The following is a 115,343-nucleotide window of genomic DNA, read 5'->3' as shown; positions in this document are numbered from 1 at the left end:
CCTTGAATGTAGTTTTCGCGCCGCAACCAAATCCTTCTCTAGAGCGGTCTGCGGAGGCTTTTATAACAAGCTTGATACCAAAGTTCAAGCTCAGTTGGAAAACCAAAGAATTTAAATTGGATACAGCTCAAAGCCAGTTGCCCCAAGGGCTTGGCACAACTGGCTCTCCACAGACCTAGGCTACCACAGGTCTGGGTTTTGTTAAGCCCCTTTTTTCACTTTTTTTAGTGGCATAGGACATTTTCTTGCGTTAGCCCAAATTTTTAACCACTTCAAAGCCCTCGACTGGTCGCTCAAGCGCCAGTTGCAGTACTTCATCTATCCAGCGAACCGGACGAATATCCAAGTCTGCCACTACGTTAGCCGGAATTTCTTCCAGATCCCGTTCGTTCTCCTTGGGTATCAATACCAGTTTGATACCACCGCGGTGAGCCGCCAGCAGTTTTTCTTTCAGGCCACCGATTGGCAGCACCTCGCCTCTCAGGGTAATTTCGCCTGTCATGGCAACTTCACCCTTGACCGGGTTACCCGTCAGGCTGGAAACCAACGCGGTACACATGGCGGCACCGGCTGATGGACCATCTTTCGGAGTTGCCCCTTCGGGTACGTGCACATGGATATCACGCTTCTCGTAGAAGTCAGGGTTGATCCCCAACTGCTCGGCGCGCGCCCGAACCACAGTCATTGCGGCCTGGATAGACTCCTGCATCACATCACCCAAAGAACCTGTATAGGTGAGCTTGCCCTTACCGGCAACTGAGGTAGCTTCAATGGTCAGCAAGTCGCCGCCCACTTCGGTCCAGGCCAAACCTGTCACCTGACCAATCTGATTCTTGGACTCTGCCTTGCCATAGTCAAAGCGCTGTACCCCCAGGAAAGACTTGAGGTTGTCCTGATTGACATCCACGTGCTTGGTGTCTTTCTCCAGCATGATCTGCTTGACCACTTTACGGCAAATCTTCGACAGCTCACGCTCCAGCGCCCGCACCCCGGCTTCGCGGGTGTAATAACGGATCACCCCGAGAATGGCACTGTCATCAACAGTGATTTCATTCTTCTTCAGGCCGTTACGCTCAATCTGTTTCGGCAGCAAGTGCTGCTTGGCAATATTGAGTTTCTCATCTTCGGTGTAACCGCTAAGACGGATGACTTCCATCCGATCCAGCAAGGGGCCCGGAATATTCATCGAGTTGGAGGTGGCCACAAACATCACATCGGACAGATCGTAATCCACTTCCAGGTAGTGATCGTTAAAGGTCGCGTTTTGCTCTGGATCCAACACCTCCAGCAGAGCTGAGGCCGGATCGCCGCGCATGTCCGAACTCATTTTGTCGATTTCATCGAGCAGGAACAGTGGGTTCTTCACCCCGACTTTGGCCATCTTCTGAATAATCTTGCCAGGCATAGAACCTATATAGGTCCGGCGGTGACCACGGATTTCCGCTTCATCACGCACACCGCCCAGCGCTACCCGCACATATTTACGGCCGGTCGCTTTGGCAATAGATTGCCCCAGGGATGTCTTACCTACCCCTGGCGGGCCAACCAGACACAGGATAGGCCCCTTGAGCTGTTTCACCCGGCTCTGTACCGCCAGATACTCAAGGATACGTTCCTTAACCTTCTCCAGGCCATAGTGATCTGTATCCAGCACCTGTTCGGCCTTGGAGAGGTCACGCTTGATCTTGGAGCGCTGTTTCCAGGGCACAGAGGTCATCCAGTCAACATAACTGCGCACCACAGTGGCTTCGGCCGACATGGGTGACATCATTCTCAGCTTGTTGAGTTCGGCAGACGCCTTGTCTTTGGCCTCTTCCGGCATGCCAGCTTCTTCAATCTTACGGCTCAGACTTTCAAATTCGTCGTGGCCTTCATCGAGATCGCCAAGCTCCTTCTGGATAGCCTTCATCTGCTCGTTGAGATAGTACTCACGCTGGCTCTTTTCCATCTGCTTTTTGACCCGGGAGCGGATACGCTTTTCAACCTGCAGCAGGTCGATTTCCGCTTCCATCATAGCCATCAGATACTCGAGCCGCTCACCGACCTTGACCATCTCCAGCACAGACTGTTTGTCTGCCAGCTTGAGAGGCATATGGGCTGCCATGGTGTCGGCCAGCCGGTCGGCTTCTTCGATACCTGTGAGCGAAGTGAGCACCTCGGGAGGAATTTTCTTGTTCAGCTTGATATAGCCTTCAAACTGACTGATTGCGCTGCGAACCAGCACCTCTTCTTCCCTGTCGTCCAGAGCTTCGGACTCCAGGTAGTGTGCGGTAGCAACAAAGAACTCTTCTTCCTGGGTATAGCGTTCGATGCGGGCGCGCTTGCCGCCTTCGACCAATACCTTGACTGTGCCATCGGGCAGCTTCAGCAGCTGCAAAATGGAAGCGACTGTACCTACGTCGAAAATATCGTCTATGCCAGGCTCGTCCAGATCCGCATCCCGCTGCGCCACAAGAATGATCTGTTTATCCTGCGCCATGGCAGTTTCCAAACAACGGATGGACTTTTCACGTCCTACGAATAACGGAATTACCATATGGGGATAGACCACCACGTCTCTCAGTGGCAGCACGGGCAATTCGATTCGCGCTTCACGCTCTAGGGTCATAGTTCGATTCCGTTTCAGTTAAAGATTACAGAGAGTATATTGGGACGCTTTCCCGGCTTTCAATGGTAAAGACAAAAAAAGGAGCCCTAGTGGACTCCTTAATTTTCAACTTGATAGCTTGTTGCTCAGTTATTGGTCACCGGCAGCAGCCTGGGAGTCATTATTCTCGTAAATAAGAATAGGCGCTGACTCACCTTTCACCACAGATTCATCAATAACCACCTTGACCACGTTATCCATGGACGGCAGGTCATACATGGTATCCAGCAGTATCGCTTCAACGATGGAGCGCAGACCACGGGCCCCTGTCTTACGGGACATGGCTTTTTGTGCTATCGCCTTAAGGGCGTCATCGCGAAACTCGAGTTCGACATTTTCCATCTCGAACAAAGTGGCAAACTGCTTGGTGATGGCGTTCTTGGGCTGGGACAGGATCTGCACCAGAGCTGCTTCGTCCAGTTCACCCAAGGTCGCAACCACAGGCAGACGCCCGATAAACTCGGGAATAAGGCCGTATTTGACCAAGTCTTCCGGCTCAACCTGCAGCAGAGTATCGGTAATGGTGGCCTTCTCGGCCTGGCCTTTAACCTGGGCGCCAAAACCTATGCCGCTACCCACATGGGAGCGCTGCTCAATCACCTTCTCAAGGCCTGCAAAGGCACCACCACAGATGAAGAGTATCTTGGAGGTGTCAACCTGCAGGAACTCCTGCTGAGGGTGTTTACGGCCGCCCTGAGGAGGTACGGCGGCAACAGTGCCTTCAATCAGCTTCAGCAGTGCCTGCTGCACGCCTTCACCGGACACATCCCGGGTGATGGAAGGGTTATCTGACTTACGGCTGATTTTGTCAATCTCATCGATATAGACAATACCACGCTGCGCCTTGTCGACATCATAGTCGCACTTCTGCAGCAGCTTCTGAATGATGTTTTCAACGTCTTCCCCAACATAACCGGCTTCGGTCAATGTGGTGGCATCCGCCATGGTAAAAGGCACATTCAGGAACCGCGCCAGGGTCTCTGCCAGCAAGGTTTTACCACTACCGGTTGGGCCGATAAGCAGAATATTACTCTTGCCCAGCTCCACACCATCTTTGGGAGTGCTGTTTTTCAGGCGTTTGTAGTGGTTATAAACCGCTACAGACAACACCTTCTTGGCCTGCTCCTGGCCGATAACATAATCATCCAGATGAGCACGCAGTTCGTGGGGAGTTGGCAGCTTGTCCTGATCCCGGTTGGGCGAAATCTCTTTTATCTCTTCGCGAATGATGTCATTACACAACTCGACACATTCATCACATACATACACAGATGGCCCGGCGATCAGCTTGCGAACTTCATGCTGGCTTTTTCCGCAGAAAGAGCAATACAGCAATTTGCCGCTATCACCGTTGCCTTTGTTGTCACCCATTACTCTACCTCTTTTGCAGTCTGCTCTACTGCCATACACTTAAGCGTCTTCAATCTGAGCATAGCCCAGCCAAAAGCAAAAATCAGCCTTAACGTTTGGTCAGAACCGAATCCACCAAACCGTATTCCATGGCCTGAGAAGCGCTCATAAAGTTATCTCGGTCGGTATCCCGCTCGATGATTTCCAGCGGTTGACCAGTGTGATCGGCCAACATCTGGTTCAGCTTCTGTTTGATCCCCAGTATCTCTTGGGCGTGGATAGCGATATCCGATGCCTGTCCCTGGAAGCCCCCTAAAGGCTGATGGATCATCACCCGCGAGTTAGGCAGACAGTGACGCTTACCCTTGGCACCACCGGCCAACAGGAAGGCGCCCATACTGGCCGCTTGCCCGATACATACAGTGCTGACATCCGGCTTGATAAACTGCATGGTGTCATAAATAGCCATACCGGCAGTGACAGAGCCGCCTGGTGAGTTGATATAAAGAGAGATCTCTTTATCCGGGTTTTCTGATTCCAAAAACAGCAACTGTGCCACGATCAGATTGGCCATGTGCTCTTCAACCTGACCAACCAGGAAGATCACCCGCTCTTTCAACAGACGTGAATAAATATCGTAAGAGCGTTCTCCCTTGGCAGTTTGCTCAACCACCATAGGAACGAGTGCATTAAGTACTGATTCTGGCGCGTTATGCATCATTAACTTTCCCTAAATAAAAAAACGGCCCGCATGAGGGACCTCATACGAGCCATTATAAATGGCGAACAACCAAGCAAGTCAAGCTTAGGTTATGCGCGGCCGGTAGCCTTGTTCATAAATTCTTCAAAAGCGACATCTTTCTTAGTCACTTTGGCTGATTTCAGAACCGCTTCAACGGCTTGCTCTTCCAGAGCCAGGTTGCGCATGTTCTGCATCAACTCTTCGTTGCCGTTGTAGTATTCGATCACTTCTTTTGGATCTTCGTAGGCAGAAGCCATAGAAGCGATCAACGCCTGTACGCGCTCTTCTTCAGCTTTCAGCTCGTTGGACTTGATCACTTCGCCCAGCAGCAGGCCGACTTTAACGCGGCGCTCGGCTTGTTCAGTGAACAGCTCGGCTGGCAGCTCAGGCATGTTGGCACCTTGGCCACCGAAACGCTGCATGGCCTGGCGACGCAAAACGTTAACTTCACCGTCGATCAGCGCTTTTGGCAGTTCGATTTCGTTGGCAGCCAGCAGGCCGTTCAGCACTTGTTCTTTCACATTGGCTTTCAGAGCTTGTTCCAGCTCACGGCTCATGTTCTTACTGATCTCAGCTTTCAGAGCATCGATGCCACCGTCAGTGATACCGAACAACTTGGCGAACTCGTCGTTAACTTCAGGCAGGTTGGCACCCTTGACTTCTTTCACTGTGATAGCGAACTTGGCGGCTTTGCCTTTCAGGTTTTCGGCGTGGTATTCCTCAGGGAAAGTCACGTCGATGTCGAACTCTTCACCGGCTTTGTGGCCTTTAACGCCTTCTTCAAAACCAGGGATCATACGACCGCTGCCCAGTTGCAGTTCGAAGTCTTCGGCCTTGCCGCCTTCAAACTCTTCACCGTCAACACTACCCACAAAGTTGATAACGACTTTGTCACCGTCTTCGGCAGCGCGCTCAACTGCTTCGTAAGTCGCGTGTTGCTTGCGCAGGGTTTCGATCATGTTGTCAACGTCGGCTTGTTGTACTTCGGCAACAGGCTGCTCAACTTCGATACCGTCCAGGCCTTTGATTTCAACTTCTGGATAAATTTCAAAGGTCGCGGTGAACTCAAACTTTTCGGCGTCAGTGGCACCTGGGGTAAAGGTAGGAGCACCGGCAGGGTTCAACTTCTCGGCAATGATGGCCTCAATGAAGTTGCGCTGCATTACTTCACCGGTAATGTCTTGGCGAATCGCTTTGCCATAACGCTTTTCAATCACGCTAGCTGGGACTTTACCTGGACGGAAACCTGGAATACGGGCACGCTTGGCTTCGCGTTGCAGGCTGTCTTTAACCAGTTGTTCGATCTGCTCTGCAGGAACAGAGATGGTCAGGCGACGCTCCAGGCCTTGGGTTGTTTCAACAGAAACTTGCATTGTTTTACCTCGAAATGTGTCTAACGTCCTTTGCAATAGCCGATTGTTTCAACTATTCAGGTATTCGTTTCTTGATCTTTAACTTGACTGAAATGCCCATCAGAAGTGAATTCCGGCACCGGTCGCACATTGTTGATTGTTATCAAGACGCAGCATTATATCGACCGTTCTTAGTGGAGTCGAGCCTCAATGCCACAGAAAAAGGCATAAAAAAAGCGACCTAAGGTCGCTTTTTTTATAAAAGAGTGGGGTGACTGATGGGGCTCGAACCCACGACAACTGGAATCACAATCCAGGGCTCTACCAACTGAGCTACAATCACCACCGAAAATGGTACGCCCGGCAGGATTCGAACCTGCGACCATCCGCTTAGAAGGCGGATGCTCTATCCAACTGAGCTACGGGCGCAGGATCTGCAAATTCAATTTGCATCCTAAGCGGTACTGACAATGCTATCCACACTGCCCTTGAAATCTGGTCGGTGATAGAGGATTCGAACCTCTGACCCTCTGCTCCCAAAGCAGATGCGCTACCAGGCTGCGCTAATCACCGAAAATTTTCTCCAAGCGCGGTTACAACCGGCTTGCCTCGAGAACGGAGCGCATCTTAGCCCCTCACCCAACAAGCGTCAACGATTTTTTTAAGCGCTTTATCTGCTTGGCGAAATTACGTGCTGCTTTGACGAAATTCTGTGTTCTGGAGCAGGTTTGTCCATGACACTCCCAAGCCTCACTGGTAAAATAGCGCCGTTTTCAACATCGCGCCATACAAAGGATATCCTACACCCATGACAGCCCAACTAATAGATGGCAAAGCGATTGCGCAATCCATAAGACAACAGCTAAAGCAAAAAGTCGCTGCACGTCAAGCAGCGGGACAACGTATCCCAGGCTTGGCTGTTATTCTGGTGGGTGCTGATCCTGCCTCTCAGGTTTATGTCGGCAGTAAGCGTAAAGCCTGTGAAGAAGTGGGGTTCATCTCCCGCTCCTATGATCTGCCGGATTCCACCAGTGAAGAAGAACTGCTGGCCCTGATAGATTCACTCAATGAAGATGCCGCCATTGATGGCATTCTGGTGCAGCTGCCGCTGCCGGAACATATTAAAGAATCCAAGGTGATCGAGCGGATCCGTCCCGACAAAGATGTCGACGGTTTCCACCCTTATAATGTCGGCCGTCTGGCTCAACGGATCCCGGTACTGCGCTCCTGCACTCCCATGGGGATCATGACCCTTATCAAGTCTACCGGTATCGATACCTATGGTCTGGATGCGGTTGTGGTTGGCGCCTCCAACATCGTGGGCCGTCCCATGACTCTGGAGCTGCTGCTGGCCGGCTGCACCACCACTACTTGTCACAGATTCACCAAAGATCTCAAGGATAAGGTCAGCCGCGCCGATCTTCTGGTGGTTGCCGTCGGCAAACCCGACTTTATCCCCGGTAGCTGGATCAAACCAGGTGCCATAGTCATAGATGTGGGCATTAACCGTCTCGACAGCGGCCGTTTGGTGGGCGATGTTGACTTTGATGTTGCCTGTGAGCGCGCCAGCCATATCACCCCGGTTCCCGGTGGCGTGGGCCCTATGACCATAGCCAGCTTGCTGGAAAATACCCTGTTTGCCGCGGAGCAATATCACGACTAAGGGTAGATTGAAACCAACCTCAGTTTGGTTTTCAATTTCAAGCGATAAAAAACGCCGGCTTCAACAGCCGGCGTTTTTGTTTCGATTATTGGCAAAGAAGGATTACTTCTTGCGCCAGCTGGTCCCCTGTGGGCCATCTTCCAGCACCACACCCAGCTCATTCAGCCGGTCACGGGCAACATCTGCAGCAGGCCAATCCTTCTCGGCGCGGGCGCGGTTGCGCTCGGCAATAAGTGCTTCGATTTCAGCTACTTCATCGTCGCTGCCCTCGCCTTTGAAGAAGGCTTCAGGTGTAGAGCTGACAATCCCAAGCACTGCAGCCAGTTGTTTCAGTGACACGCCAAGGGCCGAGGCTGCCGCCATATCCACGCCCTTGAGGCGGTTGATTTCACGCACCATTTCAAACAGCACAGAGTAGGCTTCGGGGGTGTTGAAGTCATCATCCATCGCCGCCTTGAAGCGCTCAACATACTCTTCGGCAGGCGCCGCAGTGACACTCAGGTCAAGGTCTTTGAGCGCTGTGTAAATTCGCTCAAGCGCGGCTCTGGCCTGCTTGAGGTTGTCTTCAGAATAGTTCAGTTGGCTGCGGTAGTGGCCGGACAACAGGAAGTAGCGCACGGTTTCGGCATCATAATGCGCCAACACATCGCGAATGGTGAAGAAGTTACCCAGCGACTTGGACATCTTCTCTTTGTCGACCATCACCATGCCGGTATGCATCCAGTAGTTCACATAAGGGGTGTCGTGGGCGCAGCAAGACTGGGCGATTTCATTTTCATGATGCGGGAACTGCAGATCGCTGCCGCCGCCATGGATATCGAAATGCAATCCCAGGTGTTTGCTGTTCATGGCAGAGCACTCAATGTGCCAACCGGGACGCCCCGGGCCCCAAGGTGAATCCCAGGTAGGTTCGCCAGGCTTGGACATCTTCCACAGCACAAAGTCCATGGGATCGCGCTTGTGCTCGTCCACTTCGACCCGGGCTCCGGCCTGCAACTGCTCCAGGTTCTGCCCGGAAAGCTTGCCGTATTCAGGGAAAGAGGCGACGCTGAACAACACATCGCCATCATCGGCCACATAGGCATGACCACGGGCGATCAGCGCCTCAACCATTTCGATAATCTCGCCAATATGCAGAGTCGCCCTTGGTTCCATATCGGGGCGCAGCATGTTCAGGGCATCAAAGTCTTGGTGCATCTGGCCGATGAGACGCTCGGTGAGACTATCGCAGCTCTCGCCATTTTCATTGGCGCGCTTGATGATTTTGTCATCCACGTCTGTGATGTTGCGCAGGAAGTTAACCTGGTACCCCGCGTAACGCAGGTAGCGCACTATCATGTCAAAGGAAACAAAGGTCCGGCCATGACCGATATGACACAAGTCGTATATGGTGACACCACACACATACATACCCACTTTACCTGGGTTAATCGGTTTAAATTCCTCTTTTTGGCGGCTCAGACTGTTGTATATCTTCAACATCGACTTTCTCTTCAGCAATATAGGATTAGTAGGTAAAACGAATCTGGCAGTTTAGCATTGCCAAAAGCTCTTGAATACTGCCCTTTATAGCCGGAGTCGGATAAGTTAGAATCCGCCAACAAAATTTATCCTGAGGATCCGACCATGATTACACTGCACACCAACCACGGCGACATCAAACTGGCGCTGGATAGTGAAAAAGCCCCTCTGACTGCGGCCAACTTTATCAAGTACGCCCAGGAAGGCTTCTATGACGGTACTATCTTCCACCGCGTTATCGATGGCTTTATGGTTCAGGGTGGCGGCTTTACCGAACAGATGTCACAGAAACCTACCAATGCCCCAGTGCGTAACGAAGCCAACAACGGCCTGTCAAACAAGACAGGTACCATAGCCATGGCCCGCACTTCCGATCCTCATTCCGCCACGGCGCAGTTCTTTATCAACGTCAACGACAACACCTTCCTGGATTTCAAAAACGAATCCATCCAAGGCTGGGGTTACTGTGTATTCGGTGAAGTGGTTGAAGGTATGGACGTGGTCAATGCCATCAAAGGCGTGAGCACGGGCAACCACGGCATGCATCAGGATGTGCCCTTGGAAGCCGTGATCATCGAGAAAGTGACCATAGCAGACTGATAACTTCTGAATGCGCACTCTCTTTATCGGCGATCTGCACCTCAGTGCCGATCGCCAAGATATCCTCAACGCCTTCTATCAATTTCTCGATACCGGTCTTGAACAGGTCGACGCCCTCTATATCTTGGGGGATCTGTTTGAGGTTTGGGTCAGTGATGATTTGGCCGAGCCCTTTGCCTTGGCGCTGGCCGAACGTCTCTATGAAGTCAGCCGCAGCCTGCCGGTGTACTTTATCCACGGCAACCGCGACTTTATGCTGGGGAAAGAATACGCCGCCAAAGCGGGGATAACCTTACTGCCCGAGGTGTATCGACTGGATCTCTATGGCCACAAGACAGTGCTGCTGCATGGCGACAGCCTCTGCACTCTGGACAAGGGCTACCAGCGTTTTCGCCGTTTTCGCAATATGGCTTTGCCCCGCTGGATATACCGCCATCTGCCGAAGAAGACCCGCAGCAATATTGCCGCCAAGCTCAGGCAAAACAGCCAGATGCAGAATCAGCTGAAAAGCATTGAGATAATGGATGTTGAGCCGAGCGCGGTGGATGAACTGTTTGCCGGCACTGGCGCCGAGTTGATGATCCACGGTCACACCCATAGGCCGGATATCCATCAATTGGCGGGTAATAAGCAGCGCTTGGTGGTAGGAGACTGGTATGAACAGGGAAGTGTCTTGAGCATCAGTGCCGACAACATAGCACTGACCAGCCTGCCTTTCATAGAATAAAGCCAGCAGACCCGGCTTTAACTGAACTCATTCGGCTCGGGTTTTATCTGTTTGGCTTGAGTCGGCTCACATTGAACCTAGCCAGCCCTGATAACCTATAAACCCCTTCCAATCCAGCAGTTGCCGACCCTGTCGGCATCTTTATCTATGTAGGCGCAATATCGAGTAGTTTAAAGCGGCGCCCCGCTGTGAAACCTGAATTCATCATCCGGCGCTAGAATAAGCTCGGCTTCCACCTCGGCAAAATAAGCCACTCTGGCGCTGATATCTTCGCCGGCAATCGCCTCGGCCAATGAAAGATAATCCTGATAGTGGCGCGCTTCAGAGCGCAGCAGTGAAATATAGAAACGTTTAAGCTCATCATCGAGCCAAGGCGCCAGCTTGGCAAAACGTTCACAGGAGCGGGCCTCGATAAAGGCGCCCACTATGAGTTTATCTATCAGAGTCGCAGGCTCATGGGTGCGAACGTGTTTCATCATCCCCTTGGCATAACGGCCGGCGCGGATGTTGCTGTATGGGATATTGCGCGCCAACATCAGCTCCAGCACCTGTTCAAAGTGATGGAACTCCTCTTTGATAAGGCGGATCATCTTGGCGATAAGTTCAGGGCCATGGGGGAACCCCGCCCTGGGCGTCAACTCACCAATCAACTCGTTCTTCTTCACCTCTCTGGCCAGAAAAGCCGCCATATCCCTGTCGTTGTGATAAACAAACTCTTCGTAAGGCTTGGCCCAGGTTAGCAACTGCTCGCCACTTTGCTTGTCCACCGCATACTTGCGGACCAAAAACATCGCCGTCTGCGCCGCCTTAAGCTCACAATTACAGTGATCTATCAGCAATTCGGCCAGTCTATGCTCCTCTTTGGCAGCTGCTATCCAGCTGTCAGGGGTTTCACAGGCCAGGAATTCTTTTACTGGGGCGAGTAACTGCTGCATTGAGGTCAAGCTTCCACAAGAGTTTTCAAGGCCGCCAAGTCTACCAGCAAGCCAATGCTATGCCCACAGCCTCTCGGAGTACAAACTTGACGGCCCGCTGTTTTTGTTCAATAAATAGACTCAGAGCGGTAAAACGCTCGTCTGCAGTTTGACGAGCAAAAGTCAAAGCGGAATAAGGATAATTATAATGGTATTGAATCACTTAATGGGGTTGTATACTCATCCCAAACAGGAATGGCAAACCATAGAACAAAACCATGAGGCACTTAAAAGCTGTCTCAGTCACCTGCTACTCATTGCGCTCATCCCTTCTGTCTGTAGTTATATCGCCGCCGTGCATATCGGCTGGAACCCAGGTGCCGGCGACCCCTTGTTTCTAACAGCCCAAAGCGGCTTTATCATGTGCGCCGGCATGTATTGCGGCCTGGTATTCGGTGTGTTCGCCCTCGCCTACCTGGCCTACTGGATGGGACAAACTTTTGATGCCCATCCGGACTTTACCCAGTGCCTGGAACTGGCCTCCTATACTGCCACCCCACTGTTTATGGTGGGACTGGCGGCGCTCTATCCAGAGCTTTGGTTTATTATGGTGATAGGACTGATAGGCCTTAGCTACTCTGTATACCTGCTGTATACCGGGGTCCCTATCATAATGAACATTCCCGAAGAAAAAGGCTTTATCTATGCCAGCTCTGTGGTGACTGCAGGTTTGGTGCTCCTGGTCGCTCTGATGGCCAGCAGCGTGATCCTCTGGAGCATGGGACTCGGCCCAATACTGCAATAATAAAAGCAGTCATCAAAACACCAGAGACGAAAAAGGCGCCCCTTGAGCGCCTTTCTTACGTCCAATTCAGCCCTAGCCATATAGCATCCCCCAACGGAACCCAGGATGTGTTGGGTAAGCAGGAGATATCCGTCATGCAGAACTGCTAAGAAGCCTTACATCTGCTCTGTACAGACTTACAGGCCAAGCCCTAGTTCAGTAATTCCTTTGCAAGCGCGTCATGGCCCAAACGGTCAAATAATGTGGCCAACTCAGTTAAATCTATGCTGCTGTTCCTTAGGTCTTCAAAAGCTTGAGCAAATGCTTGCTTGAACTTTTGATCCTCAAGGTAAGCTTCAATAAACTTCGCCCAAAAATCTTCCGAATTGATAATGCCGGAGTTAAATCGTTCAACGTAAAAGTGTTTAGCCGCATTGGGTGCATTAATGAAGCAATCCAAATACGCCCATCCATAATCACTGTCCGTCGTTAAGTTCACATCCACATTGAGCTTGTTTATAAACCATGAAATTATTTCGGTTTGATCGGAGTTTTCATGATAACAGGAAGTGACACTGGCATTAACCAAGTAGCCAAAGGCAAGATTAAGCTCTTCGTTGGATACTTGAATGTTGGCAATCAAAAACTCAATGGTATCACGACAAATAAAGTTACAGCTCACCTGTAAAACATAACCCCAAGGTATGTCTACCTCCATATCGAGCATTAATTTGAATAGTTCAACCCTGCCGGGGATTTGGCACATATGATAGAGAGCATCTTCATCGTCGAACTCATAGGATATTCCTTTGTCGAGCGACTTTAAGAAGTTGAGGCACTGGATGGCCGTAGGGGTGATATCAACACCGGCACTCTCGACAACAGCATTAAAAATTAGCTGCTCCATAGGTTCGGTATCTTTAAAATGATTGTAAATTATTTCGACTAGATCAAACCTGTTACTCTCAATTATCGAGGTCAATACCCTAAAGTCCAGATCGTTCCTGATTGATTCTATGTCACCATTATTTATTGCTTCTTCGACTTCATGTGCTTGTTGAATCAACATTTAGATACCTTATATACATCCAAGTTGTTAACGCTTAAATAATCCCTATCACTTCAGCATCCGTTGAAGAATGATTTTGTCTTTACTGATATCAATCGAGAGCAGCTTAACCAGTTATTCAAGGGAAGGTGCGAACGAGTCCCATGGGTGCTCTATATCGGCTCACTGGCCTGGAAACAGTTTAAAGCGCAGAGGGAAATAAGCGGGTTTGTGAAGCCGACGGCTGACTAAGCTTGCGAAAAACAAGTCTAGTCAGCCACAGCTTTACAGAATGGTACTGACTTAAGCGAATGAATCTCTTAATGCCACAGTGCGGTTAAATACCAGCTTATCTGGGCTTGAGTCCTTGCTGTCGGCACAGAAGTAACCTTCACGCTCAAACTGATAGGCCTTCTCGGCCTCCGCTTGCACCAGACCGGCTTCAACCAGACCATGCTTAACCACCAAAGATTCCGGGTTCAGCACTTCGTCCACGGTTTCTGCCGCGGCCGGATTGGCATCGACAAACAGGCGATCATAGAGACGGAACTCGGCAGGCACAGCGCTGCTGGCTTCGACCCAGTGGATCACGCCCTTGACTTTGCGGCCATCGGCAGGGTTTTTACCCAGAGTCTCAGGGTCATAACTGCAGTAAATGGTGGTGACCTTACCGTCGGCGTCCTTGTCACAACGCTCGGCTTTGATCACATAGGCATTGCGCAGACGCACCTCTTTACCCATCACCAGACGCTTGTAGTGCTTGTTGGCTTCTTCACGGAAGTCGGCCGCATCGATATAAAGCTCACGGCCAAAGGCCAGCTCACGATTACCCAGCTCTTCCTTGTTGGGATGCACCGGCGCACTGACATGCTCCAACTGCCCTTCAGGATAGTTCTCAATGATCACCTTAACCGGCTCGATAACCGCCATGGCTCTCGGGGCATTGTCGTTGAGCTCTTCACGGATACAGGCTTCGAGCATACCCACTTCCACCAGGTTATCCTGCTTGGTCACACCGATGCGATCACAGAACTCGCGGATGGAGGCCGGGGTGTAACCGCGGCGGCGCAAACCGGCGATAGTCGGCATGCGGGGATCATCCCAGCCATTGACCAACTGACGTACCACCAACTCGTTGAGCTTACGCTTGGACATCAGGGTATATTCCAGATTCAGGCGTGAAAACTCATACTGACGGGTACGGTTGGGGATCTTGAAATCATCCAGATTATCCAGCACCCAGTCATAGAGGCGACGGTTATCCTGAAACTCCAGCGTACAAAGGCTGTGAGTGATATTTTCCAGCGCATCAGAGATACAGTGGGTAAAGTCGTACATGGGATAGATGCACCACTTATCACCCGTCTGATGGTGATGAGCGAATTTGATCCGGTAGATCACCGGGTCGCGCATACACATGAAAGGTGATGCCATATCTATCTTGGCCCGCAGTGAACACTCGCCTTCTTTAAATTCACCGGCGCGCATCTTTTCAAACAGCGCCAGGTTTTCTTCAACGCCGGTATCACGATAAGGGCTGTTCTTGCCCGGCTCTTTCAGAGTACCGCGGTACTCGCGCATCTGCTCGCCATTGAGAAAACACACATAAGCCAGACCTTTTTTGATCAGCTCAACGGCATAACCGTAGAGGCTATCAAAGTAGTCTGACGAGTAATGAATATCACCGGCCCACTGGAAGCCCAGCCATTGCACGTCCGCTTTAATGGAATTTACATAGTCAATGTTTTCTTTTTCCGGGTTGGTGTCATCAAAGCGCAGGTTGCACTGGCCCTGATAGTCCCTGGCAATACCGAAATTCAAGCAGATAGACTTGGCGTGACCTATGTGCAGGAAGCCATTAGGCTCTGGTGGGAAACGGGTGTGCACATTGGTGTGCTTACCGCTCGCCAAATCTTCATCTATGATATTGCGAATGAAGTTACTTGGACGTACTTCGGTGTCCACATGACTCATGAAATTCCTCTTTGCGAACAATGGCTGTCTAACGAAAAGAGGCATGATCCTACAGATCATGCCCGGTTACAATCCTTCTAGAATAAAAACTGCGGCGCACTTCGTCAAACCCGGCGCCGTGATCAAAAAAGCAGCCAAGATGGCTGCTTTTTATCTGCGACCTTACTCAGTCACTATCTTGATACCCGGAATAATCTCCTGGGTCTTGCGGCCTTTACGCTTCAGCCACATATAGAAACCAATCAGGGCGAGGACAAAGAAGCTTATCCAGGCGCTGGACTGCAATGGATGCTCGGCAAAAGTCGCGCCTTGGTAGACCACAGTGGCACTGCCGTAAGCCAGTGCAAAGGTCCAGGTAGCCGCGAAAGTAGCCCAGCGACTGCCAAACTCATTCACCAGTGCACCCATGGCGGCCACACAAGGCGTGTAGAGCAGAATAAACAGCAGATAGGAGAAGGCAGCCAATTGTCCACTGAATCCTGCCTGCAGTGCACCGAATGTGGACTGATCAACCCCCTGCTCTTCGGCAGCCAGCGTCTTATCCTCAACATGGCCCACAGACAGCTTGAGCGGATCTTCCATCACTATGCCGAACAGGTTGGCCGGAATAGTCGCCAGCGCCTCGGAGAAGCTGTCCATCAATGGAGTAAGCTCGCCATCACCGCCATCAGCCGTGCTATACAGGCTATTGAGCGTACCCACCACCGCTTCTTTGGCGAAGATACCCGTTACTATCCCAACAGTGGCCGGCCAGTTGTCTTCCTCTATCCCCATGGGTGAAAACACCGGAGTAATCTTCTGACTGGCGACACTGAGCAGAGACTCCTGACTGTCTTCATGGCCGAAGCTGCCGTCAACGCCTATGGCATTGATAAAGTTAAGCAGAGTCACTACAACCACAATTGTCTTGCCGGCACCGAGAATAAAGCTCTTGGTACGTTTACCTGTGCGGGAAGCCACCGCTTTGAGCTTGGGCAGTTCATAGCTTGGCAGCTCCATCACTACGGCACTGCTGTTACCGGGCAGCAAGGTCTTGCGCAGCAGCAGGCCTGTGCCTATCGCAGCCAAAATACCGATAAGGTAGAGACCGAACACCAGGTTCTGACCTGAATCAGGGAAAAAGGCCGCCGCAAACAAGGCGTATACCGGCAATCTGGCACCGCAGGACATAAAGGGCGCCATCATACCTGTGACGATACGTTCACGCTCACTGCCCAGTGTGCGGGTCGCCATGATGGCAGGCACAGAGCAGCCAAAACCGACAATCATGGGCACAAAGGCCTTGCCGGGCAGGCCGATACGGCGCATCAGGCCGTCAACCACAAAGGCGGCACGGGCCATATAGCCAGAGCCTTCCAGCACAGATAAAGCCAAAAACAGCGCCGCGATAACCGGAATAAAGGTCGATACCGTCTGAATACCCTGACCTATACCACCGGCCAGCAGAGTCACCAACCAGGCAGGAGCTCCTACATTGGTCAGCAAAGCCCCGAAATGATCGACAAACAGCGCGCCGGCACTGATATCGAAGAAGTCGATAAAGGCACTGCCCACGTTGATGGCAAACATGAACATCAGGTACATCACCAGCAAAAATACCGGAATACCCAACACAGGATGCAATACCAACTTATCGAGCCTGTCACTCAAGGTCAGCTGGCCGTCGGCATTGACCGACCCCTTGTATACACGCTCAACAAAGTCAAAACGTGTGGTGGCCACCATGATCTCTATGTCTTTGCCTTCCAGTGCCAGTTTATCCGTCACTCTGGAGACCTGTTCATCGAGCAAATTGTTCTGGCAAGAACCACAGCCCAAGCCATTGGCCAACATGGCCAGCGCCCGGCCCCGGCTTAATTGACTGTCGCTGCCCATAATGGCTGTGACACCGGTTTCAATGGTGGCGTCATATTGCAGCATCAAAGGCGACTCTGAAACCCGCCCTTCCAGCAGCTCTATCACCTGTTCCTTGACCCGCTCGACGTCTTTGGCTTCTCTTGAAGTCACGCCTATTACGGGGCAACCCAGCTCTCGACTCATGGCTTGGGTATCGACCCGAATGCCGCGCTTGACCGCCGCATCCATTTTGTTGAGCACCACAACCATGGGAATACCCAGCTCACGCAGTTGCACTGTCAGATACAGGTGACGTTCGATATTGGTGGCATCCACCAAGTTGATAATGCCATCTACTTTCTGGTTGGCCAGATACTGCTGGGCAATCTGCTCATCCAACGAGCAATCACAGTTGCTACCGGCGGGAAGAAGATCGTAAATGCCGGGTAAATCGGTTAGAAAGACATCATCGCCATTAAGCGAAAAGTGGCCGGTCTTCTTCTCGACTGTCACCCCGGACCAGTTACCTACCTGTTGATTGGCACCTGTCAGGGCGTTGAACAATGTCGACTTACCGGCATTGGGATTACCGACAGTGACACAATGGAACTGCTTAGTCATTGGCCTTTTCCACCTCTATAATCTGTGCCAGATCCTGACGCATGCACAACTTGCTGCCGCGAATGTCCAATTCCAACCCGGATCCCATGGGAGCACGGCGGATCAAAGAAAAACAGGTATTGGGGGTGATCCCCATGGACAGGAGCTTGCGTTTGACCACAGCAGGCAGATCCAGATGGCCAACTTCGGAAATCATGGCGCGATCACCGGGTTTCAATTCACTTAACTTCATTGCCTCTACCACTGAAAACAGCATGCAAGCATGCGGGTAATGATTCGATTCTACCTGAAACAGTCAAATAAGAACTTTATCTGGATCAAGCTTTTCAACTGGTAACGATAATAGTTTTCAATTGTGTTGGCTATTATGGGACAAAAGCTAGCTGGAATAAACCGTTTAACTGCAAATAAAAGTAACTGAACCGCGGCTTTTTCTGCGGCGGATCCCAAATTCGAACAAAGACACACCATACCCAAAACGAGGCATGGATCACACTTTGTTGTTTTCTTTTTTAAATCAGCCTTCTTTACCCATAAGCATCATCAAAAAGTTATCGCTTTGTCACTTTTTTGCTCTATTCTTTAACATTAGCAATTCGGTAAATTACTGATGCATGCCTAATAACTATAAATCGGCAATGAACGCGCTCAGGATGGAATGATGAAAATGGATAACTCGAGTAAACCAAGCCTTTGGGGGTTGGGTTGCGCTCTCCCCTTATTGTTATTGTTGGCCTTCCCGGCCAAAGCTACCCCGTGGGACAACCAGGACCCGGCCGAAGTTGAAGCCACACTGGACAAGAAATTTGCCGAAGGCAAATACTCCCCCAAGGGTGCTGACAGCTGCCTGATGTGTCACAAAAAGAACCAGAAGGTAATGGCGCTTTTTGATGGTGTACACGGCAATCCCAACGTCTCTCAATCTCCGATGGCCGATCTGCAATGCGAAGCCTGCCACGGCCCCATGGGGAAACACAACCGCGGCGGCAAGGAGCCGATGATCACCTTCGGTGCCGACTCGCCGGTACCAGCTGACAAGCAAAACAGCGTCTGCCTCAGTTGCCACCAGGATGAACAGCGTCTGGGCTGGAGTGCCAGCCACCACGACACGGCCGGAGTTGCCTGTGCCAGTTGTCACCAGGTGCATACAGGCCAGGATCCCATCCAGAGTCATGAAACCGAAGTCGCCGTTTGCAGCAGCTGTCACTCAGAGCAACGTGCCGACATTCACAAACGTTCCGCGCACCCGATACGCACAGAGCAGATGGTCTGCAGCGACTGCCACAATCCTCACGGCAGTCTGGGGGACGCCAGCCTGAAGCAGATGACGGTCAACGAAAACTGTTACAGCTGCCACGCCGAAAAGCGCGGGCCCAAGCTGTGGGAACACGCCCCGGTTACAGACAACTGCGCCAGCTGTCACAACCCTCATGGCAGCGTCAACGAAGCTATGCTGTTGGCCAAACCGCCTCAGTTGTGTCAGCAATGCCATGCTTCCGACGGCCATGCAGCCAGAGCCTACTTCCCGGCCAATGAGCAAACCGGCTTGATGCCCAACGCCTATAACGCCGGCAACTCCTGTCTGAACTGCCACACCCAGGTGCATGGTTCCAACCATCCATCCGGCAAACTCTTGCAGCGATAAGGAGCTGAGTATGGTTATCGAGAAACAGACACAGATGAAACTATCACTGCTGACGCTCACCATAGCCTGTGCACTGCAGCCGGCCTGGGCTGGTGGCTATTCGCTGCAACAGGCCAATCGCGCCGAGCTCAAGCAAGACAAGTGGAGTTGCGGCCAGTGCAAGTTGCCACAGGAAAGCCGCGGCACGCTCGAAGCCGGTGTGGCCTACAATGATGGCGACAATGCGGTGTTTGCCAACAGTAGTGGCACAGATGCCGATGGCGCCACGGGGCACATTGGCGGCGATGTCGTCTTTTATGGTGAACAGGGTTACCGTACTCACATTGAAGCCGACAAACTGGGCTATGACACCGGCAGCGCCAGCCTGAGTACCGGAAGACCCGGCCAATTTGATATCCGTCTGGGTTATCGCGCCTTGGCCAACTTCGGCCCGGACAATGGCATGAGCCCCTATATCAATCAGGACAACAGACTGATGTTGCCGGACAACTGGCAAGCGGCAGCCCTCACCTCACAAATGCCGGGGCTTTATGACAGCCTGACAAGCCAGCGACTGGAAATGAAGCGGGATCGCTTTACGCTGGATGCCCATTACCTGGGAAGCTTTTATAAGGCGGGGCTCAATTACCGTCACGAGCAACGCGATGGTACCCGCCAAACCAACGGCAACTTTCTTACCAACTCCATGGCATTGGCCACCCGGGTGGATGACAGTACTGACGAGCTGGAAGCCAAACTCTATTTCAAAGGAAAGGGCTGGCTGGCCGGCTTCAATTCGACCCTGAGCCAATACAGCAACGACTATCAGGCACTCTATTGGGAAAACGCCTTCTTTCCCACATTCGGCGCCGCCTATAATGGCCAACTCGCCGACAATCCGGACAACAAGGCGCTGAGGGTCGGTGCCGATCTGCAGTTATCCGAGGCCGGACATCAAATATTGATGCACACGGCATTCACCCGCATGTCTCAGGATCAGGCGCTGTTACCGGCCACCATCAATGGTCCTTCACCCCAGTTGCCCGCAATCGATGGCGACATGCAGGTTGACGTGCTGGAACTCAAACTCAAGTATGCCACCCGCCTCAGCAGAGGCTTGTCGGTTCGCGCCGGCTATGACTATCGCGACCGGGAAAACAAGACACAATTTAAAGACTGGCCACAGGTGAGCAGTGACAGCTGGCACCAGGGCAGCGCCACGCCCGCGGCCTATGACCACACCCGCCAAAGAGCCGATATCGCCTTCAACTACCGTTTTACCCGCGCCCTGTCTCTTGACGCAGGTTACGAGTATGAACACCACAGCTATAGCGATCTGGCGCGCGAATCCCTGTTCCAATCCAGCGTGTTTGCCAAGCTGAACCTGCGTGCCAGCCGCGACTGGCAGTTGTGGTTCAAAGGTGAACTCAGTGAGCGCAGTGGCGGCAGTTATCAGGCATCCGAGCTGAGCCAAAGCCCCAATAATCCCTGGATGCGTCAGTATTGGTTGGCAGATCGCAAGCAAACCCTGTTGCGACTGCAAAACGATTACCGCTTCAGCGATGCCCTGTCGTTCAGCCTGGCGCTGAATCACAAGCAGCAAGACTATGATGAGACGCTTATCGGCCTGGATGAAGTCAGCAGTTGGGGCTATGGCCTCAGTGGCAACTATCAATTCTCAGCCCAGTTTGGCCTCAATGCCTGGCTCAATCAGGACTGGCAGGATACAGATCAAACCGGCTCAGCTTCTTTCGGCCCCAGCGGTTGGTACAGCCGTGCCAGCGACAGCAGCACTGTCGCCGGGTTCGGCATCTACTATAACGAGTTGCTGGATAAACAACTGGATCTGGGCTTCGACTGGCAATACTCAAAAGGCGAAAGCGACACAGATGTCAGCCAGGGGCTCACTCTGGATTACGGCGACTATTATTCACGCCGTCATACCTTCAACGCCTTTGCCAAGTATCACTTCAGCGACAAGATGGCATTGAGGCTGGATTGGTTGTTTGAACACTATCAGGACAGTGACTGGCTCAATCAGGGATTAACCCCGGATAGCATCCCCAACGTACTCAGCTTTGGAGATCTTGGCCAGGACTATAACGCCCACTATCTGGGGCTGACACTGAGTTACTCCCTATAAGAGCAAGAGGCGAAGAGCGATGTTAAAGGAATACACCCCAAAAACTCCCCTGTTTTACCTAGGCGCGCCCCTGCTGACCGCCATGTTGGCTCTCTCAGGTTGCGGTGGTGATGATGGCAACCCGGGAACCCCTGGCGAACCGGGCGGCGAGCCGGCGATGAATATCAGTAAGCTCAATATTGAGGTCAAGGAAACGGCTCTCGAAGAAGGCATTACCCGGGTAGATTACCGGGTCACCAATCAGGATGACGAGCCGGTAGTCGGTATCCCCTCAGGGCGCTTCATTGCCGCGCAGTTGTTACCGGAAGGCAGCAGTGGGGCCGGGAACAGCAGTGAATGGCAGTATTTCACCGCCGAGACCTGCTCCAGCAGCTGCCCTGGCACCTATGTTGACCATAAAAATGGCAACTACTCCTACAGTTTCAGTGCCCCTTTCGACGGGATGAATGAAATAGCTGAAATCGCCGGTGCCACTCACAGAGTAGTGATCAAACTCGGTGGTGATACCTTGGCCGATGGCACCGCATTGCCGGTAACCAATGACCATTACGACTGGCAGCCCCCAGGTGGTGCTCCGGCCTACAGCCGCAACATTGTCTCCATCGACACCTGTAACAGCTGTCACAATGACCTGGCGTTTCACGGCGGTAACTATAACCAGGTGGAAACCTGTGTTACCTGCCACAATGCCACTCGGGTCAGCAATCCGGAAAACATCTTCCCGCAAATGATCCATGCCAAACATCTGGCCGGATTCCCCAAACCCTTGTCCGACTGTCAGACCTGTCATAAAGAGGATGAAACCCTCAGCGAACAGCACAACTGGTTCCGGGTGCCAACCATGGAGTCCTGTGGCAGTTGTCATAACAATATCGACTTCGTCAAAGGCGAAGGTCATCCGGCGCAAGCGGATAACAGCAATTGTGTCGCTTGCCACAATCCAGATTGGACCCGCGAAGTACATGCCAATCAGGAGAACATGGCGGCCCTAGAGCAATTCAAGGCCGAGGTCACCAACGCCAGTGTCAGCGGCACCAGTTTGAGCTTCTCGCTCAAGCTGAGTAACCCGCAGACAGGTGCAGCCTACAACGACAGCGCCGACAAGCAGGTGTTTGTCAACGATCTCAGGGTCTACGCCAACTGGGGCACCAGCTTTGATTACGCCACCCGCTCTGCCCGCTCAATTAGGGTGCATGAAGTGGTACCGCTGTCCGGCAGTGATGGTATCTATCAGTATCAGTTGGATGGACTGACTATTCCTGCCGGCAGTGAAGCCGATGCCGGTACCCTGGCGATTCAGGGCCGAGTCTGTGCCAGCCAAGACATGCTGGTCGACTGCAGTGACAGCACCGCCAGTGTGCTGGTTATCAAGTCGAGCCATCAGTCATTCAACGCAGGCAGCCTCACCACGGCCGGACGGCGCCAGGTGGTCAGCAACGAAACCTGCGGCAGTTGCCATGGCGATCAACAGTTGAACTTCCACGGCTCTCGCAACGATTTGGCCGGCCAGTGCCAACTGTGCCACAACCCCAATATGCAGGCCGACGCCACTGCTGCCAATCCATCAGCGAGCAGCGCCGACTTCAAGCAGTTGATCCATGCGCTGCACTCGGCCAATTTTGAAGGGTTCGAGACGCTGCAATTCCCGGGGAACATAGGCAACTGTGCTCACTGCCACAGCAAAGATGAAAATGGCGTGCTGAGTATGGCACTGCCACTCAGTCCGGCGGTGCAACCCTTGAGTCTGGATGATGGCAGCTTCACCAGCCCCACGGCGGCAGTCTGCAGTAACTGCCACCAGAGCGATAGTGCCCGCAACCATATGACGCAACAGGGAGCCGTGTTCCAAGGCACCGAAGCGGATGCCAAGGCAGGAACAGAAAGCTGCGCCACCTGTCATGGTCAGGGCGGCATGGCCGATGTCACCAAGGTGCATCCTATCGCCCAGTAACAACAATAAGCCGCCCTTTGAGGGCGTCAATTACAGGAACGGGCTGGTCTTCAAAGGCTGGCTCAGTCGTGCAATCAAAGCAATGCAGGGAAATAATGATGAAAAGCTCAAGACTGGTTAAAGGGCATACCCGCCTGGCATTGGCCACTCTGATGTCGCTGACGCTCATGGCATGTGGCAGTGACGGCAAGGATGGCGAAGACGGCAAGGACGGCGTGATCGGAGTGAATATCGATGCCACTCCCACACTCAAGGTCAAGTTTACCGACGCCAAAGTAGAAGCAGGCAAGGTCACGGTCGACTTTATGTTGACCAATGCCAATGGTGTGGCTGTGCTGGGTCTGAACAAAGATTATGACCTCAGATTTGGTATCGCTCAGCTGACCCATGTGACCGAAACCATAGGTGAAGGTGAGGAAGCCAGAGAAGCCGATTGGGGATTCCAATGGCAAGCCTATATCAATAGCCTCAAACAACCGACAACGGTTCCCGACGGGGTGGATAACCTCAGTCCATCGCCTCAATATCAGGCCGGAGTCGAAGCCGCCAGCGCCTGCGAAACCTGTCTGGTGGACAATGGCGATGGCAGCTATAGCTATAGTTATCAGGTCAATATTGCCGAAGTCACAGAGCCGCTGGCCATAGCTTATGATGCCGATGCCACTCAAAGGGCCACACTGGAGTTGAAACTCCCCCAAGTTACCGCCAATGCCCATTATGATTGGCAACCCTCCAGCGGCAATACAGAAGGTATCCAGACCCGCAATGTGGTCACCATTGATGCCTGTTACACCTGTCACCAACCTGACAGCCTGGAGCTGCACGGCGGACGTCGAATAGCGCTGGAAAACTGCGCTTCCTGCCATACTGCGACCTCAGGAGATCCTGAGTCCGGTAACAGTGTGGAGTTCACCTATCTGATCCACGCCATTCACCGCGGCGCAGAACGGCATACCTATGATGCCGACGGCAATGAAGTGCCGGCACCGTACAAGATTGTCGGTTATGGCGGCAGCGTCCACGACTATGGTGTGGTCGGCTTCCCTCGTAAGCCAGCTTCAGACTGTAGCGTCTGTCACCAGGAAGGCAGTGGCGCTCCCGCCAATGCCGATCTGTTCAAGGCAGAGAAGAGCAATACCGCCTGTGTCGCCTGTCACACGGAAAAGCCTTCATCCCACCACTCCAGCACCGACTGTATGGCTTGCCACAACACGGACAATACCTATCACGGTACCGGCAGCGCAGCCAAGCGCCACGGTGATGTAATGCAAGCCTACACTCTGGCAGCCGAACTGAGCGTCAAGGTGTTGGAGGTCAGCAGCAACGCTGGCAAGATGACCTTTAAAGTGCAGGTGCTGGATAAAGACGGTAACGCCGTGGATCAAAGCTTTATCGATCAGGGCAGCCGTATGATAGTCGGCTGGGATGTAGACAAGGACTACCCTGCCTATAACGAAGCCTCCTACAGCCAGCGCCGTATTCGTCTCAGTGAAGGCAGTTTTGACACCACCAGCAAGAGCTATACGCTGACTCCGGCGTTTGATATGCCGGCAAGTCCGGATGGCAAGAGCTTTGAAATCTGGTCGGCACTGGAAGCCTGTTTCAATAACGGCGGTTATGGTGTTGCCGATATTCAATTGACAGACTGCGCAACCGATGGTGTTCGCTCTGTGGCTATCCAGCAGGAGCCCTACCGCTTTGTCTGGGGTAACAATGGTGTCGACAGCGGTATGGATGCCGTGGCCCGCCGAGCCATCATAGATCCGACCAAGTGCCAAAGTTGTCATGGCAAGGAGATCCATCACTATGACAATGGCGTCAACTGCCAGACCTGCCATACACCGGATAAGACACTGCGAAATGACGCCGATTATCCCGGTGGCAAGATCCCCTCAAGCTTTGCCTGGAAGGCACACGAGCGTGAAGGCCACTTCCTCAAGTATGCAGGGCTCCAGTCCGGCACTGTGCTGAAAACCGATTGTGCCACCTGTCATGCCGAGTCTTCCGGCAGCGTCACAGGTATCACTCTGGGTCGTTCACCGGATCGTGTCTGGCGCTATGGTGACATCAGCAATAGCGGCGCGGATATCTGGGTATCCTCAGATGCAGGCTCCTGCTTGAGCTGCCACCAACAGTACCTCAGCGATGCGGCCAAATCGCATATTCAAGCCAACGGCGGTATTCTGGATGGCATGGATGAGACCGATGTCCGTAATCGTGCCAAAGAGGCCTGTGCCACCTGTCATACCCCGGCTCAGCTGATGACTGCACACGGCAATTAACTTGCGTTTTGCTACCAAAGGGAGGCATGTGCCTCCCTTTTTTATGCAGCAAAATTCGTTAAAAACTCTTTCAAAAAACACGTTTTTTTGATCAGGATTAACGTTTTTTGATCTAGCCGTATACCCCTAAAGAAATAGTCGGATCTTAATCACATAACCCATCTAAAGTGACTGCTTAATCCCCACCACTTGGGTAGCCTTAGCCTTGGAAAAATAATTCCACACACTTTCCATGGTTAATGAGATTTATTCTTATTTAACCTCTGGTTAGTGATGATTAAAATCACTTGCAGGGAAATATCATGATGAAACGGTTTAATTTCAATGCCGCGACTAAAGCGATGTTGGGTGCCGGTTTGCTGTCTCTGATGCTGGCCGGTTGTGGCAGCGACGGTAAGGATGGTGAGACTGGTAAGCCAGGTCCTGTCGGCACACCCATAAGCAAAGTCAACACGCTGAAATCCAAGATTAATTCAGCATCTGTAGACACCAACGGCTTCCTGACAATCAACTTCAGCTTGTCCGATGCCAACGGCGCCGCCGTCTTTGGTTTGAAAAACACTGACATAGGTGCAGTCTCCTTCGGCCGTGTCGGCAGCGAAGATGAGATTGAAGGCCTGACCAATGTAGAAGGCCAAGCGAGAGAGATCTGGCTGAGCTACTTCAACAAAGACAAAGGTGACGGCTTCTACACAGGTTCTTCCTACTTCCAGGGTAAAAACTGCGAAGACTGTCTGACCGACAATCAGGACGGCACCTATACACTGAAACTGAACAAAGCCATAGATACTCTGGGTAAATACGACTACAAGGCCGACATGGTCAATGGTATTTACCTGGGCATCAAAACAGCCAATGCGGCCAACGTTAACCTGGTTAACAACAGCTTCTTCTACTGGCAGCCCTCTTCCGATACCACTCAGGCCAAACCCAAGCCGGTTATCGCCGATGAAACCTGCCAAAGCTGTCACAGACCCGGTCATGCCGGTGAACTGGCCATGCACGGCGGCAAACACGTCACTCTGGAAAGCTGTACTTTCTGTCACACCGACTACAACAGCTACATGAAGGATGACAAGGACGAAAATGGCCAAGTGATCGGTAGCCATAAATTTGATGGTTCCATCAAGGCCATGGCGCACGAAGTGCACAGCCATGCCTTCTACAACGGCATTTTCCCGCAATCAGCCAGCAACTGTCAGACCTGTCACCAACCAGATGAAAACCTGGCGATGGCCGATGCCTGGAAAGCCGATCTGGATGCTGCAACCTGTCTGAGCTGCCACAACAGCCAGTATGCCGTACCTTCCTGGCACTGGGATGCAGAAAACAACCAGATTAAAGAAGACAAACTGAACTGTGTCTCCTGTCACAGCGATCCTGATGGCCATGGCCGAGGTGCCGAACGCGCCCACTACAGCAACAACGACAGTGCCCAGTCTGCCAAGACCAGCGTTACTTTCAACAGCATGACTTATGATGAGGCCAGCAAGACCATTAAGGCCAACATGACTGTCAAGCACGGCGACACCAATGTGACACTGGCGCAAATTGACTCCAGCCCGTACTCACACGGCGGTTTCACCAGCGCCATCGTCTTCAACGGTGTGGTCAAAGACGACTTCCTGGTTAACTACCAGAAAGTCGGTTACGACCACTTCAGTGAGGGCGCCGACGGCAGCATAGATGTCACCTTCAGCGACGGCGACTTCAAAGTAGCCGAAGTCATGGGTACGCCAGAGGTTAAAGTGGCCTTGAGCAGCCAGCTGCATGTCTGCTTCGATGGCAAAGGCGCTGTAGCCGACTGTAAGCCAGTCGAAGACGGTGTTATCCCTAACTCCGGCCCTTACGTGCCATCTGACACAGCCTACTTCAATGTGGATGGCAGCAAAGTCGACAAGACGCCAAGGGTTCAACATGCCGAAATGACAGCTTGTCAGCAGTGTCACACCACTGCCATCAAGCACCGTTTCTCCAACGACATCGACGGTTGTGCCTCCTGCCACAACGGTACCCGCGACAAGAAGGGTGACGGCTCATCCAACCTGGCGTACATAGTGCACTCCAAGCACTACCTGTATGACAGCTCAGGCAACGGCTTCTTCAAGAAGACAGACTGTCAGACCTGTCACGGTAAAGACGGCTTCTCACTGAAGAAAATTGCCGCCGATGCCGCTCCGGTTGCCTTCGGCAAGACTGAAGATGGCACAGAACAGACTCTGGTATCACCACAGACTGCCGCCTGCGCCAGCTGTCACCAGCCGCCATACGGCCTGAGTGAAACCACTATCAACCACATAGTGACCAATGGTGGTGTGATAGGTACAGGCCACGGTGTAGCTGCAAGTGATTATGACGCCCAGAAAGGCCAAGAAGCCTGTTCTACCTGTCATACTGATTCCCAGCTGTTGGAAGCTCACTCCAACTGGGGCTTCAGCCACTAAAATTTAACCCTAAAGAGAGGCTTCGGCCTCTCTTTTTTTATCTGCCAAATTGCCAAAATCGAATTAAAAAACAGCGTTTTTTTGATCGAGATTAAGTTTTCCCTACCAGCTCAAATACCTCTTTATAAATAGAAAGATCCAAGTCACACATTAACACCAGTCATGCAGCTTTTCGGCCCTGCTTGAGTTAGCCTTTTCGAGGGAAATCCTATTTCCGGTATCGGGTTAAGGGCCAATTACATAATCAATTTGGTTGAGATGACTCAGCCACTCCCTAAACCAGATACTTCCACTATTGCAGGGAACAAGATGATGAACGCACAAAAAACCAGAATCGCACTGCTGCTGGCAGCCAGTGCAGCTACTCTGGCCTTAGGTGGCTGTGGTGGCGATGATGGCAACGATGGTAATCCAGGTAACCCAGGCGGCGAGCCTGCAGGTGAAATCAAAGAGCTGCATTTCAGCTTTGAGCAAGCTGTTGTCAAAGGCGGTATCCCAACGGTTGAATTTACCGTGACCAACGAAGACGATATGCCGGTAGTTGGCCTGCAGAAGTTCCGCTTTGCCGCCGCTCAGTTGCTGCCGGAAGGCGCAACCGGTGCAGGTAATGCCTCTCAGTGGCAGTATTTCGGCAACGAAGACTGCACTGTAAGCAGCAGCTGCGCAGGTACTTTCGTTGACCACAAAAACGGTAGCTACAGCTACACCTTCAGCAAGACCTTGAATGAGCTGAGTAAAGACACTATCAGCTTCAACCCTGAGTTGGCCCAGCGGGTACTGCTGCGCGCTTACAATACGCCGCTGCCTGACGGCACTCTGATCCCCAACAGCAACGCTTTCGTCGACTTCAGTGCCGACTCAGGTGCCTCCGCGGCTTACAGCCGTAAGCTGGTGAGTACAGATAGCTGTAATACCTGTCACGGTGATTTGGCCAACGTCAAACACGGCGGCGCCTACTCAGATGTTAACTATTGCGCCACTTGCCACACCTCAGGCAAGGTAAAACCAGGCAATGAATTCAACGCCATGATCCATACCAAGCACAAGGATCTGGGCCTGGATGCGCTTAACAGCTGCCAATCCTGTCACAACGACACCAATGTCGAGTTGACGCCCGATTGGGGCAACTGGTCCAAAGTACCTACAGCTGCAAGTTGTGGTAGCTGCCACAGCAACATAGATTTTGCTGCCGGTCAGGGCCACAGCCAACAAACCGACAACTCCAACTGTATCGCCTGTCACAACAGCAAGTGGACAGAAGAGCTGCACACAGGTGTAACCGGTGACAAACGTGCCGTTATCGCTCAGCGCGGTCTGGCAGCAGAACTGACCGGCAGCGCCGACAACAGTGCGACTCTGACTGTGACCCTGTTGGACAAGGCCGGCAATGCGCTGGATGCCAACAACGAACTGGCCAAGATCAAGCGTCTGGAAACCATCACCAACGTGGGCCCTAACTTCCCTGTCATGGGCTACAACGTCAGCCCAGGAAGCGGTAAAGCCAAGGTTGCCAAAGATCTGGTTAAAGACGGCCAGCTGCAGGACGCCGTGACTCTGGTTGACGGCAAGCTGCAATTCACCGTTCAGGACCTGCCTTTCGGTGCCGGTGATGCCGATACCGCCTTCAGCTTTATCGGTCTGGAAATGTGCAACCAAGGCAGCGAGCTCATCGCCTGTGCCGATGGCGTTGCCACTACCAGCATGAAAGCTCAACTGGCCTTCGGTACCAAGTCAGGTGATGCACCTAGTCACCGTCATATCGACTCAGTGAACTTCGCTACCTGTCAGGGCTGTCACAGCGACACCTTCGAACTGCACAAAGGCCACCATGCCGGCTTTGTGATGACAGAGCAGCTGGGCCGCGAAGTAAACGGCAAGCTCACCGTCGGTGTTGATGGCTGTGTGGCCTGTCATACCCCAGATGGTACTTACGCCAGCGGTGCCAACAAAGGCGCATTGGAGATGAAACTGCACAAGACCCACATTGAAAAGGCTCACGGCCTGATCGGTGGCAACTGTTCAGCCTGTCACAACGACCTGAATCTTGATGCCTTCAAGAACAAGGGGGCTCTGGCAACCTCAGCAGGCATGTACACCACGCCTGTCACTGCTACCTGTACTTCTTGTCACACTGTCGGTGGCGACTACATGGTACACACCAAGGAGCAACTGGAAGCCTACGGCGCTGTGGTAGATGGTGATTACACCGCTGCCAACCAGGCTGCGCAGCTGGAAACCTGTTTCTACTGCCACAAGCCAACCGCCGCAGATCACACTCAGGTGAAGATGTAATTTGCCCAGGCCGGGGGAGACCCCTCCCCCGTCTTTCAAGGGTTTGGACAAATTAAGGATGCCTAATATGAGAATCAGCAAAAATATACCAACACTGCTAAGCGCCCTTCTGGCGACGGCAGTGTTATCTTTTGGTGTCACCCATGCGGCGCACGCCGCCAAGTGGGACGCCAAAATGAGCCCGGAAGAAGTGGAAGCTACCTTGGATCAGAAGTTTGCCGAAGGCAGCTACTCTCCCAAGGGTGCCGACTCCTGTCTGATGTGCCACAAGAAGTCAGAAAAAGTCATGGACCTGTTCAAAGGGGTTCACGGCGCCATCGACTCCAGCAAGAGTCCTATGGCCGGACTTCAGTGCGAAGCCTGTCACGGCCCCATGGGCAAACACAACCGTGGCGGTAACGAACCCATGATTACCTTTGGTAAGGGTTCTACCCTGGCGGCCGATAAGCAGAACAGCGTCTGTCTCTCCTGTCACAAGGATGACAAGCGTATGTCCTGGAACGGCGGTCACCACGACAACGCCGATGTTGCCTGTGCTTCTTGCCACAGCGTGCATACCGCCAAGGACCCTGTGCTCTCCAAGAACACTGAGATGGAAGTCTGCACCAGCTGCCACACCAAGCAAAAGGCTGACATGAACAAGCGTTCCAGCCACCCGCTGAAGTGGGCACAGATGGTGTGCAGCGACTGTCACAACCCTCACGGCAGCACGACCGATGCCGATCTGAACAAGGCGTCAGTCAATGACACTTGTTACAGCTGCCATGCGGAGAAGCGCGGCCCAAAACTCTGGGAGCATGCACCCGTCACTGAGAATTGTGTCACTTGTCACAACCCTCACGGCAGTGTCAACGATGGCATGCTTAAGACCCGCGCTCCGCAACTGTGCCAACAGTGTCACGCCAGCGACGGCCACGCCAGCCGTGCTTATCTGGGTAACACAGGCATGGGTTCTCAGGTCAACGACAACGCCTTTACCGGTGGTCGCAGCTGTCTGAACTGTCACAGCCAGATCCATGGTTCAAACCATCCATCCGGCAAGTTGTTCCAACGCTAAGGAGGCGGGAAGATGAAATTCAAACTTAATTTGATCACCCTGGCTCTGCTGGCTCCTGCCAGTCTGACGATGGCCGCCGACGGTTATGACCTGGCCAATGCCAATACCGAAAAGGTCAAGTTTTCGGCCTGGAGCTGTAAGGGTTGCGTCAGTGAAACCGGTGTATCCGGTACTATTGGTGCCGGAGTTGGCTATAACGACTCTGACGATATCCGCTCTGCCAACGCCTTTGCCGCCGAAGATGACTTTGCCGGCAAGGTGGACGCCGACCTGAACTATCGCGGTGAAAACGGCTATCGAGCCAGTATCGAAGCCGATAACCTGGGTATGGAAAACGGCCGGGTCGATATCAATGCCGGTAAACTCGGACAGTACAATATCAACCTGAACTACCGTCAGATCCACACCTATAAGACTGACTCTGCCATGAGTCCTTATCTGGGAATTGGCAGCGGCAACCTGACACTGCCGGCCAACTGGCAGACAGCCGGTGGCAGCAACGAGATGCCCATGCTGTATGACAGCCTGAGCCCCCTGGAGCTGTCGCTCAAGCGCAAGCGCACAGGCCTGGGTCTTGAATATCAGGGTGAAGAGCTGTGGAGCACCTACGTCACCTATATGCGCGAAGAAAAAACCGGCCTGAAAACTGCGTCCGGCAGCTTCTTCAACCAGTCAATGATGCTGGCCGAGCCTGTGGACTACACCACAGATACCGTCGAGGCCGGGATCAAACTCAAGGGTGACAACTGGTTTACCGCACTCAACTACAATGGTTCATTCTTCAAGAATGATATCCAGACCTTGAGATTCGACAACGCCTTCAACCCAACCTTTGGTGCCCAAAGAGTGGGCTATATGAGCCTGGATCCGGATAACGAGTCTCACACTGTGACCTTGAGCGGCCAATTTGCCCAGAAAGGCGCCGTGGTCAGCGGCCGTTTGTTCGCCGGACAGATGACCCAGGATGAGGCCTTTATCACCTCGGGTTACGGCTATCAATTGCCGCAGGAATCCCTGGACGGCAAAGTCGATATCCTGGGGATGAACCTCAAGGCTGTCAAACGCGCCACCCGCAATCTGCGGATCAGCGGCAGTTATGATTACTACGACAGGGACAACCAAACCCAGATCCAGGAATGGACCCAGATCAGTATCAATAACGTCAGTGGTCGTGTGGCCTACAACACCCCTTATGACAACACCAGTCACAAGGCCAAGTTGGCCATGGATTATCGGATTGCCAACGGCATGAAGTTGGACGCAGGTTATGACTACCGTCGTGATGAACGCAGTTATCAGGACAGGGAAATCACCGACGAGAACAGCGTTTGGGCCCGTTTCAGTCTCAACAGCTTTGAACACTGGAATATGTGGATCAAGGGCAGCTATGGCAAGCGCGATGGCTCAGAGTACGAAGCATCTGAATGGACCTCTTCCGAGTCCAACAAGTTGCTGCGCAAGTACAATCTGGCCGACCGCAAGCGCACTAAGGTTGAAGCCAGGGTGACTCACAGCCCTATCGACACCCTGACCCTGGATTTCGGTGCCCGCTATGCGCTGGATGACTACAACAACACGGTTATCGGTTTGACTGAATCCAAAGACCTCAGCTATGACGCCAGCATCAGCTATTTGCTGACAGACGATCTCAGCCTGAGCGCCTTCTACAACCATCAGACCATAGACTCAGATCAGGCCGGCAGCAGCAACTTCAGCACTGTCACCTGGACAGGAACCGTGGAAGACAAGGTGGACGTCATAGGTGCCGGTTTGGCCTACGACAACCTGCTGGAGAAGAAACTGCGTCTGGGGCTGGATTACACCTACTCTGACTCGGATTCCAGCACTCAGGTACGCCAAGGCATCACAGGCGACTATGGCGATTACTACGCCAAAGTGCACAACGTCAACCTCTATGCCCAGTATCAGGCTACTGAGAAAATGGCGCTGCGTCTTGACTACAAGATGGAGAAATACGAGGACAACGACGCAGGTAACGATATCGCCCCGGATGGTATCTGGAACCTGGTCAGCTTTGGTGACAACAGCCATGACTACACGGCTCACCTGATCATGTTGAGCGTCAACTACCGTCTGTAATTCTCGCTCTTAGCTCCCAAAAGCCCGCTTTTCGCGGGCTTTTTTTATCTCTTCCCGCCTTCACCTCAAACCAACAAGCATTCGGTAAAATTCCTCTTGCCAGCGGCCCTTTTTGCAGCTTACACTGCAAAACGTTACATTTTTGTAACAAACATAACAATTAAGACTATATGACCTGAGGACAAAGGCATGAGAATCACTCATACACTACAAGGAATAGCCTTGCTCGCGGCCCTTTCCAGTACCAGCGTGCTGGCCGATGGCATTCGTGCCAGCCTGGAGATGAGCCAGCAGAGCTATAAGGCCAGTGATAACGTGTTGGTCACTGTGACCCTGACCAATGACGCCAACCAGCCGGTAAAACTGCTCAAGTGGTACACAGCCGCTGATGGAGTGGAAGAATCCCTGTTCAAAGTCAATGCCGATGGCCTTGACCGTCACTATCTGGGTGCCCATTTCAAACGCCCGGCTCCCGGCAAACAGGACTATATCAAGCTCAAATCCGGTGAGAGTGTGTCCTATCAGGTAGAGTTGTCCTCACTTTACGACATGAGCAGCAGCGGCAACTACGAGATAAGCTATGATGTCAGTTCGTTGCAACTCTTCTCCCCCAGCCCGGGCCAACAAAAGAAGCTGGCCCGCTTAGGGATAGAAGGGATACATTCAGATCCGGTCAGCTTCTATGTGGAAGGCCGTGAATTCAAGTCCGGCGCCAACAAGGGTAAACCCGGCAGTGGCGATGGCGGTACGGCACCCGACGGTATCAGCTTTACCGGCCGTTGCAGCAATTCCCAACAGAGCGATATTCTGGCGGGACTGGACGCCGCCCGCGCCATGGCGGCAGACAGCAAGCAATACCTCGCGAGCAACAACAACCCCTCAAGCTCGGTGCGTTATGCCACCTGGTTTGGCAGCTACAACAGCAGCCGCTGGAATAGCGTCAGCAGTAACTTCAGTGCCATAGACTCGGCCTTGAACAATCAGCCACTCACCTTCGATTGCAGTTGCAAGAAGAGCTATTACGCCTACGTTTACCCAACTCAACCCTACAAGATCTACATGTGTAACGCCTTCTGGAGCGCACCGGTATCGGGCACCGACTCCAAGGGCGGCACCATAGTCCATGAAATGAGTCACTTCAATGTGGTGGCGGGAACCGATGACATTGTCTACGGCCAAAGTGGCGCCAAATCGCTGGCCCTGAGTAATCCTGCCCAGGCGATTCAAAATGCCGACAGCCACGAATACTTTGCTGAAAACACCCCCTTTCAAAACTAAGGAAGCTTCAGCAGATTAATTTACCTTTCGTGGGCCGGCTCCCCCGGCCCACCTCCCTGTTACCTTGTGAGCTTGGGCGGACGGAACTGCCCCTTTTTTCCTCATAGTCTCAGAGCCATCCCATAACGGCCATCAAGCACTTGCAAGCCTTCCGCCTTTAAGCCAATGTAAGGCGCAGCCTTTATGATGAGAATCTATTGATGAAGTTGAAATATCCTTGTGCCCTGATCGCTCTTTTCCCGCTATCGGCCATGGCCGCACAACCCGACGGTTTAATGGCCGGGGTGTTTACCATACTGGTGCTGGGTGGTTTTACTTTGGTTAACCTGCTACTGCAGTTGGTTTTTTACTTCAACGGCCAATATAGCCGCCCAGGGTTTGTCCGCAGTCATATCTATTGGGCCTTGCCCATTCCGCTCATTACCCTGTTACTTGTATTCTGGGATCATGCTTCTATTGCCGATCTCAGTATGAACTTCGGCCTGGTGTTGATAGCCGTGGCGCTGGCGTTGTTGCCACTGCAACTGAAAAACTCGGCCAAGGTCGCCGGGCCTCAGGCCGGTTGGCGCTTGCTGGCAACCTCTGCCTTATTGTTGCTGCTGGCCAATATCATCTGGCCGCTGACTATACCGGCAATGCTTATCGCCTGGAGTGCTCCTGATTGGCAGCAGTGTAAAGAAAACGGCTTTAAGCTCAGCCGGATAGTGTTGCTGCTGGCGGCGCTGGGGCTGACTTTGTATGAAGGCTTTCAGGCCTGGCAACATTTTTTCGGCGCCTGATTTTCGGAGCCTAGTTTTCGAAGCCTAAGTAGGGTCTGATATCCATCAAAAACCAGGAAATATGATGAAAACTGCCGCTCTGCCCAGTGATTTCCCGCTACTCGATGAGGTGCGAGCCTGCACCCTGTGCCGGGATAAACTGCCGCTACCGCCCAAGCCGATACTGCAGGCCCACCCTGACGCCAGGATTTTAATCGCGGGGCAAGCGCCCGGCAGGATAACCCATGAGCGTGGCCTGCCCTTTGACGATGCCAGCGGCGACCGGCTAAGGCAGTGGCTGGAGGTGAGCCGCGAACAGTTTTATGACCCCAGGCGGTTTGCCGTCATTCCCATGGGATTTTGCTATCCGGGAACGGTTGAAAAACAGGGTCGCAAACAGGGTGATATGCCGCCGAGGCCAGAATGCTCAGCCACCTGGCACCCAAGGCTTTTTGCCGCCTTGCCCAATATTGAGCTGACGCTGATCCTTGGCAAATACGCCATGGCCTGGCACCTCAAGGGCAGTCCGCTGGCCAAGGCGTCCGTCGGTACCGCCGTGGCAGAAGCTGATTCGCTGTGGCCGACAAAACTGGTGCTGCCTCACCCGAGTCCGCGTAATCGCCTCTGGTTTAAACAGCATCCCGAATTTGAGCAAAACCTGTTACCCAGACTCAGGCAGAGAGTCGCCGAGTTATTGGCACATTAGGGTCTGTTGACCCTTGAAGATGGTTTTGCAGCTTTTGTCGTTTTTTATACCAAACAACAAATGCTACCCAAAGGGCTCGGCTAGAAGCGCTTTACTCTTTGTTGCAACGTATTTACCTAGGCCCCTAGGCTGCATACCTTACGTCGCGATTAAAACGCGTCTAGTACGAGCAAAATTCAACCATGAAAGGTTAACAGACCCTAGAGGCTCGCATGTATTTTCTCGACGCCGCGACCGCGCAGCAGATAGTGGATCGCACCATGAATATCATCGACCACAATATCAATGTGATGAACAGTCAAGGGGTGATCCTCGGCTCCGGCGACAAGCAGCGGCTCAACAGTGTCCATGAGGGCGCCCTTTTGGCCATAGCCCAAAACCGCACTGTAGTGATAGATGAAGGCAGTCGCCACAGCCTGCACGGTGTCAAACCCGGGGTCAACCTGCCGCTGCATTATCACGGCAAGATAATCGGCGTTGTCGGCATTACCGGTAATCCGGCGGAGCTGCTGCGCTATGGCGAGCTATTGAAAATGACCGCCGAAATGATGGTCGAGCAAGCCAACTCTCTCGAGTTGGATCTCTGGCATAAACGCCAGCGGGAAGAATTTATTCTGCAACTGCTGAAACGGGACAATTATAGCGAAAGCGATTTTTGTGCCTGGGCCGCCCAGCTGCAGATAGATCTGCAAAAACCCAGAGTTGCTGCCGTGATAGAGCTCGCCAAAGGCAAAAGCAAGGCCACAGATCTCAAGGAGATCCAACGCTTGCTCGAGTATCCCCAAAGGGACAACCTGGTGGCCATGACCGCCATGGATCAGTTGGTGATCCTCAAACCCGCCTTTCTCGATGGTCGCAGTTGGGATCCGGCGCTTGAGGATCTGCGAATCGAGAAACTGCTTGCCCGTTTGCCGGCCGACACCCAGGGCCGGCTCAAAATCGCGCTGGGGCATTTCTTCCCTGGTGAAGGCGGTATTAGGCGCTCATTTCATACCGCGCTGGAAACCCTGAGATTGGGAAAGAAACGGGCGCCGGAAAAGACCAAATACCTCTATCAGGATCACGCGCTGGCGGTATTGCTGGCCGGACTGGTCGATAGCTGGCGCGGTCAGGAGCTGGCAGCGCCTTTTCGCAAACTGCAGCAGCATGACAAAAAGGGCCTGCTGACCCGCACTCTCAGCGCCTATCTGCAACACTTCGGCGACCAACAACAGTGTGCCAAGGCCCTGTTTATTCATCGTAATACCCTGAGATACCGCCTGGAGCGTATCAGTGAAATCACCGGCATAGAGCTGCAAAGCCTGGATGGATTGCTGCAACTCTACCTGGGAGAAGTCCTCAGCCGCCTGGAACACAAATAATTGTGCACACGCACAAAAAACTAGCCTCTTTCAGGGGGGAATTCCGTATTTTCCCCTAAAGCCATCACGGCGCGGCAACTGGGATAATAATCGCCAGCCCGCCTTCGCGCCGGCGCCCCAACCCTACACAAATAACGACCCAATAAGGGACACTTATGAGCCTGGTACTAGTACTATTGGCGGTGATCATCTTTATTGTCATCGCCACCTCAACATTTAAACTACACCCTTTCTTGACGCTGCTGCTGGCGTCATTTATCGCCGCCTTCGGATTCGGCCTGCCCGCCGGGGAAATCGCCAAAACTATCAGTGGTGGTTTTGGAGGTATTCTTGGTTACATAGGGCTGGTGATAGTCCTGGGAACTATCATAGGCACGGTGCTGGAAAAGAGCGGCGCGGCCATCACCATGGCCGATGTGGTCATCAAGGTGCTCGGACAGCGTTTCCCGACCCTGACCATGTCCATCATAGGTTATATCGTTTCCATCCCGGTGTTTTGTGACTCGGGCTTTGTGATCCTCAACAGCCTGAAACAGTCTCTGGCCAACAGAATGCAAGTTTCCAGCGTTGCCATGAGCGTCGCCCTGGCCACCGGCCTCTATGCTACCCACACCTTTGTGCCGCCGACTCCCGGCCCGATTGCCGCCGCCGGTAACCTGCAACTGGAAGCCAGTCTGGGGCTGGTGATTGCCGTCGGTATCCTGGTTTCTGCCGTTGCCGCCTTCGCCGGTTTACTCTGGGCCAACCGCTTTATGAACACTGAGCCGGATGGCGAAGGCGCCGAAGAGCTCAAGGCTTCTGCAGAAGAATTTGAAACACTCAAGGCTGCTTATGGCGAGCTGCCAAGCCCCTTGGCGGCGTTCTCACCTATTTTTGTTCCTATTTTGCTGATCTGCCTTGGCTCTATCGCCGCCTTCCCCTCCAAACCCATGGGTGAAGGCATGCTGTTCAGCCTGTTCCATTTCCTCGGCCAACCGCTCAATGCCTTGATGATAGGCCTGGGGCTGTCACTCTTGCTGCTCAAGGGCGACAACAAGGTCAAAGAGTTTTCCGATCGTATCTCACAGGGCCTGGCTGTTGCCGCCCCCATACTGCTGATTACCGGGGCCGGCGGCGCTTTTGGCGCTGTGATCAAAGCCACGCCTATCGGTGACTTTATCGGTACTTCACTGTCAGCTCTGGGTATAGGTATCTTTATGCCCTTCCTGGTAGCGGCGGCACTGAAGTCGGCTCAAGGCTCCTCCACAGTGGCGCTGGTAGCCACTTCGGCGCTGGTGGCCCCCATGTTGGGTGATATCGGCCTTGGCAGCGAAATGGGCCGGGTGCTGACCGTCATGGCCATAGGCGCCGGAGCCATGACAGTGTCCCACGCCAACGACAGTTTCTTCTGGGTAGTCACTCAGTTTAGCCGTATGAGCGTAGCCCAGGCCTATCGGGCTCAGACTATGGCGACCCTAATTCAGGGGATCACCGCCATCATCTTCGTCTGGCTGCTTAGCCTGGTTCTGCTCTAAACTCTTCCCTTGCTGCTGCCGGTTTCACCGGCAGCCCGTTGTACAGGAAATCAGATGAAAATAGTGATAGCACCGGATTCCTTCAAGGAAAGCCTGAGCGCCCTCGAAGTGGCCAATGAAATTGAAGCGGGCTTTAAACACAGGCTGCCGGATGCCGAGTACCTCAAAGTGCCGGTGGCCGACGGCGGCGAAGGCACAGTGCAATCTATGGTCGATGCGACCAATGGTCACCTGGTCGAGCTTGAAGTCTGTGGCCCACTCGGACAAGCTGTGAAGGCCCATTACGGTATTCTGGGTACAGAGGGTGGCACCAGTGGCATCCGAACCGCAGTTATCGAAATGGCGGCCGCCTCCGGGCTGCATCATGTCAGCCCGGCGTTTCGCAATCCAAGGCTCACCACCAGTTACGGCACCGGCGAGCTGATTGTCGATGCCATGGAACGTGGCATTCGCCACTTCATCATCGGCCTTGGCGGCAGTGCCACCAATGATGGCGGCGCCGGTATGGCCAAGGCGCTGGGCGCCAAACTATTGGATAGTGCAGGGCTGGAAATAAGCCCGGGCGGGGCGGCGCTCGCGGCCTTGGCAACACTGGACTGCAGCCAACTGCATCCGGCGCTCACTGACTGCCATTTTGAAGTGGCCTGTGATGTGGACAACCCTTTATGTGGCGAGCGCGGCGCTTCGGCGGTATTCGGGCCGCAAAAGGGAGCCACAGAGGAAATGGTCGCCGAGCTTGACGCCGCCCTCGGTCACTTTGCCGATATCCTGGCTCAGAGCGGCTTTGAAGATAAGCGCCTGCAAAGTGGTGCCGGCGCCGCCGGTGGCATGGGACTTGGGGTGATGGCATTTCTGGGCGCCGAGCTGCGCCCCGGTATCGACATAGTCATGCAGGCTGTGGGGCTGGATGCCAAACTCGAAGGCGCTGCACTGGTTATCACCGGCGAGGGACGCATAGATGGACAAACCATCTATGGCAAGACGCCCATGGGAGTTTTGCGCCTGGCAAAGGCGCGCAACATTCCCGTGATTGGTATTGCCGGCTGTCTGGGAGCAGGCTCAGAGCTGGTGTTGGAGCAGGGAATGAGCGCCATTTTTGATATCATACCCTCGGCCTGCGACTTGCCCAAGGCGCTGGCCGAAGCCAGAGCCAATCTGCAGCGCACCTCGAGCAATATCGCCGCTCTGCTGGCTCTGCAACTGAATAACGCCAATTGATTTTTCGCGGGCCAACCTCTTTGGCCCGCCGCTTTTTCGCTTCAGTTTCAACTTGTCTGACCGCAATCCTTGCAGTAAAGTGAGCTGCCATTTCAAGACCTGTGCAGACACAGGCAGATACAGTGTGAGACCAAAGCCCAATGACCGCCAGCAAGCAACGCCAGGCCACCGCCTCAGAAAACTCTCTGATGCGTATCTTTACCGTGCCCGAAGCACCGGAATCGACCCTGAGCCGCATAGAGCAGGCATTGTCTCAAGATCTCGCCGGTTTCATGACCCAGAATATTGCCGCGCTGGAAAAGCCCCTGAGTGAAATCGAAAAGGATTTCCAGGCCTTTGAAATCCCGCGTCAACCCAGATTTGTTTCTGACTACACAGAAGAGATGATGCAGAATTTGGTGGCGCATTCAGTACACACCGCCGCCCCCAGCTTTATCGGCCATATGACATCGGCGCTGCCCTACTTCGTGTTGCCCTTGTCGAAAATGATGGTGGGCCTGAATCAGAATCTGGTCAAAATCGAAACCTCCAAGGCCTTCACTCCCTTGGAGCGGCAGGTGCTGGGGATGATGCATCACCTCATTTATGGCGAAACCACCGACTTCTATCACCAGTGGATGCACAGCGCCAATCATGCTCTGGGAGCCTTCTGCTCCGGTGGCACTGTAGCCAATATCACAGCCCTATGGATTGCCCGCAACCAACTGCTCAAGGCTGGCGGCCAATTTCGCGGTATCAACCGCGAAGGCTTAGGCGCGGCGCTCTGCCACTACGGTTGGAAAGGCCTGGCGATACTGGTGTCCGAGCGCGGTCATTACTCCCTGGGCAAAGCCGCCGATCTGTTGGGCATTGGCCGGGATAACATAGTTTCAATCGCGACCGATGCCAACAATAAGGTCGATGTCGACGCCATGCGCGAGGCGGCCACCAAGCTGGCCCAACAGGGCATCCGAGTCATGGCGATTATCGGCGTCGCCGGCACCACAGAAACCGGTAACATAGATCCTCTACCTGAGCTGGCCGAGTTGGCAACCGAGCTCAATTGCCACTTTCATGTTGATGCAGCCTGGGGGGGAGCCAGCTTGTTATCCAGCAAATATCGCCATCTGCTCAAAGGGATAGAACTGGCAGACTCAGTGACCATAGATGCCCATAAACAGATGTATGTCCCTATGGGGGCCGGTATGGTGCTGTTCAAACAGCCTGAACTGGCCCGGGCGATAGTGCATCATGCCGAATATATTTTGCGTAAAGGTTCCAAGGATTTGGGCAGCCAGACTCTGGAAGGTTCCCGTCCAGGAATGGCCATGCTGGTGCATGCCTGCATGCAGATAATCGGCAAGGAAGGCTATGAAATACTGATCAATAATTCGCTTGAAAAGGCACGCTTCTTTGCCGGCTTGATTGAGCAACACAGCGAATTTGAACTGGTGAGTGCGCCCGAGTTGTGCCTGCTCACCTACCGTTGGTGCCCCTCTTGGGCACAAACCGCTCTGAACCGGCAATTGGCACAGGGTAATCTTGACAAGGTCAAAGAGATCAATGGCATTCTTGATGACCTCACTCGCGCCATTCAGAAAAAACAACGTGAACAAGGCAAGTCTTTTGTGTCCCGCACCCGGATCCAACCCGCCCGTTATCACAGAGAAACCGTGACTGTATTCCGGGTGGTACTGGCCAACCCGCTGACCACGGACACCATACTGGCAGATGTATTAAACGAACAAACTGAGCTGGCAGCTTCTGAAACCGGGCTACTGCAGATGCTAAAGCAAGCCTGCAACTAAACATTTATTGAGGGCGATGCTGAGTCACGCCCTGCATGCCGTTTTCCCTAACCCGCACGCCTTTGAGCAGCCCTACTATCATATCGGTGGCATTCAAGGCCGCCATCTGCGGAAAGTCCTTGAGCTCTATCTTGCCGCTGATCTCCATATGAGCGTAACGGACACTGTTGACCTTGCTGTCGGTACTGATCCAACGAAACTCCCGCTGGGTATCCGAGTATTTACCATCACTGATAAACAGCCGCCCTTCCCGCCCGGCCACCTTGGTCTTGCTGCTGGCGAAAAAGGCCATCATACCGCTGTGGCGGCTCAGTTCTTCTTTCAGCGCCTTGCCCTGATCTTTGCCATACACGTTCACCAGGATCTCAAACAGTGAGTCTTTACCGTTATAAAACTCCATCCCATAGTTCTCATGGTAAGAACCCTCGGCATTTTTCAACGGCTGGGAATTGGCGATCAAGATATTTCTCGGCAAACAGACGCCCGCCTGTTTATGCGGCCAGGGCTGATATTCAATCTTCTCTATCGCCTGACGCATCCATTGCAGCCGCTGCTGCAATATCTCATCCACATTGGGGGCGTTACGGGCTATAAACTCATTAGCGCGGCCATCAATGCTGATGCCTATCTGTTGCTCCGGAAAATCCTTGAAAAAGAAGCTGGCAAAAAAATGCTTGGCGTCTGGATCTTTGTTTAACTTTCTGCGGTCTTTATAGTACACCACCGTTTTCAAGTTCGGCTCCAGGTCTTTAATTACATATTCGGTGGGTGAATGCTTTCCATCTTTACTACGCAACTCCTCCACATAAGCCAGCCATTGCTCAAGCCTGTGTTCACCGTTTATCACCCCTTTCTTTTCTGCCTTATCATCCTGATGATAGATATTGATAAAAAACTGCGGCTGACCATAACCCGAGGTGAGCAGTTGCATCTCTTCGGGTAACTCAAACTCAAAACGGCCCACACAGTGTTTGGTAAACACCATGCCGGCCGGTCTTGGCGGTATCTCCTTGGCGTACATCAAAAGCGGAAAACCTGCACAAACCAGGCAGCAGAACCACAGCTTTCGCCGCAGTGAACTTAAGGACTTCTGGCATGCTCTTATCAAAGGTTTCTCCCTTTCGCTCCTATCAAGAGTTCCAGCCTTTCATTCTTATAGCTAGTCCTTCACTCCGACCATGCCGTTTTCCCTAACCCGCACGCCTTTGAGCAGCCCCACTATCATATCGGTGGCATTCAAGGGCGCCATTTCAGGAAAGTCCTTGATCTCTATCTTGCCGCTGATCTCCATATGGGCATAACGGACACTGTTGACCTTGCTGTCCGTACTGATCCAACGAAACTCCCGCTGGGTATCCGAGTATTTACCATCACTGATAAACAGCCGCCCTTCCCGCCCGGCCACCTTGGTCTTGCTGCTGGCGAAAAAGGCCATCATACCGCTGTGGCGGCTCAGTTCTTCTTTCAGCGCCTTGCCCTGATCTTTGCCATACACGTTCACCAGGATCTCAAACAGTGAGTCTTTACCGTTATAAAACTCCATCCCATAGTTCTCATGGTAAGAACCCTCGGCATTTTTCAACGGCTGGGAATTGGCGATCAAGATATTTCTCGGCAAACAGACACCCGCCTGCTTATGCGGCCAGGGCTGATATTCAATCTTCTCTATCGCCTGACGCATCCATTGCAGCCGCTGCTGCAATATCTCATCCACATTGGGCGCATTACGGGCTATAAACTCATCTGCCCGCCCATCAATGCTGATGCCTATCTGTTGCTCCGGAAAATCCTTAAAGAAAAAAGCTGCAAAGTAATGTTCTGCGTCCGGTTCTTGCATCTGCCTTCTTCTATCCTTGTAGTAAACAACCGTCTTCAGCTCGGGGTCCAGCTCTTTTATAACGTATTTGGTTGGATAGTATTTTGTCGTTTCTTTACTACGCAACTCCTCCACATAAGCCTGCCATTGCTCAAGCCTGTGTTCACCGATTATCACCCCTTTCTTTTCCGCCTTATCATCCTGATGATAGATATTGATAAAAAACTGCGGCTGACCATAACCCGAGGTGAGTAGTTGCATCGACTCCGGCAATTCCAGTTCAAAACGTCCCGCGCAGTGTTTGGTAAACACCATGCTCGCCGGTCCTTCCTGCATTTTTTCAGATTGCGCCATCACAGCCTCTCCCTGCCAAAAACAAACCATTACCAGACTGCCGAGCAGCCCACGTTTAATCCTCTTGCGATAACCATCAGCCATCTCTATCCCTTGAATTTCTGGTGAATATCCGGTAGCCAAGACTGAAGCACACCGACCATCAGCTCCCTGACATCGGGACAGTTAAAGAACCCTTGATGATCCTGGGTCGCCACCAAGCCGATAGTCTGCACCCCTTTGGGATACTTGCCCGCGCCTTCATGCACAGTACCATCGCCCTTGGCCGTCTCTTTGGCAAGCCTGAAGCTGGAACTTTGAGCCATAGGCGGCGTATGGGCATATTGATGGCCATGGCGGTTCTGTTCAACCCAAGCCTTTAACTTGCGTTCATGCTCTGCCAGCTCACTGCGGCTCAGCAGCTTGACTTCCCCCTTCACGAAGAGCCAGTCATGGTTTTCATCGCCTATGACTTGCCAGCGCTCCACAGCCGCCGTCTCCAGCCCCGGGGTCAAGCTGTTCTGCAATTGCCACTCACAGGTGTCAAACGCCTTGGTGTCCGGGTTATTGCTGTAGAGCAGTGTGGTCGTTGCGTGAAAGTTAGCCGCCAATTTATCGTGAAAAGTTTCACATGCATCAATGCGAACTTTAAACGCATCTTTATGCTTGATTAACTGCTTATCTGTCGCAATGCCTAATTCAGGCGCCAACAATGGAGGCTGTACCAGGCTGTACCAGGTATCGAAACGGCGGTAGAAGTCATAAATGCCACTGCCAAAACCTATCTGCAACAGTTCCCGTTTGACGGCTTGTTTCGCTGGGTCTTTATTGATAAACAGCCACTCCCCCTTATTGGCCGCATCCACGTAGAGCTTATTGGGCATCAACTCCAGCCCGCCCTGACAAAAACCCAGTATTGCCGTGGTATCGGCGGCATTCTTACCCAATACTTGTTTGGCTACCTGACCGGCCAAACCACCACCAACTGCGCCGGAGCGGAATTGGTAGTAAGTGGATGGGCTGCCGTGAGTTGGCATAGCGCCATGGATAACGGCTTCGACTTGAGATTCCAGGCCGCTTAAGATAAAGCCGGCGCGAGAGGCGTATCCGCCCATGGAGTGACTGATGACCACAAACTTAATATCGTCCTTGGTCAGCCCCAGGTTATCGCCTTCTTTATCTTCCTTGAGTAACTGTGTCCTGAATTCCTCAAGTTTATCCTTGAGTCGCTCTCCGGCCGTTTCATTGCTGCGCATCCAGTTATAACCCACGGCAAATACCGGGAATTGCAGCCCGGGATACAGGCGTTTGAATAACGGCTCCTTCGATTCGAGGTGTCGAAGCAGCGGGCCATAGCTGTCCCACAGCACTTCGCCCCAACCTCGAGCCGTTTTCTGCTTCATCTGCGACTTGGGTACTGAGGTATAGACCCTGAAATAGTCTTCGGTACCTGGGTCCACCTCCAATAAGTCATCCTTCCGATTGACGATCGGCTCTCCTTGATATTTAGTGTTGTCATCCACCAATAGGGCTTTACGCTGTATTGGGCCGGCAAAAAAAAGATCTTTGATTCGAGGCACGGCCGCAGCTTTGGTTCTAACCTTACGACCGGTTTCAGCTATTCCCCGGCCAACCTCCTTGACCGATATCCAGCGGCGAGTAAACCATTTACCTATCCCCTCGAAGAAACCATCATCATCGTCCGCCTGTGCCGCAGCAAGCTCGGCTTCACGTTCGGCCTTCAGCTCCATGGCTGTACTGCTGGGACCATCAAACATTGCTCCGGCAGCGGGATCCCAGACTGAGTCGCCACTCTTTTTGTTCATCAAGCGGGTGCCCATAATGCCGGGGACGAACACCAGCGCCACAATACCCTTGCGGCATTTACAATCAGCGTTACAGCTCATAACCAGACTCCATGGTAGAAGATTGCTGTTCCTTGGCCCACTGCAACAAGATAGCCGCTCGTCCTGAAGGCAAGCCGGTCTTGGTGACTATGGCACTCACTTCCGGGTCATCGAGTGACACTTGTGCCAAAAACAAGGCCTCGGCCACCAAGCGCAGATGGCCCAGCTCGGTGAATCCATATTGATAAGCCTGACTGACTTGCTGCTCGAGCCAGTCATAGCATGCCTGCTCATCTGTTGGTGGACTTTCCAGTGATAATAGGTGACGTGCGAGGGCATGGATCTGGTTTCGCCTTTGCCAGTTTGGCATCGCATCCATGATTTCCTGACTCAATTCCCAGCTCATTCGCTTCTCCTTAAGACACTGTCAAGGCAGCATCTCCCTGAATGACTTTGCCACCATGGGCCGTGGACGCACCCTGCAATACCACGGCGATGCCATTGACCGTCAAACTCGGATGTCCCTGAACCAGGGTATCTGGCCCGCCAACCTGGCAGTCACACTTGTGCCCGGTTAAGGCCACAGGAATACCGTTGACCGTCAGAGCACTTTCTCCCTGATTTATCGGTCCACCAACATGAGGGGTATTGCCGCTGAACATAGGGCAAATATGTTGATGTCCTTTCAATGCAACCGGAGTACCCATATTAATCCTCCTTAATCGATATCGCCTGACAGCGGTATCCGTCCGGCTCCCTTTGCCAATTCAGCCAATGGCTATTGAAACGAAAGGGGTTAAGCGATGCATAGAGCACTGACCCCAAAGGCTCAAGAAATGCATCCCTTCTGGCCTGCTTTTCTTCGGTTAAATAGTGATGTAAGACCCTGGGGTCGTAGAAACGAAAACGAGTAGTTTCACCATCAGGCTTGACGGCATACAACCTTTGCCCCAGTGCTTCTTTCAGTGACTGCAGGGCTAGCTCACTCTTGCACCACAGCGCGCTGTGACCATGGGTGTCTTTCTCCAGCATCAGTTTTATCAGCTCGTCCTGTCCCGCAAGATGGAGTAGCCAGGGGCCGTTATCCACCAATGCCTGATCCCTGTAATCAAACAGGCTATGACACTCGGCTCCGGCCCCTTTGGCAAACCACAGGGGCTCGGGGCATAGCGCTGCATCCAAGACCAAGTAGTTGGGCCCAAACGCCTTGAGGCTATTTTCTTTCAGCATAGTCATACTGTTACTCTCCGCAATCGGGACAAAGATCGACTATCGGGTTGCCCTCTTCTGCAGCACTCTTCAGTGTCGCCAATTGGGGCTTGGCCCCGGTTGTTACAGCCACTGGCCCCTTGAGCTTGATATTGGGAGCTTCGAGAGTGATCCCGCCGGAATCTATGAGTATCTTGCCTCCTGGCCCCTGAATAGTGACTTTCTCCGAGCCATTGAGGGTGAGCGACTTGGTGTGCACCAGTACACTTTCACCGGCTTCCAATAACACCTTTCCCTCAACCTTCTGGGTGTAATGGCCGCCCACTTCCAAATCGTGATTGGCTCTGGAGTACTCGTGACGACGATCCATGACTTCGAGGCGATAATGACGCTTGATCAGGGTTTGCCTGTCTCTGGTCACTTCCAGCTTTTGATCCTGACCAATCAATGCCTGCTGATCTCGACCTATTTCCAGAAACTCATCCTGCCCCACGTTCAGGCGCTGATCCCGTCCTATGTGCTTCTCTCTATCGTTACCCACCTGATAGTGCTGGTCGTGGTTGATTTCCAGCTTATGGTCTTTCTGGGCATGCAAATAGATGAGTTGATTTTCGGCGGCATCCTCAAAACTCAACTCATTGAATCCCGGCCCCTTGTGGGTTTGGGTCTTGAGCACGGTTTTGGTTTTGTTGGTCGGCAATACATAGGGCACAGGATTGGCAGCATGGTATGTGCGACCGGTAATGATAGGTTGGTCCGGATCGCCTTCAAGAAAAGAGACTATGACCTCATGACCAATGCGTGGAACCGCCATAAAACCGTACTGACCACCGGCCCACCCCTGGCTGACACGAACCCAACAGCTGCTGTGCTCATCGGCCCGGCCATATCTGTCCCAGGGAAACTGCACCTTGACCCGACCAAATTCATCACAAAAGATCTCTTCATTATCCGGCCCCACGACAATAGCCATGTGTGGCCCTGTCACCAAGGGTTTGGTGGCCGGAAGCGGTAACCAGGGAAGGTGCCCTTCAATTGCCAATAACTGGTTTTGATACTGAGTCGGGGTGCTACTGTTCCCCTCCTCTGCCGCTGCGCCCTGGATCCCACTGTGTTTTACCCCCACAAGCAACCAATCACGGTTAAACGCCGCATCTGGATGTTCGCCCAAGTTGAACTTGATACCGGCACCGGCATCAGCAATATCGGACATTGCCGATGCCATTTGGGTTTCATTCCGTAACGCCTGCAATCTGGCGCGGGTGAAAAGCTCTCCCTGGGCGTCATCCTTGTAACGCCCCGGATAATCATAGTGCTCATAAAGCATTTCAGATCCCGCTTGCTGGAAGTCGAGCTGATTGGCAATATCATCCTGTAAAAAGCTATAAGCGGGCTTTTTGAAGCTGTAATCCTTGAGTTCGGTCTTGGCACTCGCCAGTTGCTTGGCGTAACTGAAGCTGCAGACAAAAGGCACTTCGCTGTCGCCGCCGCTCAAGGCGTTATAGGGGAATAGTTGTTTGGCCGCTGGCAGCTTGCTGGTGGCATCACAGAAAATCAGCGTATGTTTGTCGTCACTGAATTCGAAATACCAGAACACCCCAGCCTCAGCCGCAAGACGGGTGATAAAGTCAAAGTCCGACTCCCGATACTGAACACAGTATTCGCGCTTTTCCGACTCGTAGCGTGCATCCCAACTGAAGGCATAATCACTGATACCCATTTCATCAAGCAGGGTGCTGAAAATCTGTTTGAGGGACTTTTCCTGAAAGATACGGCTGTTTTGTCTCAGCCGCAGCCGCGCCATGGCAGGTTCCATGGTCAGCTTGTATTGGGTCTGTTTATGGCCTGAGTCTTCCTTGGCAAAGCGACTGACTATGCCGTGAAAACTCCTGACTCGAGCACCGTCCTGCCAAATACTCAAGACGCCATTCTTATCGACTATCTGCTCGGCAGTAATATCATCCCTGCGGCTCAGTAATATCAACTCTCCCTTGAAGGGCGAGGACAACTGCTCATCAAAATCAAACGACAGCAGGTTGAAACTATCGTCCGCCTCCGCTTCTGCCTTGAAATGAAACCGCAAACCACTGCCAAGATAAAACATAGCCGGTATCCTTGTTCGAGTTCGTCCTGACTCTAATCCGATAGAATCACTCTTTTAATGTCATCGAAAACCTATTTGCAAAACCTTTACATCAGATAACAAGAGGCGCCCGGCTATCAGCCGGAACACCTCTTAGAAAAACAGTTGCTGAATGAATTATGCTTCGATGGGCTTGCGCCAATCGTCGGCACCAGAGGTTCCGGCGCTGACGTGATCCCAGTCTATCTTGCGATAAGCCATGGACACTTCAACCAACTGAGTAAAGTCAGCCTTATTGGGATCCTGGCAGTGAGGCATATTGCAGTTGATATCTATGATAGTGGCGCCTTCCAGCTTGGTCGTGAAGAAGTGCTCTTGCTTACCTTCGATAGAAGTGCGGTACCACTTGAGCTCAACCTTGGTCAGTTTCTCACCGGAAGATAGTGAGTTGTACATCAAGGGAACGGCTTTGTTCAGCGCGACGGTGAACTTGAACGGCTTGTGCACACGCTGACCGGAAGGCATGCCGGACTGAGGGTCGGTTGGCACAGTCACAATGTGGTTGAACTCCTGAACCAGCATCTCGTCTTCATGGCCTTCCACAAAGATGTCACCGACGGATTCCGCAGTAAAGGCGCCGGCAGTGAGGTTGCCCTGAGTTTGGCCTTCGATAGAGATATAACATGGTGTTGGCATGATAAATTCCTTTTTAAAATTCACTGAGGTTTGGATTAACCTTCCTAGCTAAGGCAACCTTCGTGCCAAAATTTAATCAATTGATTTCGTTACTGTTTAAAAAATAGTCTAATTGGCTGGGCAAAAAATTGCCCGATCTTGAGCAAAAAATTGCCCGGCGGGCAAGAAATTGCCCAATCAGTCAGTCATACCTTAAAAACTTATTTTTTGCTGCTCTATGGTGGCTAAGATTGACCGTCGCAATCCCTCACTTACCGGCACTGGTATGTGTACAGAATATCCAGCGCAAGGTCCCAGGTTAATATGCCGGATAATATGCGAAATAGAGAGCCCGGCAGAGGAATCATGATGAACGCCATAGACATAGGCCTGACCTTGGTGAGCCTTGAACACTGGAGCCTCACCTGCCTCATGGCAACTCAATAGTATGTGTATCAAGTCAATCATATTTGTTGTGTTACTTCTCTGTCTCGGCCAGTTGATAAGTTAGATGGAAGTAGGAGATTGGACATTTTCATGAAGCAAGATTTGATAATCAGCGAACTTTGACTGTCTAATTCATCATCATAGCCCCTGCTACTGCCGTGCTAAACTGCCGATTCGCATTGACATTTAGCGAGAAATATAATTTCATACCAACAGTCCATCCAATTGTTTTTAAAGAAAAATGATAGAAGTAAAATGTTTTACGTTTTTTGCCACACAGAAGTTACGCGCATCGGATATAACAAAAATAGTGGAGGATAAACATTACCCAATCATAGAAATTGGCGGTTTAGAGCTATCTCCAAGCATAAGACTCACATGTACCAACCCTAATATAAACGAGTTTGATGCTGATGATATGTTAGGAGGGTTCTTTTCGGATCTATTCGACTCTATCAATAATGAAATAATAGAAGAGGATGGCAATGTAATTATAAAATCCATTTTTGTCCTACAATTCGATGTTGATTGTCCTATATCACTACATGGCGACGAAATAACCTACAAAGAAGGAGAAAGAGATTACTCATATAAAGTATCACCTTCTTTCTGTAGAACAGACTTTCCACCATTGACCGATTCGATAGAGATTAAATCAGAAAAGAAACTCACAATAGAAGAAGCAGTTAAAGAATTGATAATGTAATGAATGGGTTGATGCGCTTATTACCGGGTAAAGACATCTGCAATAAGGTCGCCTTGAGTTTGAGCATCGATATAAGTACAAGATAGAGTTGGTTTGATAAATTTCTTTTTAAAATTTACTGGGGTTTGGATTAACCTTTCAATCCAAAGCAAGCTTTACGCAAAATTTAATCAATTGATTTAGTTACAGTTTAAGACTTGGTCTAACTGTGTGGCCCCCTTTTCACTCAATCATACCTTAACACTTATTCTTGTTGCTTCATGGCGGCCAGGATTGGCCGTAACAATCCCCGGGGAGTCTTAGCTAATCAACCACTCGCCTGCGTGCAAAAATATCCAAAACAATGCCAGGTAAACTGGTTAATATGCAGGATAGAGAGACTGACAGGGGTATAAAGATGGCCGAAACAGCCAATGCACAGCAAAGCAAATCGCTGCGCCACAAGTCCCGCAGGCAAGGGCGGGAACGGGCGACTTATCGTCTGGCCGAAGAACTTGGCGGCCTGGAAACTCTCAGTGCCAGCTATCATCAGCAGAACTTTGGCCGCCACAGTCATGAAGGCTTCACCTTGGGAATCATAGACAGTGGTGCCCAGCGGTTTTTCCGAAGTGGCGGAGATCATGTTGCCCCCAAACACAGCATCATTCTGGTGAATGCAGATGAGGTGCATAATGGCCGTTCGGCAACAGAAAATGGCTGGTCGTATCGAGCACTTTACCCTACCCCTGAGCAGTTTGTCGAACTGGCACTGTGCAGCAAGCAACAGGTGCCCTGGTTTGCCGAGCCTGTGGTACAGGACCCTCTATTGGCGCACCTGATAGCCATCACCCATGAAGCGCTCAACTATTCGAGTAATCGCCTGCAACGGGAAAGCCTCTTGTACGAAACCCTCAGCCTGTTGATGCTGCGTCACGGTCGGCTGAAGCCCGCTGCAGCTGTCCAGGCAGGCCCCCTGCTGAATAGGGCCAGGCAGTTTCTGGAAGACAGTTGCAGCAGTAACATCTCGCTCCAGGAACTGGCCAATCTGGTACAGCTGCCGCCTTTTGTGTTACTCAGGCAGTTCAGGGCACAATTTGGCTTAACCCCGCACCAATACCAGACTCAGGCAAGATTAATTCTGGCGCGAAAGTTGTTGCGGCTGGGCGCTTCACCGATCCAGGTGGCACAGGACTCAGGATTTTGCGACCAAAGCCATTTGAACCGTCAATTCATCAATCCAAAAATAAACTCTTTTGAATCATAGTGTTATACACCTTAATTTTCTAAGATTGTACTCCTTTCTTGTACCTATTCCAATCAGAATATCACCTTAATTTGGCCACTAAAGCTATCCGCTAAAGGGCTTAAACATCAGTAGGATGATACAAAGTGTTACTGAGATAATACTTTAGTGATATGGACAAAAAGCATACAGCGGATAGCATGATGTTGCACTTTGGTTAATCATAAGGAGTTGATATGAAAAATATAAGTGTGGCAATGGCATTGGTTTCAGCTGTTGTGTTCTCTCAAACCACGTTAGCGAGCGACAATAGACTTTGCCTTACCAACGATACAGAGTTTGTAGCCAGTGGTTACTCCGTGCAGGATGGCATAGACGACCCAAACTTTGACCCAAGTATTGAGGTCCAGGTTACTTATTCAGGGAAGGTTTGCACATCATCACCAAAAGAAGTGAGTACCCTATCAGTTCCAGTTCCAAACACTCCTATTGAAGGAGATAAAAGAACAATCGTGCAAACTCGTGGAGGGTGGGTATATACCTGGGAACAGATCTATACCAGCAGTGGATGGCAGACTACTTTGTTTTCACAACGCTATATTGGTAATGGCAATGGTAAACATGAAGCCCAACGTTAAGTAACAAGTTCTGGGCCGTTCTAGGCCCAGTTTCTTACTTGTTTTTCCCTTCCTGAACAACCATATCTAATGCCCTTGCGAATGTCGGATCTGCCATCATTCGCTTTCCCACAAACTCTATATCGCTTGGGCCGCAATCCATCCCTCTCACTTGTGTTGGTGCCCAGACCTGGGCAAGGTTTTCCAGTTGTTCAAACCAAAACGTTGCTCTTTGCTCTGGGGCCAAGGCCGCTCTGAGCTCATCCCTAATCATACGTTGCCAAATGATGATCTGCTTATCTTGAATGAGCTTCATCTTGTTCCAATCATCCTGGTATGTCGGTGCTTTGGCGTAGCAAAGTCCGGAGACTTCTCTCCAGGCATAAACACGCTTGAGCTGTTCCATCCAATCGTTCGCGTAACTCGGACATGATTGAACAATAACGAGAACAGGAAAGAGGAATAGTCTAATTGCTCTTACCATTTTAGGAATGTCTCATAGTACCAGTGGAGAGCAGGAAACACGTTCCGCCATCCATACCCCTCTTTCCTTGCATAAGCTTCAGACTTCAATCTCCGATCATTGCTAGAACTGATATCACGGATTTGCTTGAAACAACGTTCAGAATGCTCTTTCATTCCCATTCCGTGTCTTGCCCCGAAGATTTTCATTGCATCAATTGTTGTTGTCTTCTCTGATGCAGATGCTGTTGAAGACTCCCAGTAAGTGGCAAAAATACATTCGGTATCATCATGACTGCCTGGAGTAAACTGACGACATTGATAAGATGTCTGTGCAATGATGTTCAACTTGTCTAGCTCCTTCTCAAACTCATCTTCACTAGCGATGTAGTATTTAGACGATGGATACTGTCTTGAAGAAGGTCCCACCAGCAGCCGACATTCCTCACTAAGCTCCAACATTTTGCCAACTGGAACGTAATGAGCCCCCTTATAGACATATGCGTTGAAAGCCACAAACGCTATCAACCCAATAATCACTTTCTTCTTTCTCGTCATAACAACCTCTATTGCTGCTCTCTTGCTATCCGTTGCACACTCGACAGAGATATACCGACACGCTTGGCTATTTCAGGCTTCGGCAGTCCCTCCTCTAACAACGGTATGACTTGGTTTCGTTTAAGCATGGCTGTTGGCTTTCGTCCCTTGTACTTGCCTCGTTGTTTGGCCAAGGCAATCCCCTCTGCTTGTCTCTCCAACATCAGTTCGCGTTCAAAGGTAGCGATAGCACCAACCATCGTCAGCATTAGCTTTCCTGTTGGGGTCCCTGTATCAATTCCCAGATTCTGGATTTGAAGGGAGACCCTCTTCTTCTCCAAGAGCTCTGCTATCTCCAGTAGATGTTTAGTGTTCCGTGCAAGTCGATCCAACTTGGTGACTATCACGACGTCACCTTCTCGGACAAACTCCAACATCAGCTTTAACTGAGGTCGGTCGCCCTCTGCTCCACTAACCTTCTCCTGAAATACCTTGTCGCAGTCAGCTAATGCCTTCAGTTGTGCGTCTAGGCTTTGTCCCGTAGTAGATACACGGGCGTACCCTATTTCGGCCATAGATAACTCCTGTTCAATAGGGCAAGGTACACTGACCAAGCCCTTCAGAAGGTGCAAAGGGACCCATGTGACACGGGGAAAGGGTCCTTCTACCACCGTGTCACACAGGCTTGGTTTAATGACTTTGCATACAGTTAGTTACGGTTCTCTTGATCTCCTTTATCAAGAGGCTCTTCCCAAGCTTCCTCGTCGGACAAATAGCGTTCGGTGAAGGCCTGGATAAGTATCGGCACTATGGTCAGTAGTGCGGCTTTAGCGACCCGTCTGAGTAGTTCGTTAATGATGTTCTCCTTTTGATGGTTGATAACAGGCAGCCAAAGGCTCACCACATGGGTCCATGTAGTGACGAATTGACTGCAATTTGGTTGTTAGGGACGTCTTAGGCTTAGTCCCAAGTGACGGTTAGTTGATAGACACCTAACCCTAGGTAGTAGCGGAAGTTGGATTCCCAAATCCGGTAAAGGCCTCGGAAGTGGTTTAGCGGATACTCCCCCATGTAAGCCTGATACCCTGTTCCATTTGATAGATTGAAGTCCAACTCTTTCTCCAACTCAGGATAAATCTGGCCAAAGAAGGCAAAGTCAGTGATATACACCAAACGCCATCCAGAAGCCGAGTCAGAGCGTTCCAGTCGAATTTCAACCGGGTGATAGCCCCCATGCTCCACTGAGTAATTGGGATCTCGGAAATTGAGGGTTACGCCGTCAGAACATTGAACATTAGGGTGTTCCTCCAACGTTCTCCGTAAGATGCCACTCAGAGTGACATTTACGGGTAGCCACCGGCGGGCTTCGGTCAAATCGATATGCTTACTATCAATCATAACCAGCCCCTCTCTGCAAACGACACCACATCCACTTGCCCGATAACCAGATGATCCAGCACAGACACATCCACAGTGGCCAGAGCGTTCACCAGACGCTCTGTAATACGTCTGTCGGCTGAGGAAGGCTCAGGTATACCTGAAGGATGATTATGGGCAAATATAACCGCTGCGGCGTTCCGTGAAAGAGTCAACTTAACCACCTCTCTGGGATATACAGCAGCGGCGTCTATGGTGCCAAAGAACAGCTCTTCACAAGCAATCAATCGGTGTTGGCTGTCCAGTAGCAGAACGGCAAACACCTCTCTCTCGTACCCCGCCATCCGGAGCATAAGGTAATCCTTTACCAGAGGCGGAGAAGTAAACACCGCTGTTTTGACATTGTGGTCCTGATATCGGGACTCCAGGATGCTTATCGCCTCCCGAATGACCCTCTCTTGGTATTCACCATTGCCTTCATTAGAGGCTGCCGGTTTCATTGTCAGTTGCATAGCAAACCCTTCCTATTGATTTAGTTCAGGTTTCTTATGCCTCAAAGGGATGCGATTGATTAACGGTATAAGGAAGATACTGTCCTGATCCAGCATTATGAAGAAAGCCATTGACATATTATGTCTATAGGAGCACTATAGTGTCCTATAGACACAATAAATCAAACTTTGAGGAACTATAATGATTTCTATAAACTACGATCATCTACTAGTTGATGGCGAGTTCACCCAAACATCCCGGGATGCTCAAATCAAAGGAGCCGACGAAGCAAGACTTCTATTCTTTTCTGTAGAAATAGTTCCTTTTGAAGAAGATCCCAATCGTAAGCTAATGAATCTTCAAGGGGAGATGAAAACAGGAGAACTTCGCAACCGGGAAGAAATTGCACAGTTTCTTCTTTCGAAGGGATTTATTCACGATACAATCCTTGTAACTCGGGACGATAAGATTTATGCATCACATACTAATATAAGTTTCGAGGAACTAAGAATAATAACGTTGCAGATAATCCATTATCAATCAACTGGTACATGGTCTGACGATTAACTACTTTGACGATATATAGCTTTTCTGTGTAACTGATAGTAAGTGTTAAGCTATCAGTTACCAATAGTTGTTTCTAATGAAGATGAGCATACCAAACATTTGGGCTATGAAAGACACAGTCTCAGCTGTCTTACTTATAATTCCCTACAACGTCGAAAGTGCTATCTTAAGTCTTTGAGTTTTCTTTATAAATAGTGATTTTGAAAACGATTCATCACCACTTCATAAAAATGAAACACTTAAGGTAAGAAAAGCTATCGCATAAATTTTGCATATCTAATTTAGTTTTCTTCAAAAGCCCTCTGAATAAGGGGTTTTGATTTCTCTAAATCCTCAAGAGACCTAATGGTCAGCTCTACATTACCAGTCCCCCAATGCCCAATATGAGTGACATCCCGGCTAAAGCCATCCTCCATCGCTATTGATTCAGGTTCCAGTTTCAATAACAGTTGCAACTTTGGATCTTGCTTGGGCAACACTATGATAGAGATGAAGTTCTTCATCCTCCTAAACGCACCGTACAGCTTGAGCTGCTTATAATGGACGTCATCTCCAAGGCTAGCAGCAAAGTCTATTACATTATCGTACAAGAGTTTTAAGGAGGCTGGAGCCAGTTCTAACTGCTCCAAGTGAGTCTTCATGTTATAAGAAGCCCTTTGCTTGGACTTTGTTGATAGTTCGCTCTTTGGGCCTGACAACTGGCCTGACGCAGCCACAACGTTAACTAACTCCAGCATTAGTAAATCATCGGCAAACAACTTATAACGCAGCAGTTCAATGTTGCGATTTATCTGCTGTACAGCATGTTCATCGTACTTGGTAAAGTCTCCAGCGATACATAGAAGACGAGTGCCTTCCCATTCAATACCTTCAGCAGCCTTGGTACCTAATACCTTCATCACCAACAGTTGGAATTCAGCCTGATGATCCAACAACCAATCGAGATAAAACAGCCCTTGATTAATGACGTTTTCATTGGTGTGACGTTTGTACTCTATAATCACCGGGCAACCATTTTCATCTAATCCCAGCGAATCAATACGGCCTCTATGGGTCTTACCAGTGTTGTATTCAGTGGCAAGAAACCGAACTCCGAGGCAAGCCTCCATATTTCTTTCAATCAACTGCTGTAAATCTCTTTCGACCACAGCAGTCTTTCCTTCAAGTTCAGTCACCTCATCTGAGTTACACTTAAACAGCTTGATATCGCTCAATCCTTGTTCCCCTTAATCATAGATACAGGTGAGATAACATCTGAAACAGAGAATGTTACTCTTTAAATACACCAATGATAGACTCACTAACTCCCTTATAGAGAGGAAATCTCACACTAAGCAAGTTCCTTTAAAGTAGGATATATGGTCAATCCAATTGATGTAAAAGCTATCAAATATGGAGCATAAACATCCAGTGACTCTCGGTACCTCACTTGGGCATCCCACCAATGTTTCAGAACCACACATAATGCTAGAATCGAATTCTTGGGGTGTTTAATATTGACAAGATAAACACGCTCAGATTTGTGACTGCCATAGTCATAGCTTAAGTCATATTGAATCTGAGCATTTAGTAGCCAGTTTAATAAGAACCGCTCTTTAAGTGTCGAACTTTCATCCATTCTAAATTCTTCATCATTATACCCTGCGAAACTTGGAGCAATACTAACCATATAACCCTCCTCATGTTCGCTGTACTCACAAGATTGATAAAAGAAGGGATCATCTAAAATTTTGCTAGTCCACTCTTTAAATACTGATCTTTGATAAATGCACGCATACGAGTAATACCTGATCAGTACGAAGCAAGTAGAGAGTAATAGTAGATTTGTAATATTACTGACATTCGCGAAGGTCACTTTAAGGAACGGTGTGCTCGCCTCAGACACCTTGGCACCAGTAAAATACATGCAAATTAATATCATAGACAATCCAACGAGTAATCGTCGTTTATTTGCTAATGGTTTATCGTTATGGATTGTCTCGCTAAGTACGCTCGGTCTCATATTGTTTATTTTTCAGCCAGAATTCTTATGGTATAAGATATGTGAATTAGCATTTTAAGACGATGTTAAATGGGAAGTCTACCAATAGCCCCTTTTACTGACCAGTTGTTATTTCACAGATTTTCCCTATGGACACATCTCACTTCTCCCCCGCAATCTCCCCAAGTTGGCCTATGCCGATTTTGCTTTGGAGCCTGTTTCCCCAAAACCCAAGAGTAGTCAGCATTTTGAAGGATTTAGGGCATTGCTCTGCCAATTTTCTAATGATTTCTTAAAAGTCCCTAAGGGAATAAAGATAAGAATACTTTAGTCAGATTGCCGATTTTTCAGCAGAGGGTCAGGATGGCTGAGTAAGGTATGACATCAACTGACCTACAACTCCGCTAACCCATTGTGATACCTGCGTTATAACCATTTCGAAAATCATGCTTCATATTCATGAATAAATTTCATGTAAGCAAATCTCCAAGTCTAGCTTGCGGTTTTGCCGAATCCTCCTGTAAACGTCATTTAGGGGCTTTCATGGCTTGTCAAAATCGATTAAAACTATAAGTAACAAGGGGGTGACACAAAATGCCCTCTGGGAGATCACTATGTTTAATCAAGATGTTAGCAAGGAGGTGTCGGTACAAGGTAATACAACTGATAACTTCAAAGTGCCCTTTGAGCTGTTGAAGAACCAGTTGGGAAAGACCCTCTTCGAGGTTAGCCGATTGCCAGTCCAAAGTGGATTACTGCAAACCGGCAATATCAGCCTCGCCAAACTGTTGGCCAGGCGTTGTGGATATTCACTAAGAACTGCCAGGCGTCATATCAGGCGTTTGGAACTGGCTGGCTTAATCACCAGACAGACTAGTATCACCGCTGCCGGAATGCAGTCGGTTAACCTTTATCAACGTAGATTCGATTGATGAGGTGTAAATGCCCCAGCAGGCAACCTAGGAAGGTAATCCTGCCGGGGAAGAGCCCAAACAAGGCTCGAAGGCCAAAATAGCAGGTTTTCTCAATAGTTATTTTAATCTGCTGGCCTTAGTTTCAAGGAGATGTCCTTATGACATCATTATGTTCAACTCTTACCTGTAATACCCAACCAACTCTGAAACAGCTTGGATTTGCTGGCATTAAGGCCATGTTCGATCTGCCAGAACTGATTTGCCAGCTAACCGGCAACAACATCAAGCCAACGCAATCCGACTGCTGCCAACTTGACGACGATGTATGCCCCTTCTGTGGTCATAAAGGCTGCTTTAAGATTTACCATACCGACTCTGAAGAGCAGCACTATCACTGCTATTCATGTAATGAGCATGGGGACATCTTTAGCTTTTTAGTAACCTGTAAGCTCGCTAAAAATGCCTCTGATGCCGCCAACAAACTGCTAAGTGGTGAGATTAAAGGGGTTACCATCAACACCCAGCCCCGCCCACAAACCACCAGAGCAGCTCAAGACGTTCCTCAGTTGACCCCGGAGCAGTTGGAGCAACGTCAGGCGTTGCTGGAGGATGCATGGGAGTACTATTGGGAACCCATGATTGAGGAAGACAGCAAGCCGTTATCGTGGCTGATGGCTAAGCGAAAGCTGAGTTCAGACACTTTGATTGACCTAGGAATTGGATACAGCCGCGGTGAACTCTGGCGCCATCTAACAGCTAAAGGATACGATCTTGATGAGCTCTATGATTCTGGACTGGTGCAAAAAGGCCAATTTAGCCCCAGGGATTACTTCCCCAAGGATGTCTACATCTTCCCTCACTATGATGAGCAGAAACACATTTGCCGCTTTACCTTTAAGGATCCCACTAAAGCCAAGCAGTTTCAATTGCCCAAGAAGTACTGGCTGAACGACATCCAGTTTTATGGGCAAGATACAATGGACCGCTCGGGCTGTGTTGCCTTGGTTGAAGGTGAACATGACCTACTGGCTTTGGTAGAGCATGGCTGGCAAGGTCCTGTGCTGGCAACCAATGGCCAGTTGGGTCAGTCACAACTGAATTGGCTCGCTGAACGACTAAAAGATCGGCAACTGATCACCTTCTTCGATAATGATGATGCCGGTAACAAGTATCGAGAACGAGTCGCCGCTCTAGGGTTGCCATCCTTAATCCAAGTGACCTTGCCAGAAGGTGATGGCAAGGATATCGATGAATACCTTCGCGGCGAGAGCCCGTTGAGTCTTGAAGAGTTAGTCAGCACGTGCGGTACGCATTATCCACCAGCGGAAGCCAGCCCAGAGGAAGCGTCGGCAGAGGCTGAAGATACACCAGCAGCCACTGCAAGTATTTGGGACTCCATAGACCCAAACACCTTCAATGACGTTGGCAATGCCAAACGGCTCAGTACTTTATGGGGTCGCGTCGTTGCTTTTGTTCCTGAATTTGGTCAGATGTATCGCTTCAAGTACAACATCTGGGAACCTACAATGGATTCTGAATTACAGGCAGCCAGCGAGGTAGGAAACAATATCATCAAGCACGGTATGATGGAAAAGTGTGCAGCGGCAGCAGCCAATGAGGAGGAGGCTTTCAAACTCGCCGATAAATACATTCAGTTTGGACGCAAAAGCCTAGAGCGTAAGAAGCTGGTGGATATGCTGGAGGTATACAAATCGAGCCACCAGATCAAAGCGAGTACTTTGAACTGTGATCCAATGAAGTTTGGTGTCCGGAATGGTGTCATAGACCTCAATACAGCAAAACTCTTGGCACCAAGCCCAGAGATGTATATCAGCCGCTGTAGTGAGGTAAGCTATGACGAATCGGCTATCTGCCCTCGTTGGGAGCAGTTTATCGATGAGATTACCTGTGGGGATAAGGAGTATGGCCAGCTACTGCAACGGATTGTTGGTTACACTTTAACCGGCCGTACTGATGAGCAAGTGATGTTCTTCTTGCATGGCCATGGCTGTAACGGCAAGAGTACCTTTATGAACATCCTGCAACGACTGATGGGGAGTTACTACCACCAGATAAGCAGTGATGTGCTATTGCAAACCAATGGCAGTGGTAAAGGTCCCAATCCATCTCTTGCCAAGCTGGTGGGTAGTCGGCTGGTGGTGGCCAACGAGCTCCCTGAAGGCTCTCGTATGGATGAGAACTTGGTTAAGTCCATGACTGGGGATGACATCATTGTTGCCAGGCAGCTCTACGCCAAGCATGAGCTGGAGTACAGACCCATGTTCACCCTGATGATAATCGGTAACCACAAACCGGTTATTCGTGATACCAGTCCTGGAATGTGGCGACGGATGATTTTGCTCCCCTTTAACGCCAGCTTTACTGGTAACCAGTTAGACCCAAAGCTTATGGAAAAGCTCTACGCAGAGCTGCCGGGCATCCTCAACTGGGCCATTAAGGGAGTACAAATGTGGCTTGAGCGAAGCATTAAGGGCTCATTACCAGCAAGTATTCAAGCAGGAATTGATGAGTATCGTCATGAGTCAGATCTGCTTGCTAACTTCTTGGAAGAAATGACCATAAGCGAACCGGAGAGCTATATCGCAACAGATGAGCTATACGACGCCTTCCGTCGTTGGGCAGAGAGAGATAGTGACTGGAAGATGACTCGCAACATCATGACTAAGCGGCTAAAGGATAAAGGGTTTACCAAGGTTAGGAAGCAGAACAAGGCCTGTATTCAGGGATTGATGTTAAAACCCAGGATGGAAGGTAACCATGACTTCTACAGCTCTGTTGTTACTGCACTTGAGCCTAAATACCATGCCTAAAGATTGGTAATAAAGTGTACGTCAGGGGGAAGGCCCCCTGACAGCACTTAGTATTCCTAATACATTTGAGGGATTGCTATACGGGGCATCTTATTGATGGCGGTGTGTAGATCTGCGTAGCTTCCATATCTTCTACCAACATTACCGGCATTGGAGTGACCTGTGATTGCATTCTGAATATCCTCCCGCATAACTTGACGGGCCTGGGTAATAAATCGGTGGCGAAACGCATGCAAAGGCTTAAGCTCTTCAAACAATTCGATGTTGGCTTCCTGAAACTTCCGCTTTAAGTACACCGCAACCCCATTGTGAAGCTTACCAGCCGCATTTGCTTTCAAGAGCGGGAACAGGCGACCATGTGGCGGAAGTGATTTAACGTACCGAATGAAACCGAGTTCAATCAATGCATCACATATCGGCACCTTTCTCGCTTCATTATTTTTCACTGACTGCCCTTCTCTAGCGTCACGAATGTGGATGTACCAAAACGAGTTATTAGCCTCTAGTTGCTCGATATCACGAACGTATAGCTGTGCGATTTCTTCAGCTCTAGCACCCGTGTAGGCTAATAGAACGGGTAACCAATAAGGTGCTGCACCATATCGAGCCAGTGTTTTAGGTTCAAGCTCACGAAACATGGATAAGGAGAAGATCCTGGCCACCTCGGATTCTGAATAGCCTCGCTCTCTCAATGATGACTTGGTTTGGGGCTTAGGGGATACACCATGGCACGGATTGGAAGGGATAACGTCTAACCTCACCGCCTCTTGGAAGTATCCTGAAATCAGATTTAACTCTTTCTTAGCCGTAGCAACTGTGATCGTAGCTAGCCCTTGAGCTTTGGCTGCTTTGGCTTGCTCTGCAAAAGGCAACCTTCTGATATCCGCTTTAGGCTTTACTGGGCATGTAATGATAAAGGTAAAGAAGCTCCGGAGCTCAAGCTTGCCAATGCTACCTATAGGTTTATCACCGAAGAACTCAACTGCTCGATTACAAGGTTGCGTCCTATCTTGCAACCATCTGTGTAACTTGAAACCATCAAAAGTCATTCCCTTTTGGGTGTTAACCCATTCAAACAGTTGACGGAGGGTTGACTGGTTAGAGATAGCCCCCTCTGGACTATCTACTTGAGCTCGGTATGACTCGTTTGCATCAGAAAGGACCGTAAATCCCATGTCGGCCAATTCTTGATGAATACCTTTTAGCAGAGTCGACTGGTTAGAAACAGGGTATGTTTGAGTGAAAGGTCCCCGATAGGGCAAGCCTCGTATTGCATCACGACGTGCCACCCCTTCCCTATCAAAAGCCGAACTACAAAACGTTTTACATTGCTTTGCAAGAGCCTTGGCAAGGTAGAGCCTCGGTTTGAAAGCAGATAGACTGAGCCCAGATAGCATCAGGGCTTCATCGATGAATGATGCCATATGTTTAACAAATTTCTTCTCTACGGCTTCCCTGCCATGTACGTAGTAATTGCTGAGAGCTGCTTCTTCAAGCTCCTCAAACAAGTCATGATTGTACTCAACTCCTTCATCAGTCTCCCTGATGTAACGGGCCAATATCTCGGGCTGGTCAAGCCTGGAGGCTTCATAGGTCACCCAACGAGATACGATAGCATCTAAGTCGCTATTACTGATGGTGCATTCTTGCTCTTGGTTAGCAAGCCTGATCCTCGCCGTTGCAACCAACGCTTCCAATTCCGCAACTGCTGCAGATGCCCTTTGCTTTGCTTCTTTGGCATCCTTGGTATCGAGACTGCGTTTTAACTCTGATTTACCTTCAAGGAAGGGTCTGAGTTCGACAGGAATGACCTTCCTGACCTTGTATACACCGGTCTTAGGATCGGGCTTAGGTTGAATCATAAATGCCATCTCTTTTGTACCACCTTTTTGTACCACCCCAAGGTGCCAAAGGTTGGGAACATTGACTTATTCATCCACTATAATTCAAAGTGTTATGATTATAAAAGCAAAAACCTAACCATAAGATCAGAGTCTTTAGACTTGGCAATGACGGATGTATTCGAACCGTCAATTCAAACGGGCATTCGGCACCACTCCGGGCCAATTTGTTCAAACAGAAAAATCATCAAGATGGAGTCAAGATTGACCATTCACAATCAGCAATCATCATGCGTTCAGGAACTTAACCGGGGCCGCGAATTTTTACGGGGTACCCTGGCGGTAATGCCGCTGACTTTAGCTGTTATCCCCTGGGGAATATTGGCCGGCTCGCTGGCACTGGAAACCGGACTCAGCGCCTTAGAGAGTCAAGCCATGAGCCTGTTTGTTTTCGCAGGCTCGGCGCAGTTGGTCGCCCTCGGAATGATAAAGGCAGGTTCAGGCCTACTGGCCATTTTGGTTACCACGGCATTGATTACCTCGCGTCATCTGCTGTATGCCATGGCGATGCGTCCAGCCATCAGCCCTTTACCTCTGCGCTGGCGCCTGACACTGGGTTTTCTGCTCACGGATGAACTCTTTGCGGTTGCCAATCAAAGCAAGGAAAGTCCCCTTAGGCCCTGGTACGCCCTGGGAGCTGGTTTGAGTTTTTATCTTGGCTGGAATCTGGCAACCCTGGCCGGAATTCTTGCCGGCAGCTCTATGGATAATCTCGGCTCTCTGGGACTGGATTTTGCCATCGCAGCCACCTTTATCGCTTTGGTGGTGCCGAGGATAGTCAATGTTGCCACCGCCTTATGTGTGCTCACGGCCATGTTGCTGAGCGTCCTGTGTGAAGCACTGGCTATCCCGGGTGGCCTGCTGATCGCCGCCGTAACCGCCATGGCTGTGGGGTATATCTATCAAAGCCTCTTGGGCAGCAGTCCTGTTAAACCGGTTGAGACAACACAAGATAAAGGCGAGGAGCAGGCATGATTTGGTTAACCATACTGACAATGGCGCTGTTGGTGATACTCAGCCGTTATTTACTGCTTGAGCCCGGGCTGCCGATACGGCTTGGCAAGAAAACCCAGGCTTTCCTTGGCTTTTCAGCGCCGGCGGTATTAAGCGCCATCTTCGCCCCCATAGTGTTTCTGCGAGACGGCGAGTTGCAACTGAGCCTGAGCAATCCCTACCTCAGCTGTGCACTGCTGGCGGCCTTACTGGCACTGCTGACCCGCAACACCCTGCTGACCACTATCGTCAGCATGGCGGTATTTTTCTGGATCTACTGAGGTCTCAGTCAATCACGGCTTTGGTGGCGGCCGCTCCCGACCAGGCCCGCAGCTTGTGGCCGGCAACGGCGTAATAAAGGATCATCCCATAGCAGGGAAGGAGGATCCCGTAGGCGCTTTGATGAGGCACACCCTGATGCACCAAGGCGCCATAGAGCAAGGGCAGCAAGGCGCCACCGGCTATGCCCATGATGAGCAGTGCCGAGGCCACAGCAGTCAGGCGGCCGAGCCCTTCCAGCGCCAGCGGCCAGACAGCGGGCCAGACCAAGGCGTTGGCAAAGCCAAGTAGCGCAAGGTAAAGCAAGGGATCCGGCAGCGGCATTATCCCCAAAGGTTCGAGCAAGAGGCTCGACAGCTGCATGCTGGTTTCATCTCCAAGCATGATCCCCAAAGTAAACACCAACCCAGCCAGCGCCGAGCCCACCAAAGCGCTGCGCTGACTCATTACTCTTGGGATCAAGAGTATGCCGAGCAAATAGCCCAGCACCATAAATCCCATGGTGTAGGAGGTCAGAATGCCAAATTCGGCCACTTTAAGATGCTGGCCATAGAGGCCTATGCTGTCACCGGCAATCACTTCGGCACCTATATACATAAAGAGAGTCAGTGCTCCGAGAATAGCCTGAGGATAGGCCAGAATGGCGCGCCAATCTGTTCTCGGTACCAAGCTGTCACAGCTTTTGACCTGGCAGCCCTGTTCAAGTTGCAGTTCGGGCAGAGGCGAAAATCGCACATACAGCAGCAACAGAGCCAAGACAACCGCCATCGCCAGGTAAGGCTGCACCAAGCGGGCAGACAGTTGCTCCAATGCCGCAGTGCGCTCAAGCTCACTGAGCTGTGCCAACGCTTCCGGCGTAAAAGCATCCATACCTGTCAGCACCCAGGCACTGAACACCAAAGGAACAATAAAACCGGCGCCCTTGTTGACCACGCCCATACAGCTGATCCGCATGGCGGCGCTTTCTCGCGGACCAATGCAAACAATGTATGGATTGGCCGCGGTTTGCAGTATGGTAAGGCCGGTTCCCAGAACAAACAACGCCAGTAAAAACAGGCCAAAGGTGTGGCTCAGCGCCGCAGGGATAAACAGCAGTGCGCCACTCGCCATTACCCCAAGGCCAATCTGTAGCCCGGCACGGTAACCGAAACGGGTCAACAGCCCGGACATAGGCAAGGCCATCACGAAGTAAGCGATATAGAATACAAAGGCCACAAGATAAGCTTGCAGCTCATTGAGTTCACAGGCGATTTTCAGAAAAGGGATCAGTGCACCATTGAGCCAGGTTACGAAGCCGAATACAAAAAAGAGTATTCCAATCAGCACCATGGGCAGTAAAGTACCGCCTCCTCTATTCAGGGTGTTATTGTCCATTGTCGGCATCTCCTCTTGTTATTGTTATTCTCTGTCAATGATTATCCAGCTGCTGCCAAGGACAGATGTCCCTTGAAGCTGCTTATTTTTCAAACGCTTTTGCTGCGAACTTCGGCGCCCGCTGCAAGCCTGCCGCCTTGCCAGCGCTTTGACTGATACAGGGCATCGTCAAGCAGCAGCAAGTCAGCCCGCATGCCTTCGGCCAACATGCCTCTGTCATTCAGCCCGGCAAAAGCGGCTGGAGTACTGCTGGCCATGGCAACGGCCTGCTCCAGCGGGATCCCCAGCACCTTGACGGCATAGCGAACCGCCGTTGTCATCTCCAATACTGAGCCGGCCAAAGAGCCGTTGAGATCCCTGAGCTCAGTACCGCGGCGCACAACTTTACCGCCGAAAAATTCAAACTCCTGCTCTTCAGAGCCCACAGACGACATGGCATCTGTTACCAGCATCAAACGTCGACTCCCCTTGGCACGCCAGGCGAGAGTGGCGCTGACCGGGTGCAGATGATGACCGTCGAGAATAATGCCGCAAAATGCCCTTGGGTCACTGAGCGCCGTTCCCACCATGCCGGGAGCACGCGACTCCAGCTGTGACATGCCGTTATAAAGATGGGTAAAGCCGCTGGCTCCGGCATCCAGCGCCGTCATCACGGTTTCGGCATTGGCATTGGAATGCCCCAACGACACTCTGACACCGAGCGCCACCAGGCGGCGAACATCTTCAGGCCCTACCCTCTCGGGAGCCAGAGTCACCACACAAACACCCAGTTGGGACACAGCCTCGGCGTAGAGCGCCAACTCAATATCGCCAAGCTCTCTTAAGCGTGCTTCACTGTGGCACCCCTTACGCTCCAGTGACAGATGCGGCCCCTCAAAATGGATCCCGGCTATGCCGTCAAGACCGGCTTCCCTGGCGCTGATGGCCGCCGCAAGTGCCGCTTGCATTACCCTGATATCGTCGCTGATAAGCGTCGGCAACATGCTGGTGGTGCCGAAACGGCCATGGGCGTCCAACATCAGCTTAAGCGTCTCAACGCTGGGCTGCCGGTTGAACATGCGGCCACCACCACCGTTGACCTGAGTGTCGACAAAACCGGGAACCAGAAGGCCTGCATAGTGAGTTGCCGCCTCACCTTCCTTGGGCGCCTTGGCAATGGTATGAATACGGCCATCGACTATCCGCAGCCAAACCTCACTACTGCGGCTCATTTGCGGCCCGAGCAGGGCACCATAGGCACCAATCCAGAACGGGGCCTTGTCAGTGTTGCTGTTCATGCCAGCCTCCGGTCAACAGGGTATCCATATCCGCTACCTGCTCGTTGGCGCTCACGCTATTGCTCTGTTCCACTCTAGTCGCCAGCGCCTTTCCCAGCATGGCGGCGCCGCGAACGCCACTGGCGGCGCCGAATTGAGCGGCGCAAAACTCGGGCAACTGCACCCCATTGAACATATGCCTGGCGGTAGCCTGCGGCAGCGCCGCCAAAATTTCCGGCACTTCGCTCAAGCCGCCGCCGAAGACAAAGATGTCCGGATCCAGACTGAGGATCTGTCCGGCCAACACACTGCCCAGGGCATCCAGATAAGCATCGAAACTGCGTTTGGCTATGGCATCACCGGCGCGCAGCGCCGCCAGCCAAGCGTATGTATCACCCTCGCCGCCAAACTCCCGGTAGATACGACCAAGGCCTGTGCCCGAGACATAGGTTTCGGCGCAGCCTTTAAGGCCACAGCCGCAATCATAAAGCGGCAAGCCATGGCGCAGCAGCACGCTGGCCGCCATGCCCTGATGGCCGAACTCGCCGGCCAGACAGTGGGCGCCGGTGATAAGCCGCCCTTCGATACAGATCCCGCCGCCAAGCCCGGTACCGAGTATGAGCCCAAGTACTCTGGCATGATCTTTCCCGGCTCCCAGTAAGGCTTCGGATAGGGCGAAACAACGGCAATCATTGCCAAGGGCCACTGGACGCGACAACAAGGCGCCCAGATCTTCGGCCACTTTACGCTGATTGAGGCAAGGCACATTGCTGGAGACCACAGTGCCATCGGCGCGGATCACCCCGGGCAGGGCTATCCCCACAGTGCCCGGGATGCCGGACTCGGCCGGCCAGCGCCTGTCGGCCTCGCTTATCTGCAAGGCGAGTGAGGTCAGAAAGCTCTGATAATCGTCACCCTGAGTCGCAATGCGCCATTTATCCAACAAACGCAATTGTGGACTGAACACCGCCAGTTCTATCTTGGTACCACCGATATCCACACCGTAGTACATGGCTCAATCCTCTGTGTTATCCAGGCTGCCGGGCCGAGTATAAACCGCAAGCGAATGCAGCTTCACCCCCTGCACCACTCTATTGACCTGGCCACTGGGACAGGGATTATCCGGTGACACCCCAAGCTCCAACGCCTTGTAAAATGCAAGTAGCTGACAGTAAACAATAAAGGGCAGTGTCAACCAAGCCTCTTCCAGACTGGCCTGACCATCTTGGGCCAGAGCCTCTTCACTCAGATAACAGATATCCAGCGCCCGCTTATCGGCGCGCAGCTCTGCCAGAAGATCCAGATCATAGGCTCTGGCATAGGGCTCAGAGCTGCCGAGCAGCACTATCTGGGTATCTTCATTCACCAGTGACTTGGGGCCGTGACGAAACCCCAGCGGACTCTCAAAACTGCTGATCACTATACCGGCCGTCAGTTCAAGGTACTTGAGCGCCGCCTCCTGAGCCGCCGCCTTGAGTGGCCCAGCGCCGAGAAACACTATCCGCTTGCAGCAATGGCCCGCTGTTTGCTGCACCCCGTCGAGCCGGGTTTCGAGCAGTTGCTCCGTCAGTGTCAGCACCCTGGATAGCGATTTGTCTTCCTCGGCAAACAACAGCAGGGTCGCCAGATACATACAACTGAAGCTGCTGGTCATGGCAAAGCTGCGGTCGTGGCTGTCTTGGGGCATCAACCACAAACAAGCCTTGTGACTGTGTTCGGCCGCATAGCTGGCCAAGGCTCCCTCAGGGTTACAGGTCAGCAGCAGATGACTGACATCTGTCAGCAACTCATCGGCCAACGCCATCACAGCCAGGGATTCAGGGCTGTTTCCAGAGCGGCCATAGGAGACTATCAGAGTCGGCTGCAATGGGTTGAGATGCAGCCTGGGGTGAGAAACAATATCCGTGCTGGACAAGGCTTCCACCCTCTGGCCCGGCAATCTGAGTTGCCGCTGTAAAGAGGCTGCCAACGCCTCGCCGATATAAGCCGAAGTACCCGCGCCGGTGAGAATAATCCGCAGATTGTCCTTGGCCAGCAAGGGATTGAGAAAAGCGCTGAGCTGCGCTTCCCTGTGTTTGAAATCGGCCTGTAATTCGCGCCAGAGAGTCGGCTGCTGGGCTATCTCGGTCGCCGTCCATTTGCCACTCTCCGGCGCTTGCCAAAGCGGGTTGGCGGCAGATTTTGGATACAAGTGGGTCTTTGATAGGTCACTGACTTGCATTGATTTATCCTTCGATGGCAGCAGGCTGACAGGCGCTGGCATAACGGTTAAGCACCAGGCCGATATGATGGAGTACCAGCTCAATCGCCGTGGCAGGCAGCTCGCCTCTGACCACGGCCGGATAGGCCAGCGGCAGATATTGGCTGATAAGAGGCTCGGGAATGGGGTTTGCCAGATTGGCCAGAAGCTTGTCTATGGTCAGTGACAATTCGGGCCAATAGTAGCGGATCCTGTCACTGTAACTAAATCCCAGTTGCCAATCCCGCAGCGCAGGATCTGTATAGAACGACTGCCAGTATTTGGGCTCAGACAGCATCTTCTGCTCACACAGTGCTCTAAGCCCTGAGCGTTTCGCCGCCGGCACCAGCAAGGCCTCTATATGATCCAGGGCAAACAGCCCCTCGCGCAGGGCAAAAGTCAACTGCGGCCCCACCTTGAGAATGGCAAAATGGCCGGCCACCAACTGGGCGTAATGCTCCGGCAGTTGATAATCTGTGGAGTGGGCTTCAAACACCAGGTTGGGCTGCTCGCGAATAAAGCGGCTCTGCTCCTTGGTGAGCGTATCATCATACTGATGTACCCCGGCATTGCCGAACTCCACCCCCGGCTGCACCACCAGCGCAATCACCCGCTGCCAAACCTCCTCCCCAAGCCCTTTGGCGGCAAAGGCCTGTTTGTGGGCGCTAATGGTGTGTTTCATCGCCGCGACCGGGGTGACCTGCAGCCCCTCCTCCAGCGAACTGACACCACCGGGAGCGGGTACTTCAGTGCCTATCACATAACAAAGCTGTTGCCCCGGCGCCTTGGCCGCTTCTGCGGCGCGGCACAGTCTGGCGGCGCGCGCGGCAATCACCTCATCGGCAAGGGGCGTTTGTTCCTGATGACAAGCCATGCTGGCATCCAGATGAATTTTACAAAATCCCGCCTCGACATAGGCCCGCACCATGGCTTCGGCCTCGGCCATCGCCTGCTCGGCAGTCAGGTGTTTCCAGGCCACCGGCCCCAGGTGATCGCCGCCGAACAGCAACTGCGCTTCGGCAACACCTTCACTTTGGGCCAGGCTCTTCACAAAGGCGATAAAATCGGCGGGGGTCATGCCGGTGTAGCCGCCGTGCTGATTGACCTGGTTGGCCGTAGCCTCAATCAGCAAGGGCGCCCGTTGCCGCGCCGCATGACGCAGAGCGGCGCGCAGTACCAGCGGCTGGGCCGAACAGACGGAATAAATCCCCGCCTGCTGCCCGGCCTTGTTGGCCTCAATAATGGATTTGAGTGCAGACATGCTTACCTCAACCTACAATGCCAAGCGGTTTGGCGCTCTGCCACACGCCACGGGTAAAGTCGGGGAAATCCTTGGAGTTACCGCGATCGGCCACTGAAGCCGCCGACAGAGGCTGCACCGCCGACCAGGCCGCACCGTCATACACATCCTGATCCAGCGGCTCGCCGTTACGCAGGCAGTAGATCATCCGCCAGCACATTAAAAAGTCCATGCCGCCATGACCGCCGTTCTTTTCGGCCGCCTCGCCCATCTGCAACCACAGCGGATGGTCATACTTGGCATACCACTGGGTCATATCCTGGTCCCAATGGTGGAAGCTGCCACTGCCGCCCTGCTCCAGTGCTATGCGGTTGGGGAAACCGGCAAACATCCCATTGGTGCCCTGAATCAGGTTATGGCGGCTGTAAGGACGCGGCGTTGTGGTGTCGTGTTGCACCATGATGGTTCGGCCTTTAACCGTCTTAATAAGACTGGTATTGATATCGCCGCAGATATAGTTGAGCTTGTTGCGGGCATGGTCGGCGGGGAATTCACGCTTGGCATAGGCTGCGCGCCCAAGCGACGGAGAGCTCATGGAAGTGAGATAGTCGAACCTGTCCCCGCGGTTGATATTCATGTACTGGGACACAGGCCCCAAACCATGGGTAGGATACAGGTTACCGTCAATCAAGGCGTGATACTTGGTGCGCCAGGAGCCCGTCTTGCGATCTATCTCCTTCATCTGCCAGCGCAGCTCGTGAATATAAGCGGCCTCACCGTGCAGCAGTTCACCGAACAGCCCCTGGCGTACCATGTTGAGCACCATCAGCTCGTCGCGACCGTAGCAGACGTTTTCCATCATCATGCAGTTGCGCTGGGTTTGCTCGGCTGTGTCCACCAGATCCCAGAGCTGCTCCATGGTGATCCCCATAGGCACTTCAACAAAGGCGTGTTTGCCGGCCAGCATAGCCTCTTTGGCCATGGGGTGGTGCCATTCCCAAGGTGTGGCAATGACCACTATGTCCACATCCTGGCGTGCCAACAATTCACGATAGGCGTGTTTGCCCTGGGAATAATAACCGGGCTGGGCCAAGCCTGCGTCACTCATTACCTTCTTGGCACGTTCTATGACCAGGGGATCGGTATCGCAGATAGCTGTTACCCTGGCACCTTCTATGTTGTTGAAATGGTGAATAAACCCAACACCTCGCTCACCGACGCCGATTAGCCCCACCCGCACTTCGGCCATTTTCGGAACCACCAGCCCCATGACAGAGCGGCCACTGGACTTGGGTGCCAGTGCAGATGAACCGGCATTGGCGGCGCAGCCAGCCAGCGCCGAGGCAGCAGCTGTGGCCACCGAAGCTTTCAAAAAGGAACGACGATCAAAACCAGACATAACTTCTCCCCTTGTTATTTGTTTTTATCTATCAGGTGCAGCTGCACCCCTTGCTTGGTGAGTTCTTCCACATAGCGCTCGGGAATGCCGCTGTCGGTCACCAGTTGCTGGATCTGCCGACTGGCACAAATTACATGAAACGCCTGTTGGTCGAATTTAGATGAATCGGTAACCACTATTATCTCGCTGGCAATCTCACACATCATGCGGTTGAGACTGGCTTCCTTCTCAAAATGGGTGGTGAGACCTGCCTTGAGATCAAAACCATCCACCCCGAGGATCAGCTTGTTGAAGTTGTAATCCCTGAGGCTCTTCTCGGCGATAGAACCATAGAAAGACATCGACTTCTTACGCAGCAAGCCGCCGGTGAGCATCACCTCAACGTCGTCGGAACGCGCCAGCTCAGTGGCTATGTTAAGGCCGTTGGTCATCACAATAAGATCTTGATGTTCAAGGAGGTTGGCCGCGACTTGCTGGGTAGTGGTGCCCGAGTCCAGCAACAGGCGGTCGCCATCATTAACCAAAGAGGCCGCCACCTTGCCCAGCTCCTGCTTCAGTGCCGAATAGCAGTGGCCCTTCTCTTTCAGTGACAGTTCACGAATAAGGTCGGAGTTGACCATGGCGCCGCCGCGGGAGCGCACCAACAATTGCTTTTGATCCAATACCGCCAGATCCGAGCGTATGGTGACTTCCGAGACCCCGAAGCGATTTGCCAGCTCGGTGACCGACACCTTTCCCTGTTGCTGGGTCAGCCGGACTATCTCCTGCTGCCTCTCAATAGTGTTGAGATTATTCACTGCACTCTTCCTGTTTTGTTTGTTGCGCTCTGGAGCAGGTGAACCTGCACTGGCTTTCGAAAGCTTTCAATCTACTAGCAACGTCGTCAAATCATAACAACAATTCTTATACCACAACGACTTAAGCCAAAACCAACAACAAACTTTCACTTTCAACTAGCTAAACTATGCACCAAACCGAAAACAATTAAAAGACATTTTACATTTTTTTATTGATCACCCAGAGTTTTTAACGCTATAAATAAGCAATCGAAAGTATTTCGCTGTTTCTAATGCTTTCGAAAAACAACAAAAGCGAAAGGCATTAAGCCTGATAAAAACAAACAGCGGGGAACCCATGAAGCTCTTAGCCACCCAACCTGCCCTAATTGCCCTGGCAGTTGCCAGTGCGCTGGCAACACAGCCGGTTACGGCCAATGACGAGTCCGACAAGGAAAACAAGGCTCAAACACAACAAAACTCAGCTCAACAGCAGGATGCTGAGCTGGAAAGGATCCAGGTAACGGGTATCCGCTCAGCCATTAAGGAGTCGCTGTTTCTGAAACAGAATGCCACCGCAGTGGTGGATCTTGTGGTGGCCGATGACATAGGCAAGTTTCCGGATGAAAACCTGGCCGAAGCACTGCAACGTATTCCCGGGGTGACCATTACCCGCAACGGCGGCGAGGGACAGAACATACTGATCCGCGGCCTGGGGGACGGCTACAACATCACCACCCTCAATGGCCGCAAGCTGGCGTCGGACAACGCCGGGCGGGACTTCAACTTTGACACCATAGCCTCGGAGCTGGTCAATGTGCTGGCGGTTTACAAGTCTCCCGAAGCACGGCTCACCGAGGGAGGCATAGGGGCAATTGTGGATATTCAGACCCGCAAGCCTTTGGATTTGGACGGTTTTACCCTGCAGGCCTCGGCCAAGGGTATCTATGAGTCGCGCACCGAAGACCTGCATCCGCACGCATCTCTCATCATAGGCGACAAGTCCGATGACGACAGTTTCGGCGCTCTGTTTTCCGCCGTTTACTCCAAGAAAACCCTCAGGGCCGACACCTATTCCGCCGATGGTTTTTTCGATGAAGAGGAAGGCTGGGGTGTCGACAGCGCCGGGGTGCCGGTAGACACCAACGGCAATGGTGTGATTGATGAAGGCGAAATCTACGCCTCCAAAATACCAAGCTACATGTACTATGCCAACGCCCAGGACGTACGCGAACGCATCGGTGGCACCCTGGCGCTGCAATGGCGGCCTCTGGATAATCTGGATGTCAATTTCGATGCCCTCTACTCTCGCTACAATACCGATGGACACAAATACCAGATAGGGTTTGTCAACTATGACGAGGAGTGGACACCGGGTACCCCGCTGTTCAGCGGTGCGCAGTTCGATGAGCTGGGGCGAGTGGTTTCCATGCGCCAGCAGGGCGACAACACTATGGTGGAGCTGCTTAACCTGAGCACACCGCGCAAGACAGACACCTACCAACTGGCACTGAATACGGCGCTGTTTATCACCCCCAATTGGTCGGTCACCGCCGATCTTGCCTACTCGGCCGCCAAAAACAAGAACAAGGGCGACAATCGCTTCATCGTCGCCCGCGGCTTTGTCGACAGCATAGATATCGACTACACCAATGGTCAGATGCTGCCGGATGTGGTGATAGGCCCGGGACTCACCAGCGAGCAGACCTATGGTGCCCACTACAGCCTAAACAGTGGCACAGGCGTGGATGACAAGGTAACGGATCTTAAGCTGATGACCCAGTATTTGCCGGAAAGCGGCTTTATCAGCAAGCTGGATGCCGGGATAAACTATGTCAAACAGGTCAAGAGCCAGAATGAGTTCAGATCGAAAAACCCCAGCCAATTCAGTCGCGGCGGCTACTATCTAACCCGCGACGGTTATGCTTTTGACGGCTCGGGAGTCTTCACTCAAGGCGAGTTTGAGCTGTTCCAAATTCCGGGCAATGTGTTTGTGCCCGCCAACTTCGATAACTTCCTCGACGGCGAAAACAGCATCTCACCGGATCCCTGGCCCAGCTTTGACTATGACAAGTTACTGGAATACTACCGCTCCATCAACAGCGATGCCGCCAATGAGGCCATAGTAGCCAGTGCCAATCAGGCCGGTACTTATGAGGTAAGCGAGGCTGTGACCTCGGCCTATGTGCAGATAACGATTGAAGAGCTGCTGTTCGATCTGCCCTATATGCTCAATCTGGGGGTCAGGGCCAGTCGCACCCAAGTCGATTCCGAAGGCTTTGGCTATGACTTGAGCAAGGTAGTGCTGGATGATGCCGGTCAGCCGCTCAACGATGACTGGCGCACTGTCAGCCCGGTAAACTACAGCGACAGCTATACCAACATATTGCCAAGCCTCAACTTCAAGCTGAACCTGCAGGACGATCTGCTGCTGCGCATCTCGGCCGCCGAAGTATTGAGCCGCCCGTCACTCTACTCGCTCAGAGTCTGGGCCGCGCCCAACTTCACCAGTCAGGAGCAGGGCTTACCAACTCTGGTGCGCGGTAATCCCGGGGTTGAACCCGAGCAAGCCAAACAGGCGGATCTGGCGCTGGAGTGGTATTACGGCGACAGCAGTTCACTGAGCGGCGCCCTGTTCATCAAGGATATCGACTCCTTTATCTCTGATGAAAAGACCCCCATGGAGGTCGATGGCAACCGTTACCTGGTAAGCCAGCCGGTTTCCGGACAGTACGGTGCCAAAGTGCAGGGCTTTGAAATTGCCTGGCAACAATCCCTCGAACAGTGGTTGCCTGAGCCGTTCAACGGCTTTGGCTGGCAGCTTAACTACACCTATGTGGACAGCAGTTATGACGATCCTGAGCTGAAAGCCAAGGATCTGCCCTTCAAGGGGATGTCCGAGAACTCCTACAATGCCGTGCTCTACTATGAGCAGTATGGTTTGCAGGCGCGCCTTGCCTATAACTGGCGCAGCAAGTTCCTGGTGGATCCGGATGCCTGGGGCGGCCCGGCCTGGATAGACGACTACGGCCAGTTGGATGCCAGCATCAGCTACGACATCACAGACAACTTGACCCTGTTCAGTGAAGCCTCCAACCTGACCAACAACCGCTACTCCGGTTACATCAAGCGCGAAGATCAGGTGAATTATCTGGAACGCTTCGGTACCCAGATAGCCGTGGGTATTCGCGGCAGCTTCTAAAAACAGAGTTTGGGTGAAAGGATAACGCCTTCCGCCCAAACTCCATGTCGGCCCGGGAAACCGCCATATAGCCTGGGCTGACATCTTTCAAGTTAATCCTTCAAGCCGATGATTCTTAATTAAAAGCTACTCTGTTGCTCCCAAGTCACCCACTTGCTTAACAAGCAAAACCTGGGTTAGTCTCTAGCACTCCTTTTAACACCCGGCTGACAAAAGTAGACGCGATTCAGCCGACTCAGCATCCGGCATAGAAGGCCGGCTTCAAGGAATTGGCCGGGCGGTTAATCCCAAGCACTTCCCCCAAAATCAAAGGACTCGAAAACTGTGATCACCTGCTATATCAAATACGTCATCAAACCCAAGCAACTGGCCGAATTTGAACGCTACGCCAAAATGTGGATCCCCTTGGTGGAAAAGTTCGGCGGCACCCATAATGGTTATTTTCTGCCGAGCGAGGGTGCCAGTAATATCGCCCTGGCTCTGTTCACCTTCCCGAGCCTGGCAGAATACGAAAGCTATCGCAATCGAGCCAAAGACGACCCTGAGTGTCAGGCGGCGCTGGTATTTGCCGAACAAACCGACTGCATTGAAAGTTATGAGCGCAGCTTCTTTCGGCCAGTGCTCGGTTAAGGAGAACGAAGATGCCTTCAAGCTTGTTTGCCCCGACACTCGAGACTTCGAGACTCAGGCTGCGGCCGCTGCAAGTGCAGGATGCCGATGCCCTGCTGGCGATATTTTCCGATCCCGAAGTGATGAAATACTGGAATACCGCTCCCTGGACCCATAGCAGCGACGCGCTGGATTTTATCTCTGCCGCCAAACAAGGCATGACCAGGCAAGAGGGCATCACCCTTGGCATATTCCAGCGGGATACCTGTGAGCTGCTGGGGAAATGCATGTTGTTCAGCTATGACAGCGGCTCCAAACGGGCTGAGATAGGTTTTGGCCTGGGCAAAGCCGCTTGGGGCAAAGGCTATATTCAAGAGGCCGGCGAAGCCCTTATCGACTATGGCTTCAACACGCTTAAACTCAGACGCATCGAGGCCGAGATAGATCCCGGCAACAGTGCATCGGCCAAGGCTCTGGATAAACTCGGCTTCATCCGGGAAGGTTTGCTGCGCCAGCGCTGGCAAATCAATGGTGTTATTTCAGATTCGGCGCTCTATGGGCGACTGGTCAGCGACTGACCATGGCTCTGCATCAGGCAGCGCAGAATGGTATCGGCTGTTTGGTGCCGGTGAAGCTATGGCGCAAATGAGTGAAACAATAAAAGGACTCGATAGTTTGGATAGTTTGGATAGTTTGCTTGATACGCTGAGGATGCTGAAGAAGTACCAAGACGATTTATACTGCAATCCACCGGCAACAGAGGCGCAAATCGATCAGTTGCTTAATGTCTGGGAGTCGATTCCACCAGATTTACTGCCCAGCGACTATTTGGATTTGCTCAGGTATGCCAATGGCATCCAAATTAACAATGTCACCCTTAACTCAATCGACGAACTATTGCACTGCAGCCTGGAGCAGGATGACTTTTTACAGCTGGGCCATGAAGGCAACCTGGACAGCATAGTGTTTCACCTCCCCAGTGCCGAATACCGGGTAGTGAATTTTTTCGACTTACGGGAAACCTTTGAAAGCTTTGATTACCTGAAAGATTTGATAGCTTACCTGTTGCGGGAGCAAGGAATAATGTCTTAGGGGAACTGACATTTTGAATGTTCAAAGTTGGCTTTTCACGCCGGCGCCCTGTCGGTCAAGCGTCAGTAAGATCAGCTTTCGCCCTGGCTTTGCTCCTGTCTTTGATAGTCATCCTCCATACGGCGGACAAAGTCCTCCATCTCCTGGCCCGGGGTAATGGGGAAACGCTCCGGCAACTGTGACAGATTAACGATACGGTCGACCCGAAAGGAGCGAAAGTCGTCTCTCAGTTCACACCAGGCCAACAAGGTCCAGGTGCCGCGCCAAAAGTAGATAGCCAGCGGCCTTATTTTGCGCTGACTGGCGCTGCCTTTTACATCCTGATAGTCGAGCAACACAAAGTGGCGCAGCCTGGCGGCGATACGCAGTGGGTCAAGATAAACAAACTCTTGCTGATCCAGATAAAAGTCCGGTGAGAACATCAAACTCTGCAGCGCCCGCAAACGCTCAGGCACCACGGCTTCGACCTTGATAAGCGCCTGTTTGGCCGCCTTGCCCAGCTCATTGCCGCCCCAGGTCTGCACCATGCGGATCCCCAGTTGAATCGCTTCCAGTTCGGCCTCATTGAACATCAGCGGTGGGACACTCACCTCCTGACGCAGCAGATAGCCAAGCCCGGCCTCCCCTTCGATGGGGATACCACTGAGACAGAGATCCTGAATATCCCGGTAGATGGTTCTGACAGAGACTTCCAGGCGCTCGGCCAATACGGCCGCAGTGGTCAAACGGCGGTGGCGCAGGATCTGCACTATCTGAAACAAACGGTCGGCGCGGCGCATGACTTAATACCATTCCTTATAGATGTTTGATTTGAATTCCAAAGTTTGGCTTGAAACGCCTGGCTTACAGCACAGACCAATGACGATTTATCCCTATACACCATGCATTGCCCTACTAGCCGGCCACCCTTTCATTCTTGCCGGCTGAGTAAACGCCTATGCGCTATGGTATTCATTCAAGCAAAGACCGACATTGCGTCGGTCCCGATAAAGATAACAGCGCTGAGCTTACAACTGCATGGCCCACAAGCCAAGTCGGTTGCCTTCGGAATCGGCTATTTGGGCACAATAGCCGCATTCACCTTCCTTGATGGGCATGGGTGGCAAGAGGATTTGCACACCCTGTGCTTCCAGCTGACCTATGGTGGTACCCAGCTTGTCACCCAGGTGGAGGTAAACCACGGATGCCGTCATTGAAGGGGCCATCTGCGGGTGTTTAATCAGCCCAAAGCAAGCGGTATCACCACTGGTGCGGCTGACGCTGACATACTCACACTCAGGCATAGGGTCTTCGCTGCAGTGCAGCCCCAGCACCTCTTGATAAAAACGCTTGGCGCGAGCCATATCGGCAACCGGGATCTCACTCCAGACCAAAGGGATTTCTGCTGACATTTTCACATCTCCATGTTGATTCAGTTGTGGCAGGAGGACCATCCTCCGCCGTCCTGACAAGCTTGGCTCTCAGGACGAAAACAAGTATGCACGGGTGCTGCTGACAACCTGTTGTCAGTAGTCTGAGCGAAAACACCAATAAAATTCGCATGGGAATAAGCAGATCAAAACGACAAAAGGCCCGCAGTGCGGGCCTTTTTCTATCTTCTCAGCGGTTTTCCGGGCAGTAGGTTACTTGGGCAGTGACGCCTGATGGCCGCTGACGAAGGCATCCAGCGCGGCTCTGGCCCGGCTTTCGGCATCTGCCAGGCTGTCGCTTGCCTGCATAGGCTCAACCACCTCGTAATAACACTTGATCTTGGGCTCGGTTCCCGAAGGCCGCACTATCACCCGGGCACCGCCTTCAAGGTGGAAGGTCAGCACATCACTGGCCGGTAATTCGATGATCTCCCGCCGCCCATCGGCGTAACGCCGCTCGGCCGATTTGAGATCCTCGGTCACCAATACCGCCATGCCCGCAATGGACTCGGGAGGATTGGCCCGCAGATGGGCCCCGATATCCGGCGTCCCCGGCTTGAGCGCTATGCTCACCTGAGTATTGAGGTGTAAACCATAGTCGCGATAGAGTTCTTCCAGTCTGTCCCAGATGGTTTTGTCCTGTGCAGCCAGCTCGGCCGTCAGCTGGGCAAAAGCCACCAGCGCCGACAGGCCGTCCTTATCCCACACCATGCTGCCCACTGTATAGCCCAGCGCCTCTTCATAGGCGAACAGGAATTTATTGCTGTCGCTCTGGCGCTGCATACCAACATTGGTGAGCCACTTGAAACCTGTGAGCGTGGTATAAAACTCACCGCCCTTGGCCTTGGCGATTTTGGAGAGCAAGGTTGAAGAGACTATGGTGGTTCCCAGTAGACGCTGATTGGCCGGCGCCTTGGACAATAGATAGTGGCCCAGCAAGGCCCCCACCTGATCGCCGGTGAGCATTTGGTACTCACCATCATCACGGCGCACTGCTACCGCCAGCCTGTCGGCATCCGGATCGTTGGCACAGGCCAGCAGCGCCTGATGCTGCTTGGCCTCGGCGATCACCAGATCCATGGCGCCCTTCTCTTCCGGGTTGGGGAACTTAACCGTTGGGAAGTCACCGTCCGGTTTTTCCTGGGCAGCGACAGAATAAACCTGAGTAAAACCGGCATCCTTGAGCACTGTCTTGGCCATTTCTGCGCCAACACCATGCATGGCGGTATAGGCCAGGCTCACCCTTTCGGGCGCCGTTTTGTGCTGCAAGACATCGGCATGGAACACACCGCGGCGATAGTCCTGATAGAAATCATCCTGCAGCCAGATAAGTTTGCCCTGCTTGGTGGCTTCACTCTGCTCCAGCCAAGGCAGCTCTTCGTTGGCAGCCTTATCTATGCAGGCAGCAATACCTGAGTCATGTGGCGGAATGATCTGCGCGCCGTTACCCCAATAGACCTTGTAGCCATTGTATTGCGGCGGGTTATGGCTGGCGGTCACTACGATGCCGGCGGCAGCTTCAAAGTGTTTCACCCCAAAGGCTACCAGCGGCGTGGCGGCCACTTTGGCGGTGAGTCGCACCTTAATCCCCATGGCGGTCAACACGCTGGCGGCATCATGGGCGAAGGTACGTGAATCATGGCGGCCATCGAAACCTATCACCACACCGCGGCTGGCGGCATCTTTAACCTGGGCGAGCAGATACTGCCCCAGGCCCGCTGTGGTTTGGCGGATAACCAAACGGTTCATCCGCATTGGACCGGCGCCGACCACGCCCCTGAGACCGGCGGTGCCGAAGGCCAAACGGCCGGCAAAGCGGGCGGCCAATTCAGTTTCATTACCTTCGGCTTTAAGACTCAACAGCTCATCCCGGGTTTTAGGGTCGGGATCTATGTCCAGCCAATGTTTCAGTTGCAGCTCCAGATGAGTATTCATAGGTGGCCTCTTTGACAATCAGTTTCATTCCAAAGTAAGAAAAACTCAGGTCCGCGACAAGTGAATTTGCATTAATTTTATGATTTTGTTCGGACTTTAAAGTAGGCCCTCCTACTTAAGTCAGCCCTTTGCCATCAGTATGGCTAGTATGCAGCGGCAATGAGAACTCTTGTAGAGCGGGCTCCCGGCTTTTATAACACCTGTGACTTACAAACAGATAGGTGCAACTATTTCAGCGGGACATATTGATGGAGATAACGTTATTGAAGATCTCCTTGTCAAATTGCTGCTCCAGTTGTTGCCGCCAGGGCATGGGACAGACACGCACCAGGAAGAACTGTTCCCGGGAGGTATCTGTCACAAATGCCATGCCGTGCTGCATCAATTCATAGTGGATATCATGGACAAACACCATGGAGAAATTCTGCCTGCCGGTAAGCTGGTTGATATCCTCACGGCTCATGCTGACCCCATGCTCTACCTGCTCGAAACGCTTATAAAGCCAGTCGGCAAACTCTTTGGCACTGACCATAGACATAATCCCATTCCTTATAGAAGTTTGAGTCACTCAAAGCGCTGTCAGCCGTTCGAGTACCAACCGGATTGGCGATAGCATAGTGATTCTATGGCGAGTCAGGTTAGGCGGTAATCGACTGGCCATATCCATAAACTATAGTCGAGCCCGGAGTGCCGGGGTGATGAATGGCAACCCGCCTGAGACAGTCGCTGAGTTCATAAATGTAAAAACGCCCCGCAATCAGGTTTGCGGGGCGTTTTGTCAAATAGCCAAGTAGGCCGTTAAAGGATCAGAGCTTGAAAATATTATCTTCCGAGTCCCGGTCCACCAACTTGATGAAGGGATCAACCCCGACATAGGCAGGTTTTTCGCTCAGTACCAGTTCGAGATGATTCTCTCCGCTCTTGAGCCGATATTTGTGCAGCGACAACACCTGATCATCCTGTTTGAGCTTGTCCGGGTTGACCTTGAAGGCGCCTATATCAATCCACTCGTCCAGCGGTACTTCCTGCTCAGCGCCCTTCTCTGAAGCGACCCGGCGTTGGGCATAGATATCCAGACTGACTCTAAACTGGCCTTCCGGCGTTTCGGTTACCTTGGCCTCGGTCAGACGCAGGTCATAGAGGCTAATTTCAGAGAAGGAGTCCTCAATGAAACGCGCCTCGGCGCCGTCCGTATCCCGCTTTAGATAGCTGAGCAGGTCCAGAGTGGTCGGGAAAGGATCGCCGCGGAACTTGTAGCGCTCAAGGAATGCCTTCAAATTGGCATTGAGCCGTTCTTCACCCAGGCGGTCACGGATCCCCATCATGATCACCGAGCCCTTCTGATAATGGATATAGCCCTGCCCTTCACTGCGCAGTAGCGGTTGCTCGCCCTTGCTTTCCGATGAGCGACCTCGCAGGTAGCGGTCAAGCTCATACTTGAGGAATCGGCGCAGCATCTGTGGGCCATACTTGTGCTCCATCACCATCAGCGCCGAGTATTGCGACAGGCTCTCGGAGATAACCGCACTGCCCTGTACATCGGCAGCGCCAACCTGATGCCCCCACCACTGGTGTGCCACTTCGTGGGCCGTCACATAATAGACGGGGTCAATATTGTCCGAGTTGCGCAGGTCGGTGATAAAGCCGATACGCTCAGAGTAAGGCACAGTGTTGGCAAAACTCTGGGCAAAGGAGCGATAACCGGGAAACTCTACTATACGCAGTTGCTTGTGTTGATAGGGACCAAAAGCCTGGGTGTAATAGTCGATAGAGTCTTTCACCGACTCTATCATTCGCTCCACGTTCCAATAGTGGGCCGAATGGTAGTACACCTCGATCACTATGCCCTTGTACTGCTGCCGGTCCACTTCGAAACGTCCGGAGAGGATCGAATAGAAGTTAACCATGGGGCTATCCATCTTGTAATGGAAGAAGTTGCGACCGTTTTCACGCCATTGCCGCTGCAGGTATCCGGGCACCAGTGCCATCTGCTGGCCTGAGGTGGAAACCGTGGCTTCAAAGTCGATAAAGTCGCCGTCTACGCCAAAGAAGTTCTGCCGATAAAAGCGCGTGTCTTCCAGCTTATTGGCTCTTGGTTTGTCTTCAAGACCACGTTTCTCACGCTCGTGGCGATCGCTGAGTTCATAGCCTTCCTGATACCCAAACTGAGGCAGCAGCTCGATATTATTGATAAAGGTGCCGTTTTCGACCACAGACAGATCGAAGTTGGACTCTTCAACCCCTTGGGTTTCCCGAATCAAATGAATGCGGCCGCTGATTTTCTCCCCCGGCGGCAACGGCTTGTCAAACACCAGCCAACTGACATTGAATTTATCGTCAAACTCGCCCAGAGTCGCCCCCGGCAAGGTGATGCTGAGATCTTCCGCGCGGGTGTGGGACGGTAGACTGACCAGCAATTTGCTTATCGGCTTGTCCTGTTTGTTGACCCAATCAAGCTTGATATCTGCCTCGATTCGCCGTGACTCGGGATAGATATCAATGTCGGCCTTGACCGCAGTGGTGGTCAGCACGGGCAAAGACGCGTACTGCTTGAATTTCTTCTCATAGTCGGCGCGCAGGTCGGTTTCCTCATCATTGGTATAGTAATGATTGACCACCTTGGTCTGGTAGAAGAGATAGCTGCCGCTGGCAACAAACAGCAGTACCCCAAAGGCCGCCAGCAAGCGTCCCTTGGCCCCCAGCTGACCGCCAAGCAGGGCAAACCTGTGTTTCAGAGACTGTTTCGGCCCCCTGTGATAGAGGCCATAACCCAGCACAAACAGCAGCAGTGAGAAACCGCCCCAATAGAGCATATACAGGCTGTGGCTCAAGAGTCCCCAGCCGTAACCGTTCATATCCGAATAGGCCAGATAAGGAGAAGCGCCGAAGTTGTACAGCGAATGGCCGAATCCCCAACTTGCCATCACAAAGGTTGTCAGGTAGTAGGCAACAAACAGCCCCATACCGGCATACTTGTTCGGGCTGAGCACCTGAAAGAAGAACGCCAGAACCGCCGACATCAGCAGTGGCAACAGATAGTAGAAGCCCAACCTGATGGCGTATTGAGCCAGTTCGAGATTGTACTGCCCCTTGATCAGTTGGAAAGTAATTGTGGTCAGGGTCGCCAACAGGTACAGCAGCGCCATCACCAACACCACAGCCACCAGTTTGGAGGTCCAGAACACCAGATTCGGCACCGGCAGACTGTCGACTATGTCCCCCATTCCGGAGTTGCGCTCACGCCAGACAATCTCGGCGCTGTAGTAGATGAGTACTATCACCATCAGCAAGCCGGTGGCCCCGGCAATATTATCGACCATGTCCTGGGTCAGCGGCCAGTTGGAGGTACCATACCAACCAAAATCACCGAACATGGGCCCGACCAGGTTAAAGACGGTGAGCAGTCCCAAAATCACAAATGGTGCTGTGTAGAGCACCTGGCGGATTTCAAAGCCGACTCGGGCCTTGAACTGTGCCGAAGTCGATGGCGAGCTTGCGCGGCTCAGTTGCTGCAAGGGCTGCAATGCCGGGGTTGCAGACTGCTTGCCGGCGCGTTTGTCCTTCTTGCGAGTAAGTGTTGGTTGGCGCCAGACCTTGGCTACAAGCAGCAAGATGACCGCCAGAGAAAGCCACATGGCGCGGTTGCTGAGCATAACACCGGTCAGCTCCACCAACTGGGTGTTTTTCTCGGCTATGGTCCAGTAACGGGTAACGTCGGCAAAGGTGCGCAGTGCAAAGGGATCCAACATGGCCGCCAGCGTGCGAAACTGCGGCTGACTGGCCAGTTCGCCGGTGAGGTTGTAGATGATAAGCAGTGCTACGGCTGTCAGATACAAACCCATCATGGAGCGAAAACGGCTGGCCATGGCATAAAACAGCGCCGATATCAGCAGCAGGCTCGGCGCGGCCAACAGCAGCAAGGGCAGCAGATAATAGCTGAGCCGATTTTCACCGAAACGGCTGGCATCGACCCAAGGCATAAATGAGCCGAGCCACATCGCCAGCGGCACCATGGAAAACACCGCCATGACCACCAGATAACTGCCGAAAAAACGCCCCAACTGATAGGCCAGCGGAGTCAGCGGTTTGGAATAGATCAGTTCCTCCATCCCGTGCTGCTGGTTGCGCACCGCTGTACTACCGACAAAGTTGACCACGGCAAACATGGAGATAAAGCTCATGATCAGCAGGGTCTGGGCAATGCTGAAAGGGCTGTTCTTCAGCACCTCACCGCCACCACCTATCTGCACATTGTTGGATACAATGGATAGAAAGCTGATTAAAAACAACAGCAAAGAAACAACATAAAAAGATGGCTGCCGCAGATAGTAGCGCCATTCAAAGCGTAACATGGAAACAAACATGGGCAGTTCCTCAGGCAGCCTGAACCGGCTTGCTGTTGCGGTGGCGATGCAGGGTGCTGAAATAAAGATCTTCCAACCCCGGCGTTGCCTGAGTAAAACCTTCCGGCGCCGAATCGGCCCAGACATGCAGCACAGTGCGCCCGGCAAACAGGCGTTTGGCAATCACATTGAGCTGTTGTTCAAGCTCAGTGGCTTCGGCCTGGCTGACGGTGCGAGTCCAAATTTTTTGCTCCAAAGAGGCCACCAACTCCATGGGATTGCCCTGCAGCAGGATCTGACCACCGGCGAGCACCGCCATATTGGCGCAAAGCTCCGAGACATCTTCCACTATATGGGTCGAGAGGATAATCACCTTCTCTTCCCCCAGGCTCACCAACAAGTTGTGGAAACGGTTGCGCTCCTCAGGATCCAAGCCGGCGGTGGGTTCGTCGACAATCAACAGCTTAGGGTCGCCAAGCAGCGCCTGCGCAATCCCGAAACGTTGACGCATACCGCCGGAAAAACCGCTGACCGCCTTGTTCTTGTGTTGATAAAGGTTGGTGTGTGCCAGTAAGCCATCCACCATCTCACGCCGCTCACCCTTGTTGTTGATCCCTTTGAGAATAGCCAGGTGATCGAGCAAGTCCCAGGCGCTGATCCTGGGGTAAACGTTAAAATCCTGCGGCAGATACCCCAGGGTCTGACGCAATTTTTGCGGCTGTTTGAGAATGTCTATGCCGTCGAAACTAATGCTGCCGCTATCGGCACTTTGCAATGCGGCTATGGTGCGCATCAAAGAGGATTTGCCTGCACCGTTGGGGCCGAGCAGACCAAACATCCCTTTGTCTACCTGTAGATTTACATTATCCAGTGCCTTAACACCGTTGTCATAGGTCTTGCTTAGGGCTTCGATACTGAGCATAGTTTCCTCATGCCGGAGAGATAAATGAATACCAAGCTAGCATGATTTAAACATTACAACTTGCAAAATTTGTAACAAAGATTCAAACATTTAACATACTTTGTTCGCTAACGCCGATAACCTTTTGCTGTACAGTTTCTCAGCGGCGCAGAGATGCCACCAGTGATGGATTGCAATATGTGCGGTACTTTGGCTCGCCTAAAAGGCCTTCACTTGCTGCAGTTTCAACCCATTGAAATCCTGCTGCCCTGTGAGTCTCGGCCCCTGGTAAACCAGGCTATCTTTTGCTCCGGCAGCAAAGGCAAGTTCCTGCAAGGCGCGCTCTTCTATCATGGTCAGGCCACCGGCATATTCGTCGCTTGGCTGGATGATAAGCAAAGGCGCCTTGGCAAAAAGTTTTCGCGGTAGTACCCGCTTAACCAGCTGTTTGAGCAGGATTTCGGCCAGGTAAAAGTCCGCCAACGGGGTACGGACATGTTCGAAGGGATTGAGGCATTTCACTCCCTTGGTCGCGGCCAGTCGCCGCGCTTCATCGCCCACTGCCAACAGCTTGAAACTGCCCTTGTTATCCTGCTGCACTGCCACCTCAGGAATGGTCTCAAGACTGACTTGCCCCAGACTATGGCGACTGTCGGCAAGGGTGAGCCTGATACGTTTGGCGTTGAACTCGATATAAATAAGCGCCGGCTTTGTGCCGGAAAACAGCGACAACATGTTATTTCCTTATGATTTTCTTGAGCTAGTGGCCAAGAGAGCGCCTTAGCTTATTCATCCCCTGCTCCATACTGACGATGACCCTGTAATCCAAGTCGCGCTTGGCGGCTGAGATGTCGTAGTAGTGACAGCAGGAAAGCTGTTTGGCGACAAAGCGGGTCATCAGCGGCTCCTGCTTGATAGCCAGCAGTCGGTATATTCCTTCGAGCATGGCACCAATGGCGTAGGCCAGAGTGGCCGGTACCCGCTTTTCCACCGCGGGTAAGTTGTCACAGGCAAGAATGCTGTCGAGCATGGCCGCCATAGTAAGGGGCTGATCGTTACTGACAAAATAGGCCTTGCCATTGCAGCGACAAGGTTCGGCCAGCAGGCTCCTGGCCGCGCTCAGGTGGGCAAAGGCGGCATTGTCGATATAAATGGTGTCCACCAACTTATCGTCATGCCCCACCAACTTGAGCCGGCCCTTGCGGCCTCGCTCCAGCACGCGGGGCACCAGATGAGGATCGCCAGGCCCCCAAATCAGGTGCGGCCGAATGGCCACTGTCTTCAAGCCCTCTTTGGCACTGGCCAGCACCAACTCTTCCGCTTCCGACTTGGAGGCGCCGTAATGGTTGAGATAACGCCTGGCGTAGGGAACGGATTCATCGATACCGGCCTCATCCTTGCCATCGAAAGTGACGCTCGGCGTACTGGTATAGACCAGATAACCAATCCCCAATTCTCGGGCGCAGGCGATGATGTTTTCGGTCCCCAACACATTGGGGCGAAAATAGCTCGCTCTGCTGCCCCAGACTCCGGCCTTGGAGGCAACGTGAAAGATAAGCTCACAGCCATCGAGGGCTTGTTTCAGTGCCTGCTTGTCGCAAATATCGGCGCGCACCATGGTAGCGCCCATGGCCTCGAGCGCCGGATAATGGCCCCTGGCCACCCCCACTACCTGAATACCGGCAGCCAGCAGCGGCCGACATATGGCCTCTCCCAAAAAGCCTCCGGCGCCTGTCACCAATACCCGCTTGACTCGGGTCGCAAGTTCCCGGGCCAGCGCCAACAGCTCGGGATGAAGTTCATCATGCCCGGTTTCTTGTGACAAAGCCGCTGTCTCTTGTAATAAAGCCGCGGGCAAATCCTGCGATGAGGCTATTGACTCAGATGATTGAGATTGCGGTGCTGATGTGGCCATAGTGGTTTTCTGTCTCTGTTATCTATTTTGGTTTTCAGCGGTTTCCATCCAACTGTTTTTGCGCCCAAACGGCAAGTTGCTCGCGGAATATCTTGGCATTGTGGCGCACATCCATGGGAAAACCAGGATGCAACATAAAATGCCTGATGCCTCGGGTCACTGACTGCTTGTCGGCAAGTGCCTGCAACTCGGTAAACAGCTGTTGCTGTTCGGCTGGCGACAGGGATTGCTCAAGCTCGATGCAGATAAGCGGTACTTTTTCGGGCACAGTGCTATCAGGGGAAGTGCTCTCAAGAAAAGCGCTCTCTTGGACTGTCCCCCCGCCGCCAGGCTTATTCTGCATCAGTTCAACGCCAACCAGTGCCGAACGTTTAACCTGAGGATGGGTATTGAAAATCCGCTCACAGGGAATAGACAGATAGCGCTTTTGCAGCTCACCGTCCTGAATGACATCCACTCTGTGGGCCTTGCGGCCACACATCCACAAGTTGCCATCGGCATCAAGATAACCGAGATCGCCCATCCGGTGCAGTTGCCTGCCTTCATAGGCAATCTTGGCCTGCTTGTTGGCGCCTTCGCGGCGATAGTAGCTCTGGTTGACCACAGCGCCGTCAACGACGATTTCGCCTATCTCCCCCGTCGCCAACTCGAGAGTCGGCGACCAGCTGTCGATGGTCTCTTCACTGATCCCTATGATACTGACCCTTATTCCGGATACCGGCTTACCGACACAGATGCCGCCGCCCTTGTCGGTCATGGCGGCGGTAGCGCCAAGCGCCTTGCTGCCAATCATGGAAACAGGCAGGGATTCGGTGGCGCCATAGGAGTTGAGCACTTCGACATCCTCGGCCAACATGGCGGAGAAACGCGCTATCGCCTTGGGGTCGGCCGGTGCGCCGGCGGATATCACCCGCTTCAGGCTGTGCAGCCGGCGCCCGTTTCCGCCGCGTCCCAAACGGTCGAGCAAGGCGGGATTCACAAACATATTGCTGCAGGCATAGTGCTCTATGGCGGCAAACAGGTTTTCCGGTCTGGCGGTTATCGGTTTGCTGGCATCCATTTCAGGCACTATCGATGCCATCCCCAGCGCCGGTCCAAAGAGAGCAAATAGCGGGAAGGTCGACAGATCCCGCTCGCCGGGACGAATGCCATAGTCATTTCGCAGCGCAGTTATCTGCGCCTCAAACATGCCGTGGCTGTAGACCACGCCTTTTGGGGTGCCGGTGCTGCCACTGGTAAACAAGATGGCCGCCATCTGCTGCGCGCCGAGCTGCGCCATGGGAAATGTGACTGACTCTGGTGCCCTGGCCAACAAACGGCTGACACTGCTGCCTCCCCAAGGAGGGTTACGGCCAAGAAAGCCTTCACCTGCCGTCAGCAACAAGCGGATACTGGGTTTGCCCCAACCGAACAGCAATCTGGCCACATGAGCCTTGGGGATCCCAATAAAGGCATCGGGCTCGGCTTCGGCCAGACACTGCTTGAGCTTGGCGATCCCCATGCCGGGATCTACCATCACAGGGATGATCCCCGCCTTGAACAGGGCAAAGGTAAGCACAAAAAACTCTATCCCCGGAGTCACCATAAGCACGGCTTTCATCCCGGGCTTGAAGCCATAGTCGAGCAAGGCGCTAGCAAGCCGGTCGCTGTCGCTGTCCAGGGTCTTGAAATCAAGCTCCTGATAACTGAACTTACCACCGCAGCGACGCTGCACGGCAACCGCCAGGTCCTCGCTCTGGTTAATGGCCGCCTGCTTCAGGTGGCGACACAAGTTGTGCCCCTTGGCGGAGTTTGCCTCTGGGGCCGGTTCATTTGCGGCCACTTGCGAGTCTTCGGCGGGTGGGAACATCTCAGTCAGCGCTCCCGGCTGAGGTTGTTTCCGCCGATGCCTTTTCTTTAGGGTTAGATGTTTGTTCGTCGGCGCTTTTAGCCACTGCCGTTTCATCAATAAAGCGGCGAATATGGGCTATCACCTCATCACTGGCGTCTTCAAGAATATAATGGCCGCAGTCGGCAAAGGCGTGCAGCTCGGCTTTGGGCAGGCGCTGCTGCCAACCTTCAAGGAAGTGCCGGTCAAAGACAAAGTCCTTGAGACCCCAAAGAATAATGGTCGGCACCCGGGTAAACTGCTGCAAACTGGCATCAATCGACTGCACCAACTCCCAGTTTCTGTCGCCGGGCTTGAGCGGAATATCCTGTACAAACCTCAAAGTCGAGATTCGATTTTGCCAGGAGTTGAATGGTGCCACATAAGCGCGGCGCACATCCGCAGCCATGGGCGCACGTTTGACTCCCACATAGGAAGCGGCGGACGAGAAGGCATTGAAGCCCCGCACCAGCAGGGTGCCAAGCGCGGTATCGCGGCAGATTTTCAGCGCCAGCGGCAAGGGCTTGCTCTTTGGCAAACCGAAGGCGGCGGTATTGAGCAGCACCAGGCGTTTAATCCTCTCAGGATAGCGGGCGGCATAGCCCATGCCTATCATGCCGCCCCAGTCATGCAGCACCAGTGTGATATTGCTGCGAATATCCAGACTGTCCAGCAGTGCTTCCAGATCGTCGATACGCTGCGCCAGCGTATAGTCATAGGCATCATCGCCCGGTTTGTCGGACAAGCCGCAGCCGATATGATCCGGCACCACACATTCATATTGGTCGCTTAACGCCTGCACTAGGTTACGGTAGTAAAAAGACCAGCTGGGGTTACCGTGCACCATCACCACGGCATCGGGGCGTTGGCCGTTAATCCCGGCAGGTTTTTCATGCACATAATGCAGTTTGTGGCCGCCGAGCGTGATGAAATGACGCTTGAACGGGAAGAGTGTATCTAGGGTGGCCATTGGCTATCCTGTTGTTAATTTTGGTTATTTAGGCACTATTCTAATGGGCCCTGTCGAATGGGCATTGTCTAAAACCTGTATCAAGGGCTTACCAGCGCAGCCCCAGCATCATGCAGTTGAGTCCCGAGCCTATGCCAAGAAAGCTCACCCGGTCGCCTGCCTGCAAAAAGCCTTCACCGTGGGCCAGCGCCGCCGACACAGGCAAAGAGACAGTGCCCATATTGCCAAGGCGGGCAAAGGTGGGATACTCTTTGTGCTCGGCAATGCCCAGGGCGCCCAGTACTTGTTTTCGGTTGGCAGCCCCCACCTGATGACAGATAACCTTATCCACCTGTCCGGCAAGCCACTGGCGCTGCTGCAAAAACTGCTCCCAGGTCTGGCGCGCCAGCTCCACCCCCTCCTTCAAAAGGGCAACGGCATCTGTGCGCATCACTTCGCGGTAGAGGCGGTTACCGACCTCGACAAAACCCCACTGACACATCTGATGATGCTCCGGCGCCGCCAACTGACTGGCACCGAGCAACTGATGCTTGCGGGAGGTGGTAAGCGGCAAGCTGCCATCCGTGAGGATAACGGCCACGGCACCTGAGCCGCCGGTCAAGGTGGCCAGAGAAGCCGCAAAGTTTGCCATGCTGGGATCGGCCAGCATCTGCTCTATGGACGCCTCGACTATCTCCCGGGATGATTCACAGGACACCACCATACCGGCGCGGATCTGCCCCAGTTCTATACGGTTGGCCACATCCAGAATACCGGACAGGACTCCCAGGCAGGCGTTGCTGATATCAAAAACGGCGCAGTCGCGCCCGATACCTATGGCAGAAGCCACAGCACAGGCCGTGGCCGGCTCATGCTGATCACGGCACACGCCGGTGTAAACCAAGGCGCCCAGTTGTTTGGGATCCAGCCCTGTCTCGGCCAGCGCCTTTTGGGCGGCGCACACTGCACCTTGGGAAACCTTGAAGCCCTTGGGCCACCAACGACGCTCCTCAATGCCCGTCAGGGCAGCGAGTTGCCCAATGGGGATACGAAACTTTTGATAAAGCGGCGCAAGCCGGGATTCCAACTCGCGGCTGGACACCATTTCCGGCGCCAACTCATAAGCCAGACTATTGATATACACACGGGAATAATTCATGAAAAGCCAATCGCTCTCTCGGGCGCTCTGTGCCCTTGTTATCTTTTGGGGTCGTGATAATTAAGTCTTATGCCCCAGGCTGGCGTCATTTGACCAAGAAACGCCGGGGTATTCAATAAAAAACGCATTAAGCCGGTACTTGGCGCCGACTAATTCCCCGCTTGAGAGACATCTCTGTCCAAGCGGGCCTTGTTGTTTCATTTATCGGCTACCAGGCAACCAGGCATGGATTAAGGCATTGCGCGGCGTGGTGGCCTGCTCACAAAAGGCGCCTAGCTGCACCCGGTAACCGGCCTCCAACAGGAAACAGACCCTATCGAGCAGCAGATACCGTTCAATAACCGGCCGAAACAGATGTGCCGCCAAGTCAATACGGGCGGTTAATCTGCGCCTTTGCTCCCCCAAGCGCTGATAGGCGGCAAAATCCACCGCCTCAGGCAATAGCACTCCCTTTTGCGCCGCGGCCCAAAGACAGAAGTCCTTGAAGCTGCCGGACAGCTGACTCTGCCGTACCGCAGGCAGTGGCAGATAAGTGTCCTGAGCACGCACTTCACGCTGCAGACTATCGAATCCGAGCCGCCAACTGACCTCTTTGATCCTGTCGGCGCGCGCCTTTTGATTGGCAATAACACTGTGATTAAGCGGCAGTTGCAGCGCCGCCTTATCCAATCGCAGCGCCTGCTCTTGGGCACTTTGACTCAAGGGAGTGATATCGCCGGAGGGCAAGAGGTGATAACAACAAGGGGAAACCGAGACCACAGCGGTGCCACTTGCAACCGCGCGGCGCAGCAGCGTCAGGTGCAGCTCGCCGCAGGCATGCAGCGCAATGGCATGCTGCTTGGGCTTGAGATAACAAGGCTCGGCGGCAAAGGCATCGGCACAGACAAATTGCTGCGGCAAGTTACGTTTTTTTGCCGCTAGCTCGCCGGCTTCGCACAAAGATGCTTGCCACTCCAGGCTCAATACCGCCTTGCCGCTCAAGGCACTGAGCAGGCGCCCGAGATGCCCTTTTCCGGCGCACCACTCCAATAAAGGAAAGGGGTTGTTATGGGTGGCGATGGTATTGGCAAAGCGGCTTATCTGCTGCCATTTTCGGCCCTTTATACTGGCACTGAGCCGGGCCTCAGTTGACGCACAAAGCTTAGGTTGGCCATTATCCTGCTCAGGTGCGGGATAATCAAAGAGGTGCCAGGCAAAGTGTCTCTTGTCCCACAGGGCCAATTCCTGCTCGCTCAAATCTGCAGCCAAGGCCGGCCAGAGGGTTGCCAACAACAATGACTGACTGGCATCCACAGTCTCGAGCGCATCGTCATCAATAGCCCAGAGCGCTGCGGCCAGCTTGGCAAAGCGCTGCTGCCAGGGAAGCTTGTGGTGCTCGAAACTCCTGACACTCCAAAGCGCGCGGCTTGAGAGCAACAACTGACTGAGCTGTCGAAGCTCTGCTTTCACCTCGGGCAAGCTGCAATCAACTGCCGTCAGCCGGGTTTCAACCCTGCCGGCCACTGGCTCGGCTTGCCGGGGGGAATTCTGTTGGCAGTCACACATTTTACTGGCCCGATTAACTTAAAGGGGTCGCATTATAGCCCCTGGTTGCCTTTGAGGAAAATAGCGCCACCCAAGCAGGAAACAGGGGGCAAAGCCTGCGAAAAAGCTGGGGTTGAGTCTCCCGCTTGCTGATAGCTTTACAGCTAAGGGGAAAAGCCAGCAGTAGGGACTAATTCACATAACAAATTGATTAGGAGTGGATTATTGTTTCAATAAACTATGCCTAAAGCCCGAGTCATCATCTTTCCTGGCGGCTTGGCAACGAAAGCTGCCGCCGCTATTTTCAGGTATAAATCCGCTCAAAGCTGTTACCTTTGCACCTGCCGCAATAGACTGGTGCATTCAAGCTGACAAAACAATCGAACGAACTCAATCTAACGAACTCAATCTAACGAAATGGTTGAGTGAAATTGGTCGAGTGAAATCAATCGCGCCAATTCACGCGCTACACTCCGCCGCTGAACAGAATATTGATAAGAAGGATGTTGAATGATCCAATCTCCCTGCGTGGCGCGCTGCGGCCTCAATGAAGACGACTTTTGTATGGGCTGCCTGCGCCATATAGATGAAATCGTCAATTGGAGCCGTTGCCCGGATGAAGAGAAACGCGCCATTATTGCCAAACTCCCGGAGCGAAAACGCGCCTTTTCGGGCATGGAAAACAGCGGCATTATCAGCAGAGCCAAATACCTCGAGGCAGAGGCCAGGCTTGGGCGCAGCGACAAGAGCAAAGCAAGTAAAAAAGAGTGATACAGCTTTAAGCGTTCAAGGCAACCAAGCCTTCATAAAGAAAAAGACCGCAATCGCGGTCTTTTTGGGATTTATAGGTCACTCAGTCATTACTGCTCTGAGCTGACATTCCCAAGGGAACTGGCGGCACCGCCATTACCGTTGTGGGAATGGTGAGTTTCTGTGAGGCGACGCATCAGCGGCAATACTGCCAGCGCGATAAAGGTACAAACCAGCGCCGCTATCCCCAACTTGTTGAACAAGCTGGTGTAGATGGGCAGAGTCTCAAGCGGATCTGTGATGTTCTTCGGCACACTGGCGAAGTTGGCCACCACACCACCCAGATACTGAGAGATGCCCGAGGCGACAAAGTAAGCCCCCATCATAAAGCCACCCATGCGCTCAGGTACGTAACGGGCAATCATAGCCAAGCCCAAACCGCTGACCAGCAGCTCACCGAGTGAGTATGCGCCATAACCCCAGATCATCACCCAGGAAGAGGTCTTGCCATCGACGGCGAACATACCGGCAAAGCTGTAGATGAAGAAACCCAGCGCCACTACGGCAAAGCCCAGTGCGAACTTGGCGGCGATGGAAATATCCTTGTTGTTACGTCCGGCAGTGGCATAAACCCAGGCCAGCACAGGACTGAGCAACATGATCCAGATAGGGTTCAAGGCCTGGAACTGCGCCGGTGACCAGGTCCACAGATCGATACCAAAGGCCTGGAAGTTCCAGTCGACGTTACGCAGGGCAAACAGCGCCAGCGAGGTAGACATCTGTTGGTAAAACACAAAGAAGAATACGGTTTGTACCGTCAGAACCAAGGCGGCTATCAAACCGGCCCGTTCACTGGTTTCACTGTTTTTAATCAAGTAGATAAAGATACCGAGTACGGCGGCACCAGCTGTGTAAACAAAGGCGCGGGCCACATCTTCATATTCGAGGATAAAGGCTGAAGCCACTACAGACAGGGCCGCCAGGCCGAGTACCGCAAAAAGCTTATTCATTTCCACCGGACGGGTATCCGGCTCTGAGCCGTAGTTGGCCAGAGTCTTACGCATCATGGCGTAGTTACCCAAGCCTACCAGTAGACCCACGCAGCAGACGGCGAAAGCCGCATGCCAGCCAAACTCGTTGCCATAGTTGGCGTTGACGTAATCTTTAATCCAGGGAGTCAACAACATGGAGAAGGTGGAACCTACGTTCACCGCCATGTAGTAAATGGTAAAGGCGCTGTCTATCTTGGAGTCGTCCCCTTCATAGATTTTGCGCACCAGGTTACCGGCATTGGGTTTGAACAAACCGTTACCGACAACGATTACCCCGAGGGCCGAAAACAGGAACCAGGTGTTTTCGGTCGGCACTGTCATCAAGGCATAACCCAATGACAGAATGCCGGCACCTAGCAACATGGTGCGCTTGGTACCGAGAATTTTATCCCCGACCCAGCCACCAATCGCCGGCGACACATAAATCAATGCGGCACAGGCACTCCATACCAGGTTGGCGCGACTGTCCTCAAACCCTAGACGCTGTACCATGAAGTACACGATAAGCGCCTGCATACCGTAATAACCGAAACGTTCCCATAGCTCGATAAGTGACACAGTCATAAAAGAATGCGTCTTGCTTACCTTAGGAGACCCTAATGTCATTTTGCTTGCTTCCATCTTGATTTGAAATAATTGTCAGACGAGTATAAGACTGCTGGCCGCACAATCCAACGCAAACTCTGGGGCAAAACACACTTTGTCGCAATTCTCCTACTCAGCTCAAATTCCATTGGCGAATTTTTCAACAAAACACTTACCTTCAGTGGGTAAAACGGAGCAAACCCAGCTGCCACAGGGGTTTCCACTAATTAATGAGAATTTTTATCAGTTCCAAAATCACCACCAAGGCGACTTGAAAACAGCATTTATCAGCGCCTATGACATAAAAAAACCGTCCTTGAATGGACGGTTTTTGCATTGAATGGCTTAAGCCTTATCAGGCCTTCCCAAAAGAAGCGGTCAATCTTTGGCCGCCATTCTCGCCTTGAGATCGGCAAAAGGATTAAAGGTGGCCGGCGCCTGTTTGGCTTCACTGGTGTCGCCGTACTGCACCAGTTCTTCAAACCTGGAGTGCTCGTTGTCATGGCAGTAGAGACACAACAGCTCCCAGTTGGAACCGTCTGAAGGGTTGTTGTCGTGATTGTGATCTCTGTGATGCACAGTCAACTCACGCAAGTTCTTGTGGGTAAACTCCCTGGCACAGCGGCCACAAACCCAGGGATAAAGCTTGAGCGCCTGCTCCCGATAGCCTTTTTCACGACTTGCCTGATACTCACGGGCCTGCGCCAGCACCCGATCCAATTTACTCTGTTCTGCCATCTTTCTTTTCCGGTGAACGAGCCCTTAAGGGCCCTCTACATATTCTGCGCTGGACAGATGCAGATAATGCAGGTGCTTCTCATACTGAGTCACCACATCTGCCTGGATCTGCTCTTCCGTATAACCCATCACATCATAATACTGTCCGCCGTGTTCGAGGAAGACTTCAACCCGGAAGTAGTTATTTTGTGACTCATCCTCAGCTTCTGCCTGAGTCTGATGGGTCACAGGCAGCGTAAAGGCGCGGATCCGCAAGCCATAGACAAAGGTCTGCACCTCTTCATTTTCGATGACCAACCTCACCCTGTCTTCATCGTACTGGAGATCGGCATTGATACCGCGGGACAAGAAGCCCTGAGAGACCTTGGACAGCGCCGGTGTCGCCACGTTGTCGACAAAGCGCCGCGCCTGCTCGTAGGAGGGATGCGACACCAACACATCTATCCTGTCTTCCCAGGACACGCTGGTTCTGGCGTACTGCACACTGGTGGTATGCAGCTGCACGCTGTTGATCTTGAGCCAGTCATCCTGCAACGCCTTGAACAGGCCAAAGCAGATAAGCAGCATCACCAACAAGAACGGCATGGCACTGGCAATCGCTGCCGTTTGCAGCGCCTGCAAGCCACCTGCGAGCAGCAGCACAGAGGCAACCACACCTTGCATCAGGGCCCAGAAGATCCGCTGCCATACAGGCGCATCGGCATCGCCGCCTGAGGTCAGGTTATCGATCACCAAAGAGCCTGAGTCCGACGAGGTCACAAAGAAGGTCACCACCAGACACACAGCGATGACTGACAGCAAACTGGAAAACGGCAAGTGCTCGAAGAAGGTAAACAGAGCGACTGACACATCGGTAGAAACCGCGGTAGCCAGATATTCGGCGCCATGGTTCATGATGGCATCTATCGCCGAGTTACCGAAAACCGTCATCCACAGGAAGGTGAAACCACTGGGAACAAACAAAATCCCCACCAAGAACTCACGAATGGTGCGGCCGCGGGAGACCCGGGCGATAAAGGTACCGACAAAAGGTGACCAGGAGATCCACCAGCCCCAGTAGAGTAGAGTCCAGCCACCGAGCCAGTCATTCTTCTGCTCGTAGGCATAGAGGTTAAAGGTCTTGCTCACCAGCTCACTCAAATAGCTGCCGGTGTTTTGCACGAAAGACTGCAGCAGAGCAACCGTTGGACCAAACAGCAGTACTATCATCATCAGCACAAAAGCCAGCCCGAGGTTAAGCTCACTTAAACGCTTCACCCCTTTATCCAGGCCGGAAAACACAGAGCCGGTGGCGATAAGAGTGATACCTATGATCAGTGCCACCTGTACAGTGCTGCTGATAGGGAAAGAATCACCCAACAGATAGTTGAGTCCCGAGTTAACCTGCAATACCCCGAAGCCCAATGAGGTAGCCACACCAAACATGGTGCCAAGCACGGCAAAGGTGTCGACGCAGTGGCCTATGGGGCCATAAATACGTTCACCAATCAGAGGATAGAGGGCACTTCTTGGCAGCAGTGGCAGCTTATGCCGATAGCTGAAATAGGCCAGACTCAAGGCCACTACCGCATAGATGGCCCAAGCGTGAATACCCCAGTGGAAGAAGGTGATCTTCATCGCCTCTTTGGCGGCTTCAACTGTCTGGGGATCCGCGTCCGGCGGTGCCAGATAGTGCATCACAGGCTCACCAACCCCAAAGAACATCAAGCCTATGCCCATACCGGCAGAGAACAGCATGGCAATCCAGCTCTTGTAGCTGTAATCCGGCTCGGCATGATCCGGCCCAAGCTTGATATCACCGAAGCGACTCACCATCACAAAGATGATGAATACCAGAAAAATGGCCACGCCCATGATGTAGAGCCAGCCGGCCTTCAACTCCAGCCAGGATTGAGCTGACTTAAATAGCTCCTGCGCCTCATTCGGCCAGACGGCACACACCAACACCATGAAGGCGATACAGATCACTGACGAAAAAAACACCGGAGGATTAATACTCGACTTAATCAAATTTTGCGCTCCTTTTTACGGATAAAACTGCGCTGCCTGCGATCAAGTTCCTAAGTTACCGCTGAACTCGGCCGGGGACAACGCTTATCCAAAGCCACACCAAAAGCTTATAGGGTGTTTATGTGCAGTATGTGACACCCTTCCGCGGACAAGCTCTCGGCTTGATAAAAATGGAAGAGATAAGGCCCACCGGGATCAAAGTGTTGGCGGGACAGACAAGATTACCGTGGCATATTGAATGGCAATCGACTCGGACACAAACTGCTACTTTTGGCAACAATCGGCGCTGATTATACACAAAAACGGACAAAATGGGGAGTCTCTGGCGACTCCCGCTCACAGAATCAGCCTTTTCCTACTCGCCGCTCTTGGGGGTTTGTGAAATACCCGCGGTCAGATTAAAGCGCATCGCCTCCTCGAATGACCAATCCACCATGATCAAGTCCTCTCGTTTGACCAGGCTGGTGACCCCGGCCATCTGATAGGAGAGTTGAAACAGCACAGGCACCCAGTCCCCTTCGGGCAAGGCATCGAGCAGCGGTTGAGGCGGCTTGTCCGTCATAATAAAGCCGACCACAAAACCGCCGTTTGCCTGGCGCACCAATACTGTTTGCTGCGACTTGGGCTTACTGCCATCTCGGTTCATCAAAGAAGCAATATCGCGAATACTGCCATAGACAGACTTGAACAGGGGAAAGCGCATCAACTGCCGTTCAATCCAGCTCCAGAGCCAAACGATGGGGCTGACGGAAAACAGTAAACCGGCAACAAATACCAAGGCTGTGACCAATATAAAACCGGCTCCGGTAAATACAGTGTCCATGCCCACCAGAGAGAAGAGTAACTTGCCCAGGCTGTCGAGAGATTCAAACAGGGACCAGAACAGCCAGAGACTAAGCGCCATGGGCAGCAGATTAAGCAAGCCGCGGATCAGGGTTTGTTTCATTGAATTCCTCTTGATATTTAAGACTGTATAGGGCGCAGGACAGAGGCTCAAAGGAAGGTTTCTCGGCCGCCCCTTCCCCAACAGGCGCTCAACTCTGTATCCTGACAGAGACGCAAATCGATAGCAAAATGTTGTGCATTACCCCGGGAGGCCGCAGGGTCTCCCGGGTGCGACAAGGAGAATAACAGCATGCGCGTAACCCGACTGGATCACCTGGTGTTGACCGTCCGCGACATAGAGCAGAGTGTTGCCTTCTACCAAAAACTGGGCATGAAACGCCAAACCTTTGCCGATAACAGAACGGCGCTGCAATTTGGCGATCAGAAAATCAACCTGCACCAGCTTGGCCGCGAATATTACCCCAATGCCGCCAAAGCCCAAAGTGGTTCGGCGGACTTGTGCTTTATCACCTGTGGTTCACTCGAGGATGTTATGGCGCATCTCAGTGCCGTGGGTATCGACATCGAAGAGGGCCCCGTCGCCCGTACCGGCGCCACCGGCCCGATAGACTCAGTCTATATTCGCGATCCTGACGGCAACCTGATCGAGCTGGCAGAATACCGCGTGGACTAGGCTGGGCTTTGACTAAGTCCTCTGTTGACTAAGTGCTCTGTTGACCAAGTCCCCCGTAGACCAAAAGCTCCGTTGACCAAGTGCTCCGTTGACTGGGCGGTGCAGCTAACCGAGCTGTACCAGCCTGCACAGGCACAAAAAAGCCGCTTGAATGCAAGCGGCTTTCTCTAAGGCTCGCGGATAAGAGCTTAAAGCTCTTTTTCCATCTCCTCGTAGGAGACATGGCGTACATCTTTGCCCTTGACGTAGTAAATCACGTACTCACAGATGTTTTTGCAGCGGTCCCCTACCCGCTCAACCGCGCGGGCAGCCCAGAGCACATCCAGCACACCTGGGATAGAGCGGGGATCTTCCATCATGTAAGTCATCAACTGGCGAATGATGCCTTCATATTCCTTGTCCAGCTTGGCATCTTCCTTGTGCAGCTCCAGCGCCGAGTCGGCGTCCATCCGCGCCAATGCATCCAGGGTCGAGTGCAACATACGGGTGGCATGGCGCCCCATGGACTCGATACTGACCAGCAGCGGCTGCTGATTATTGCTGCGCTTCTCCTGTGCCGCCTTGGCGATACGCACACAGGCATCGCCGATGCGCTCAAGATCGGCAATCGTCTTGGAGATGGCTATCACCAGACGCAAGTCACTGGCCGCCGGCTGACGCTTGGCAATGATACGGGTACACTCTTCATCTATCATCACCTCCATGCCGTTGACCTTGTGATCGCCCTCGATCACCTTCTGCGCCAACTCGGCATCCAGGCTGCCCAGGGCATCCAGCGCCTGTTCCAACTGCCGCTCCACCATGCCACCCATGGCCAGCACCCGGTTGCGGATATCTTCCAGCTCGGCATTGAACTGGCCTGAGATATGTTTATTCAGGTTCTTGTTTTCCATTTGCTTCCCCTTGCTCGGACGCAGCGTTTATCAACCGTAGCGGCCGGTAATATAATCTTCGGTCTTACTCTGTTTTGGCGTGGTAAAGATAGTGTTGGTATCCGAGTACTCGATCAGCTCGCCCATATACATAAAGGCAGTCTGATCCGACACCCTGGCCGCCTGCTGCATGTTGTGCGTCACTATCACCACTGTGTACTTGGACTTGAGCTCTGTGATCAGCTCTTCGATAGTCAGGGTCGAGATAGGATCCAGTGCCGAAGTCGGCTCATCGAGCAGCAAGACTTCAGGCTCAATGGCTATCGCCCGGGCAATCACCAGACGCTGCTGCTGACCACCGGACAACCCGAAGGCGTTGTCATGCAGCCTGTCTTTCACCTCGTCCCAGATGGCGGCGCCGCGCAGTGAACGCTCACAGGCTTCATCCAGCTCACGGCGGTTACTCACGCCCTGCAGGCGCAGGCCATAGACGACATTCTCATAAATGGACTTGGGGAAAGGATTGGGGCGCTGGAACACCATGCCCACATTGCGTCTCAGCGCCGCGACATCGACTTTCTTGTCGTAGATGTTTTGGCCATGGAGCAAAATCTCCCCGTCGATATGGCAGTTATCCACCAGATCGTTCATCCGGTTGATACAGCGCAGCAAGGTTGACTTACCGCAACCACTGGGGCCGATGAAGGCGGTGACCTTCTTCTTGGGGATCTTCATGGAAACATCAAACAGCGCCTGCTTGTCACCATAGCGCAAATCCAGGTTACGGATCTCCAGCGCCGTCTCTTCGGCAGGCAGGTTCGCCAGATCCAGCGTCTCAGTATTCATTACCGATGAGTCTATCGAAATCATATTCTGTCCTATCACTTCAGGATAATCGTCAATTAGTGTTCAAGCGAGCGGTACTTTTCACGCAGATGGTTGCGCACGCTGATAGCCGTCAGGTTGAGTGCCACGATCACAGATACCAGCAGGAACGAGGTGGCATAGACCAAAGGCCTGGCAGCTTCTACGTTGGGGCTCTGGAAACCGACATCATAAATATGGAACCCGAGGTGCATGAACTTACGCTCAAGATGCACGAAGGGGAAATTCATATCCACAGGCAAGGTAGGCGCCAACTTGACCACCCCCACCAGCATCAAGGGTGCCACTTCGCCGGCGGCGCGGGCAACCGCCAGAATAAGCCCTGTCATAATCGCCGGGCTGGCCATGGGGATAATAATCCGCCACAGGGTTTCGGCCTTGGTGGCCCCCAGTGCCAGGCTGCCCTGACGCACTGAGCTTGGAATACGTGACAAGCCTTCCTCGGTGGAAACTATCACCACAGGCAGGGTCAGAATCGCCAAAGTCAGTGCCGACCAGATAACCCCGGGAGAGCCAAAGGTGGGCGACGGCAACGCCTCAGGATAGAACAGCTGATCCAGCGAGCCCCCCAACATGTAGACAAAGAAGCCCAGACCAAACACCCCGTACACAATCGAAGGCACACCGGCGAGGTTGATCACCGCGATACGTATCATCTTGGTGATCGGCCCTTTCTTGGCGTATTCGTGCAGATAGATGGCGGCCACCACACCGAATGGCGTCACTATCACGGCCATAAGCAACACCATGAATACTGTGCCGAAAATCGCCGGGAACACCCCGCCCTCTGTGTTGGCTTCGCGGGGATCGTCACTGATAAAGCGTCCCAGACCAACAAACCAGTGGCCAACCTTGTCGATAAAGCCCATGCGGTTGACATAGCTGACATCGAGCACCGAATCCAGGCTGAGGGTCACTTCTTCACCACGCATGTCGCGTACTATCACAGAGTCGCGCCCGGCTTGCTCACGCAGAGAGAACAGCTGCTTTTCCAACCCTTGATAATGCTGATCCAGTTGTTGACGCTTGGACTCAAGCTCGGCCTTACGCTCGGGCGTCAGGGCATCGTCAAGCTCATAGCCACGTTCTTTGAGGCGCAGACGTTCCAGCTCATAGTTAACCGCGCCTATGTCCTGCTTCTGCAGTGCCATCGCCTGATCGGCCAGGTCCACTGCGCGCTCGATATGCTCCTCGAGTGAGTTCTGCACATCGCCACCGAGTTCCAGCCGCTGGCCCTTCTCAATCACGGCCACAGGGTAGCCGTAGAAGTTACCGTTCTTGGTACGCTCTATCATGGCCAAGCCTTCCGGGGTGGAGCGCGACACAATATCTGTCTCCAAAATCCAGCGGAAATCCAGGCCGACAAACTCACGGTTACCCGTCTTGACCAGATAACGGGTTACAAACTCACCCGGCTCTGAGTTGAAGTGATAACCGGCGGATTTCAACCGCTCGGTCGGCACTTCTTCTCTGTCATACAACTCTCCTATCAGGGTGTAGCGCTGGCCTTTGTCATCCTGCATCTCCCACTGATAGATATCCGCGGGCCAGAAATAGCTCAGGCCACGCCAGGCGATGAGTAACAATAGCCCCAACACCGCAATCAAACTCAGGCTAACGGCGCCCCCTGTCATCCAGATCCAGGGAGAGCCTGATTTAAACCACTTACCCATTGCACAAACCCCTTAAGGTGATTGGCGAAACATCTAGTGTTCTATTCATAATTTATCTCCCGTTACAGTGAGCTGTAGCGGTCACGCAGACGCTGACGCACCACTTCGGCCACAGTGTTGAACAGGAAGGTAAAGATAAAGAGCACAAAGGCTGCGAGGAACAATACCCGGTAATGGGAGCTGCCGATGGCCGACTCCGGCATTTCCACCGCGATATTGGCCGCCAGGGTCCGCATCCCTTCAAACACGCTCCACTCCATGATGGCGGTGTTCCCCGTGGCCATGAGTACAATCATGGTTTCACCCACGGCGCGGCCAAGACCCATCATGACTGCCGAGAATATCCCCGGGCTTGCGGTCAGCAGCACTACCCGGGTCAGGGTCTGCCAAGGGGTCGCTCCCAAGGCCAGGCTGCCGTTCGACAGGTGACGCGGCACAGAGAAGATGGCGTCTTCGGCAATGGAGAAGATGGTTGGAATGACGGCAAAGCCCATGGCAATTCCCACCACCAGCGCGTTACGCTGATCGAAGGTGATCCCCAGCTCATTGGTGATGAACTGGCGGGTGTCGCCGTGGAAGAAGGCCACTTCGATTGCCGGGCTGATGGCAAAAGAAAACCAACCGACAAAACAGATAACCGGGATCAGCATCAGTTCCTGATAGGTTTCCGGCAGTATCGCCTTGATGCGCCCCGGCAGCTTGGACCAGGCATATGCACTGGTCACTATGCTTATCGGCAACAGCAACAGCAAGGCCAGAATGCCGGGCAGATGCTCTTCAATCAGCGGTGCCAGCCAGAGACCGGCCAGGAAACCGAGGATCACTGTCGGCAGGGCTTCCATGATTTCAATGGTGGGTTTGACTATGCTGCGCACCTTGGGCGACATGAAATAGGCGGTATAGATGGCGCCGGCAATCGCCAGAGGGACGGCAAACAGCATGGCATAGAACGCCGCCTTGAGCGTACCGAATGCCAGCGGCATCAGGCTGAGCTTGGCTTCAAAATCATCCGAGCCGGAAGTGGACTGCCAGACAAACTGCGGCTCAGGGTAACCTTCATACCAAACCTTGTTCCACAGGGCGCTCCAGGAAACTTCCGGATGGTCGTTATCAACCGCGTACAGGTGCAGCTTGCTGCCATCTTCAATGATCAAGGCATTGGAGCGGGGGCTGAAGCCCATAACACCCGGCGCTTTGAGATCGAACTTCTTGTCGAACAGCTCGCGCTCACTCGTGGTGTAAAGCAAAGACAGTTCACCCTCGGGGCTCACAGTGGCAAAGCTCTTGCGGTAGAACTCAGAGGCTATGGTGTCCACCTTACCCAAACCGCTAAACTCGCGGATCTCCTGATAGACACGGCCGCGGTCGCTGGCCACCTGAAAATACTGGGCTACCACACCGCTGTCGTAGCCTACCAGCAGTGAACTGGCGCCTGCCAGCAGGCTCAAACTGGTGACCTTGGCCTTGGCTTTCTCGACATCTATCACCTGTTGCAGCGAGATTTCATCCACATATTGAATGTTGTAGACAAAAATTTTGTTGCCGGACTGCAGCAGCAGTTGGCGCTGATCCGGGGTCATGAGTTGATGTTCAGTACGGGAAGGCGCATCCGGCAGTGGCATGGTTTGTGTGTTCCACTCCACTTCCTCTGTCATCATGTTCTCTTCGCCGACCATCTTGGTCAGTTGCCAGCGATTCTGGCTGTCCTGGTAGGCAAAGCTCATGCTCTCCGAGCCATAGCCGAAGGCGAGATTCTTGAGTGGCGAGCCATCCTCGGCAACCGTCAGTGCCGACTCCCCCAGTGGATACTTGACCTTGGGCGTGATCAGACGCTGGTTATTGGGATAGCTGACACCAAACTCGACCCCGGCCAACAAGAGTTGACCGTTATCCAGTCCGAGGGCAAACAACTGCTGGCTTGGGGCGCTGACGGCGCTGCTGACCACTTTGCTCGAATCCGGCACAGGCAGTTTCACCTGTTGGTGCTGCTGTTCGCCTTTGACCCTGAAGAAATCCACCACGCCTTGGTCACCGACCCGATAGAGCAGTTCATTTTGCTCGTCACTGCCCACCATCAGCGTCTTGTCTGAACTGGCCGGCAGGCTCACTTCGGTGACGGGTTCAACACTGGCGCCGTCAAACACCGGCTTAATCACGTAAAGCAGATAGAAAAAGATCAACAAAAGGGCGACGAACACCATGGTTCCGCCCACTGTTACCCCTATCTGCGCGGCCTTATCCTTGAAGGCTCTGCGGCCGGAGCCTTTGCTCACCAACAGATCTTTCGACGCAGAAGCAGGCTGAATGACCTGACTTTCCATTAAGAACCTCTATTATTAATAGCTGTTAGGCTTTTTTACCGAATTAACCGTACGTTATTGCGTTTCGGCCAACCCAGGTAAGACCATCCCTTATCGAGTGGCTGGGATTATATGACGCAAAAATGACAATAGTGTTACATAGCTTTTTTTAACATTATTCAGGAGTCTGTCTACCATGCTTCGTTACCTTATCACACTGCAAGTCCCTGACAGAAAAGGATTGGTTGAGCAGATTGCCCATGCGGTCAGCCGCCACGGTGGCAACTGGCTCGACTCGGAATTACGTCATATAGACGGGATTTTTGCCGCTATTTTGCTGCTTGAGGTTCCCAGCGAACACTGGGATGACCTGCTCGATGCCCTGGAGTGCATCGATGGTATGGCGCTCACCAGCGCCAGGGCCGGCCAGCAGCAGAAATATATCAAACGCCTGAGTTTCAACCTGGTGGCCTACGACAGGCCCGGGCTGGTGCTGGACATTTCCAACAGGATCAATGCCCTGGGCATCAATATCGAGCAATTCAGCAGCAAGTTTGAAACCGCGGGCCATACCGGCATCGCCCTGTTTCGGGCCACCATCAGCCTGGGATTGACCGACCCTATGCAGGAGGAGCGCCTGACCGAATCTCTCTACAGCATAGGTGATGATCTGGTATTGGATAAGCTGAATCTGACCTGAGCCCGATACTGCAGCTGCCCGACCTCTGACTCTTGAGTGCCTGCAAAAGCAGCAACCGATGTGCAATCGATAATTCCTGTTAGGAAAACTGATACACTGGCGAAAATCACAAGAACAGAGTTTTGTCGTTATGCTTGGAACACTGGATAAGATGGCCGTCGCCCTGGACGAGAACCATCTGGCACAATACACCCTCAGAGTGGCTGAACAGCGCCTGGCGTTGAACCCTTTGATAGGCAAGAGTTTAACCCTGAGTCACACGGGTAACATCTTCTGCTGCAACTGCGGTAAGAAGACCAAGAAGAGTTACTCCCAGGGCCACTGTTATGTCTGTATGCAGAAACTCGCCAGCTGCGATCTCTGCGTGATGAAACCTGAAACCTGCCACTATGATCAGGGAACCTGCCGCGAACCCGAATGGGGTGACACCCATTGCATGGTGCCCCACTATGTTTACCTGTCCAATACCTCGGGAATAAAGGTCGGCATTACCCGCCACACCCAGTTGCCCACCCGCTGGCTGGATCAGGGAGCCACCCAGGGGCTGCCGATATTCAAGGTCAGCAGCAGGCAGCTTTCCGGCCTTATCGAAGTCGAACTGGCCAAACTGATTGCCGACAAGACCAACTGGCAGGCGATGCTCAAGGGCAACAACAACGAGATAGATCTCAAGGCCAAGGCCGAAACGCTATTGCCGAGTATCGAAACCCGCTTGCACGAGCTGGCAATGAGCCGCGGTGATTACAAGATAGAGAGATTGACCGAGGCAGAGACGCAAATTCACTACCCGATCAGTGAGTTTCCAAAGAAGATCAAGTCCCATAACTTTGACAAAGAAGCCGTTGTCAGCGGCACTCTGATGGGCATCAAGGGTCAGTACCTGCTTTTCGATACCGGAGTAATCAATATCCGCAAGTTCACCTCTTATGAAGTGGAAGTCAGCTACTGATTTTTTAATTTGAGCAAACCAGCGGCGCCACTTGGATGGGCGCCGTATTTCATCCTTCAGTACCTTTGGTGCTTGCCAGTACCCCAGAGGCTGCCTATGATGGCCGCCAATAACGCCCTTACACAGATACAGAGCAGAATATGGCCACAGACTCCATGATGGGATCCCAGACTATCGCCGCCCAGACCCAGGCTTGGGTCAAGGAGGTGATCATGAAGTACAACATCTGCCCCTTCGCCAGACGGGAAGTCGAGCGCGACTCGATTCGTTACACAGTTTGCGAAGAAAGCCGTATGGATACTGCCTTGCAGGCGTTGCTGGACGAGTGCCAATATCTGGATGAGCACCCACAAGCGGAAACCAGCCTGTTCATTCTGCCGAGGGGCTTTGAAGGCTTTCACCTCTATCTGGATCTGTTGGCCTTTGCCGAGCAGCTGTTATTCGAAGAGGGTTATGAAGGGGTTTACCAGTTGGCCAGCTTTCACCCCGACTATTGTTTCGAAGGGGAGGCCCAGGATGATGCCGCCAACTATACCAACAGAGCGCCCTATCCGACCTTGCACATCATACGTGAAGCCAGTATGGAACAGGCCCTGGCCGAATATGATGATCCTGAGTCGATTCCCGAGCGCAACATCGCCTTTGCCCGCCGCAAGGGCAGCGAATTCTTCGCCAAACTGCTGCAAAACTGCCTGAGCCGAAAACCATAAAAAAGCAGATAAGCCTTGATGTGATTCAGGCTTATCTGCCCCTTCCCGGGCCTTACCCCAGGCCTTGAAACCCTAGACTTTGAAACGCCCGAGGGTTACCTGGGTCTTATTGATTAGGTCGAAGAGCTCACTGCCATGGTGCGCCGCTTCCTCGGCGCTGCTGGCGGAGATTTCACTCAGATGATGCAACTGTTCCAGATCATGGGACAGACTCTCGGCCGAGCGTGCCTGAGATTGGGTCGCCGAGGCTATCAGGCTGTTGACGCTGGAAATGGCGTCTACCTTGGCGGCAATCAGCTGCAGTGCTTCACGGCTCTGCTGTGCCTGCTCAACCCCCTCCCGAGCCTTGTTACAACTGGCATTCATCACATCTGCGGCATCTTTACTGCCGGCTTGCAAACGTTCTATCATCGCCTTGATCTCTTCGGTCGACTGCTGGGTCTTGCTGGCCAGAGAGCGTACTTCGTCGGCCACAACGGCAAAGCCCCGCCCCTGCTCACCGGCACGGGCCGCCTCTATGGCCGCATTCAGTGCCAGCAGATTGGTCTGCTCGGCAATCGCCTGGATCACTTCGAGGATCCGCCCTATCTGCTGACTGTCATCATAAAGCCGCTGAATCACCCCCGAGGCCCGCTCCACCTCGGCGGCAAGTGAGTCTATCGACTCACGATTGCGCTCTATGATGGCCTGCACTTCCTGGGATACCGCCCTGGCATCCTTGGTGGAATCCTCTGCCTCGGCCGCGTTTTGTGCCACTTCGTGGATCACGCTGGACATATCACGTATCGAGTGGGACATCTGTTCCAGGCTGCCGCGCTGCTCTTGAGTGGCGGCATTGGCACTCTGGGATGTATGGCGGCTTTGGGTGGCTATCTCGGTCAAGGAGCTCGACTGAGCGGTAACATCGGCCAGGGCTTCCTGCACCTTGATAATGAAGTGATTGATGTTGTCACACAGGCCGCGCAACTCATCGTCGCTCGAATACTCGATACGCCGACGCAGATCCCCTTCTCCGCGAGCCAACTCCTGTGCCAGTTGGGTGATCCTGTCCACCGGGCGCATCACCAGGCGCTTCATCACCAGCAGCAGGCAGATGATGATCGCCACGGCGACAGGAATAGCAACGGCTATGCCTCCCAGCAACATAGCATTTGTCTGCCGCTGGATCTCCTGAAGACCCCAGCTCATGCCCAGTACCCCAATCAGCGCCTGATCACGACTGTTGATAATGGGATGAAGTATTTGAATATCCTTGTCGGTAACCAAGGTCTGGGGCTCGCCGGCTTTCAGTTGCGGCAGATGCTGCCCCAGCGAAGCCTGCATCTGGGCGCCGGTATTGCCTGGCTCGCCAAACTGAGCAAAAACGGCCTGCGAAGCATCAAACACCACGGCATACCCGAGGTTCCCCCGGGTCTGTTTGGCCAGATTGATAAACTCCTCCTCGACCTTGTCCGCCTTGCCGAATTTCACCGCATTGAGCAGTTGTTGCGACACGAATCCGGTGATCACCTGACTGCTGACCCGCTCCATATCAACCAGAGTGCTGGTGAGCCTATGCTGGCTTATAAAATTGGTCAGCGTAAAACCGGCCAAAACCACCACAGAGGCGATCAAGGCCATCTTGCTGCTGATCCTGTTGAAGATTCCCATACAGGCCTCCCTGACTGAGGGGAAATAACAAGCAAAAGACGCTTAAAGTAGCTCTACGTTGATCCCCAGTGTAATGGCGCCTATCACTGCACCGGACGAGGGGTCGACAACAGGCAGACTCAGCTGACTCTGATAACTCTGGGTAGACTCATCCTCTTCCACCTCGCTGATATGGATACTGTCTGGCCCCTTGGCGAAGGTTTGCTGCCATTTGGCTTCATCCCCCTGCCAATAATCTGAAGTCATGGCACTCTGTCCCACATTCAATCCCTTGTCATCCATGATGAATATTTCGGTATAAAGGCCATTGCTTTGCTGCAGTTTCTGCCGCAAAAAATCGGAAAGCGGATTGTTGAGAAGCTTATCCACCAATGGCTTGTCGGCGGCAGCAACCTGAGCACGCCATTGCTTGTCCAAGTTGAGAATTTGCTCCTTGGAAAGTTCGGCATTGGCACTGTTTTGTTGCTTGATGCTATCGACGATCAAAGGGTCGCCAAGCCAACTCTTGACCTGGGTATTGGCAAGTTCGCTGATGGCGGCTTCATAGTCGTTGGCATTGGCTGCGGCGGCAACAAACATAGAAGTCGCGCCGAGCAGCGTCACACTGAACAATGCAGCGCAAGATTTGCTGCGACAAAATTTGCTGATAGAGGTCATCTGGGTTGCTCCCTGCTGTGATAGAAATCATCCTGAGATAAGACTAGTCAACAAATCACAAGAGCGCTTGAAAGATAAAAGAATATTCTTAAGTAAGCCGCAAGGCCCAGGCTGACGCCGCCCACTCCAGCCTGGGCCAATAGGGCAGCTCTTCAGAAGGTGAATCTGTGCGACAGGCTTAGCACCAACCTGGCATCGGCATTGTCCGAGTCCAGGCTGGTATCTTCACCTGCCAGTTCAATATCTATGCCGTGATATTGGGTCTGGTAGGCGATGCGGTAGTGTTGATAGCCTCTGCTTCCCTGCCACTGCCACTTGTCTGTATCATCCGATGTGGAACGGTCAAAACTCAACCTCAGCCGGTGACCGGGCGCCAATTCAAAACTGTGGGCCAGCATCACTATGCTATGGCCGGCACCGGTACCAAAGTAATCCCAGCTGTACCAGAGATTCAGCTCCGACTGACCGAATGGCGACTGATAACCCCACTTGGCATAAGCTTCCGGATAGTTGTAGTCATCGGAAAAGGATTCGCCGTGATAGCTGTAATAGGCAAGCCCGGCATCCAGGCTCAGGTGTTCATTGAACTGGTAAAAATAACCTGCATAACCGTCAAGTTCCAACCAGGTATCATCGCCACCACCGAAGTCGACATTGGAAGCGAAGCTGCCAAGATACCAGCCACTTTCACTACTGTAATCCAAGCTGGCCTGTAACGCCGGGCCTTCATCTGTCTGACTGACCCCGTTGAAACTGTAATCCGATGCCAGGGTCACGGTCGATGACCACTCGGCCTCGGCCGTGAAAGTCAGTGTCAGCAGTGCCGCCACACCGCCGCTCTTGAGATAATTTGCCATGGCGTTCAAGCGCATCTGTGTTCCTCTTTTGGTTTTATGGATTGAAGCCGACATCAGTCAGCCAACTCTATTTTATTAAAATCTATAGTGTTTTCTTTGGGAGAGCCTTGGATCCGGCCCAAGGTTTTCAATTTGGTCAGCAGCATGTAACCGGCACAGGCGAAGATAAGCCCAATGGCCAGGGCCCCAACCCATTGAATCTCCAGAAAATCAAGCTGGAACAGCAAGGTCAGCAGTACCATCACGGCGATATTGCCAAGCAGATAGTTGCGTTTGCCGAGCCTGGCAACCGTCAGCCCCAGGTTATCCGTGTAGAGACGGATCAATGAGTCCAGCGAATTGATCACAAAGGTTATGCCCACCATGACCATGGCCAGGTTATAAAAGCCGGATGTGGAGATGGCCTGGGTATCGTAGAAATAGAGGACACTGAACCAAATCGCGATGGGAATGGAGGGAAACACCATCATGGCAAGCAAGAGTTGCCAGGTCTTGATCCCGCCGACAAACCGTGAGGTAAACTGGCCTATCATAATGCTCCAGGCAAACCACCAGAACAGGTAAAAGGCGTGATAATCATTGAGCGGCAACACAAAATGCTTGATATCGACAAAGTACTCACCCAATAACGAAAAGGTGGTAATGAAATCGCCGACAGTGCCGCTCTCCCCTAAAAATGCGCCGCTCCACATCAGGGCTATCAGCGCCACAAACAGCCAGGTACTGGCCAGGCTGAGCACCTTGACGTATTTAATGCTGGTACTGGAATAAACCGCGATGGCGATGACGGCAAACACTATCAGATAGAAGGCGCCTATGACGGACTCTCCATCGCCCATCTCCGGCAGATACCAGGGCAAGTTGCTGAGCAGCAGATAAGCAGTGAAGGCACAGGTGCCGATAATCACCATGTTGTTGATGAACTTTACCGCCTTGAGTTCAAAGAACTTCACTCTGGGCTCAATGACGCAAAAATAGAAACAGGTGACAAAGTAAAAACCCCAGATGAGAAAGGCCCAAAATCCAAACTCTATCGCCAAGGGATTGGAAAAGGCGTATTCGGGGCTGCTGTTGGTATCTGTGTAAGTGCCGAATTCGGTGAGCGGGAACATGATCAAGCCTACATCCAGGCCTGAGGTGAACAAAATAGCGATAAAGGTGTTGATCCGCACCGGGGTGACACCTACGCAGGGGATGTTGCCCCACCGATACAGGATCACCCCTATCATGGCAAAGGTAAATAAGATCCCTGCAGAAAGCCAAAGCTCCATAATTTTTCCCTTTATTGTTGATTTAAATTATATTTTTCTAATTTCAGCCCCAGACTAATGGCGAATTTTGGCCAGCAAAAAGCCCTCGGCTTGGCTGCGCCGATTTCAGCATTGACAGGGGTTAAGGGGCCGACTGCAGACTGGCCCCTTGAGTTTTAAGATCAGCTAGGCCGCTCGGGTGCGTGGCAGCGCTGCTGCGCTCGCCACTTGTCAGCCAGAACAACTGTGGCATCAGAGGCCGGTAAGGCTTCACGGCCGCGGATAATATCGGCGGCCTTCTCTGCCAACATTATGGTCGGTGCATTGAGGTTGCCATTGGGAATGGTGGGGAATACGGAAGAGTCCACGACTCTCAGTCCTTCAATGCCATGCACCCGGTTTTGCGGGTCCACCACGGCCATGGGATCTGTGCCCATCTTGCAGGAACAGGATGGATGATAAGCACTCTCTACCGAGCGACGAACAAAGGCATCTATCTGCTCATCGGTTTCCACCTCGGCACCAGGCTGGATCTCTTCTCCGCGATAACCATCGAATGCCGGCTGATGAATAATCTCCCGGGTCAGGCGCACACAGGCGCGAAAGCCTTCGATATCATCCTGGTGTTGCAAATAGTTGAAACGTATCTGCGGATGCCGGTGCGGATCGCTGCTCTGTACTCTGACCCATCCCCGGCTCTTGGGTTTATTGTGGCCGATATGCACCTGAAAACCATCACCATCAAAGGCTTCCCGGCCGTCATAACGCATGGCAGCGGGCAAGAAGTGATACTGGAGATCCGGTGCGGCCAGGCCCGCCTTGGAGCGGATAAAACCGCAGGATTCAAAATGGTTGGTCGCCCCGAGTCCCGTCTTGGTAAAGAACCAGCGGCTGCCGATCAGGAACTTGTTCCACCAATCCAGTTTGCGGTTGAGGGAAACTGGCTGGGTGCAACGGAACTGAAAATAGAACTCCAGATGATCCTGAAGATTCTCCCCCACCCCGGGCAAGGCATGCTCCAGCTCAATACCGGCTTCTTTAAGGACTTCGGGCGCACCTATACCGGAAAGCTGCAACAGATGGGGCGAACCCACGGGACCTGCTGAAAGGATCACTTCGCCGCCCATGCCAACCACGGCCTGCTGCAACTTGCCGCCGCATTCATAGCGCACCCCGGTTGCCACCTTGTCCTGCAGCAATACCTTGTGCACCAAGGCGCCGGTCACCACTTTTAAATTATCCCGTGTCATGGCCGGACGCAGATAGGCATTGGCCGTAGACCAGCGCACACCATTTTTCACCGTCATATGCATGGCGCCAAAGCCTTCCTGCTGGGCACCGTTGTAATCATCCGTGGCCAGGTAACCGGCTTGCACACCGGCATCAACAAAGGCCTTATACAGAGGGTTAGCCA

Annotated in this window: 95 protein-coding genes, 3 tRNA genes and 1 pseudogene (1 of these 99 running past the window's edge); 37 read left to right on the top strand and 62 right to left on the bottom strand. The window is 52.6% G+C overall.

What is annotated here, in order from left to right; all coding sequences use genetic code 11:
- Positions 1 to 250 precede the first annotated feature (250 nt).
- The 7 genes from lon to E1N14_RS08360 all read right to left on the bottom strand — a co-directional run bounded on the left by lon (position 251) and on the right by E1N14_RS08360 (position 6,664).
- Positions 251 to 2,608: an endopeptidase La gene (lon, locus tag E1N14_RS08390; protein WP_025886755.1), complete on the bottom strand. Its 2,358-nt coding sequence runs from the start codon at positions 2,606 to 2,608 to the stop codon at positions 251 to 253.
- A 129-nt stretch (positions 2,609 to 2,737) separates the two neighbouring features.
- Complete coding sequence (gene clpX, locus E1N14_RS08385; RefSeq protein ID WP_025010705.1) at positions 2,738 to 4,018, bottom strand: ATP-dependent protease ATP-binding subunit ClpX; 1,281 nt, start codon at positions 4,016 to 4,018, stop codon at positions 2,738 to 2,740.
- An 88-nt stretch (positions 4,019 to 4,106) separates the two neighbouring features.
- Entirely contained in the window at positions 4,107 to 4,715 is a 609-nt protein-coding gene (gene clpP / locus E1N14_RS08380) for an ATP-dependent Clp endopeptidase proteolytic subunit ClpP (protein WP_025010706.1), read from the bottom strand.
- A 92-nt stretch (positions 4,716 to 4,807) separates the two neighbouring features.
- A complete protein-coding gene (tig, locus tag E1N14_RS08375) occupies positions 4,808 to 6,112 on the bottom strand; it encodes a trigger factor (protein WP_025010707.1) in 1,305 nt (434 codons plus the stop codon).
- Between the two features lie 246 nt (positions 6,113 to 6,358).
- A tRNA-His gene (locus tag E1N14_RS08370) sits at positions 6,359 to 6,434 on the bottom strand.
- Between the two features lie 9 nt (positions 6,435 to 6,443).
- Positions 6,444 to 6,520: transfer RNA gene (locus E1N14_RS08365), tRNA-Arg, on the bottom strand.
- Positions 6,521 to 6,587: 67 nt separating this feature from the next.
- Positions 6,588 to 6,664, bottom strand: a tRNA-Pro gene (locus E1N14_RS08360).
- Between the two features lie 235 nt (positions 6,665 to 6,899).
- Here E1N14_RS08360 and folD point away from each other — a divergent pair.
- Entirely contained in the window at positions 6,900 to 7,754 is an 855-nt protein-coding gene (gene folD, locus E1N14_RS08355; protein WP_062793544.1) for a bifunctional methylenetetrahydrofolate dehydrogenase/methenyltetrahydrofolate cyclohydrolase FolD, read from the top strand.
- Between the two features lie 102 nt (positions 7,755 to 7,856).
- On the opposite strand, the gene cysS is transcribed toward folD, so the two are convergent.
- Positions 7,857 to 9,236: a cysteine--tRNA ligase gene (gene cysS, locus E1N14_RS08350; protein WP_044734237.1), complete on the bottom strand. Its 1,380-nt coding sequence runs from the start codon at positions 9,234 to 9,236 to the stop codon at positions 7,857 to 7,859.
- 144 nt (positions 9,237 to 9,380) lie between these two features.
- Between cysS and E1N14_RS08345 the strand changes: the two genes are divergently transcribed.
- Together E1N14_RS08345 and E1N14_RS08340 are read left to right on the top strand one after the other, a co-directional pair.
- Positions 9,381 to 9,875: a peptidylprolyl isomerase gene (locus tag E1N14_RS08345; RefSeq protein ID WP_025010708.1), complete on the top strand. Its 495-nt coding sequence runs from the start codon at positions 9,381 to 9,383 to the stop codon at positions 9,873 to 9,875.
- A 10-nt stretch (positions 9,876 to 9,885) separates the two neighbouring features.
- Positions 9,886 to 10,602 (top strand): UDP-2,3-diacylglucosamine diphosphatase, encoded by a 717-nt coding sequence (locus E1N14_RS08340; protein WP_025010709.1) that lies wholly within the window; start codon positions 9,886 to 9,888, stop codon positions 10,600 to 10,602.
- Positions 10,603 to 10,772: 170 nt separating this feature from the next.
- Here E1N14_RS08340 and miaE read toward each other — a convergent pair whose 3' ends face one another.
- Entirely contained in the window at positions 10,773 to 11,537 is a 765-nt protein-coding gene (gene miaE, locus E1N14_RS08335) for a tRNA isopentenyl-2-thiomethyl-A-37 hydroxylase MiaE (protein ID WP_025010710.1), read from the bottom strand.
- Positions 11,538 to 11,724: 187 nt separating this feature from the next.
- Here miaE and E1N14_RS08330 point away from each other — a divergent pair, with 187 nt between their 5' ends.
- Positions 11,725 to 12,321 carry a Yip1 family protein gene (locus tag E1N14_RS08330; protein ID WP_025010711.1) on the top strand — a complete coding sequence of 199 codons (597 nt, stop codon included), beginning with the start codon at positions 11,725 to 11,727 and terminating at the stop codon, positions 12,319 to 12,321.
- A gap of 190 nt (positions 12,322 to 12,511) precedes the next feature.
- Here the strand turns inward: E1N14_RS08330 and E1N14_RS08325 are convergent, their stop codons facing one another.
- From E1N14_RS08325 to E1N14_RS08310, 4 genes are all read right to left on the bottom strand, one after another.
- Entirely contained in the window at positions 12,512 to 13,369 is an 858-nt protein-coding gene (locus tag E1N14_RS08325; RefSeq protein ID WP_025010712.1) for a hypothetical protein, read from the bottom strand.
- Positions 13,370 to 13,651: 282 nt separating this feature from the next.
- A complete protein-coding gene (glnS, locus tag E1N14_RS08320) occupies positions 13,652 to 15,322 on the bottom strand; it encodes a glutamine--tRNA ligase (protein ID WP_044734232.1) in 1,671 nt (556 codons plus the stop codon).
- Between the two features lie 162 nt (positions 15,323 to 15,484).
- Positions 15,485 to 17,779, bottom strand: a complete 2,295-nt coding sequence (feoB, locus tag E1N14_RS08315; protein WP_025010713.1) for a Fe(2+) transporter permease subunit FeoB — start codon at positions 17,777 to 17,779, stop codon at positions 15,485 to 15,487.
- Positions 17,772 to 18,011, bottom strand: a complete 240-nt coding sequence (locus E1N14_RS08310; protein ID WP_025010714.1) for a FeoA family protein — start codon at positions 18,009 to 18,011, stop codon at positions 17,772 to 17,774. Before E1N14_RS08310 ends, feoB begins: the two co-directional genes overlap by 8 nt.
- Before the next feature lie 429 nt (positions 18,012 to 18,440).
- On the opposite strand from E1N14_RS08310, the gene E1N14_RS08305 reads away from it, so the two are divergent.
- The 15 genes from E1N14_RS08305 to panP all read left to right on the top strand — a co-directional run bounded on the left by E1N14_RS08305 (position 18,441) and on the right by panP (position 42,294).
- On the top strand, positions 18,441 to 19,424 hold the full coding sequence (locus E1N14_RS08305; RefSeq protein WP_025010715.1) for a DmsE family decaheme c-type cytochrome: 984 nt from the start codon (positions 18,441 to 18,443) through the stop codon (positions 19,422 to 19,424).
- Positions 19,425 to 19,434: 10 nt separating this feature from the next.
- Entirely contained in the window at positions 19,435 to 21,546 is a 2,112-nt protein-coding gene (locus E1N14_RS08300; protein ID WP_062793545.1) for an MtrB/PioB family decaheme-associated outer membrane protein, read from the top strand.
- A 19-nt stretch (positions 21,547 to 21,565) separates the two neighbouring features.
- Entirely contained in the window at positions 21,566 to 23,497 is a 1,932-nt protein-coding gene (locus E1N14_RS08295; RefSeq protein ID WP_082813111.1) for an OmcA/MtrC family decaheme c-type cytochrome, read from the top strand.
- A 95-nt stretch (positions 23,498 to 23,592) separates the two neighbouring features.
- Positions 23,593 to 25,779, top strand: a complete 2,187-nt coding sequence (locus tag E1N14_RS08290) for an OmcA/MtrC family decaheme c-type cytochrome (protein ID WP_025010716.1) — start codon at positions 23,593 to 23,595, stop codon at positions 25,777 to 25,779.
- A gap of 302 nt (positions 25,780 to 26,081) precedes the next feature.
- The gene (locus E1N14_RS08285; RefSeq protein WP_044734226.1) at positions 26,082 to 28,223 is read left to right on the top strand and encodes an OmcA/MtrC family decaheme c-type cytochrome; all 2,142 of its coding nucleotides are present in this window, start codon (positions 26,082 to 26,084) and stop codon (positions 28,221 to 28,223) included.
- Positions 28,224 to 28,532: 309 nt separating this feature from the next.
- Positions 28,533 to 30,515, top strand: coding sequence for a multiheme c-type cytochrome (locus tag E1N14_RS08280; RefSeq protein ID WP_062793546.1), 1,983 nt, complete (start codon positions 28,533 to 28,535; stop codon positions 30,513 to 30,515).
- A 67-nt stretch (positions 30,516 to 30,582) separates the two neighbouring features.
- Positions 30,583 to 31,572, top strand: a complete 990-nt coding sequence (locus E1N14_RS08275) for a DmsE family decaheme c-type cytochrome (RefSeq protein ID WP_093983290.1) — start codon at positions 30,583 to 30,585, stop codon at positions 31,570 to 31,572.
- 12 nt (positions 31,573 to 31,584) lie between these two features.
- Positions 31,585 to 33,672 carry an MtrB/PioB family decaheme-associated outer membrane protein gene (locus E1N14_RS08270; RefSeq protein WP_025010722.1) on the top strand — a complete coding sequence of 696 codons (2,088 nt, stop codon included), beginning with the start codon at positions 31,585 to 31,587 and terminating at the stop codon, positions 33,670 to 33,672.
- A 189-nt stretch (positions 33,673 to 33,861) separates the two neighbouring features.
- The gene (locus tag E1N14_RS08265; protein ID WP_025010723.1) at positions 33,862 to 34,950 is read left to right on the top strand and encodes a M35 family metalloendopeptidase; all 1,089 of its coding nucleotides are present in this window, start codon (positions 33,862 to 33,864) and stop codon (positions 34,948 to 34,950) included.
- Positions 34,951 to 35,150: 200 nt separating this feature from the next.
- Entirely contained in the window at positions 35,151 to 35,729 is a 579-nt protein-coding gene (locus E1N14_RS08260) for a hypothetical protein (protein ID WP_062793547.1), read from the top strand.
- A gap of 61 nt (positions 35,730 to 35,790) precedes the next feature.
- On the top strand, positions 35,791 to 36,414 hold the full coding sequence (locus E1N14_RS08255) for a uracil-DNA glycosylase family protein (protein ID WP_062793548.1): 624 nt from the start codon (positions 35,791 to 35,793) through the stop codon (positions 36,412 to 36,414).
- Positions 36,415 to 36,626: 212 nt separating this feature from the next.
- The gene (locus E1N14_RS08250; protein ID WP_025010724.1) at positions 36,627 to 37,775 is read left to right on the top strand and encodes a sugar diacid recognition domain-containing protein; all 1,149 of its coding nucleotides are present in this window, start codon (positions 36,627 to 36,629) and stop codon (positions 37,773 to 37,775) included.
- Positions 37,776 to 37,930: 155 nt separating this feature from the next.
- Positions 37,931 to 39,289, top strand: a complete 1,359-nt coding sequence (locus E1N14_RS08245; protein WP_025010725.1) for a GntP family permease — start codon at positions 37,931 to 37,933, stop codon at positions 39,287 to 39,289.
- A gap of 54 nt (positions 39,290 to 39,343) precedes the next feature.
- Positions 39,344 to 40,507, top strand: coding sequence for a glycerate kinase (locus tag E1N14_RS08240; protein WP_025010726.1), 1,164 nt, complete (start codon positions 39,344 to 39,346; stop codon positions 40,505 to 40,507).
- Positions 40,508 to 40,647: 140 nt separating this feature from the next.
- On the top strand, positions 40,648 to 42,294 hold the full coding sequence (gene panP, locus E1N14_RS08235; protein WP_025010727.1) for a pyridoxal-dependent aspartate 1-decarboxylase PanP: 1,647 nt from the start codon (positions 40,648 to 40,650) through the stop codon (positions 42,292 to 42,294).
- A gap of 4 nt (positions 42,295 to 42,298) precedes the next feature.
- On the opposite strand, the gene E1N14_RS08230 is transcribed toward panP, so the two are convergent.
- From E1N14_RS08230 to E1N14_RS08195, 8 genes are all read right to left on the bottom strand, one after another.
- Entirely contained in the window at positions 42,299 to 43,402 is a 1,104-nt protein-coding gene (locus E1N14_RS08230; RefSeq protein ID WP_152134893.1) for a hypothetical protein, read from the bottom strand.
- Between the two features lie 51 nt (positions 43,403 to 43,453).
- Positions 43,454 to 44,548: a hypothetical protein gene (locus E1N14_RS08225; RefSeq protein WP_152134892.1), complete on the bottom strand. Its 1,095-nt coding sequence runs from the start codon at positions 44,546 to 44,548 to the stop codon at positions 43,454 to 43,456.
- A 2-nt stretch (positions 44,549 to 44,550) separates the two neighbouring features.
- Positions 44,551 to 46,350: a lipase family protein gene (locus tag E1N14_RS08220; protein ID WP_025012116.1), complete on the bottom strand. Its 1,800-nt coding sequence runs from the start codon at positions 46,348 to 46,350 to the stop codon at positions 44,551 to 44,553.
- Positions 46,340 to 46,696, bottom strand: coding sequence for a hypothetical protein (locus E1N14_RS08215; RefSeq protein ID WP_025012115.1), 357 nt, complete (start codon positions 46,694 to 46,696; stop codon positions 46,340 to 46,342). The genes E1N14_RS08220 and E1N14_RS08215 overlap by 11 nt, the downstream gene beginning before the upstream one ends.
- A 10-nt stretch (positions 46,697 to 46,706) precedes the next feature.
- Positions 46,707 to 46,997, bottom strand: coding sequence for a PAAR domain-containing protein (locus E1N14_RS08210; RefSeq protein ID WP_025012114.1), 291 nt, complete (start codon positions 46,995 to 46,997; stop codon positions 46,707 to 46,709).
- Position 46,998: 1 nt separating this feature from the next.
- A complete protein-coding gene (locus E1N14_RS08205) occupies positions 46,999 to 47,526 on the bottom strand; it encodes a DUF4123 domain-containing protein (protein ID WP_025012113.1) in 528 nt (175 codons plus the stop codon).
- Positions 47,527 to 47,530: 4 nt separating this feature from the next.
- Positions 47,531 to 49,603 carry a type VI secretion system Vgr family protein gene (locus E1N14_RS08200; RefSeq protein WP_062793640.1) on the bottom strand — a complete coding sequence of 691 codons (2,073 nt, stop codon included), beginning with the start codon at positions 49,601 to 49,603 and terminating at the stop codon, positions 47,531 to 47,533.
- Positions 49,604 to 49,759: 156 nt separating this feature from the next.
- On the bottom strand, positions 49,760 to 50,278 hold the full coding sequence (locus E1N14_RS08195; RefSeq protein ID WP_025009852.1) for an Hcp family type VI secretion system effector: 519 nt from the start codon (positions 50,276 to 50,278) through the stop codon (positions 49,760 to 49,762).
- A 667-nt stretch (positions 50,279 to 50,945) separates the two neighbouring features.
- Between E1N14_RS08195 and E1N14_RS08190 the strand changes: the two genes are divergently transcribed.
- The 3 genes from E1N14_RS08190 to E1N14_RS08180 all read left to right on the top strand — a co-directional run bounded on the left by E1N14_RS08190 (position 50,946) and on the right by E1N14_RS08180 (position 53,270).
- A complete protein-coding gene (locus E1N14_RS08190; protein WP_025009851.1) occupies positions 50,946 to 51,410 on the top strand; it encodes a hypothetical protein in 465 nt (154 codons plus the stop codon).
- Positions 51,411 to 51,807: 397 nt separating this feature from the next.
- Entirely contained in the window at positions 51,808 to 52,653 is an 846-nt protein-coding gene (locus E1N14_RS08185; RefSeq protein ID WP_025009850.1) for an AraC family transcriptional regulator, read from the top strand.
- Positions 52,654 to 52,868: 215 nt separating this feature from the next.
- Complete coding sequence (locus tag E1N14_RS08180; RefSeq protein WP_025009849.1) at positions 52,869 to 53,270, top strand: hypothetical protein; 402 nt, start codon at positions 52,869 to 52,871, stop codon at positions 53,268 to 53,270.
- Between the two features lie 34 nt (positions 53,271 to 53,304).
- On the opposite strand, the gene E1N14_RS08175 is transcribed toward E1N14_RS08180, so the two are convergent.
- The 6 genes and pseudogenes from E1N14_RS08175 to radC all read right to left on the bottom strand — a co-directional run.
- Complete coding sequence (locus tag E1N14_RS08175; protein ID WP_152134888.1) at positions 53,305 to 53,655, bottom strand: hypothetical protein; 351 nt, start codon at positions 53,653 to 53,655, stop codon at positions 53,305 to 53,307.
- Positions 53,656 to 53,726: 71 nt separating this feature from the next.
- Positions 53,727 to 54,269 carry a hypothetical protein gene (locus E1N14_RS08170; RefSeq protein ID WP_025009847.1) on the bottom strand — a complete coding sequence of 181 codons (543 nt, stop codon included), beginning with the start codon at positions 54,267 to 54,269 and terminating at the stop codon, positions 53,727 to 53,729.
- Positions 54,270 to 54,277: 8 nt separating this feature from the next.
- Positions 54,278 to 54,823 carry a recombinase family protein gene (locus E1N14_RS08165; RefSeq protein ID WP_025009846.1) on the bottom strand — a complete coding sequence of 182 codons (546 nt, stop codon included), beginning with the start codon at positions 54,821 to 54,823 and terminating at the stop codon, positions 54,278 to 54,280.
- A 134-nt stretch (positions 54,824 to 54,957) separates the two neighbouring features.
- Positions 54,958 to 55,149 (bottom strand): hypothetical protein, encoded by a 192-nt coding sequence (locus tag E1N14_RS08160; protein WP_025009845.1) that lies wholly within the window; start codon positions 55,147 to 55,149, stop codon positions 54,958 to 54,960.
- Positions 55,150 to 55,208: 59 nt separating this feature from the next.
- Entirely contained in the window at positions 55,209 to 55,646 is a 438-nt protein-coding gene (locus E1N14_RS08155) for a DUF2787 domain-containing protein (protein WP_025009844.1), read from the bottom strand.
- Positions 55,643 to 56,014, bottom strand: a pseudogene (gene radC, locus E1N14_RS08150) (RadC family protein); the annotation flags it as partial. The gene E1N14_RS08155 and the pseudogene radC, both read right to left, overlap by 4 nt.
- 304 nt (positions 56,015 to 56,318) lie before the next feature.
- Between radC and E1N14_RS08145 the strand changes: the two are divergent.
- Complete coding sequence (locus tag E1N14_RS08145; protein ID WP_025009842.1) at positions 56,319 to 56,684, top strand: hypothetical protein; 366 nt, start codon at positions 56,319 to 56,321, stop codon at positions 56,682 to 56,684.
- Between the two features lie 281 nt (positions 56,685 to 56,965).
- Here the strand turns inward: E1N14_RS08145 and E1N14_RS08140 are convergent, their stop codons facing one another.
- Both E1N14_RS08140 and E1N14_RS08135 read right to left on the bottom strand, forming a co-directional pair.
- On the bottom strand, positions 56,966 to 57,898 hold the full coding sequence (locus tag E1N14_RS08140) for a DUF5655 domain-containing protein (protein ID WP_025009841.1): 933 nt from the start codon (positions 57,896 to 57,898) through the stop codon (positions 56,966 to 56,968).
- A gap of 116 nt (positions 57,899 to 58,014) precedes the next feature.
- Positions 58,015 to 58,353, bottom strand: a complete 339-nt coding sequence (locus E1N14_RS08135) for a hypothetical protein (protein WP_152134887.1) — start codon at positions 58,351 to 58,353, stop codon at positions 58,015 to 58,017.
- Between the two features lie 926 nt (positions 58,354 to 59,279).
- On the opposite strand from E1N14_RS08135, the gene E1N14_RS08130 reads away from it, so the two are divergent.
- Positions 59,280 to 59,597 carry a helix-turn-helix domain-containing protein gene (locus E1N14_RS08130; RefSeq protein ID WP_025009839.1) on the top strand — a complete coding sequence of 106 codons (318 nt, stop codon included), beginning with the start codon at positions 59,280 to 59,282 and terminating at the stop codon, positions 59,595 to 59,597.
- 140 nt (positions 59,598 to 59,737) lie between these two features.
- Complete coding sequence (locus E1N14_RS08125; RefSeq protein WP_062793641.1) at positions 59,738 to 62,410, top strand: phage/plasmid primase, P4 family; 2,673 nt, start codon at positions 59,738 to 59,740, stop codon at positions 62,408 to 62,410.
- Between the two features lie 56 nt (positions 62,411 to 62,466).
- Here E1N14_RS08125 and E1N14_RS08120 read toward each other — a convergent pair whose 3' ends face one another.
- On the bottom strand, positions 62,467 to 64,281 hold the full coding sequence (locus tag E1N14_RS08120) for a site-specific integrase (protein ID WP_062793642.1): 1,815 nt from the start codon (positions 64,279 to 64,281) through the stop codon (positions 62,467 to 62,469).
- A 234-nt stretch (positions 64,282 to 64,515) separates the two neighbouring features.
- On the opposite strand from E1N14_RS08120, the gene E1N14_RS08115 reads away from it, so the two are divergent.
- Positions 64,516 to 65,286 (top strand): AzlC family ABC transporter permease, encoded by a 771-nt coding sequence (locus E1N14_RS08115; protein WP_243888828.1) that lies wholly within the window; start codon positions 64,516 to 64,518, stop codon positions 65,284 to 65,286.
- Positions 65,283 to 65,585 (top strand): AzlD domain-containing protein, encoded by a 303-nt coding sequence (locus E1N14_RS08110; protein ID WP_025009838.1) that lies wholly within the window; start codon positions 65,283 to 65,285, stop codon positions 65,583 to 65,585. The genes E1N14_RS08115 and E1N14_RS08110 overlap by 4 nt, the downstream gene beginning before the upstream one ends.
- A gap of 4 nt (positions 65,586 to 65,589) precedes the next feature.
- Here E1N14_RS08110 and E1N14_RS08105 read toward each other — a convergent pair whose 3' ends face one another.
- From E1N14_RS08105 to agaR, 7 genes are all read right to left on the bottom strand, one after another.
- Entirely contained in the window at positions 65,590 to 66,957 is a 1,368-nt protein-coding gene (locus E1N14_RS08105) for an MFS transporter (RefSeq protein WP_037436631.1), read from the bottom strand.
- Between the two features lie 89 nt (positions 66,958 to 67,046).
- Positions 67,047 to 68,168: an N-acetylglucosamine-6-phosphate deacetylase gene (nagA, locus tag E1N14_RS08100; protein ID WP_081782891.1), complete on the bottom strand. Its 1,122-nt coding sequence runs from the start codon at positions 68,166 to 68,168 to the stop codon at positions 67,047 to 67,049.
- Between the two features lie 49 nt (positions 68,169 to 68,217).
- Positions 68,218 to 69,225: an ROK family protein gene (locus E1N14_RS08095; protein WP_082813115.1), complete on the bottom strand. Its 1,008-nt coding sequence runs from the start codon at positions 69,223 to 69,225 to the stop codon at positions 68,218 to 68,220.
- Positions 69,226 to 69,228: 3 nt separating this feature from the next.
- Positions 69,229 to 70,434: an SIS domain-containing protein gene (locus E1N14_RS08090; RefSeq protein WP_082813116.1), complete on the bottom strand. Its 1,206-nt coding sequence runs from the start codon at positions 70,432 to 70,434 to the stop codon at positions 69,229 to 69,231.
- Positions 70,435 to 70,438: 4 nt separating this feature from the next.
- A complete protein-coding gene (locus E1N14_RS08085; protein ID WP_062793643.1) occupies positions 70,439 to 71,713 on the bottom strand; it encodes a class II D-tagatose-bisphosphate aldolase, non-catalytic subunit in 1,275 nt (424 codons plus the stop codon).
- A 7-nt stretch (positions 71,714 to 71,720) separates the two neighbouring features.
- Positions 71,721 to 73,091 carry a Gfo/Idh/MocA family protein gene (locus tag E1N14_RS08080; protein WP_025009834.1) on the bottom strand — a complete coding sequence of 457 codons (1,371 nt, stop codon included), beginning with the start codon at positions 73,089 to 73,091 and terminating at the stop codon, positions 71,721 to 71,723.
- 14 nt (positions 73,092 to 73,105) lie between these two features.
- The gene (gene agaR / locus E1N14_RS08075; protein WP_025009833.1) at positions 73,106 to 73,888 is read right to left on the bottom strand and encodes a transcriptional repressor AgaR; all 783 of its coding nucleotides are present in this window, start codon (positions 73,886 to 73,888) and stop codon (positions 73,106 to 73,108) included.
- 337 nt (positions 73,889 to 74,225) lie between these two features.
- Between agaR and E1N14_RS08070 the strand changes: the two genes are divergently transcribed.
- The 4 genes from E1N14_RS08070 (at position 74,226) to E1N14_RS08055 (ending at position 78,770) form a co-directional block, all read left to right on the top strand.
- Complete coding sequence (locus E1N14_RS08070; RefSeq protein WP_025009832.1) at positions 74,226 to 77,069, top strand: TonB-dependent receptor; 2,844 nt, start codon at positions 74,226 to 74,228, stop codon at positions 77,067 to 77,069.
- A 324-nt stretch (positions 77,070 to 77,393) separates the two neighbouring features.
- Positions 77,394 to 77,699, top strand: coding sequence for an NIPSNAP family protein (locus tag E1N14_RS08065; RefSeq protein WP_025009831.1), 306 nt, complete (start codon positions 77,394 to 77,396; stop codon positions 77,697 to 77,699).
- 11 nt (positions 77,700 to 77,710) lie between these two features.
- Positions 77,711 to 78,256, top strand: a complete 546-nt coding sequence (locus E1N14_RS08060; RefSeq protein WP_025009830.1) for a GNAT family N-acetyltransferase — start codon at positions 77,711 to 77,713, stop codon at positions 78,254 to 78,256.
- Positions 78,207 to 78,770: a hypothetical protein gene (locus E1N14_RS08055; protein ID WP_156481385.1), complete on the top strand. Its 564-nt coding sequence runs from the start codon at positions 78,207 to 78,209 to the stop codon at positions 78,768 to 78,770. Before E1N14_RS08060 ends, E1N14_RS08055 begins: the two co-directional genes overlap by 50 nt.
- 71 nt (positions 78,771 to 78,841) lie before the next feature.
- On the opposite strand, the gene E1N14_RS08050 is transcribed toward E1N14_RS08055, so the two are convergent.
- The 12 genes from E1N14_RS08050 to E1N14_RS07995 all read right to left on the bottom strand — a co-directional run bounded on the left by E1N14_RS08050 (position 78,842) and on the right by E1N14_RS07995 (position 94,793).
- Complete coding sequence (locus E1N14_RS08050) at positions 78,842 to 79,549, bottom strand: helix-turn-helix transcriptional regulator (RefSeq protein WP_028780314.1); 708 nt, start codon at positions 79,547 to 79,549, stop codon at positions 78,842 to 78,844.
- A 228-nt stretch (positions 79,550 to 79,777) separates the two neighbouring features.
- On the bottom strand, positions 79,778 to 80,161 hold the full coding sequence (locus E1N14_RS08045) for a VOC family protein (protein ID WP_025009828.1): 384 nt from the start codon (positions 80,159 to 80,161) through the stop codon (positions 79,778 to 79,780).
- 231 nt (positions 80,162 to 80,392) lie between these two features.
- A complete protein-coding gene (locus E1N14_RS08040) occupies positions 80,393 to 82,114 on the bottom strand; it encodes a phospho-sugar mutase (RefSeq protein WP_062793644.1) in 1,722 nt (573 codons plus the stop codon).
- Between the two features lie 232 nt (positions 82,115 to 82,346).
- Entirely contained in the window at positions 82,347 to 82,652 is a 306-nt protein-coding gene (locus E1N14_RS08035) for a hypothetical protein (protein WP_025009827.1), read from the bottom strand.
- A 268-nt stretch (positions 82,653 to 82,920) separates the two neighbouring features.
- Positions 82,921 to 86,478, bottom strand: a complete 3,558-nt coding sequence (locus tag E1N14_RS08030) for an ABC transporter permease/M1 family aminopeptidase (protein WP_025009826.1) — start codon at positions 86,476 to 86,478, stop codon at positions 82,921 to 82,923.
- A gap of 10 nt (positions 86,479 to 86,488) precedes the next feature.
- A complete protein-coding gene (locus tag E1N14_RS08025; RefSeq protein WP_025009825.1) occupies positions 86,489 to 87,379 on the bottom strand; it encodes an ABC transporter ATP-binding protein in 891 nt (296 codons plus the stop codon).
- Positions 87,380 to 87,577: 198 nt separating this feature from the next.
- Positions 87,578 to 88,093 (bottom strand): rod shape-determining protein, encoded by a 516-nt coding sequence (locus E1N14_RS08020; protein WP_025009824.1) that lies wholly within the window; start codon positions 88,091 to 88,093, stop codon positions 87,578 to 87,580.
- A gap of 25 nt (positions 88,094 to 88,118) precedes the next feature.
- Positions 88,119 to 89,183, bottom strand: a complete 1,065-nt coding sequence (oleD, locus tag E1N14_RS08015) for a 2-alkyl-3-oxoalkanoate reductase (RefSeq protein WP_025009823.1) — start codon at positions 89,181 to 89,183, stop codon at positions 88,119 to 88,121.
- 124 nt (positions 89,184 to 89,307) lie between these two features.
- A complete protein-coding gene (oleC, locus tag E1N14_RS08010; protein ID WP_025009822.1) occupies positions 89,308 to 91,122 on the bottom strand; it encodes an olefin beta-lactone synthetase in 1,815 nt (604 codons plus the stop codon).
- Position 91,123: 1 nt separating this feature from the next.
- Positions 91,124 to 92,110 (bottom strand): alpha/beta fold hydrolase, encoded by a 987-nt coding sequence (locus E1N14_RS08005; protein WP_025009821.1) that lies wholly within the window; start codon positions 92,108 to 92,110, stop codon positions 91,124 to 91,126.
- An 88-nt stretch (positions 92,111 to 92,198) separates the two neighbouring features.
- On the bottom strand, positions 92,199 to 93,248 hold the full coding sequence (locus E1N14_RS08000; protein WP_025009820.1) for a 3-oxoacyl-ACP synthase III: 1,050 nt from the start codon (positions 93,246 to 93,248) through the stop codon (positions 92,199 to 92,201).
- A 201-nt stretch (positions 93,249 to 93,449) separates the two neighbouring features.
- Complete coding sequence (locus E1N14_RS07995; RefSeq protein WP_082050169.1) at positions 93,450 to 94,793, bottom strand: class I SAM-dependent methyltransferase; 1,344 nt, start codon at positions 94,791 to 94,793, stop codon at positions 93,450 to 93,452.
- A 196-nt stretch (positions 94,794 to 94,989) separates the two neighbouring features.
- Between E1N14_RS07995 and E1N14_RS07990 the strand changes: the two genes are divergently transcribed.
- Together E1N14_RS07990 and E1N14_RS07985 are read left to right on the top strand one after the other, a co-directional pair.
- Positions 94,990 to 95,286, top strand: coding sequence for a hypothetical protein (locus E1N14_RS07990; RefSeq protein WP_025009818.1), 297 nt, complete (start codon positions 94,990 to 94,992; stop codon positions 95,284 to 95,286).
- Entirely contained in the window at positions 95,286 to 95,543 is a 258-nt protein-coding gene (locus tag E1N14_RS07985; RefSeq protein WP_025009817.1) for a DUF1289 domain-containing protein, read from the top strand. Before E1N14_RS07990 ends, E1N14_RS07985 begins: the two co-directional genes overlap by 1 nt.
- Positions 95,544 to 95,632: 89 nt before the next feature.
- Here E1N14_RS07985 and E1N14_RS07980 read toward each other — a convergent pair whose 3' ends face one another.
- The 4 genes from E1N14_RS07980 to E1N14_RS07965 form a co-directional block, all read right to left on the bottom strand.
- The gene (locus E1N14_RS07980; protein ID WP_062793645.1) at positions 95,633 to 97,180 is read right to left on the bottom strand and encodes a peptide MFS transporter; all 1,548 of its coding nucleotides are present in this window, start codon (positions 97,178 to 97,180) and stop codon (positions 95,633 to 95,635) included.
- A 357-nt stretch (positions 97,181 to 97,537) separates the two neighbouring features.
- Positions 97,538 to 97,897, bottom strand: a complete 360-nt coding sequence (locus E1N14_RS07975) for a YajD family HNH nuclease (protein ID WP_025009816.1) — start codon at positions 97,895 to 97,897, stop codon at positions 97,538 to 97,540.
- Between the two features lie 24 nt (positions 97,898 to 97,921).
- Positions 97,922 to 99,907, bottom strand: a complete 1,986-nt coding sequence (locus tag E1N14_RS07970; protein ID WP_037436626.1) for a BCCT family transporter — start codon at positions 99,905 to 99,907, stop codon at positions 97,922 to 97,924.
- Positions 99,908 to 100,262: 355 nt separating this feature from the next.
- On the bottom strand, positions 100,263 to 100,853 hold the full coding sequence (locus E1N14_RS07965; RefSeq protein WP_028780326.1) for a DUF502 domain-containing protein: 591 nt from the start codon (positions 100,851 to 100,853) through the stop codon (positions 100,263 to 100,265).
- A gap of 189 nt (positions 100,854 to 101,042) precedes the next feature.
- Between E1N14_RS07965 and E1N14_RS07960 the strand changes: the two genes are divergently transcribed.
- Complete coding sequence (locus E1N14_RS07960) at positions 101,043 to 101,426, top strand: VOC family protein (RefSeq protein ID WP_025009814.1); 384 nt, start codon at positions 101,043 to 101,045, stop codon at positions 101,424 to 101,426.
- A gap of 188 nt (positions 101,427 to 101,614) precedes the next feature.
- Here the strand turns inward: E1N14_RS07960 and phoU are convergent, their stop codons facing one another.
- From phoU to E1N14_RS07940, 4 genes are all read right to left on the bottom strand, one after another.
- A complete protein-coding gene (gene phoU / locus E1N14_RS07955; protein ID WP_025009813.1) occupies positions 101,615 to 102,319 on the bottom strand; it encodes a phosphate signaling complex protein PhoU in 705 nt (234 codons plus the stop codon).
- A 30-nt stretch (positions 102,320 to 102,349) separates the two neighbouring features.
- A complete protein-coding gene (gene pstB / locus E1N14_RS07950; protein WP_025009812.1) occupies positions 102,350 to 103,168 on the bottom strand; it encodes a phosphate ABC transporter ATP-binding protein PstB in 819 nt (272 codons plus the stop codon).
- A gap of 32 nt (positions 103,169 to 103,200) precedes the next feature.
- Positions 103,201 to 104,856 carry a phosphate ABC transporter permease PstA gene (gene pstA, locus E1N14_RS07945; protein ID WP_025009811.1) on the bottom strand — a complete coding sequence of 552 codons (1,656 nt, stop codon included), beginning with the start codon at positions 104,854 to 104,856 and terminating at the stop codon, positions 103,201 to 103,203.
- Positions 104,857 to 104,918: 62 nt separating this feature from the next.
- Positions 104,919 to 107,177 (bottom strand): ABC transporter permease subunit, encoded by a 2,259-nt coding sequence (locus E1N14_RS07940; protein WP_062793646.1) that lies wholly within the window; start codon positions 107,175 to 107,177, stop codon positions 104,919 to 104,921.
- Positions 107,178 to 107,352: 175 nt separating this feature from the next.
- On the opposite strand from E1N14_RS07940, the gene E1N14_RS07935 reads away from it, so the two are divergent.
- The 3 genes from E1N14_RS07935 to E1N14_RS07925 all read left to right on the top strand — a co-directional run bounded on the left by E1N14_RS07935 (position 107,353) and on the right by E1N14_RS07925 (position 109,515).
- The gene (locus tag E1N14_RS07935) at positions 107,353 to 107,856 is read left to right on the top strand and encodes a glycine cleavage system transcriptional repressor (protein ID WP_025009810.1); all 504 of its coding nucleotides are present in this window, start codon (positions 107,353 to 107,355) and stop codon (positions 107,854 to 107,856) included.
- A 130-nt stretch (positions 107,857 to 107,986) separates the two neighbouring features.
- On the top strand, positions 107,987 to 108,805 hold the full coding sequence (locus tag E1N14_RS07930) for a DUF2797 domain-containing protein (protein WP_025009809.1): 819 nt from the start codon (positions 107,987 to 107,989) through the stop codon (positions 108,803 to 108,805).
- A 140-nt stretch (positions 108,806 to 108,945) separates the two neighbouring features.
- A complete protein-coding gene (locus E1N14_RS07925) occupies positions 108,946 to 109,515 on the top strand; it encodes a DUF1415 domain-containing protein (RefSeq protein WP_093982697.1) in 570 nt (189 codons plus the stop codon).
- A 72-nt stretch (positions 109,516 to 109,587) separates the two neighbouring features.
- On the opposite strand, the gene E1N14_RS07920 is transcribed toward E1N14_RS07925, so the two are convergent.
- The 5 genes from E1N14_RS07920 to betA all read right to left on the bottom strand — a co-directional run.
- Complete coding sequence (locus E1N14_RS07920) at positions 109,588 to 111,165, bottom strand: methyl-accepting chemotaxis protein (RefSeq protein ID WP_025009807.1); 1,578 nt, start codon at positions 111,163 to 111,165, stop codon at positions 109,588 to 109,590.
- A 42-nt stretch (positions 111,166 to 111,207) separates the two neighbouring features.
- Positions 111,208 to 111,822 carry a PDC sensor domain-containing protein gene (locus E1N14_RS07915; protein ID WP_197021449.1) on the bottom strand — a complete coding sequence of 205 codons (615 nt, stop codon included), beginning with the start codon at positions 111,820 to 111,822 and terminating at the stop codon, positions 111,208 to 111,210.
- A 152-nt stretch (positions 111,823 to 111,974) separates the two neighbouring features.
- Positions 111,975 to 112,694 (bottom strand): TorF family putative porin, encoded by a 720-nt coding sequence (locus E1N14_RS07910; RefSeq protein ID WP_375336408.1) that lies wholly within the window; start codon positions 112,692 to 112,694, stop codon positions 111,975 to 111,977.
- Between the two features lie 38 nt (positions 112,695 to 112,732).
- Positions 112,733 to 113,950 carry a choline transporter gene (locus E1N14_RS07905; RefSeq protein ID WP_025009804.1) on the bottom strand — a complete coding sequence of 406 codons (1,218 nt, stop codon included), beginning with the start codon at positions 113,948 to 113,950 and terminating at the stop codon, positions 112,733 to 112,735.
- 161 nt (positions 113,951 to 114,111) lie between these two features.
- Positions 114,112 to 115,343 carry the 3' portion of a choline dehydrogenase gene (betA, locus tag E1N14_RS07900; RefSeq protein WP_025009803.1) on the bottom strand. 454 nt of this gene lie beyond the right edge of the window, so 1,232 of the gene's 1,686 nt are visible here — the last part of the coding sequence; the start codon falls outside the window, past its right edge; the stop codon is at positions 114,112 to 114,114.

It is taken from the genome of Shewanella algae, assembly GCF_009183365.2.
GTDB lineage: Bacteria > Pseudomonadota > Gammaproteobacteria > Enterobacterales > Shewanellaceae > Shewanella > Shewanella algae.
The sequence above is the reverse complement of the archived record's forward strand: the minus strand, read 5'-3'. Positions and strand labels throughout refer to the sequence as shown.

Bases quoted from the DNA above. Each gene is read 5' to 3' on its own strand.
- folD (WP_062793544.1), top strand. From the start codon at position 6,900: ATGACAGCCCAACTAATAGATGGCAAAGCGATTGCGCAATCCATAAGA.
- E1N14_RS08250 (WP_025010724.1), top strand. From the start codon at position 36,627: ATGTATTTTCTCGACGCCGCGACCGCGCAGCAGATAGTGGATCGCACC.
- E1N14_RS08050 (WP_028780314.1), bottom strand. From the start codon at position 79,549: ATGCGCCGCGCCGACCGTTTGTTTCAGATAGTGCAGATCCTGCGCCAC.
- E1N14_RS08000 (WP_025009820.1), bottom strand. From the start codon at position 93,248: ATGAATTATTCCCGTGTGTATATCAATAGTCTGGCTTATGAGTTGGCG.
- E1N14_RS08090 (WP_082813116.1), bottom strand. From the start codon at position 70,434: ATGCAAGTCAGTGACCTATCAAAGACCCACTTGTATCCAAAATCTGCC.
- tig (WP_025010707.1), bottom strand. From the start codon at position 6,112: ATGCAAGTTTCTGTTGAAACAACCCAAGGCCTGGAGCGTCGCCTGACC.
- E1N14_RS08080 (WP_025009834.1), bottom strand. From the start codon at position 73,091: ATGTCTGGTTTTGATCGTCGTTCCTTTTTGAAAGCTTCGGTGGCCACA.
- E1N14_RS08125 (WP_062793641.1), top strand. From the start codon at position 59,738: ATGACATCATTATGTTCAACTCTTACCTGTAATACCCAACCAACTCTG.
- E1N14_RS08255 (WP_062793548.1), top strand. From the start codon at position 35,791: ATGATGAAAACTGCCGCTCTGCCCAGTGATTTCCCGCTACTCGATGAG.
- E1N14_RS07920 (WP_025009807.1), bottom strand. From the start codon at position 111,165: ATGGGAATCTTCAACAGGATCAGCAGCAAGATGGCCTTGATCGCCTCT.
- nagA (WP_081782891.1), bottom strand. From the start codon at position 68,168: ATGAGCCGCAGTAGTGAGGTTTGGCTGCGGATAGTCGATGGCCGTATT.
- E1N14_RS08175 (WP_152134888.1), bottom strand. From the start codon at position 53,655: ATGGAACAGCTCAAGCGTGTTTATGCCTGGAGAGAAGTCTCCGGACTT.
- E1N14_RS07910 (WP_375336408.1), bottom strand. From the start codon at position 112,694: ATGCGCTTGAACGCCATGGCAAATTATCTCAAGAGCGGCGGTGTGGCG.
- E1N14_RS08215 (WP_025012115.1), bottom strand. From the start codon at position 46,696: ATGAGCTGGGAATTGAGTCAGGAAATCATGGATGCGATGCCAAACTGG.
- E1N14_RS08310 (WP_025010714.1), bottom strand. From the start codon at position 18,011: ATGAAGTTAAGTGAATTGAAACCCGGTGATCGCGCCATGATTTCCGAA.
- E1N14_RS08290 (WP_025010716.1), top strand. From the start codon at position 23,593: ATGATGAAAAGCTCAAGACTGGTTAAAGGGCATACCCGCCTGGCATTG.
- E1N14_RS08180 (WP_025009849.1), top strand. From the start codon at position 52,869: ATGAAAAATATAAGTGTGGCAATGGCATTGGTTTCAGCTGTTGTGTTC.
- E1N14_RS08340 (WP_025010709.1), top strand. From the start codon at position 9,886: ATGCGCACTCTCTTTATCGGCGATCTGCACCTCAGTGCCGATCGCCAA.
- E1N14_RS07995 (WP_082050169.1), bottom strand. From the start codon at position 94,793: ATGTGTGACTGCCAACAGAATTCCCCCCGGCAAGCCGAGCCAGTGGCC.
- E1N14_RS08095 (WP_082813115.1), bottom strand. From the start codon at position 69,225: ATGTACTACGGTGTGGATATCGGTGGTACCAAGATAGAACTGGCGGTG.
- E1N14_RS08060 (WP_025009830.1), top strand. From the start codon at position 77,711: ATGCCTTCAAGCTTGTTTGCCCCGACACTCGAGACTTCGAGACTCAGG.
- E1N14_RS08030 (WP_025009826.1), bottom strand. From the start codon at position 86,478: ATGTTTGTTTCCATGTTACGCTTTGAATGGCGCTACTATCTGCGGCAG.
- E1N14_RS08055 (WP_156481385.1), top strand. From the start codon at position 78,207: ATGGTGTTATTTCAGATTCGGCGCTCTATGGGCGACTGGTCAGCGACT.
- E1N14_RS08345 (WP_025010708.1), top strand. From the start codon at position 9,381: ATGATTACACTGCACACCAACCACGGCGACATCAAACTGGCGCTGGAT.
- clpX (WP_025010705.1), bottom strand. From the start codon at position 4,018: ATGGGTGACAACAAAGGCAACGGTGATAGCGGCAAATTGCTGTATTGC.
- E1N14_RS08200 (WP_062793640.1), bottom strand. From the start codon at position 49,603: ATGTTTTATCTTGGCAGTGGTTTGCGGTTTCATTTCAAGGCAGAAGCG.
- E1N14_RS08245 (WP_025010725.1), top strand. From the start codon at position 37,931: ATGAGCCTGGTACTAGTACTATTGGCGGTGATCATCTTTATTGTCATC.
- E1N14_RS08070 (WP_025009832.1), top strand. From the start codon at position 74,226: ATGAAGCTCTTAGCCACCCAACCTGCCCTAATTGCCCTGGCAGTTGCC.
- E1N14_RS08045 (WP_025009828.1), bottom strand. From the start codon at position 80,161: ATGTCAGCAGAAATCCCTTTGGTCTGGAGTGAGATCCCGGTTGCCGAT.
- E1N14_RS08300 (WP_062793545.1), top strand. From the start codon at position 19,435: ATGGTTATCGAGAAACAGACACAGATGAAACTATCACTGCTGACGCTC.
- E1N14_RS08330 (WP_025010711.1), top strand. From the start codon at position 11,725: ATGGTATTGAATCACTTAATGGGGTTGTATACTCATCCCAAACAGGAA.
- phoU (WP_025009813.1), bottom strand. From the start codon at position 102,319: ATGGAAAACAAGAACCTGAATAAACATATCTCAGGCCAGTTCAATGCC.
- E1N14_RS08260 (WP_062793547.1), top strand. From the start codon at position 35,151: ATGAAGTTGAAATATCCTTGTGCCCTGATCGCTCTTTTCCCGCTATCG.
- oleC (WP_025009822.1), bottom strand. From the start codon at position 91,122: ATGTTCCCACCCGCCGAAGACTCGCAAGTGGCCGCAAATGAACCGGCC.
- E1N14_RS08265 (WP_025010723.1), top strand. From the start codon at position 33,862: ATGAGAATCACTCATACACTACAAGGAATAGCCTTGCTCGCGGCCCTT.
- E1N14_RS08025 (WP_025009825.1), bottom strand. From the start codon at position 87,379: ATGCTCAGTATCGAAGCCCTAAGCAAGACCTATGACAACGGTGTTAAG.
- E1N14_RS08220 (WP_025012116.1), bottom strand. From the start codon at position 46,350: ATGAGCTGTAACGCTGATTGTAAATGCCGCAAGGGTATTGTGGCGCTG.
- E1N14_RS08135 (WP_152134887.1), bottom strand. From the start codon at position 58,353: ATGGTTAGTATTGCTCCAAGTTTCGCAGGGTATAATGATGAAGAATTT.
- E1N14_RS07935 (WP_025009810.1), top strand. From the start codon at position 107,353: ATGCTTCGTTACCTTATCACACTGCAAGTCCCTGACAGAAAAGGATTG.
- E1N14_RS08295 (WP_082813111.1), top strand. From the start codon at position 21,566: ATGTTAAAGGAATACACCCCAAAAACTCCCCTGTTTTACCTAGGCGCG.
- E1N14_RS07965 (WP_028780326.1), bottom strand. From the start codon at position 100,853: ATGAAACAAACCCTGATCCGCGGCTTGCTTAATCTGCTGCCCATGGCG.
- E1N14_RS08110 (WP_025009838.1), top strand. From the start codon at position 65,283: ATGATTTGGTTAACCATACTGACAATGGCGCTGTTGGTGATACTCAGC.
- feoB (WP_025010713.1), bottom strand. From the start codon at position 17,779: ATGACTAAGCAGTTCCATTGTGTCACTGTCGGTAATCCCAATGCCGGT.
- pstB (WP_025009812.1), bottom strand. From the start codon at position 103,168: ATGATTTCGATAGACTCATCGGTAATGAATACTGAGACGCTGGATCTG.
- E1N14_RS08225 (WP_152134892.1), bottom strand. From the start codon at position 44,548: ATGGCTGATGGTTATCGCAAGAGGATTAAACGTGGGCTGCTCGGCAGT.
- E1N14_RS08035 (WP_025009827.1), bottom strand. From the start codon at position 82,652: ATGTCTATGGTCAGTGCCAAAGAGTTTGCCGACTGGCTTTATAAGCGT.
- E1N14_RS08130 (WP_025009839.1), top strand. From the start codon at position 59,280: ATGTTTAATCAAGATGTTAGCAAGGAGGTGTCGGTACAAGGTAATACA.
- E1N14_RS08120 (WP_062793642.1), bottom strand. From the start codon at position 64,281: ATGGCATTTATGATTCAACCTAAGCCCGATCCTAAGACCGGTGTATAC.
- E1N14_RS08005 (WP_025009821.1), bottom strand. From the start codon at position 92,110: ATGGCCACCCTAGATACACTCTTCCCGTTCAAGCGTCATTTCATCACG.
- E1N14_RS08275 (WP_093983290.1), top strand. From the start codon at position 30,583: ATGAGAATCAGCAAAAATATACCAACACTGCTAAGCGCCCTTCTGGCG.
- E1N14_RS08325 (WP_025010712.1), bottom strand. From the start codon at position 13,369: ATGTTGATTCAACAAGCACATGAAGTCGAAGAAGCAATAAATAATGGT.
- E1N14_RS08105 (WP_037436631.1), bottom strand. From the start codon at position 66,957: ATGGACAATAACACCCTGAATAGAGGAGGCGGTACTTTACTGCCCATG.
- E1N14_RS07930 (WP_025009809.1), top strand. From the start codon at position 107,987: ATGCTTGGAACACTGGATAAGATGGCCGTCGCCCTGGACGAGAACCAT.
- E1N14_RS08285 (WP_044734226.1), top strand. From the start codon at position 26,082: ATGATGAAACGGTTTAATTTCAATGCCGCGACTAAAGCGATGTTGGGT.
- E1N14_RS08145 (WP_025009842.1), top strand. From the start codon at position 56,319: ATGATTTCTATAAACTACGATCATCTACTAGTTGATGGCGAGTTCACC.
- E1N14_RS08195 (WP_025009852.1), bottom strand. From the start codon at position 50,278: ATGCCAACACCATGTTATATCTCTATCGAAGGCCAAACTCAGGGCAAC.
- panP (WP_025010727.1), top strand. From the start codon at position 40,648: ATGACCGCCAGCAAGCAACGCCAGGCCACCGCCTCAGAAAACTCTCTG.
- pstA (WP_025009811.1), bottom strand. From the start codon at position 104,856: ATGGGTAAGTGGTTTAAATCAGGCTCTCCCTGGATCTGGATGACAGGG.
- E1N14_RS08270 (WP_025010722.1), top strand. From the start codon at position 31,585: ATGAAATTCAAACTTAATTTGATCACCCTGGCTCTGCTGGCTCCTGCC.
- E1N14_RS08165 (WP_025009846.1), bottom strand. From the start codon at position 54,823: ATGGCCGAAATAGGGTACGCCCGTGTATCTACTACGGGACAAAGCCTA.
- E1N14_RS08170 (WP_025009847.1), bottom strand. From the start codon at position 54,269: ATGACGAGAAAGAAGAAAGTGATTATTGGGTTGATAGCGTTTGTGGCT.
- E1N14_RS07915 (WP_197021449.1), bottom strand. From the start codon at position 111,822: ATGACCTCTATCAGCAAATTTTGTCGCAGCAAATCTTGCGCTGCATTG.
- E1N14_RS08040 (WP_062793644.1), bottom strand. From the start codon at position 82,114: ATGAATACTCATCTGGAGCTGCAACTGAAACATTGGCTGGACATAGAT.
- E1N14_RS08085 (WP_062793643.1), bottom strand. From the start codon at position 71,713: ATGTCTGCACTCAAATCCATTATTGAGGCCAACAAGGCCGGGCAGCAG.
- clpP (WP_025010706.1), bottom strand. From the start codon at position 4,715: ATGCATAACGCGCCAGAATCAGTACTTAATGCACTCGTTCCTATGGTG.
- E1N14_RS08190 (WP_025009851.1), top strand. From the start codon at position 50,946: ATGATAGAAGTAAAATGTTTTACGTTTTTTGCCACACAGAAGTTACGC.
- E1N14_RS08210 (WP_025012114.1), bottom strand. From the start codon at position 46,997: ATGGGTACTCCGGTTGCATTGAAAGGACATCAACATATTTGCCCTATG.
- E1N14_RS08305 (WP_025010715.1), top strand. From the start codon at position 18,441: ATGAAAATGGATAACTCGAGTAAACCAAGCCTTTGGGGGTTGGGTTGC.
- lon (WP_025886755.1), bottom strand. From the start codon at position 2,608: ATGACCCTAGAGCGTGAAGCGCGAATCGAATTGCCCGTGCTGCCACTG.
- E1N14_RS08020 (WP_025009824.1), bottom strand. From the start codon at position 88,093: ATGTTGTCGCTGTTTTCCGGCACAAAGCCGGCGCTTATTTATATCGAG.
- E1N14_RS08205 (WP_025012113.1), bottom strand. From the start codon at position 47,526: ATGACTATGCTGAAAGAAAATAGCCTCAAGGCGTTTGGGCCCAACTAC.
- glnS (WP_044734232.1), bottom strand. From the start codon at position 15,322: ATGAGTCATGTGGACACCGAAGTACGTCCAAGTAACTTCATTCGCAAT.
- E1N14_RS08185 (WP_025009850.1), top strand. From the start codon at position 51,808: ATGGCCGAAACAGCCAATGCACAGCAAAGCAAATCGCTGCGCCACAAG.
- E1N14_RS07925 (WP_093982697.1), top strand. From the start codon at position 108,946: ATGGCCACAGACTCCATGATGGGATCCCAGACTATCGCCGCCCAGACC.
- cysS (WP_044734237.1), bottom strand. From the start codon at position 9,236: ATGTTGAAGATATACAACAGTCTGAGCCGCCAAAAAGAGGAATTTAAA.
- E1N14_RS07960 (WP_025009814.1), top strand. From the start codon at position 101,043: ATGCGCGTAACCCGACTGGATCACCTGGTGTTGACCGTCCGCGACATA.
- miaE (WP_025010710.1), bottom strand. From the start codon at position 11,537: ATGCAGCAGTTACTCGCCCCAGTAAAAGAATTCCTGGCCTGTGAAACC.
- E1N14_RS08155 (WP_025009844.1), bottom strand. From the start codon at position 55,646: ATGATTGATAGTAAGCATATCGATTTGACCGAAGCCCGCCGGTGGCTA.
- E1N14_RS07975 (WP_025009816.1), bottom strand. From the start codon at position 97,897: ATGGCAGAACAGAGTAAATTGGATCGGGTGCTGGCGCAGGCCCGTGAG.
- E1N14_RS07980 (WP_062793645.1), bottom strand. From the start codon at position 97,180: ATGACATTAGGGTCTCCTAAGGTAAGCAAGACGCATTCTTTTATGACT.
- E1N14_RS07905 (WP_025009804.1), bottom strand. From the start codon at position 113,950: ATGGAGCTTTGGCTTTCTGCAGGGATCTTATTTACCTTTGCCATGATA.
- E1N14_RS08280 (WP_062793546.1), top strand. From the start codon at position 28,533: ATGATGAACGCACAAAAAACCAGAATCGCACTGCTGCTGGCAGCCAGT.
- E1N14_RS07940 (WP_062793646.1), bottom strand. From the start codon at position 107,177: ATGGAAAGTCAGGTCATTCAGCCTGCTTCTGCGTCGAAAGATCTGTTG.
- E1N14_RS08240 (WP_025010726.1), top strand. From the start codon at position 39,344: ATGAAAATAGTGATAGCACCGGATTCCTTCAAGGAAAGCCTGAGCGCC.